The 113,190-nt window shown below is 57.8% G+C and carries 94 protein-coding genes and 1 pseudogene; 62 read left to right on the top strand and 33 right to left on the bottom strand.

Going from position 1 to position 113,190, the window contains the following annotated elements:
• On the top strand, positions 1-1,452 hold a 1,452-nt coding region (locus PLH32_13570), incomplete at its 5' end, for a M20/M25/M40 family metallo-hydrolase (protein HQJ65637.1).
• A gap of 115 nt (positions 1,453-1,567) precedes the next feature.
• On the top strand, positions 1,568-2,776 hold the full coding sequence (locus tag PLH32_13565; GenBank protein HQJ65636.1) for an aminotransferase class V-fold PLP-dependent enzyme: 1,209 nt from the start codon (positions 1,568-1,570) through the stop codon (positions 2,774-2,776).
• Between the two features lie 270 nt (positions 2,777-3,046).
• Here PLH32_13565 and PLH32_13560 read toward each other — a convergent pair whose 3' ends face one another.
• Positions 3,047-3,529 carry a histidine phosphatase family protein gene (locus tag PLH32_13560; GenBank protein HQJ65635.1) on the bottom strand — a complete coding sequence of 161 codons (483 nt, stop codon included), beginning with the start codon at positions 3,527-3,529 and terminating at the stop codon, positions 3,047-3,049.
• Between the two features lie 200 nt (positions 3,530-3,729).
• Between PLH32_13560 and PLH32_13555 the strand changes: the two genes are divergently transcribed.
• Positions 3,730-5,073: a HAMP domain-containing sensor histidine kinase gene (locus tag PLH32_13555; protein HQJ65634.1), complete on the top strand. Its 1,344-nt coding sequence runs from the start codon at positions 3,730-3,732 to the stop codon at positions 5,071-5,073.
• Positions 5,074-5,156: 83 nt separating this feature from the next.
• On the opposite strand, the gene PLH32_13550 is transcribed toward PLH32_13555, so the two are convergent.
• Positions 5,157-6,965 carry a DUF4153 domain-containing protein gene (locus tag PLH32_13550; GenBank protein ID HQJ65633.1) on the bottom strand — a complete coding sequence of 603 codons (1,809 nt, stop codon included), beginning with the start codon at positions 6,963-6,965 and terminating at the stop codon, positions 5,157-5,159.
• Positions 6,966-7,026: 61 nt separating this feature from the next.
• Positions 7,027-8,142, bottom strand: coding sequence for a DUF5009 domain-containing protein (locus tag PLH32_13545; protein ID HQJ65632.1), 1,116 nt, complete (start codon positions 8,140-8,142; stop codon positions 7,027-7,029).
• A gap of 275 nt (positions 8,143-8,417) precedes the next feature.
• Between PLH32_13545 and PLH32_13540 the strand changes: the two genes are divergently transcribed.
• Entirely contained in the window at positions 8,418-8,933 is a 516-nt protein-coding gene (locus PLH32_13540) for a nitroreductase family protein (protein HQJ65631.1), read from the top strand.
• A gap of 15 nt (positions 8,934-8,948) precedes the next feature.
• On the opposite strand, the gene PLH32_13535 is transcribed toward PLH32_13540, so the two are convergent.
• Genes PLH32_13535 through PLH32_13525 form a run of 3 tightly spaced genes read right to left on the bottom strand, consistent with a single transcriptional unit; the run spans position 8,949 to position 11,994 of the window.
• Positions 8,949-9,998, bottom strand: coding sequence for an alcohol dehydrogenase catalytic domain-containing protein (locus tag PLH32_13535; GenBank protein HQJ65630.1), 1,050 nt, complete (start codon positions 9,996-9,998; stop codon positions 8,949-8,951).
• A complete protein-coding gene (locus PLH32_13530; GenBank protein HQJ65629.1) occupies positions 9,988-11,613 on the bottom strand; it encodes a carboxylesterase family protein in 1,626 nt (541 codons plus the stop codon). The genes PLH32_13535 and PLH32_13530 overlap by 11 nt, the downstream gene beginning before the upstream one ends.
• A gap of 60 nt (positions 11,614-11,673) precedes the next feature.
• Complete coding sequence (locus tag PLH32_13525) at positions 11,674-11,994, bottom strand: hypothetical protein (protein ID HQJ65628.1); 321 nt, start codon at positions 11,992-11,994, stop codon at positions 11,674-11,676.
• 222 nt (positions 11,995-12,216) lie between these two features.
• On the opposite strand from PLH32_13525, the pseudogene PLH32_13520 reads away from it, so the two are divergent.
• The 13 genes and pseudogenes from PLH32_13520 (at position 12,217) to PLH32_13460 (ending at position 22,237) form a co-directional block, all read left to right on the top strand.
• Positions 12,217-12,576, top strand: a pseudogene (locus tag PLH32_13520) (pyridoxal-phosphate dependent enzyme).
• A 140-nt stretch (positions 12,577-12,716) separates the two neighbouring features.
• The gene (locus PLH32_13515; protein ID HQJ65627.1) at positions 12,717-13,964 is read left to right on the top strand and encodes a heparan-alpha-glucosaminide N-acetyltransferase domain-containing protein; all 1,248 of its coding nucleotides are present in this window, start codon (positions 12,717-12,719) and stop codon (positions 13,962-13,964) included.
• Between the two features lie 43 nt (positions 13,965-14,007).
• The gene (locus PLH32_13510; GenBank protein ID HQJ65626.1) at positions 14,008-14,610 is read left to right on the top strand and encodes a hypothetical protein; all 603 of its coding nucleotides are present in this window, start codon (positions 14,008-14,010) and stop codon (positions 14,608-14,610) included.
• Positions 14,607-15,155, top strand: a complete 549-nt coding sequence (locus PLH32_13505) for a hypothetical protein (GenBank protein HQJ65625.1) — start codon at positions 14,607-14,609, stop codon at positions 15,153-15,155. The genes PLH32_13510 and PLH32_13505 overlap by 4 nt, the downstream gene beginning before the upstream one ends.
• Entirely contained in the window at positions 15,152-15,622 is a 471-nt protein-coding gene (locus PLH32_13500; GenBank protein HQJ65624.1) for a nucleoside-triphosphatase, read from the top strand. Before PLH32_13505 ends, PLH32_13500 begins: the two co-directional genes overlap by 4 nt.
• Positions 15,603-16,262: a molybdenum cofactor guanylyltransferase gene (locus PLH32_13495; GenBank protein HQJ65623.1), complete on the top strand. Its 660-nt coding sequence runs from the start codon at positions 15,603-15,605 to the stop codon at positions 16,260-16,262. Before PLH32_13500 ends, PLH32_13495 begins: the two co-directional genes overlap by 20 nt.
• Before the next feature lie 95 nt (positions 16,263-16,357).
• Positions 16,358-18,550 carry a molybdopterin-dependent oxidoreductase gene (locus PLH32_13490; protein ID HQJ65622.1) on the top strand — a complete coding sequence of 731 codons (2,193 nt, stop codon included), beginning with the start codon at positions 16,358-16,360 and terminating at the stop codon, positions 18,548-18,550.
• Position 18,551: 1 nt separating this feature from the next.
• A complete protein-coding gene (locus PLH32_13485) occupies positions 18,552-19,091 on the top strand; it encodes a 4Fe-4S dicluster domain-containing protein (protein HQJ65621.1) in 540 nt (179 codons plus the stop codon).
• A 17-nt stretch (positions 19,092-19,108) separates the two neighbouring features.
• Positions 19,109-20,059 carry a polysulfide reductase NrfD gene (gene nrfD / locus PLH32_13480; protein ID HQJ65620.1) on the top strand — a complete coding sequence of 317 codons (951 nt, stop codon included), beginning with the start codon at positions 19,109-19,111 and terminating at the stop codon, positions 20,057-20,059.
• A gap of 75 nt (positions 20,060-20,134) precedes the next feature.
• Positions 20,135-20,677: a YeeE/YedE thiosulfate transporter family protein gene (locus tag PLH32_13475; GenBank protein ID HQJ65619.1), complete on the top strand. Its 543-nt coding sequence runs from the start codon at positions 20,135-20,137 to the stop codon at positions 20,675-20,677.
• Positions 20,674-21,273 (top strand): YeeE/YedE thiosulfate transporter family protein, encoded by a 600-nt coding sequence (locus tag PLH32_13470; GenBank protein HQJ65618.1) that lies wholly within the window; start codon positions 20,674-20,676, stop codon positions 21,271-21,273. The genes PLH32_13475 and PLH32_13470 overlap by 4 nt, the downstream gene beginning before the upstream one ends.
• 1 nt (position 21,274) lies before the next feature.
• Entirely contained in the window at positions 21,275-21,934 is a 660-nt protein-coding gene (locus PLH32_13465) for a rhodanese-like domain-containing protein (GenBank protein ID HQJ65617.1), read from the top strand.
• Positions 21,935-21,961: 27 nt separating this feature from the next.
• On the top strand, positions 21,962-22,237 hold the full coding sequence (locus PLH32_13460; GenBank protein ID HQJ65616.1) for a DUF6150 family protein: 276 nt from the start codon (positions 21,962-21,964) through the stop codon (positions 22,235-22,237).
• Positions 22,238-22,336: 99 nt separating this feature from the next.
• Here the strand turns inward: PLH32_13460 and PLH32_13455 are convergent, their stop codons facing one another.
• A complete protein-coding gene (locus PLH32_13455; GenBank protein ID HQJ65615.1) occupies positions 22,337-23,317 on the bottom strand; it encodes a DUF2202 domain-containing protein in 981 nt (326 codons plus the stop codon).
• 379 nt (positions 23,318-23,696) lie between these two features.
• On the opposite strand from PLH32_13455, the gene wecB reads away from it, so the two are divergent.
• The 3 genes from wecB (at position 23,697) to PLH32_13440 (ending at position 26,061) form a co-directional block, all read left to right on the top strand.
• On the top strand, positions 23,697-24,809 hold the full coding sequence (wecB, locus tag PLH32_13450; GenBank protein HQJ65614.1) for a UDP-N-acetylglucosamine 2-epimerase (non-hydrolyzing): 1,113 nt from the start codon (positions 23,697-23,699) through the stop codon (positions 24,807-24,809).
• Positions 24,810-24,831: 22 nt separating this feature from the next.
• Positions 24,832-25,038, top strand: coding sequence for a hypothetical protein (locus PLH32_13445; protein ID HQJ65613.1), 207 nt, complete (start codon positions 24,832-24,834; stop codon positions 25,036-25,038).
• A 186-nt stretch (positions 25,039-25,224) separates the two neighbouring features.
• A complete protein-coding gene (locus tag PLH32_13440) occupies positions 25,225-26,061 on the top strand; it encodes an HD domain-containing protein (GenBank protein ID HQJ65612.1) in 837 nt (278 codons plus the stop codon).
• On the opposite strand, the gene PLH32_13435 is transcribed toward PLH32_13440, so the two are convergent.
• The 12 genes from PLH32_13435 to PLH32_13380 form a co-directional block, all read right to left on the bottom strand.
• The gene (locus PLH32_13435) at positions 26,062-26,400 is read right to left on the bottom strand and encodes a NifB/NifX family molybdenum-iron cluster-binding protein (protein ID HQJ65611.1); all 339 of its coding nucleotides are present in this window, start codon (positions 26,398-26,400) and stop codon (positions 26,062-26,064) included.
• A 22-nt stretch (positions 26,401-26,422) separates the two neighbouring features.
• Positions 26,423-27,334, bottom strand: coding sequence for an Mrp/NBP35 family ATP-binding protein (locus tag PLH32_13430; protein ID HQJ65610.1), 912 nt, complete (start codon positions 27,332-27,334; stop codon positions 26,423-26,425).
• A 20-nt stretch (positions 27,335-27,354) separates the two neighbouring features.
• On the bottom strand, positions 27,355-28,224 hold the full coding sequence (locus PLH32_13425) for an ATP-binding protein (protein ID HQJ65609.1): 870 nt from the start codon (positions 28,222-28,224) through the stop codon (positions 27,355-27,357).
• Positions 28,224-29,084, bottom strand: coding sequence for an ATP-binding protein (locus tag PLH32_13420; protein ID HQJ65608.1), 861 nt, complete (start codon positions 29,082-29,084; stop codon positions 28,224-28,226). Before PLH32_13420 ends, PLH32_13425 begins: the two co-directional genes overlap by 1 nt.
• Positions 29,085-29,097: 13 nt before the next feature.
• A complete protein-coding gene (locus tag PLH32_13415) occupies positions 29,098-29,460 on the bottom strand; it encodes a NifB/NifX family molybdenum-iron cluster-binding protein (protein ID HQJ65607.1) in 363 nt (120 codons plus the stop codon).
• 64 nt (positions 29,461-29,524) lie between these two features.
• Positions 29,525-29,884, bottom strand: a complete 360-nt coding sequence (locus tag PLH32_13410; protein HQJ65606.1) for a DUF5320 domain-containing protein — start codon at positions 29,882-29,884, stop codon at positions 29,525-29,527.
• Positions 29,885-29,908: 24 nt separating this feature from the next.
• Entirely contained in the window at positions 29,909-30,514 is a 606-nt protein-coding gene (locus PLH32_13405) for a NifB/NifX family molybdenum-iron cluster-binding protein (GenBank protein HQJ65605.1), read from the bottom strand.
• Between the two features lie 171 nt (positions 30,515-30,685).
• On the bottom strand, positions 30,686-32,113 hold the full coding sequence (locus tag PLH32_13400) for a sigma 54-interacting transcriptional regulator (protein HQJ65604.1): 1,428 nt from the start codon (positions 32,111-32,113) through the stop codon (positions 30,686-30,688).
• 307 nt (positions 32,114-32,420) lie between these two features.
• The gene (locus PLH32_13395; protein HQJ65603.1) at positions 32,421-34,250 is read right to left on the bottom strand and encodes an FG-GAP-like repeat-containing protein; all 1,830 of its coding nucleotides are present in this window, start codon (positions 34,248-34,250) and stop codon (positions 32,421-32,423) included.
• 11 nt (positions 34,251-34,261) lie between these two features.
• On the bottom strand, positions 34,262-35,146 hold the full coding sequence (locus PLH32_13390; GenBank protein HQJ65602.1) for a hypothetical protein: 885 nt from the start codon (positions 35,144-35,146) through the stop codon (positions 34,262-34,264).
• On the bottom strand, positions 35,143-36,435 hold the full coding sequence (locus tag PLH32_13385) for a glycosyltransferase (protein ID HQJ65601.1): 1,293 nt from the start codon (positions 36,433-36,435) through the stop codon (positions 35,143-35,145). Before PLH32_13385 ends, PLH32_13390 begins: the two co-directional genes overlap by 4 nt.
• Before the next feature lie 102 nt (positions 36,436-36,537).
• Complete coding sequence (locus tag PLH32_13380) at positions 36,538-41,526, bottom strand: DUF2334 domain-containing protein (protein HQJ65600.1); 4,989 nt, start codon at positions 41,524-41,526, stop codon at positions 36,538-36,540.
• 211 nt (positions 41,527-41,737) lie between these two features.
• On the opposite strand from PLH32_13380, the gene PLH32_13375 reads away from it, so the two are divergent.
• Positions 41,738-43,387: an ATP-binding protein gene (locus PLH32_13375; protein ID HQJ65599.1), complete on the top strand. Its 1,650-nt coding sequence runs from the start codon at positions 41,738-41,740 to the stop codon at positions 43,385-43,387.
• Between the two features lie 52 nt (positions 43,388-43,439).
• Positions 43,440-44,786, top strand: coding sequence for a sigma-54 dependent transcriptional regulator (locus PLH32_13370; protein HQJ65598.1), 1,347 nt, complete (start codon positions 43,440-43,442; stop codon positions 44,784-44,786).
• Between the two features lies 1 nt (position 44,787).
• On the opposite strand, the gene PLH32_13365 is transcribed toward PLH32_13370, so the two are convergent.
• Complete coding sequence (locus PLH32_13365) at positions 44,788-45,915, bottom strand: hypothetical protein (protein ID HQJ65597.1); 1,128 nt, start codon at positions 45,913-45,915, stop codon at positions 44,788-44,790.
• Positions 45,916-46,016: 101 nt separating this feature from the next.
• Positions 46,017-46,754, bottom strand: coding sequence for a hypothetical protein (locus PLH32_13360; protein ID HQJ65596.1), 738 nt, complete (start codon positions 46,752-46,754; stop codon positions 46,017-46,019).
• A gap of 320 nt (positions 46,755-47,074) precedes the next feature.
• On the opposite strand from PLH32_13360, the gene PLH32_13355 reads away from it, so the two are divergent.
• From PLH32_13355 to PLH32_13320, 8 genes are all read left to right on the top strand, one after another.
• Positions 47,075-48,493 (top strand): Gfo/Idh/MocA family oxidoreductase, encoded by a 1,419-nt coding sequence (locus tag PLH32_13355; protein HQJ65595.1) that lies wholly within the window; start codon positions 47,075-47,077, stop codon positions 48,491-48,493.
• 12 nt (positions 48,494-48,505) lie between these two features.
• A complete protein-coding gene (locus PLH32_13350) occupies positions 48,506-49,936 on the top strand; it encodes a Gfo/Idh/MocA family oxidoreductase (protein HQJ65594.1) in 1,431 nt (476 codons plus the stop codon).
• Positions 49,936-50,418 (top strand): DoxX family membrane protein, encoded by a 483-nt coding sequence (locus PLH32_13345; GenBank protein HQJ65593.1) that lies wholly within the window; start codon positions 49,936-49,938, stop codon positions 50,416-50,418. The genes PLH32_13350 and PLH32_13345 overlap by 1 nt, the downstream gene beginning before the upstream one ends.
• A 24-nt stretch (positions 50,419-50,442) precedes the next feature.
• Positions 50,443-51,114: a hypothetical protein gene (locus PLH32_13340; protein ID HQJ65592.1), complete on the top strand. Its 672-nt coding sequence runs from the start codon at positions 50,443-50,445 to the stop codon at positions 51,112-51,114.
• Between the two features lie 85 nt (positions 51,115-51,199).
• Positions 51,200-52,789, top strand: coding sequence for a TIGR03663 family protein (locus tag PLH32_13335; protein ID HQJ65591.1), 1,590 nt, complete (start codon positions 51,200-51,202; stop codon positions 52,787-52,789).
• A gap of 13 nt (positions 52,790-52,802) precedes the next feature.
• Positions 52,803-53,708: an FAD:protein FMN transferase gene (locus tag PLH32_13330; protein ID HQJ65590.1), complete on the top strand. Its 906-nt coding sequence runs from the start codon at positions 52,803-52,805 to the stop codon at positions 53,706-53,708.
• A 305-nt stretch (positions 53,709-54,013) separates the two neighbouring features.
• Entirely contained in the window at positions 54,014-56,995 is a 2,982-nt protein-coding gene (locus tag PLH32_13325; protein HQJ65589.1) for a hypothetical protein, read from the top strand.
• A gap of 174 nt (positions 56,996-57,169) precedes the next feature.
• Positions 57,170-57,577: a T9SS type A sorting domain-containing protein gene (locus PLH32_13320; GenBank protein ID HQJ65588.1), complete on the top strand. Its 408-nt coding sequence runs from the start codon at positions 57,170-57,172 to the stop codon at positions 57,575-57,577.
• Positions 57,578-57,646: 69 nt separating this feature from the next.
• Here PLH32_13320 and PLH32_13315 read toward each other — a convergent pair whose 3' ends face one another.
• Positions 57,647-60,850, bottom strand: a complete 3,204-nt coding sequence (locus tag PLH32_13315) for a C45 family autoproteolytic acyltransferase/hydrolase (GenBank protein HQJ65587.1) — start codon at positions 60,848-60,850, stop codon at positions 57,647-57,649.
• A gap of 174 nt (positions 60,851-61,024) precedes the next feature.
• Between PLH32_13315 and PLH32_13310 the strand changes: the two genes are divergently transcribed.
• Positions 61,025-62,428: a sugar MFS transporter gene (locus PLH32_13310; GenBank protein ID HQJ65586.1), complete on the top strand. Its 1,404-nt coding sequence runs from the start codon at positions 61,025-61,027 to the stop codon at positions 62,426-62,428.
• Here PLH32_13310 and PLH32_13305 read toward each other — a convergent pair.
• From PLH32_13305 to PLH32_13285, 5 genes are all read right to left on the bottom strand, one after another.
• A complete protein-coding gene (locus PLH32_13305) occupies positions 62,425-63,195 on the bottom strand; it encodes a glycosyltransferase (protein HQJ65585.1) in 771 nt (256 codons plus the stop codon). The two genes, PLH32_13310 and PLH32_13305, sit on opposite strands and share 4 nt — an antisense overlap.
• Before the next feature lie 12 nt (positions 63,196-63,207).
• A complete protein-coding gene (locus tag PLH32_13300; GenBank protein ID HQJ65584.1) occupies positions 63,208-64,638 on the bottom strand; it encodes a DUF1080 domain-containing protein in 1,431 nt (476 codons plus the stop codon).
• A gap of 36 nt (positions 64,639-64,674) precedes the next feature.
• Positions 64,675-65,925 carry a Gfo/Idh/MocA family oxidoreductase gene (locus tag PLH32_13295; protein ID HQJ65583.1) on the bottom strand — a complete coding sequence of 417 codons (1,251 nt, stop codon included), beginning with the start codon at positions 65,923-65,925 and terminating at the stop codon, positions 64,675-64,677.
• A gap of 26 nt (positions 65,926-65,951) precedes the next feature.
• Complete coding sequence (locus tag PLH32_13290) at positions 65,952-67,163, bottom strand: MFS transporter (GenBank protein ID HQJ65582.1); 1,212 nt, start codon at positions 67,161-67,163, stop codon at positions 65,952-65,954.
• Between the two features lie 80 nt (positions 67,164-67,243).
• Positions 67,244-70,075, bottom strand: a complete 2,832-nt coding sequence (locus PLH32_13285) for a cation-translocating P-type ATPase (protein ID HQJ65581.1) — start codon at positions 70,073-70,075, stop codon at positions 67,244-67,246.
• A gap of 341 nt (positions 70,076-70,416) precedes the next feature.
• Between PLH32_13285 and PLH32_13280 the strand changes: the two genes are divergently transcribed.
• Complete coding sequence (locus PLH32_13280) at positions 70,417-72,369, top strand: GDSL-type esterase/lipase family protein (GenBank protein HQJ65580.1); 1,953 nt, start codon at positions 70,417-70,419, stop codon at positions 72,367-72,369.
• 155 nt (positions 72,370-72,524) lie between these two features.
• Positions 72,525-73,661 carry a hypothetical protein gene (locus PLH32_13275; GenBank protein ID HQJ65579.1) on the top strand — a complete coding sequence of 379 codons (1,137 nt, stop codon included), beginning with the start codon at positions 72,525-72,527 and terminating at the stop codon, positions 73,659-73,661.
• Here PLH32_13275 and PLH32_13270 read toward each other — a convergent pair.
• Positions 73,658-74,866 carry a DNA recombination protein RmuC gene (locus tag PLH32_13270; protein HQJ65578.1) on the bottom strand — a complete coding sequence of 403 codons (1,209 nt, stop codon included), beginning with the start codon at positions 74,864-74,866 and terminating at the stop codon, positions 73,658-73,660. The two genes, PLH32_13275 and PLH32_13270, sit on opposite strands and share 4 nt — an antisense overlap.
• Before the next feature lie 60 nt (positions 74,867-74,926).
• Positions 74,927-76,108 (bottom strand): class I SAM-dependent rRNA methyltransferase, encoded by a 1,182-nt coding sequence (locus PLH32_13265; protein ID HQJ65577.1) that lies wholly within the window; start codon positions 76,106-76,108, stop codon positions 74,927-74,929.
• 236 nt (positions 76,109-76,344) lie between these two features.
• Between PLH32_13265 and PLH32_13260 the strand changes: the two genes are divergently transcribed.
• The 10 genes from PLH32_13260 (at position 76,345) to uvrC (ending at position 93,757) form a co-directional block, all read left to right on the top strand.
• Positions 76,345-76,980, top strand: a complete 636-nt coding sequence (locus tag PLH32_13260) for an outer membrane beta-barrel protein (protein ID HQJ65576.1) — start codon at positions 76,345-76,347, stop codon at positions 76,978-76,980.
• An 86-nt stretch (positions 76,981-77,066) separates the two neighbouring features.
• Positions 77,067-79,283 carry a 1,4-alpha-glucan branching protein GlgB gene (gene glgB, locus PLH32_13255; GenBank protein HQJ65575.1) on the top strand — a complete coding sequence of 739 codons (2,217 nt, stop codon included), beginning with the start codon at positions 77,067-77,069 and terminating at the stop codon, positions 79,281-79,283.
• Between the two features lie 5 nt (positions 79,284-79,288).
• The gene (locus PLH32_13250) at positions 79,289-81,487 is read left to right on the top strand and encodes a glycoside hydrolase family 3 N-terminal domain-containing protein (protein ID HQJ65574.1); all 2,199 of its coding nucleotides are present in this window, start codon (positions 79,289-79,291) and stop codon (positions 81,485-81,487) included.
• Between the two features lie 128 nt (positions 81,488-81,615).
• A complete protein-coding gene (locus PLH32_13245; GenBank protein ID HQJ65573.1) occupies positions 81,616-82,323 on the top strand; it encodes a CPBP family intramembrane metalloprotease in 708 nt (235 codons plus the stop codon).
• Between the two features lie 46 nt (positions 82,324-82,369).
• Entirely contained in the window at positions 82,370-83,413 is a 1,044-nt protein-coding gene (gene mltG, locus PLH32_13240) for an endolytic transglycosylase MltG (GenBank protein ID HQJ65572.1), read from the top strand.
• Between the two features lies 1 nt (position 83,414).
• Positions 83,415-85,640, top strand: a complete 2,226-nt coding sequence (locus PLH32_13235) for a UvrD-helicase domain-containing protein (GenBank protein HQJ65571.1) — start codon at positions 83,415-83,417, stop codon at positions 85,638-85,640.
• Positions 85,637-89,329, top strand: a complete 3,693-nt coding sequence (locus PLH32_13230) for a tetratricopeptide repeat protein (protein ID HQJ65570.1) — start codon at positions 85,637-85,639, stop codon at positions 89,327-89,329. The genes PLH32_13235 and PLH32_13230 overlap by 4 nt, the downstream gene beginning before the upstream one ends.
• A gap of 4 nt (positions 89,330-89,333) precedes the next feature.
• A complete protein-coding gene (gene nadC, locus PLH32_13225; protein ID HQJ65569.1) occupies positions 89,334-90,191 on the top strand; it encodes a carboxylating nicotinate-nucleotide diphosphorylase in 858 nt (285 codons plus the stop codon).
• Positions 90,192-90,286: 95 nt separating this feature from the next.
• Positions 90,287-91,819 carry an AAA family ATPase gene (locus tag PLH32_13220; GenBank protein HQJ65568.1) on the top strand — a complete coding sequence of 511 codons (1,533 nt, stop codon included), beginning with the start codon at positions 90,287-90,289 and terminating at the stop codon, positions 91,817-91,819.
• A 30-nt stretch (positions 91,820-91,849) separates the two neighbouring features.
• On the top strand, positions 91,850-93,757 hold the full coding sequence (gene uvrC, locus PLH32_13215) for an excinuclease ABC subunit UvrC (GenBank protein ID HQJ65567.1): 1,908 nt from the start codon (positions 91,850-91,852) through the stop codon (positions 93,755-93,757).
• Here uvrC and PLH32_13210 read toward each other — a convergent pair.
• Positions 93,724-94,083, bottom strand: a complete 360-nt coding sequence (locus tag PLH32_13210; GenBank protein HQJ65566.1) for a hypothetical protein — start codon at positions 94,081-94,083, stop codon at positions 93,724-93,726. The genes uvrC and PLH32_13210 overlap by 34 nt on opposite strands.
• Before the next feature lie 92 nt (positions 94,084-94,175).
• Here PLH32_13210 and PLH32_13205 point away from each other — a divergent pair, with 92 nt between their 5' ends.
• The 3 genes from PLH32_13205 to PLH32_13195 are packed head-to-tail and all read left to right on the top strand — an operon-like array spanning position 94,176 to position 97,041.
• Positions 94,176-95,315 (top strand): Re/Si-specific NAD(P)(+) transhydrogenase subunit alpha, encoded by a 1,140-nt coding sequence (locus tag PLH32_13205; protein HQJ65565.1) that lies wholly within the window; start codon positions 94,176-94,178, stop codon positions 95,313-95,315.
• A 47-nt stretch (positions 95,316-95,362) separates the two neighbouring features.
• Entirely contained in the window at positions 95,363-95,671 is a 309-nt protein-coding gene (locus PLH32_13200; GenBank protein HQJ65564.1) for an NAD(P) transhydrogenase subunit alpha, read from the top strand.
• Positions 95,668-97,041 (top strand): NAD(P)(+) transhydrogenase (Re/Si-specific) subunit beta, encoded by a 1,374-nt coding sequence (locus PLH32_13195; GenBank protein ID HQJ65563.1) that lies wholly within the window; start codon positions 95,668-95,670, stop codon positions 97,039-97,041. The genes PLH32_13200 and PLH32_13195 overlap by 4 nt, the downstream gene beginning before the upstream one ends.
• A gap of 77 nt (positions 97,042-97,118) precedes the next feature.
• On the opposite strand, the gene PLH32_13190 is transcribed toward PLH32_13195, so the two are convergent.
• On the bottom strand, positions 97,119-98,405 hold the full coding sequence (locus PLH32_13190; protein HQJ65562.1) for a diaminopimelate decarboxylase: 1,287 nt from the start codon (positions 98,403-98,405) through the stop codon (positions 97,119-97,121).
• A gap of 268 nt (positions 98,406-98,673) precedes the next feature.
• On the opposite strand from PLH32_13190, the gene radA reads away from it, so the two are divergent.
• The 11 genes from radA to PLH32_13135 all read left to right on the top strand — a co-directional run bounded on the left by radA (position 98,674) and on the right by PLH32_13135 (position 107,502).
• Positions 98,674-100,047, top strand: coding sequence for a DNA repair protein RadA (gene radA / locus PLH32_13185; protein HQJ65561.1), 1,374 nt, complete (start codon positions 98,674-98,676; stop codon positions 100,045-100,047).
• A 12-nt stretch (positions 100,048-100,059) separates the two neighbouring features.
• Positions 100,060-101,208 (top strand): tRNA guanosine(34) transglycosylase Tgt, encoded by a 1,149-nt coding sequence (tgt, locus tag PLH32_13180; GenBank protein HQJ65560.1) that lies wholly within the window; start codon positions 100,060-100,062, stop codon positions 101,206-101,208.
• Positions 101,209-101,246: 38 nt separating this feature from the next.
• On the top strand, positions 101,247-101,594 hold the full coding sequence (gene yajC / locus PLH32_13175; GenBank protein ID HQJ65559.1) for a preprotein translocase subunit YajC: 348 nt from the start codon (positions 101,247-101,249) through the stop codon (positions 101,592-101,594).
• A gap of 103 nt (positions 101,595-101,697) precedes the next feature.
• Complete coding sequence (fmt, locus tag PLH32_13170; GenBank protein HQJ65558.1) at positions 101,698-102,630, top strand: methionyl-tRNA formyltransferase; 933 nt, start codon at positions 101,698-101,700, stop codon at positions 102,628-102,630.
• A gap of 1 nt (position 102,631) precedes the next feature.
• Positions 102,632-103,390: a PASTA domain-containing protein gene (locus PLH32_13165; GenBank protein ID HQJ65557.1), complete on the top strand. Its 759-nt coding sequence runs from the start codon at positions 102,632-102,634 to the stop codon at positions 103,388-103,390.
• A gap of 19 nt (positions 103,391-103,409) precedes the next feature.
• Positions 103,410-104,066, top strand: coding sequence for a ribulose-phosphate 3-epimerase (rpe, locus tag PLH32_13160; GenBank protein ID HQJ65556.1), 657 nt, complete (start codon positions 103,410-103,412; stop codon positions 104,064-104,066).
• A 179-nt stretch (positions 104,067-104,245) separates the two neighbouring features.
• A complete protein-coding gene (locus PLH32_13155) occupies positions 104,246-104,446 on the top strand; it encodes a cold-shock protein (GenBank protein ID HQJ65555.1) in 201 nt (66 codons plus the stop codon).
• Between the two features lie 93 nt (positions 104,447-104,539).
• Complete coding sequence (locus PLH32_13150) at positions 104,540-104,989, top strand: hypothetical protein (GenBank protein ID HQJ65554.1); 450 nt, start codon at positions 104,540-104,542, stop codon at positions 104,987-104,989.
• 49 nt (positions 104,990-105,038) lie between these two features.
• On the top strand, positions 105,039-105,953 hold the full coding sequence (xerD, locus tag PLH32_13145) for a site-specific tyrosine recombinase XerD (GenBank protein ID HQJ65553.1): 915 nt from the start codon (positions 105,039-105,041) through the stop codon (positions 105,951-105,953).
• Positions 105,950-106,729, top strand: a complete 780-nt coding sequence (locus PLH32_13140; GenBank protein ID HQJ65552.1) for a biotin--[acetyl-CoA-carboxylase] ligase — start codon at positions 105,950-105,952, stop codon at positions 106,727-106,729. The genes xerD and PLH32_13140 overlap by 4 nt, the downstream gene beginning before the upstream one ends.
• Positions 106,730-106,731: 2 nt before the next feature.
• A complete protein-coding gene (locus tag PLH32_13135; GenBank protein ID HQJ65551.1) occupies positions 106,732-107,502 on the top strand; it encodes a type III pantothenate kinase in 771 nt (256 codons plus the stop codon).
• Positions 107,503-107,565: 63 nt separating this feature from the next.
• Here PLH32_13135 and PLH32_13130 read toward each other — a convergent pair whose 3' ends face one another.
• Positions 107,566-107,784, bottom strand: a complete 219-nt coding sequence (locus tag PLH32_13130) for a NifU family protein (GenBank protein HQJ65550.1) — start codon at positions 107,782-107,784, stop codon at positions 107,566-107,568.
• A 344-nt stretch (positions 107,785-108,128) separates the two neighbouring features.
• Positions 108,129-108,416, bottom strand: a complete 288-nt coding sequence (locus PLH32_13125) for a hypothetical protein (GenBank protein ID HQJ65549.1) — start codon at positions 108,414-108,416, stop codon at positions 108,129-108,131.
• Here PLH32_13125 and PLH32_13120 point away from each other — a divergent pair.
• The 5 genes from PLH32_13120 to PLH32_13100 all read left to right on the top strand — a co-directional run bounded on the left by PLH32_13120 (position 108,403) and on the right by PLH32_13100 (position 113,020).
• Positions 108,403-110,094, top strand: coding sequence for a sodium:solute symporter family protein (locus PLH32_13120; GenBank protein HQJ65548.1), 1,692 nt, complete (start codon positions 108,403-108,405; stop codon positions 110,092-110,094). The two genes, PLH32_13125 and PLH32_13120, sit on opposite strands and share 14 nt — an antisense overlap.
• A gap of 54 nt (positions 110,095-110,148) precedes the next feature.
• Positions 110,149-110,367 (top strand): hypothetical protein, encoded by a 219-nt coding sequence (locus PLH32_13115; GenBank protein ID HQJ65547.1) that lies wholly within the window; start codon positions 110,149-110,151, stop codon positions 110,365-110,367.
• 94 nt (positions 110,368-110,461) lie between these two features.
• Positions 110,462-111,616 carry a galactokinase gene (locus tag PLH32_13110; protein ID HQJ65546.1) on the top strand — a complete coding sequence of 385 codons (1,155 nt, stop codon included), beginning with the start codon at positions 110,462-110,464 and terminating at the stop codon, positions 111,614-111,616.
• Between the two features lie 66 nt (positions 111,617-111,682).
• Positions 111,683-112,492, top strand: coding sequence for a hypothetical protein (locus PLH32_13105; GenBank protein HQJ65545.1), 810 nt, complete (start codon positions 111,683-111,685; stop codon positions 112,490-112,492).
• Between the two features lie 165 nt (positions 112,493-112,657).
• Positions 112,658-113,020: a hypothetical protein gene (locus PLH32_13100; GenBank protein HQJ65544.1), complete on the top strand. Its 363-nt coding sequence runs from the start codon at positions 112,658-112,660 to the stop codon at positions 113,018-113,020.
• The last annotated feature ends 170 nt before the right edge of the window (positions 113,021-113,190 follow it).

Raw genomic sequence — 113,190 nt, 5'->3', positions numbered from 1 at the left:
CTCGGCGCCCACATGGATCACATTGGCGCGGGTCGGGATGGCCATCTCTACTTAGGTGCCGACGACAACGCCTCCGGAACCGCTGTGGTGATGGAACTGGCGCGCGTCTTCGCCGCCCAGCCGGAACGGCCTGCACGCTCCATCCTCTTTGTCACTTTTGGCGGCGAGGAACAGGGATTGCGCGGCTCCCGCTATTTTGCGGCCCATCTGCCAGTCCCGCCGGACCGTATCGCCGTCATGCTCAACTTTGATATGGAAGGGGCGGGTGACGGCGGAGTGTCGATGGGCGGCCGGAACTATCTGCCCGCAGTATTTCGCGAATTGACCCGTTCCTGGAGCGACTCGCTGCTCGGCAAAACCCGCTTCGGCCGCGGTTGGGGAGGCAGCGGCTCGGACCACTACCACTTCATCGAGCAGGGCATCCCGGCCATCTATTTCAGTTCCACCGGCGGTCATCCCTGGTATCACGAGTTCGAGGACCAGCCGCACATGCTCAACGTGGCCTCGTTGCAGAGCGTCGGCGATCGGGCCAGCGCCTTGATCCGCACCCTGGCCGGCTGGCCCGAGCCCCTCACCCTCGACAGCACCGTCAGCGGCCGGTTTTTCCTGCGCCATGGCGACCAGTTCGACCTCAAGGGAAGCGCAATCGGCGGGACGGCCGCAGCACTGAATGATAAAGTATTCGCCGCTCAGGAGGCTGGCATTCATTTCACAACGCAAACTCTGGCTGCCAGCGAAGATCCCTGTTCGCTCTACAGCCGCCTCGACAGTCTCGATCAGTGGATCCAGGCTCACCCGCGGGAACTGATTCGATTTGAGAATGCCGGATCGGTGGACCGCGCCGCAGGACAAGGCCGGTTGGCCGTAGCCCTCGCTCTGCATGGTACGGCGGCCCTCAAGGGCTCAGCTGCCACCCTGCGTCAGCTTGGCCGGCTGGGTCTCAACCTGTTGATCCTCGATGATCCGACCGATCCGGTTTTTTCAGGCCACGATCTCGGGCCAGTTGGAAAGACCTTACTTCCAGCGGCCCAGGCCGCCAACATCCTGGTGCAACTTGACCTCGCCGATACCACTTTAGTCGATGCGGTCATGAAAGGCTCTAACGGCCGCCTTCTCTGGTCCCTCGACCTGGATCAGGCCGCAGCCATGCAGCCGGCCCTCATCCGGAGGTTGAACAGTGATAAAATGATTTTGGTCCTGAGGAGCGCCGCGGAGGATGATCCACAGCAGCTGCTCGATCTCGCTATGGCGCTGCCGGCCGATCGGCTGTACGTGTCCTTAGTAGACAGCGCAAGCCCGGAAGCCTGGCGCGAACTGCCCCGTTTTGTAATGACCTTTCACAAGCTCTTGGCCGCGAGGGTGGGAGGAGAGCAGAGCTATAAGCGGATGGAAAAGTGGTTTGGGCGCAACCTGAAGAAGCTGTTACCGCAGGATGCTGCAGGACGGTTTTGATGGAGGAGGGCCGATCTCGTCGCGGCGACGCGCGATGTGGCAGGGGGTTCCTTCTGACCCTGCTCAAAGCGCCGCTGGAGGACCACCGGACTGGGGAAAATATGGAGGTTCAACCATGACGGAGCTGCCCGCATTTGTCAAGGGCTCAGAGTACGCCCGGCACTGGCGGCTCCGCGCCGATGTCGCCTATCTCAATCATGGTTCGTTCGGAGCTTGCCCCAAGGCCGTTCTTGAGGTCCAGGACAGCTTTCGCTGGAAACTCGAGTCGAGCCCCTGGCGCTATCAGGTGATCGAGATGGCCTCGCATCATGCAACGGCGCGCGCAGCGCTGGCACAGTTCCTGCATTCTCGACCCGAGGATCTGGTTTTTGTGCCGAACGCCACGCATGGGGTCAGCACGGTGCTGCGCTCGCTCGCTTTCAAACGCGGTGACGAGTTGTTGACCACCGACCATGACTATTTCGCCTGCCGCAATGCCATGGCCTTTACCGCCAAACGCGATGGTATCCGCCTGGTGACAGCGCATATTCCTTTTCCCCTTGAATTCCCGGAGCAGGTCATCGACGCCGTCCTCGCTGCAGTGACGCCGCGTACGCGTCTGGCTTTGATTGATCATGTCACGAGTCCGACGGGGATGGTCATGCCGGTGCATGAGCTGGTACAAGAGCTGCGGCGGCGCCATATCATCACCCTGGTGGATGGGGCGCATGCTCCCGGGATGGTCCCACTCGATCTCCCCGCAATCGCAGCCGATTATTATACCGGAAACTGTCACAAATGGATGTGCGCCCCCAAAGGTGCGGCTTTTTTGTACGTGCGCCGCGAGCTGCAGGAGAGCATTCATCCCCTGGCCATCAGCCATGTGGCCGCCGAGGTGGCACCTCCGCTCAATCCTTTCCAGCACGAATTCTTCTGGGCCGGCACGCAGGATACCAGCGCCTGCCTCAGCATCGCCGCCGCCTTGAAATTCATGGGGAATCTGGTACAGGGCGGCTGGCCTGAAATTATGCGCCGCAACCGTCAGATGGCTCTGGACGCACGCAGTGTGCTCTGCGAAGCCTTGCACATCCGGCCGCCCTGCCCTGAGGAGATGATCGGCTCCATGGCCTCGCTGCCTGTTCCCCGGGTCTCAAGCTGGCCCGATCCCCTGCCGCCCTATTATGTCGATCCGCTCCAGGAGGAGCTGTTCCAGAAATGGCAGATTGACGTGCCGGTGATGTATTACCCCCACCCACCGGAACGCCTCCTGCGGATTTCGGCGCAAATCTATAATACCCCGGCCCAGTATGAACGCCTGGCCGAGGTGCTCCGGCATATCCTTTAGACGAGCCCAAGCCCCCTGATCCGCTTCATGGCTGCAAAAGCAGCCCTCAGCAAATGAAGGTGGGATTTCCGGTCCATATTCGCTCCGTATCGCTTAGACGAACAAGATAGATCCCCGGAGACAATTCCTCTGCCGCAATCGAAACCTCCTGCCATCCGCTCGTCACTTCTATCTTTTTTGCAGATCTGACTTCACGGCTCAGATAATCACCCCTAACATGAGTCCGTTTCTCATTTCAGCCGCATGTTCGAGTACCGGGACGTCGGAGTATCAGGGAAAAAGGGTTTTCAACAGACTGCCGCATCCGGGCTTGAGGTCTTCCCACTTCGCAATGGCCAGCCGGAGGGCGATCACACCGCCGGTTGGCTGGTGGCCGGTGTAGTCGTGCGCCAGCGTCGCGGCCAGGGCTTCCAGCCCAGGGCAATGTCCGACCAGCAGTAGGGAATCGCAGTCCTCCTGCAGGTGGCGGAGTAGAAGACCAAGTTCATCGGCCTCTCCTCCATAGATCACTTCTGAGGTCTTGATTTGCGCCGGGTCCATTCCCAGCTCGCCAGCGGCTGTGCGGGCGGTCTCGAGGGCGCGGACTGCAGGACTGGAGAGGATGACCTCAGGCCGCATCCCTTTTTTGACCATTTTGCGGGCCATCCGGGCCACCTCCTCGATGCCGCGTGGCAGCAGCGGCCGCTCCTTGTCAGTGAGCATGCCCACCGGGCGGTCGGCCTTGCCATGCCGCAGCAAATAGAGTGTCTTCATAAAGTCTCCTATACTGCACAGGGTCTGGCGGACTGACGGATGCCATATTCTGGCATGCAGATTGCATAAGAGGGTAAAAAGGGCCCTTTCCCGGCTTTTCCAGCATGATTACTGATCACTTTGTGGCGCTGGAGGGCATGTTGTGTGGCAAATTAGTCCCCACCGGCGCCGAGGACCCGCTTACCTGCTCGGGAGTATGTATGAACATCGGTGACGATTATTTCAAAAGTCTGCCGGACCATTCGGAGGAGGATGCTGCCGCGATTCTGGATCACTTTATCCGCCAATGGAGCCGGAGCGCTACCTTCCGCTCACTGGAAGATCGACGCCGCAGCGAGCTGATTACCTGCCTGGCTGGCCTCCTTCACACCATGAGCAATTCGGCAGAGTTCCGCCCCCTTTGTGAAAAAATCCTGGATGCCTGCATTGAAACCGTACCCGCCGATCGCGCCTTGCTCCTCCTGCGCAACACCCAGGGAAAACTAGCGGTGGCGATTGCCCGCGGCGGCGAGGTCTCGGATGCAGTGCTGCAGGATAATCAGGATGTAATCCAACGCGTCTTGCGCAGCCGCCGGCCGCAGACGATGCTGCAGGATGAACAGCACCAGGAACCGGCCGGACGACAGCGCTGCTTCTTTCCGGTCGTCTGCAACCGCAGCCTGAGCGGAGTGCTCTTTCTGGAGGGCGTCATCGGTTGCGAAGAAGGCGAGGTGCCCGTTATAGCCCAGATCTGGAGCGAACTCCTTGCTCTGCTGGTCCACCATGCCCATCTGCAAAACGGCAAGGAATTGTTGAACGGCTATCTACGCAATATGCAGGAGAAGGTGATATGGTTCGATAAAATTGCCGGACAGGGCCGGATGGCCGCTACAGCGGGACATGAGCTGAACAATTTGCTGTCGGTGCTCGCCGGCAATCTGGAACTGGCCAAAAACTGGCTGCACAAGGGGGAAAGATCGGAGCGTATCCGCGAACGCCTCGATCTGCTGCAGAACGTGGTACAGAATGCCATGCTGATCAGCCAGTGTTTGGTCTCGAGCGAGCCTCTGGAAAGTCAGATGCAGCGGCACTCGCTCAATGCGCTGGTAGCCGAGACCGTCGATCTCCTCAAACCCCTTGTCAGCCGCCAGGGTGTCCGCTTTACGCTGACGCCGGCTGCCGATCTGCCGGATGTACTCGTTGATGCCACGCAGATCCGCCAGGTCGTCCGCAATCTGCTGCTCAATGCCATCGAAGCCAAAAGCGACGTCCAGATCGAGATCCAACTCGAGCATGATGCAGAAGCGCAGCGGGTCAAGCTGCGCATTCACGACAACGGTCCGGGCATCGCTGCGAAGCAGCTTACCGCCCTATTCTCTGCAATGCCGGCAGGAGGGGACAAATCGTTGAGCCTGCTGATCAGCAAGGAGATCATCGAACGCCATGAAGGCTCATTGCGGATCGAAAGTGAAGCGGGCAACGGCAGTCTGTGCACCATCAGCCTGCCCCAGTACGGGGCTGAAACCCAGCTCTGCTGGCGTAAAAAGATTAACCGCAACGAGTAGCGGCGCGCGGTCAGATGGGCTTGCGCCTTCCCCTACGGCCAGGACGACCAAAGGCGATGAAAGTGGATCCGCGCAGGTCCCGTCTAGCGGAGCGGCGCGTATAACAAATCGGCCGTGTAATTCACCAGCTTGATTCCGTTCTCTTTCACCTCGAGCAAAATCCTGCGGAGACGGACTCGGGCCTTGAAATGAGCGCCGCTGGCTTCGATCGCCATTTCAGATTCTGGAATAGTCTCCGGATTGGTGCTGCCGTAGCGGGCATAAAGTTTTTCGGCCAGAAGCTGCACATTAAACCTCAATTGCTCCGGCGCTTGGTTTTCAGCGGTCAGGGTGAGGGTGAGGTGCTGCATCCCCGCAGCCGGCTCGATGCGTACCCCGGAGGCCTCCGGCTCGATAATCGTTGCCTCGCCGATGAATTGCCCGGCAATCATCCGATCATATCCGGCGATCTCGATTACATTGCGCTCACGGCCGCTGAGCGTGCGCTCACGGCCCATCCCCCCCCGTACCCCGCTCAGGTAGTCAAATCCGAGCATCCCGGTCACCTCCGACGGGGCCAGGCGAACCGTTCTGCCCTCCGACTCCTTCACCAGTTTGTCCTTAAACCAGGGTTGAATACTGTCATACCCGTGCATCTCGCGCAAATAGCTGATAATCGAGCTGATCTGCAGGGCGGCTCCCTCCGGCACCGTGGTCGTTGCTTTGTGGATCTGTCCCGCTTCCAGCAGGCTGTTTGCCGCGAGCAGATGCTCCAGCCGGTTCTTCTGGCTGCGTTCCGAGATCTGAAAGGCGCTCCAAGGGCCAAAGCTGGCAAAGAGGGCGAAAAGCGCCAGCAATCCCGGTATGACTTTGATGTTTTTAACCTTGCTCAGATTGAAATAGAGTACCAGAAGAGTCAGATAGAGCGCAAGCAGGATCAGAAGATAGCGGCTTTCGGTTACGCCATATTCCGAGACCCGGCGCCATACCGCCAGGGGCAACATGATGACCACCGGGATCATGACGATGAAGAACCGGTGCCAGACGAGCCGACCCCAGAGATTCTCCTCCTGCGCGCGAACCGGCCAAAGCAACAGCAAGGTCGCCAGGCCGGTAACGCTGAATCCAAGAATCAGAGCGCTCACCCACCCCTTGGGCCAAGCCCAGTTCAGGATGATCTTGGCGATGTAAGCATAGAGGATCACCAGGTAGACCAGCAGCACCGCCGAGAGGATGTACTGCGCAAAGATTTTCAGGACTCGAGGATAATCTTTCTCCTCTTCGAGCTTGTCTAGCTCCTCCGGGATGCCGGCCATGAAATAAGAAGTGCTGAAGAGGCCGACAATCAGGATCCACAACTCGCCATACCGACGTCCGGGAATTTCAATTCCAAAAAGCTTATCCAGGGCGAGTAGGGCGAGGGAGAAGCCGGCCTGAAGAACACCGGCGAAAACCAGGACGGTAACAGCGCGTACCACGAGGATTTTGCAGTAGTGCCAGAAGCCGTTCTGTTCGCGAGAACCACCGAAGGGCCCAACGGCCAGAAAAAGGATCAGGGCGACCGCCAGCATGGCAAACCGCGCTATATGCAGGGCCGGCGCCCCCTCCATGAAATGAGGCAGGGAGAGGCCGTAAGCGGCGACTAGCACGACGCCGGCAGCTTGGGAGCCTCCACGCCAGGCCATGGACCAGCGATGTTTTTCGGCCGCCACCGCCAGCCCCAGCACGAGGGGAAAACCCAGGGTGCACGCCATGAGGATGTTGACGAGGACAGTCGGACGATCCGGGGCCTCCTGTTCAGCAAGGAGCAGCGCTACAATGGTGCCGACCAATACATCGATGAGAACCAGCGGGAAGCGCAAGCAAATCGATTGGATATCCTGGCTTATTTGCCGCAGCGAAGGCAGCTTCATAAAGGATTCCCTTCTTTAATCCTACCCGCAGCGATCCACTAGACCCAGAATTGGGCTGGAATTAAAGTTTGATGAAAATCTTCCTTTTGTAGAACCAGGCCAAAATCCCCAGCCAGATCAGAATATAGAGCAGGGGATGGACCAGCGAGGCGCCCCAGTTGCCAAAAAGAGGCAGCAGGATGCTGTCATAGAATAATGCTTTGATGGAAGTCCGGGTTCCGTCCGCGCGGGTTACCTGCCAGATGTAGAGGCTCTTGGCCATGATTCCCGAGCCGAAAAAGGCGAGAATGGCATTGCTGCCGTAGATGACGAAGGGTTTGGTGAACCGGGCATAGCCCTTGATATCGATCAGCCAGTAACTGATAGCGAGAAAATTCAAAGCGATTCCGGCGGTGTAGAGAACATAGCTGCTGGTCCAGAGCTGTTTGTTGATCGGCATGAAAAGTGACCAACCAAGGCCGATGACAATTAAAAGGTTGCCGGCGATGAACATGCCGTTGGTCTTGGCGAGCGGCTCGGATTTGCCGCGCAGCCATTGCCCGGTGAAATATCCGAGCATCACCTGGGCGATCGCCGGGATAGTGCTCAACAGCCCCTCTGGGTCAAAACCGATATCCTGCTTGTAGAGATGGCCCTTGAGGAGGATGCCGTCAAGGTATTGGGCCAGGTTGCTGTTCAGGGCCCAGACATCGGCGGTACGGCCGGGGAAGGGGATGAAGGCCATGGCCAGCCAGTAGCCGATGAGCAGGATGGCGGTCCAGATCATCTGGCCGCGCCGACCGGTATGAAGGATGATCAACGAGGCGAAAAAGTAGCAGAGACCGATGCGTTGCAGCACGCCGGGAAACCGCAGGGTGGTCAGGTTCCAGCGTAGGTACCAGGCCATGAAGAGACCTAGGAAGATCAATAGAAAGGTGCGCTTGAAGATCTGCCCATAAACCGGCAGACGTGATGCGTTCTCCTCGAGACGACGGGCGAACGAGAAGGCCATGGCGGTCCCCATGATGAACAGAAAGAAGGGAAAGACCAGGTCTGTGGGGGTGCAGCCGTGCCATGCGGCGTGCGCCAGCGGAGGAAAGACGTACTGCCAGCTGCCCGGATTGTTCACCAGAATCATCAGCATGATGGTGAAGCCGCGGAAAGCATCGAGGGAGATGAGACGCGCAGGTTTCGACATAGGCTTCCTCATGATATGGATTGCGAAGACCGATTAAATTTAGTTTAAGCTTATTCGCACAGAATGTCAAGCGAATTTTGTCCCTGCAGCCGCCGGGCAGGTCGCCGGCATCGAAACGCTAGGTACAACGTGCAGGCTGCTGCACCCCCACGTTTATGCCGGCTAGTCCCCTGTCAAGCAGATCCAGGATCCGCAGCGGCAGCCGTCAGGACGGGGCTTGATACATTGATAAAAAATCGCGAAATTACGGTTGTTCTTGACATGAGGAGAAAAGTATGGATGCACTGGAGATGCTGTTCAACCGCAAGAGTGTCCGCCATTTTACAGGTGCCGCGGTGAGCCGGGAAGCACTCGAAACCCTGCTACGGGCGGGCATGGCGGCCCCCTCGGCGGTCAACAAACAGCCCTGGGCTTTCATCGCCGTAACGCGGCGGGATATTCTGGACCGCCTGGCCGAGGGGTTGCCTTATGCCAAAATGCTCGACAAGGCCGGGGCAGCCATCGTCGTCTGCGGACTGGAAGAAAAAGCCAATGCCGGCATGAGGGAGTATGTCATCATCGACTGCTCGGCAGCAACGGAGAATATTCTTCTCGCCGCTGAAGCCCTGGGGCTCGGTGCGGTCTGGACGGCTGCATATCCTCGTCCGGAACGCGAAGCCTGGGTGAGAACCGTCCTTGGACTGCCCGAAAACGTGGTGCCCCTCTGCGTCATTCCGGTCGGCCACCCGACCGGTGAAGATCGGCCCAAGGATAAATTCAATCCCGCCAACATCCATTGGGAACGGTGGTGAACCGCCCCGGGCGGATTACAACGTGATCATCGCCTTGATAACCCCGTCAGCGCGCGCGGCGACCAGCTTGAAGGCATCCGCGCTTTTTTCGAGAGGGAAATGATGGGTTGCCATGGCCTCCATGTCTACCTGACGCTGTGCTAGGAGTTCGATGGCTTTCTCGGTGCAATAGGCCTGACGGCGTATGTTGAGGATATCGATCTCCTTGCGCCGCAGCTCATGGATCGGCAGGACGACCTCGTCTTCGTCCGGAATGCCGATGAGGACCAGACGTCCACCCGGCTTGAGCAAGTGGATACCCTGGTGGATGGCCTCCAGGGTACCGCTGCATTCAAAGACGGCATCCAGCTGTAGGGGAGCCAACTGGCGGATCGTCCCCTCGATATCCTCCTGGTCTGGATTGCCGGCCCACTGCGGCTGCAACCTGCTCGCATAAGTCAGACGCGCCGCGATCTTTTCGGTGACATAGAGCGGTCCAGTTCCCCTGGCGCGCAGCACGTGCAGCACCGCGAGTCCGACAGGGCCTGCACCGAGGACAGCAGCATGCGCACCGGCTGACAGACCAGCCCGCTCCACCGCATAGACCCCCACCGCCAGCGGCTCGGAAAGGGTCGCCTGCTCGAAGCTCATCCCTTCCGGCACCGGGTAACATTGCAGTTCCTGAAGCACGACTAATTCGCAGAGGCAGCCGGGGAGCTGATCCGGTGCGCCAAGAAAGCGCAGGATGCGGCAGGTGTTCTCGCGGTGGTTCAGGCATTGATCGCATCGGCCGCAGGAGCGCGCCGGATCGATCGCGATCCTCTGCCCAGGTCGGACGCGGGTGACGCCGGCGCCAACCGCCTCCACCATTCCGGCTGCTTCGTGGCCGATGACAAAGGGAAATTTCACGAGCGATGTGCCGATTCGGCCGGAGGTGAAATAATGGATATCCGAGCCGCACACGCCCACCATGCGGATGCGCACCAGGACCTCATCATCCTGCTGGATTTGCGGCGCAGGCAACTCCTGCAGGGCAAATTGCCCGATGCCGGTCAGCAAGGCAGCGCGCATCTTGCTAATTGCCATAGCTCTTATCGAGAAAATGATAGCGAGCTTCCAGCTGCGAAGGAATGGACGCGGAATGGACATCAATGACCATCACCGCGGGATCCGGATCCCCTGCCCTCACCTCCGGCCATTCCACCAGGCCGCTGCCATTGGGATTCCCTGTCTTGATAAAATCGGCGAAATAAGCCATCATGACCGCAGAAACCGTATAGTCCTCCGGAGTCCAGGCAAAGTCGTCAATCAGACGCAGATTGCCCAGGCAGTATTCGATCTCACAGGCATGCGGCGCACCGACCGCCTCCGGCATCCTGGGGCTGTTATCCGTTTTTGGTGAAGTGCCGCCAGCCAGGCCGGGGGTGAGGTTCTCTGCCAGTGGCGGCCGCAGCTTGCTGAAAAGGTAGCGGTAGACCGGCTGGGTACTGTGCTGACGATGGAGGTCGAGCCATTTCCAGGTGCTGTAGGCGATGAAGCGGTCGGAAGCAAGGGCGGTGGCCGAGAGCTCGATCTCCTTTTCGGAACCATGCGGATAGAGCCGCGCGGCTTCCTCCCAGGTTTGGGGATAGGCCTCTTTCAGTTTGCCAAGGTAAGCCTCTTCTGTGTAGGGCCCCTCGGTGAAGGCATAACCTGGAATCTCCGCCGAATTCCAGCCCGCCAGAAGTGGCACCTGGGCCTGCTCTCCGGCCCGGAAAATCTCGGGAAGCGTTTTGGGCAAGAAATAGCCATCGATCACCAGAGGAAAACCAAAGCGTCCGGATTTCAGATAGGCATCAAAGATCGTTTTGGTGCTCAGGGCGCGCATCTTGTCGATCGATTTGAAACCCGCTTGTCGCGCGAATTCCAGACCCTGTTTCTCAGCCTCAGCTAGCGACACCGGCGCCAGGGTGGGATGGATCGCGGCACCGCTCTCACCAATGGCGCCGGCGATCAGGTTCCGGGAGAGGGGGGAGGCCATCTGGGCGCTCACCGAGATAGAACCGGCCGACTCCCCAGCGATGGTCACCCGTTTCGGATCGCCGCCAAAGGCCTTGATATTACGCTGCACCCACTGCAGGGCGGCGTTCTGATCGAGCAAGCCGTAATTGCCTGATGCCTTCCAGGGCGACTCGGCGCTCAGCTCGGGATGGGCATAAAACCCAAAGATGTTGAGGCGGTAATTGACCGTCAGGGCGACAATGCCCTGCTGCGCCATGGCAGCTCCGTCATAGCGCCGCTCGGAGCCGTCACCTGCGACGAAACCGCCGCCATAGAAATAAACCAGGACTGGCAGAAGAGTATTCGATTTTTGCGCCGGCCTCCAGACATTGAGATAGAGGCAGTCCTCGCTCAGGCTGTCTGCGCGTAATTTCATATCGCCCCAAATGGCCGTCTGCATCGGGCTTGGGCCGAATTTTTTGGCGGCGCGCACCCCCCGCCATTTTTCGGCGGGTTGCGGGGCTTTCCAGCGCAGCGGGCCGAGCGGGGGTTTGGCATAGGGAATGCCAAGGTACAACTGCACGCCGGCCTGGATGTCGGAGATCCCTTCAAGGGTGCCGGTCTCGACCTTGATCCGCGGCGGTGCGGTTTTGCTGCCTCCAGCGGCGATCGGCAGATTCAGGACCATAAGGGCCAGAATGATGTAACACCAAGTTTTCATGATCGCTCCGGGTTAATCGGTGATGAAGCGGCGTGCTATGTTAACAAATTAGTGCCACTTTCACAAGAAAAAAGAGCGAATTAAATCGCAAGCTTCCGACGTTATGTCTCTGTCCGGCAAGGCGGCCGGCGGAAGCATCCATTTTGCGAAAATAAAGAACGGGAGATGGATATGGATCATCTGCAACAGGAGGACAGTTGCATTGAGAAACTCTTCAAACTGCGCGAACCTCCGTCCTGTGCGTTGCCAGAGAAAGCTGTAGTGGAGAGCTTCGCCGGCGAGTTGCTGGCGGTGCTTTTCCCCCACTTTGCAAGGAAACCGCTGTATACCCCCGAGGATCTCGAAGTGGAGTTCGAGCTGCTGAAACGCAACCTCTACCATATCCTCCGTCCACTTGAGTGCGGGCTTCCGGAACACTCCAGGGAACATGCAGAGCGGTTTTTTTACAGTGATTCCGGAGATCCACCCTATGTTGTGGCTGGATGCGACCGCCATTGCAGAGGGCGATCCTGCGGCCAAAAATATTGATGAAGTGATCCTGACTTATCCAGGATTTCTCGCCATCGCCAACTACTGAATCGCATGCGCAAGGACCTGGCCATGGTGGCTGCTGTGAAGGGCTATCCCCTGGTCCTGGTGATGGCTGTCGAGTCCGAACTTTCGCCGGTGCTGGGAGGCGGCCAGCCTGGTCCGCATCCCCTCCAGGGGATCGGCGCCGGTTTCATCCCCGCCATCCTCGACCGGTCGCTGATCGATGAGGCTATCCCGATCAGCAAGGAGGAGGCGTTCCGTTACACCGCCCTGGCTGCGCAGAAGGAGGGACTCTTTGCGGGCATTTCCACCGGCGCCTCGTTGGCAGCGGTTGCCAAAAAGCTGCCCGGCATGGCGCCTGGCAGCCGGATCCTCACGTTTTGCTACGATACCGGCGAACGCTATATTTCGGTGGACGGCTTTTTCACTTGACGCGCTGCCGACGAGCGGCAGGATGAGTGCAGCGGTGATGCCGCAGTGGCTATGATCAGCCGAAAAAGCACTTGTTTTATTGCCCGCATCTGACTAAACTATGGCACCCATCATTAAGCCGGAGTGCTGCGGAGTTTGCCATGATGCAAGAAAATGCTGCCCTCGCCAGCCGCGCGCGCGTCGCCTCGATCGATGCCCTGCGCGGCTTGACCATCGCCTTGATGATCTTTGTCATCGCTGTGGCCGCCGGCAATTATCCCGATCTGCCGCAGCAGGCTTCGTGGTTTGGCAGCCTGCCGGTCTCCACCTGGAACCACGCGGATACCGGCTGGGAGCGGATGGTCGAGCACCAGAAGGCCGCGGGCCTGACCCCGGCGGAAATCGCAGCCCTGCCTGAGGCACGGCTGAAGAATATTGGGCTGACCGCAACGGATCTGGTCGCGCCTTTCTTCATCTTCGTCGTCGGGCTGGTCCTGCCGTTGAGCAAAATCCGCCGCGACGGTGACTGGTGGCGTCATGTGCTGCGCCGTACCGCCGGCTTGATCCTGGCCGGTGTGATCTATATCAGTCTGATCCTGGGTTTGTCCTGGTGGTGGGGCATTCTCCAGACCATCGGCATCGCCTACCTCATGGGAGCCGCCTCGCTGAAGCTCAAGCCGGCACTGCGCTGGGCGGCTATTTTCGCTGTGCTCGGGTTGCACCTGCTGCTCTCGCAGTATGCCGGCTGGTGGCTGCAGTTTGGTCATACAACGGCGCCCTTCTGGACTCTTGGCAACCCCTCCGGCAACTGGGCGCGGCCTCTGACCGTTCACTGCCTGCCCTGGGTCTCGATTTCCTATGGCGCAATGACTATGACCGGAGTCTTGCTCGGCGAGGCGATCGCCACCGGTGAGCGGCACCGGATCATCAGGCGAAGCCTGCTGATCGCAGGGCTCTTTATGGCGCTCGGCCTCGGCCTGCATCAGCTTGGCTTTATCACCGGCAACCTGAAACTCTGCTTCAATAAACCCGATGTCACTGCCAGCTATGCCCTCTTTACTTCCGGGCTTGCCGCCCTTTTTTTTCTGCTGCTTTATGCCGTCATCGATGTACTCGGATATAAAAAATGGGCCTGGCCCTTCATAGAATTTGGCAAAAATGCGCTGCTGGCCTATTTCCTCCAGATCATCGTGCGCCTGGGATTCAGAGCGCTGCAGATCGAGCCTTTTTTTGCGGGAGCCCCGAACAGCACCACCCGGGCCTGGGCCGGACTGCTCGGTTCTCCCTTTGACCGGCTGCTGCTCGACAAGTCGGGATACCATGGCGTCTTCTGGGGTATGCTCTGGACTTTTTGTCTCTGGCTGGTGGTGAATTGGTGCAACCAAAGGAATTGGTACTGGAAACTCTGACCCCCACCCTCCATTTAGAGAGAAAGACTCGTTGACCCAGTCCATGAAAGGGCATTTGGCCCCCGGCGAGGCGGCCATACTCGCGGTATTCGGCGCCCTGTGGGGATTGATGGAAATTACCCTCGGCACCGCGCTGAAAAGCGCGCGGCTGCCCTTCTCCGGGGCGATCCTCGCCTGCCTAGCTGCCGTCATCGCCCTTACGGGCCGATCGTTTGTACACCGCCGCGGCGCCATCCTGATGATGGGCGGCGTGGCCGCCCTGCTCAAAATCTTTTCGGTGGGTACCGTGATCGCCGGGCCCTTTTTCGCCATCCTCATCGAGGCGCTGCTGGCGGATCTGACGGTCTCCCTGCTCGGTGTCACCCGGCCGGGATGCATCCTGGCCGGAATGGCCATGGTCACCTATACCGTACTGCACCCCCTCATAACCCAGGGCCTTTTCCTGGGCGGGCGAATCTATGAGGTTTACTGGGCCACCGCCCGGCAGGTGGGCCAGTGGCTCCATCTGGAGGTTGCACATCTCGCCCTTTTCATCGTCCTTTATCTCGGAGTGCATGCCACTGCCGGTGGGCTGGCCGGCTGGCTGGCGTATCAGGTCAGCTGGTCGGCGAGACGGGAGCTGGAAGATCTGGAGCGCTCCGAATGAAGGCCGCCCTCTTTGGTCTTGCCGCCGGTATCGCGTCTGCTCTTCTATTGCGGGAATCCACCCACGTTTTTCTCTTTCCCGCAACCCTTGCTGTGTTGGCAGCAATCGATCTGCACGCCTTTCGGATTTTCCGCCGCTGGAAGTTATGGCTCTTCTTCATTCTAATTGTCGCTTTCCCGGTGCTGCTGGTGGGAACCAGGGATGCCCGTTGTCTTGGTGTGCCATACAACAGTTCCATGTTCCGCCTCAACCTCATTATGGTCGAACGCAGCATTCTCCTGATGCTTGCAATCAAGGCCTTCACCAACCGCCTTTCGCCGGAGATGCTCTCGCGCGGACTGGCAATGCTGCATCTGCATCAGTTCGACCAGGTCTTCCGCCTCTCCCAAAGCATGTTGCCGGAGCTGCGCTCCATTGTGACCACGGAGCTGCAGAAGATTCAGTGGCGAAAGCTGGTCTGGCACCCGGCACAGCTAATCGCGTTGCTTGGGCGTTTGGTGGCGCGGCTGGTCTTCACCGCGCGCAGCAGGGAGGAAGGCGCATGACTGGCGGCCGAATTGGTTTGATCGTCGGAAGGCCGGACAGCGGCAAGACAACCTATCTGGATCAAGTAGTTCGTCGTGCACGAACCCGCGGTATTTGCGTCGGTGGCCTCCTGAGTCATGGACTCTGGGAGGAGGGGCTGAAAAAGGGATTTGTGTTGGAGGATGCCGCTAGTGGCGCACGGCGCATCCTGGCGGGCTGTCGGCCTGAAGGAGACTGTACCCTCCTTTACGGGCGTTTTTATTTTTCACCGGCCGCTTTCGCCTGGGGGAACGCCATCTTGGCGGAAAGCGCAGGTATAGGGCTGGTGGTTGTCGACGAGTACGGCCCACTCGAGCAGCAAGGCGTCGGCTTATGGCCGGGAATTCAGGCTTTGCTCAATCGCCACACTGGCCCGTTACTACTCACGGTCCGGCCGGCATTGCGGCCGGGATTGCATCAACGAATTCTTGCTTACGCTGGTCTTTAGCGGCATGTATAAAGAGATCACCGGGATCATTTTGGCCGGAGGGGCAAGTGCACGGTTTGGCCGGGACAAGGCGTTGGTGCGGATCGGCCATCATTCCGCCATCGGGATTGCCGTAGAACTCATGCAAAGCATTTTTAAACAGGTATGGATCAGTGCCCGCCGGGCAGAAGATTATTCATTTCTGAATTTGCCGGTAATCCCTGATCTCTATCCTGGGGCGGGTCCGCTCGCCGGCCTCCACGCCGCATTGAAGCAGAGCACCACGGATAAAAATATCGTGATTTCCTGCGATCTGCCGCTGATGAATCGAGAGGTCATCGATGCACTCATCACCAGCAGTCCCGGGCACCAGATCGTCGTCGTCCAGGCTGCGGAGAGACTCCAGTTCTTCCCCGGATTCTACCATCGCAGCCTGCTGCCGCTGATAGAAGAGAGGTTGGCATGCACGCCACCCGGGACGGGACGGAACCGGTCATATTCCCTTTATGCGTTGATACAGCAGGCTGATACTGCTGTGCTCGACGCGGCGTCATTTCCTTTCATCAAGGAAACGTATTTCCTGAACATGAACACACCGGAGGATTTCGAGAAGATCCAGCGGATTGCGGAGCTGGGGAGATCGCCGAAAAAAAATGAGTAGATGCTGATTCGTGACTTTTTGCTTGATATTCCTGTCTCCAGTAACTAACTTTTCAATCGTGGCAGGGAGAGTCGCATCACAACTATGGAGAAATGATGGATTCCATTTCCAGACGCAAGTTTTTAAAGATCAGCGGAGCCACCATGGCCGCCTCCGCTGCCGCCGGAAGCGTCATGAGCAGGGCGGGAGAGAGGCTGAACAACAAAGCCCCACGGGGTATCCAGAAGATACCAACTTTTTGCGATATCTGTTTTTGGAAATGCGGGGCGATCGCCTATGTGGAGGATGGCCGGCTGTGGAAGGTGGAGGGTAATCCCCTCGATCCCCTCAGCCAGGGGCGGCTCTGTCCGCGCGGCAGCGGGGGTGTCGGAGCGCATTATGATCCCGACCGGCTTAAATACCCCTTGATGCGCAAAACGGCGCGCGGCAAGGAGGAATGGGTACAGGTCACGTGGGACGAAGCCCTGACCTTTATTGCGGAGAAGATGAAAAAGATCAAGGCCGAACATGGCCCCGAAGCCATGGCCCTCTTCAGCCACGGCATCGGCGGTAATTTCTTAAAACATTTGTTCAAAGCCTATGGCTCGGCCAACATCGGCGCTCCCTCCTTCGCGCAGTGCCGTGGTCCGCGCGACGTGGGCTTCAGGCTCACTTTCGGAGAGGATGTCGCCTCACCGGAACGGACCGATATTAAAAATGCCCAATGTCTGGTTCTGCTTGGCTCACACCTGGGCGAGAACATGCATAACAGCCAGGTACAGGAGTTCAGCGAAGCCCTGGCGAAAGGGGCCAGCCTCATTGTCGTCGATCCCCGGATTTCGGTGGCTGCAGGCAAGGCGAAATACTACTTGCCCATTAAGCCCGGCACCGACCTCGCGCTGTTGCTGGCCTGGATGAACGTCCTGATCAGCGAAAATCTTTACCACCGGGATTACGTCGAGAAGTACGGATTTGGTTTCGCAAATTTCGCTGCCGAGATTGAGCCGTACACGGCTGAATGGGCCTATCCCGAGACCGGGATTGAACCCGAACTTATCCGCGCAACCGCTCGCGAAATGGCACGTTATAAGCCGGCCACTCTGATCCACCCCGGACGCCATGTCACCTGGTATGGCGATGATGCCCAACGCTCGCGTGCCATCGCCCTGCTGAATGCCTTGATGGGAAACTGGGGTGTCAAGGGCGGATTTTATTACCCGGTCAGCATGGATGTGCCCGCTTACCCATATCCCGCCTACCCGCATTCAGAAAAACCCAAGGTCGACAATCCCGGTAACCAGTATCCCTTTGCACACGAAGTCAATACCAACGGCATCCGCAAAGCGACCATCAGCGGAATGCCATACCCGGTTAAGGGATGGTTTGTCTATGCGACGAACCTGATCCATGCCCTGCCGGACGAACAGGAGACCATCCGGGCGATTCAGAACCTCGATCTGTTGGTGGTTATCGATGTCATCCCCGCCGAGATCGCCGGCTGGGCGGACGTCGTCCTGCCCGAATCGGTTTATCTTGAGCGCTTTGACGATCTCAATGTCGAGTGGTTCCGCGAACCCTTCATCGCCCTGCGCCAGCCGGTTGTCGATGCCCCTCATGATCAAAAGCCCAACTGGTGGATCGCCAAAAAACTGGCCGAAAAGCTCGGTCTCGGCCACTATTTCCCCTGGAAGGATATCGAGGAGTATTTCGAGTATCGCCTCAACGCCGCTGGGCTGGATTATAGCCGGCTGAAGAGAGAAGGCATCATCCGCGGCGAAAAGCAGCCTGTCTATTTCGCGGAAGGGGTCCCCGATGTTTTCCCGACGCCCTCCGGCAAGATCGAATTCTATTCATTGCAGCTGGCCCAGGCTGGATTCGACCCGGTTCCCAAATACACCCAGCCGGCACCTCCACCGGACGGTTATTTCCGCTTGCTCTATGGCCGGGCCCCGGTGCACTCGTTCAGCCGCACCCAGTCCAATCGGGTGCTGATGGATATGCTGGACGAAAATGAAGTTTGGATCAATCAGGACATCGCCACCCGCTGGGGTCTCAAAACCGGGGATTACATTCGTCTCAAGAACCAGGATGGTGTAATCAGCAACCGGATCAAGATCAAGGCCACCGAGCGGATTCGCGCCGATTGCGTTTATATCATCCACGGCTTCGGCCACAATGCACGGCAGCTCACGTATGCGTATCAGAAGGGAGCCAGCGACGCGCAGCTCATCACCCGATACAAAACGGATCCCATCATGGGCGGCACTGCGATGAATGTCAATTTTGTGACCTTTGAGCTGGAGGCGTGAGATGGCCCGATTTGCGATGGTCATTGATACCAAAAAGTGTGTGGGCTGCATGGACTGTGTTGTCGCCTGCAAGACCGAGAACAGGGTTCCTGAAGGCTTCAACCGCGATTGGATTACCACCGAAGCCAGAGGCAAGTTCCCCTCCGTCCAGATGGAGATCCGCTCCGAGCGCTGCAATCATTGTGACAATCCCCCGTGTGTCCATTGCTGCCCGACCGGAGCCAGTCATGTGCACACACTGGGTGGCGTGGTACTGGTGCATCACGAGCTCTGCATCGGCTGCAAGGCCTGCCTGGCTTCCTGCCCTTACGATGCCCGCTTCATCCATCCCGAGGGCTATGCCGACAAGTGCACCTTTTGCATCCATCGGGTCGAGAAGGGGATGGACCCCGCTTGTGTGGCCGTCTGCCCGACCCATTGCATGTATTTCGGCGATCTCGAAGATCCCCACAGCCCGGTCAGCCGGCTGTTGACCGCGCGGCGCTACCATGCCATAGCCCCTGAGGCGGGAACCGATCCGCAGATATTCTATTTGATCTAATGCTCACCGAGGCGAAGATGAATGAATTGACGACGACGCGTCACAATGAACTGATCGATCCCTTCGTTCATGTCTGGGGCTGGGAGATCCCGGTCTATCTTTTTCTGGGCGGCCTGGTTGCGGGAATGATGATCATCGCCGGTTACTTTTTCATCAAGGGCCGGGACGAGGGACACAAGTGCATCTGCTACCAGATTCCGTTGCTCGCCATGGTACTGCTCAGCCTGGGCATGTTCGCCCTCTTTCTCGACCTCGAACATAAAGCCTACGTTTGGCGCGTCTATACCACCTTTGAGATCAAGTCGCCGATGTCCTGGGGCTCCTGGATACTGCTGCTGGTTTATCCGGCCCTGCTGGTCAATTTCCTTCTCCATGTACCGGCCTGGATCGGAGATCGTCTGCCCTTCCTCAATCACGGGTCGCGAATGATCCGCTCGATCAAAAATATCAAACGCCATGTCGGCAAAGTCAACCTGGTGCTGGGCATCATGCTCGGAACCTACACCGGCATCCTGCTCAGCGCCCTGGGAGCGCGTCCCCTCTGGAACAGCGCCATTCTAGGAATCCTCTTCCTGGTTTCCGGTCTTTCGACGGCTTCCGCGCTGGTGCACATGATCGCACGGGAGCGGGAGGAGAGCGAGATGCTGGCGCGGGCGGACAACCTGTTTCTGACCATCGAGCTTTTCATTATTGCTCTTTTCTTTATCGGCCTGCTGAGTTCTACCGAGGTGCAAATCAGGTCCGCCATGCTCCTGTTGACCGGCCCGTATGCAGCGGTATTCTGGGTGTTCGTTATCCTGATGGGGATCGTGGTCCCCCTGTTCATCCAGAACCTTTCGGTCAGCCATCGCATCAAGCACACCCCGGTTGCACCTGTCATGGTCATCCTTGGCGGATTTATTCTGCGTTTCGTGCTGGTCCAGGCGGGACAGTACAGCCATTATCTTAACGCGCATTTTATCAAATGACCCGGTCCTGGGCGGGCGGCAAGGATCGTTCCGCCTCCAGGATGCATTGTGTCCTAAAGATTGGAGAAAATAACCATGTCCTCACCGCATCAGGCGGATTACTTTGCACCCAAGCCCTACTGGAACCCTTACCTTTCGGGAATCGGTCTGGGACTCGTGCTGCTGGCCTCCTTTGTGATCATGGGCCGGGGCCTGGGCGCTTCGGGCGCCTTCTCTTCGGTCGTCGCCTACGGTATGCACCAGGCCGCTCCGGAGCACACCAGCGCGAATGCTTTTTACGCCGAATACCTCGGCGACGGCACTACCCATCCTCTCAAGGACTGGCTGGTCTTCGAGGTTATCGGTGTCTTTATCGGAGGGTTCATTTCCGGCAAATTGGGGAACCGCATCAAGGGCAAGATTGAAAAGGGACCGCGCATCAGCAACCGCGGCCGGCTGCTCTATGCTTTCCTCGGCGGGGGATTGATGGCGATCGGAGCCAAACTGGCGCGCGGCTGCACCAGCGGTCAAGCCCTCACCGGCGGCGCTCTGCTGAATTTCGGCAGCTGGGCCTTCATGATCTCCGTTTTCATCGGCGGATACGCCTTTGCTTACTTCATGAGGAGACAATGGCTATGAGTGCACCCTTTTTCAAATATGGCCTCTTCAATGACGAGGTCAGCCTGGTTGTTGCGGTTTTTATCGGGATTGGATTCGGCTTCTTTCTTGAGCGGGCCGGATTTGGCAACGGCCGCAAACTGGCCGCCCAGTTCTATTTCACAGACATGACCGTGCTCAAGGTCATGTTTACCGCCATCGTGACAGCCATGATCGGCGTCTACTATCTTTCGGTCCTCGGCGTACTCGATCTCTCTCTGGTCTATATCAATCCGACCTATCTGGCGCCGCAGATCGTCGGCGGATTGATCCTCGGCATCGGATTCGTCATTGGCGGCTACTGTCCTGGCACCGCGTGCGTTTCCGCCTCTACCGGCCGTTACGACGGTTGGGCCTATGTGGGCGGACTCTTCGCCGGCATTCTCTTCTTCGGTGAGGTATTCAAGCTGGTCGAAAAATTCTATGTCTCCACCGCTATGGGTAAGGTGACCCTGCCGCAGCTGCTGCATCTGCCGTACGGTTTGATGGTCTTTTTGGTCTGTGTCATGGCCCTGGGCGCCTTCGCCGCCGCCGAGTGGGGCGAAAAAAAGATGGCTGCGAAGAAGGAGGGCGAATAAGATGAATGTGGCAGAAGCGTTGAAAAAGATGAGTCTGAACGCCAGGTTGGCCGCCCTGCTGTTGCTCTTTGGCTTCATCGCCATTTTTGCCGGCGATCCCTACGGTGGGGCCAAAACGGAAATTGATGCCCAGGAACTGGCGCTCATCGTGGACCGGCAGGTCGATCATGTGGCCGCCGAGGAGCTGGCGGACTGGATCATCCAGAACCGCAGCGACTACCGGCTGATTGATCTGCGTACCGAGAAAGAATATGACGAATATCATATCCCGACATCCGAAAATATCACCCTGGCCGGATTGATGGATGCGGGCCTGCAGCGCAACGAGAAGATCGTACTCTATTCGGAGGGAGGCATCCATTCAGCCCAGGCCTGGTTCTTGTTGAAGGCCCGGGGCTACAAAGCCGTTTACATGCTCTTCGGCGGACTCGAGGAATGGAAGGACAAGGTGCTCTTTCCGGCGGTGCCGGAGAACCCTACTCCCGAACAGCGGGTGGCTTTTGCCAAAATCAAAGAGGTGAGCACCTATTTCGGGGGCACGCCGCAGAGCAACGCGGCAGCCGTCACAGCCCAGCCGCAGACCGCATTGCCCAAACTGAGCCTGCCTGCCGGAGGCACTGGCCCCAAGCCCCAAGGCAAAAAGAAAAAAGAGGGTTGTTGATTACTGCTACCTATATGGAGAAATGCCATGCCTCTTCTCTATAAAACCGACATCGCTGCGGATGCCGACCTCAAGATATGTTTCACTGAGATCCGCTCCGAAGCCGATCTGGTCGCCTTTGAGTCCTCCAGCGCCTGGGAGGCCACAGAGCCCCAGATCTGGTGCTATACAGAGATCCGCAGCGACGCTGCCAAGGCGATTTTCATCACCGACTCTTCTTATGAGGCTGAACTGCTCGTCTTCCGGACCGATATCCAGTCCGATGCCGGCTGGCAGAACAGCGGCAAAGCGGGACTGCTGTAAGTACTTGAACCAGCCTTTTTGCTATTCAATTTATCTTTGCCTCCCCATAAAAAAGCCTTCGATTCCGAAGGCTTTTTTTTACGGAGTAATGAGGAGCGATCAGCGTATCAACAGCATCCGGTGCACAGTCGCTGCATCGCCGGTGCTGACTCGGCAAAAATAGAGACCGCTGGTGACGGGATGGCCTAAATTGTCGCGGGCATCCCAGAGGTAGCGCTGCTCGCCCGTGCCCTGACCACCCAACGCTGCCGAACGCACCAACTGTCCGGTGCTGTTGTAGATGGCCAGCTCCACCATCCCGGGCTCCTCGAGCTGGTAGACGATGGTGGTAGTGGGATTGGCAGGATTGGGATAGTTGCCCACGCGGATGGATTTAGCGCCCTCCCGGGCCGAATCGCCCCCCTGACGCTCGCCGCCTTTGCGGCCGTTCTGGCCCTGGCTTTCGCCAACGGGGCCGCTCTCCATCGGCGAGGAGATGATTTCGTCGAGCGCTTCCTGGGAAATATACTGGGCACCGTAACTGCCCCCGGTGGCAACGATCAGGCGGTAAAACGAGCGCATATGATTTCGCGACCCCTTGGTCAGATTCTCATAGACCAGCCGGATGTCCTGGTTATCGATTTTTTCAAGCAAGGTGACCAGATCATGGATGTCCAGATCTTCGATGGTTGCCCCTGTTTTCAGGGCGTCAAGCTGGGAAACGGATCCCCGTTCGACTAGAGCGCTGTAAAGTTCCTGAAGATGCACCTCGGTGAAAAGACCGGGCTGATCAATGAAAGGATCTTTCAAACCATAGCGGTCAAGCAGCATCTTGATCCGGTCGGCGTGCCGCTGTTCGCTCGCGGCGATGTTTTGAAATACCGGCAGGTTCCACCTGGCGTAAAGCGCCTGATAGACGTCGCGCGCCAGTTTTTCCTCTTCGCGCATGAGGTAAAGGCTCTTTTCCTCGTCGGCTGAAAGCGGCTCGACTGGCAGATTATCAATCGACCGGGAGCTGCTGCCCCGTTGGTCTCTTCCGGGTTGTGCCAGCAGCGGCAGGGCCAGAACAAAAAGCAGTAATGCAAGAACTCTGGTTTTCATGTTGAACCTCCAATGGGTTAGTGTTCATCCATTGCCTGTACAACTACCGTGCCAGAGTGGACGATGCTGTAAATCATTTGATTACGAATGGTAAAAAGAGAGACCAGCCGTGTGGGTTCGACCATATGGTCGAGCGTATGGCGGTGTTGGTCGAGATCGTGTTCGCAGCCGGTAAAAGAGATGAAATTCGCCAACATACACGCACAGAAATATTTTCCACGGGCTGTGTTTGGCTTGCTATTTGCATCGCTTATGCAGTACCGGCCGTTTTCTCATTGGCCAAAGGGCAGCCGAAACTGGGGCATACAGAAGCTGGCCGGCGCAATCTCATTTCCGCAAACACGATTTCAATGGTATACTTGCAGACGGCAGGAATCCTATGAAAATTCTTTCCATTCTCGGTACGCGGCCGGAGGCGATCAAGATGGCCCCGGTTATCAAGGAACTGGAAAAATATCCGCAGGAAGTGGATAGCCTGATCTGCGTCACCGGCCAGCACCGGCAGATGCTCGATCAGGTGCTTGAGCTTTTCGATATCCATCCCGATATGGACCTTCATCTCATGCAGCCCAATCAGCGGCTTGCGGTTCTCACCGCCCGCCTCTTCGAAACCCTGGATGGCGTACTGGAGGAAACTAGACCCGACTGGATCCTCGCCCAGGGGGACACTACCACGGTCTTTGTCTCCGCGGTGATGGCCTATTATCATGATATCCGTTTCGGCCATGTCGAAGCGGGCCTTCGCACACTGGACAAGCGCCGTCCCTTCCCGGAGGAGATGAACCGCCGCCTGGCGGATGCCGCAACCGATGCCTGGTTTGCACCTACCGAACGGGCGCGGCGGGCTCTGCTGGCAGAGGGATTTCCGGAAGCGGACATCCATGTCACCGGCAATACCATCGTCGATGCTCTGCTGGAGATTTCACAACGTCCATTCGATTGGCAGAAAAGTGCCCTTTGTGCGATTCCGCAGGAGGGGCGCATGGTCCTGATCACCGCTCACAGGCGGGAGAGCTTTGGCGAGCCGTTTCGCGAACTCTGCCAGGCCATCCGCGAACTGGCCGGTTCGTTTCCCGACACACGCTTTATCTATCCGGTGCATCTGAACCCCAATGTACGTCGTCCGGTTGGGGAAATCCTCCATGGGCTGGGGAATGTCCATCTCATCGAGCCGGTTGACTATCTCACCCTGGTCCACCTCATGAAGAGGTCGGCTCTGGTTCTCACCGATTCGGGAGGGATTCAGGAGGAGGCGCCGACTTTCGCTGTGCCGGTGCTGGTGATGCGCGATACCACCGAGCGGCCGGAAGGGGTGGAGGCGGGCGTCGCTCGGCTGGTGGGGACGAGCCGGGAACGGATCGTTCTTGGAGCGGCCAAGGTCCTGGAAGAGGGATCATGGATTAGCCCGACACGCTCCTTTATCAATCCCTACGGGGATGGCCGCGCAGCCCGGCGTATCGTGGAAATCGTTTTGGGTGCAAAGGTGTCGTAAGGTTTACCAGCTTCGAAAAACCTTGCATTTTCCTGAGGCAGTCAAAACCCTGCGCGCAGCAACGCGGGACGAACTGGAACGCATCGTCGAATTTTGGCAGCTCCCCCAGGTCGAGATTGTGGCGCGCTCGGCGTCTTCTCCCGAACCGTATACAGTGAGCAGCGAGAGGAAGGGGGCTATCCTCGAAACCATCGCCCTCCGGCCGTGTACCGTTGAGGATCTCGTCTGAATCCTCGGGATTCATATCATCGAGGTGAATCAATACCTCGCCATTCTGGAAAAAGAGGGGAAAATCCACAGCCGACGCGCTGGTTCGCTGCTCTTTTTTAGAACCAGAGAGCAGAAATAGACGTCCAGCGGCCAAATGGGTCAGGTTAACAGGGATGCTGAAGAGAATAGGCAAGACGGAGTAGGAATGGGAAGGAAGTCGCAGATCGTGCGCTGGATCTCTAGAGAGGAACTGAAAGAGCTTAAGGAGTGGTTCGCCGCTTATGTCCGCTCCTTTTGCAGCATGGAGCGCTTGCAACAGCGCAATTTCCTCCTAAAGGAGGAGCATACCCTGAGGGTCTGCGAAGAGATCAGGGCCATCGGCCGGGAGGTCGGATGTGATGAGGAAGAACTCGTTCTGGCCGAGGCTGTAGCTTTGTTGCATGACATCGGCCGTTTTGAGCAATATGCTCGCTACCGCACCTTCGTCGACCTGCGCTCCGAAAATCATGCGGTATTGGGATTAAAGGTCCTGGCCGATAAAGCCCTCCTCGACGGTTTTGATCCGCAGGTTCAGCAGATTATAAATGAAGCAATACGCCATCACAACCGCGCCTCTCTGCCGATGGAAGAAGCGGAATGGCTCTTCTATGTCCGACTGTTACGCGACGCGGACAAGTTGGATATCTGGCAAGTGGTGACAGAATATTATCAGCATGCGCAGCAAGAACGCAATGAGGCTATCGAGCTTGATCTCCCCGATATACCGGAAATCTCGGAACCGGTCCTACAGGATCTGGCCCAAAAAAAAATCGTGCAGGTGCGGCACCTCAAGAGCCTCAACGACTTTAAACTCCTGCAGATGGGCTGGATATTCGATATCAATTACCTTCCGACCTACCGGGCTATCAGAGAACGGCGATATCTTGAGAAGATCAGGCGGGTTCTGCCCCCGGATGTCCGTATCGATGAAATCCATGCCGTCATGCAGCACCATCTGGAGATGAGAATAGCGTGCTCAAGTGGCAGAGCCGGTTCTACTTAATCAGTGATCGCAGGTGTTTACTCCACTCTGCAAGCTGCCAGCCAGGTACTCCCGGGCCAACTCTTCGGGGCTGGCAGTCGGTGCACCGACGATGACCTGAATCTTGTGATCGGTGAAGAGCATCTGGGCCCTCTGCCCCATACCTCCGGCAATGATAACTTGGGCATCGCGCTCTGCAAGCCAGCCCGGCAGCAGGCCCGGTTCATGAGGTGGGGGAATGACATCCTCCCGCCCCAGGATGGTCCTGGTCTCCGCGTCGACGGTGATCAAGGCGAACTGCTCGCAGTGGCCGAAGTGGGCACAGAGCATACTGTTGGCGATGGGAATAGCGATTTTCATACGGGACTCTCCGAGGAAGGGATTAGACTGACGGACTCAGATCGGCGATGGGCTGAATGACCTTTTGCATGATCTTCGCCGTGGCCGAACTGGCGTAGGCGTTGATGAAGGCCACCCCCTGGTCGCAGGCCTGGGCGATCTGCGGATCGATAGGGATAGAGCCGAGGAACGGCACCTCCATCTCTTTTGCCATATGGGCACCGCCGCCGGATCTCAGGATTTCGGTACTCCTTCCGCAATGGGGACAGACAAATCCGCTCATATTCTCCACCACCCCGAGCACCGGAACCTTGAGCTGACGGCAGAATGCGATCGACTTACGCACATCCACCGCCGCTACCTTTTGCGGTGTGGTAACAATGACTGCCCCTGTGAGATCGCCGATGATCTGGCAAACCGAAAGGGGCTCATCTCCGGTCCCCGGAGGCGAGTCGATGATCAGATAATCGAGCTGGCCCCAGGCCACATCCTTGATGAACTGCTTGATAGCACCCATCTTAAGGGGGCCGCGCCAGATCACTGCCTCATCCTGATGATGCAGGAAGAATCCCAGCGACATCACTTTCAGATTGCCCACCTCGGCGGGAAAAAGCTCGCCCTCGTAACCTTGAATGGTCGTGCCCTCGAGGCCGAGCATGGTGGGGATGCTCGGGCCGTGGATATCCACGTCGAGCAGACCGACCTGATGGCCCGCCAGGGCCAGGGATGCAGCCAGATTGACGGCCACCGTACTCTTGCCCACGCCCCCCTTGCCGGAGAGGACGATGATCTTGTGTTGGATACGGCAAAGGCGTTCCTGAATCTGCTGACGTTCGGCAAATTCCTGGTCGGACTCATCCGCCTTTTTATGAAGCGCCGTGCACTCGCTGTTACTGCAGCCGCTGCAGCCCTCCTCCTCGTTCATTTGCTGTTGGTCATCCTGGTCATAATTCACTAGTGCTTCCTTTCCATCTGTTATCGCAGCATTTGCCAGATCCGGCGAATGTCCTCCGCCGCCGGGGCATCGGTTTCAACCACACTTTTAGCCTGCATCATCGCCCGGGTGACGCCGGGATCGTAGCGGATGTGGCCGACAATTTGCGCACCGCTCAGACGGGCCTTGCTCTCGATGCGTTCGGTCATCTCCGGGTTTAGGTCCCATTTGTTGACGCAGACTGCCGCAGGAAGGTCGAAATGGCGCGCTAGTCCCAGTACGCGTCCGAGGTCGTGCTCTCCGGATACGGTGGGTTCGGTAACCACCAATACCTGGCTGGCGCCGGTCAATGAGGCGATCACTGGACAGCCAATCCCCGGTGGGCCATCGGTGATGATCAGGCCATAACCCTCTTTTTCAGCGAACTCGCGTGCCTGCTTGCGCACCAGAGAGACGAGTTTGCCTGAATTCTCGGCTGCCACATCGAGACGGGCATGGACCATGGGACCGATGCGCGTATTTGCAATCATCCATTCGCCACGAAGTCGCTCTGGAAAATCGATCGCCCCGGTCGGGCAGAAATGAACACAGAGACCGCAGCCCTCGCAGGCGGCAGGATCGATCGAAAATAGGGTGGGGCCGGAGGCGCTCCCGACCATGCGCACCGCATCGAAACGGCAATAGGTAAGGCAGAGCCCGCAGCCGATGCAGTCGGCCGGTCTGATAACCGCCTCATGTCCACTGTAAAAGGGCTGCTTGTCACCGTTGCGGGGTGGAAAGAGAAGGTGCAGGTCGGCCGCGTCCACATCACAATCGGCCATGACGACACGTCCGGCGAGAACCGCCAGAGAGGCGGTGAGGCTGGTCTTGCCTGTGCCCCCTTTGCCGCTGATGATTACCAGCTCCCGGATCATGACCGCTTCCCCGCTGCATGGAGCACAGCCAGCTTCTCGAGACGCTCCTTGAGGACGAGAAGACGGGGACGGAACTCGGGCACCGCTTCGCCGGCCAGCTGACCGCGGGAGTAGGCCTCGGCTATGCGCCGGTCGTCCGGGATTTCCAGCAGGAGTTCGATCTTTTCCCGCCCACAAAATTCCTGAACCCGGCTGTCTCCGATACCCATGCGGTTGACTACCACTCCGAAGTTAAGCCCCAAACTGCGCACCATCTCCACGGCCAGCGTCAGATCGTGCAGCCCGAAAGGGGTGGGTTCGGTCACCAAAATGACATAGTCGGCTCCCCGCACGGCGGTGATTACCGGACAGGAGGTGCCGGGGGGAGCATCGATGAGGGTGGGCAGGGCCGGGTTCACCCACTTTCTGATCGCGCGGATGAGCGGCGGCACGGCGGAAACCCCCACATCAATCAGCCCCTGGATGAGTTGGACGCTTCCTGTGCGGCTACGACGTATGACGCCAATGCGCTGATCCCTCTCCTTGATGGCCTTCTGCGGACAGACCAGCAGGCAGCCGCCGCAGCTGTGACACAATTCAGGAACGACCAGCGCCACCCGCTTGGGGACGATAATAGCGTTGTATGCACAGAATTCACTGCAGGCGCGGCAGCCGTCGCAGAGGGTTTCATCCACAACCGGTATGGGGACGGCAATGACCTCCTCCTCGATCGACCCGGCGGGCAGAAAGAGATAGAGATTGGGCTCCTCCACATCGCAATCCAGCAGTTGAAGCGGCTCTGCAAAGGTCTGCGCAAGGTTGACAGCGAGGGTGGTTTTTCCGGTTCCTCCCTTGCCAGAGGCAACGGCGATGATCATCGCACTTCCTTTATTAAATCCAGTGCTCCTCTGCATTGGCTTCATCGGCGGGCTGGAGCTTCCCGGCCTTGTAGGCAGCTAGGGCTTCGTGTACGTTGGTAGCGGTAGTAGTATAGATCGCCACCCCGGCTGCGGAGAGGACCCGGAAGGCTTTGGGCCCACAGTGCCCGGTCACCAGGGCATCCGCCCCGGCGCGTAGAAGGGTCTCGGCGGCTTGAATGCCGGCACCCTGCGCGGCACTCAGGTTCTGAGCGTTGTCGATGATTTCAAAACAACCACTCTCCATATTGTAGAGCAAAAAGCTGGGTGCGCGACCAAAATGAGGGTCCAGTGGTGCGTCCAGAGTTGTACCGGAAGTGGTAAAGGCAATTTTCAAACCGATCTCCTTGTCCAACAGGGAGGGCTGAAAGGAAAAGCGAGCGCCTTTCCCCCCTGTTCAGTCATTCTTCCACAGGTTTCTCAATGGTTTCCAGCCGCTGCTTGATGGCATCCAGCTCCGCCTGGAGGGCCTCGGCCTCACTCTGCAAGGTTTGCCTCTCGCTTTCCGTACTGTAGGCGCCGGGGGGCGCAGCGGGATAGCCGTAGGGGCGCCAGCCGGGCCGTCCGGTGGCAAAATAGCGGTTCCGCCATCCGCGTCCTCCCCCGCCGCGACGCCAAAAGCCACGGTCGAAGCCGACCACCCGGCCGCGAAAACCGCCGCCGCTGACAAATCCCAGGGCATCATACCCTGCGCAATAGCCGGCACCGCGGCTGGTTCCAGGGCCCCAACCAAGGGGTCCGGTACGATCTCCACCTGGCATGGTTATATCCTCCTTATCATCATGTTAGGCGCGGGTCATCGCTGCACCGCACTTGGGACACAATTTCTGTGCGCAAGGCCTGCCGCGCTCATGGGCTTCACGATGGCCGCAGGCCGGGCACAGGCAATCACCGGCCGGACCGGCGGCCTTTTGGCCCCCAATGCGGCCGCGTCCCCCCATCCCTTTGTTGCCACCGCCCTGTCCTCCTCCTCCTCCGTTTCCGCTTCCTCTGCTGAACATAGTGGCCTCCTCTCGATGGCTGTTCATTTCTAACCTGTGGCGTCCGTAACTTCGTATGCACCCCGGCATGGCAAAGCCGCTACTGCACAGCAGCTTGCCCTGCAGCCAGGCTTCAATTACCTGGTGCAGTTCACCGGCCACAAAAGGGATCACCTCGATGCCATAGGCCACGACCATCGCCTGCAGATGTTGCGAAATGGCGCCACAGACCAAGACATCCACATGCAGTTCTGCCAGGGTGAGTGCGATCTGCGCCGGAGATTCGGCATGCAGCAAAGCCTCACTCTCTTTGCTGATCTCCACGCCATCCCAATGGACGAGATGCAGTTTATGGGCCACATCAAAGACCGGTGCAATGCGGCTGTTCCATGTGGCGAAAGCAGCGATCATGCTCCTCCTGCAATACGATTCTGTTTCTTGTATTACAAGAATCGTACCATTGTTGAAGGAACGCTGACATGATGGTAAATAAATTAAATACAATGAATAAATAGGGCGGCCAGATCGGGTGGATGATGGGAAAAGTAGCAGTTATGCAACTTCAACAAAATACAAGAAGCATTATTGCAACTTGGCTCGGAGTGAATCGCGACCGGCTGGAGTCGATTCGGGGGAGCGGTTGCCCCTCCGGTCGGGCAGGACAAGCCCAAGCCTCTTGATCTTGCGGAAGAGGGTTGTCTTGTGAATGCCGAGCCGTCTGGCTGCGGCAAGACGGTTGTACCCGCTCTCCTCGAGGGCCGCCTGAATGGTGCGGGCTTCTAAAAGCTCTCTCGCCGTCCTCATCCCTAAACCGGCCGCAGAGTGAGCGTCAGGGCGGGTGAACTGATCGGGCAGGTGGGTGATGCCGATCTCCCCTTCGCGGCAAAGCACAAAGGCGCGCTCAATGACATTTTCCAGCTCGCGCACATTGCCCGGCCAGTCATAGGCCATGAGCAGGGAGAGAACCTCTGGGGCAAGGACGGTGATGTTTTTGTCCTGCAGATTGTTGAAGCGGCTGATGAACTGGGCGGCGAGCAGGGGGATATCCTCCTTGCGCCGCCGCAGGGGAGGAAGCTCGAGGCGCACCACGTTGATGCGGTAATAGAGATCCTCACGGAAGCGGCCCTGACGGGTCTCCTCTGTCAGATCGCTGTTGGTGGCGGCGATGATGCGGACATCAGCTATCTCGGATCGGGTGGCGCCAAGCGGCTCATAGACACGTTCCTGCAGCACCCGCAGCAGGCGGACCTGCAAGGCGGGACTGATCTGGCCGATTTCATCAAGGAAGAGGGTGCCCCCTTTGGCAAGAGCGAAACGCCCCGGCTTGTTCCGCGTCGCGCCGGTAAAGGCCCCCGTCTTGTAGCCGAAGAGTTCCGATTCCAGCAGGGTGTCGGGCAGGGCGCCGCAGTTGATTGCGACGAAGGGAGCTTTGCTGCGCGGACTAAGTGCGTGAATCGTCCGTGCCAGCAGCTCCTTGCCTGTGCCGGTCTCTCCGAGAATGAGGACGGTGCTGGGACTGGCGGCGATGGCGGGCAGCACCTCGAAAAGGCGCTGCATCAAGGGACTGCGGCTGATCAATTCGCCGGCACGAAAACGGCCGTCCAGTTGCTGACGCAGTGCCTCCAACTCACTCAGATCCCGGAAGGTTTCCGCGCCGCCGATAATTTTCCCCGCTGCATCGCGGAGCACCGCCGTTGAAACGCTGATCGATATCCTTTCCCCTCGCGCATTGATAATATAGCCGCTCTTGCCGATGATCGGCTTGCCGTTGCGCAGGGTTCGCCGCAGTGCGCACTCGCTTTCGCACATGCTACAACGAAAGACTTCCGAGCAAAGCTGGCCGATGGCCACCCGGCGGGGGGTGCCGGTGATCGACTCCGCCGCGCGGTTGAAAGAGGTGATGCGCCATTCCCGGTCGACCGTGAAGACCCCGTCGGAGATGCTCTCGAGGATAGCTTCCGTCGAGGTGGTGGGTAATATTATGGTGTCGACGGCCTGCTTTTGGGTCATGTCCCGTTTTTTTTGTTTATTGATTTGTATTGTGCCCTAGAAAGTATAGAAAAATCAGCCCAAAATCAAGCGGCAACTTTATTGCAAACGGGTTTCCGCATCCCGGCGTACACGGTCAGTTTTTACTTGTCTTTTCGCTGATAGCTCTAAACTGTGGTTGCGAAAAATCGTCTGGAGCGGTGGTGCCAAGGTAACGGTTCCTCGAGTTCCCTGCAATAAACTCCCTGTCGCCACAGAAAACTCATAGCCTATCCGCAAAGCTGAATGGCGCCGCCTTCTGCGCAGGCTCGGTGGCAGCAATCTGCTCTCATTTTAAATGGCTGATGCGCAGCCGGGCGATCTCCTTGCCGGCGGTTATGACGCATTGATAAACCCCTGAGGCAGCCGCTTCCCCGGACGTCATGCTGCCGTCCCAATGCAAGCTGTGGCTCCCCGCCTGCTGTACCCCGCGCCAAAGCTCGCGTACTTTTTCTCCGCGTATATTGTATATCGTCGCGACCACTTCACCCGCCGTCGGTAAATCGTAGCGGATGAACGTGCCGGCGTTGAAAGGGTTGGGATAGTTGCCATGCAAGGTTAACCGTCCCGGAAGATTTTGTACCACTTGCACGGCCGGGAAGTACCGGGACTGCCCGTCGCGGTCGACCTGCTTGAGCCGGTAATAGAGCTGATCCCAGGCGGAAAGCGCGTCGAACCAGCTGTACTCCTTTTGCTGGGCGGTTGTGCCGCTTCCCGGGACGAATCCCGCTGTTTCAAAGGCGTGCCCGTCGAAGGAGCGCTGCACTTCGAAACCGAGATTATCGCTCTCGCTGGCAGTGCGCCAGGTGAGTAGCACACCGTCCGACTGTACTGCAGCGGTAAAGGAGACCAGTTCCACGTCCAGGATTCTGCTGTTGCCCTCGAAGAGACGGAGGTAACTGTCGGTGGAAGCTGCGGCCACATCGGCGATGCCGTTGAGATTGACATCGCCGATAGCGGCGAGACTGGAGATGCCGCCGGTGGCTGTATAGCTCCAGAGCTTCTGCCCCTTGGTTGCGCCTCCGCCGCTGATGCAGAACACCTCATCGGCATCGGAACCAAAGACCGCTTCGGGATAGCCGTCGTTGTTGATATCGCCAATCGCTGCTGTCGACAATACCGTCGAGCCGAATTTCACCCGCCAGATCTGCTGGCCGGTGGCGCCGGAGAGAGCGTAGCCATAGTCATCGGACGATCCGGCCAGCACATCCATCTTGCCGTCGCCGTTGAGATCTCCGATCGCTGTGACGCAGAGGGCATCCGCGCCGGTGGAAAAGCTCCAGATATTTTTGCCTGTCGCTCCGGAGAGGCATTCGACCCGGTCCATGTTGCTGCCGAGCAGCAGGTCGGCCTTCCCGTCGCCATTCACATCTGCAATGGGCGCAATCGACCAGACCCGTGCACCGGCATCGTAGGGGGCGACCCAGAGCGCTTTGGCCGCTAAACCACTCTGCTGACCCTGGGTGACGCCCGCACCCGAGAAGCAGTAGATATAATTGTCGCACGAGCCGGCGCATTCCTTCTTGCCGTCGCCATTGAGGTCGGGCATGGCGATGACGTTCCAGAAATCGGCGTCGCTGCCATACTGCCAGAGGATCTTGCCCTGCTGTGCGGCCGCTCCGGAGATGCAGAGCATGTTGTTCATGGCGGTGCCCACCACTACATCCCCGATCTGGTCGCCGTTGACATCCCCCAGTGCGGCGACCGAATGGATGGTCGCCGAATCGGCGCGCGTCCAGAGTTCCAGGCCGCCGTCGGAAGGCCTTCCTGAAATGCAATAAACCAGATTATCCCGCGACCCCGCAACAGCGTCGGGGTAGCCGTCCCCATTGACATCGCCAATGGTTTCTACATCGGTGATGGCGTCCAGGGCCCGGCAGGACCAGATCTCCCGCGCATAGTCCGGCCCGCCGCCGGAGAGGCAGTAGACCAGGTTGTCGGTGGAACCGGCCAGCAGATCGGGCCGACCATCGCCGTTGACATCGGGAAAGGGGGCGACCACGGTCACCGGGCCACCCGTCGAATATTCCCAGAGCAGCTGTGCCGGGATGGTCTGGGCTGTCGCAAGGCCGACGACCAGTAAAGTCAGCAAAAAGAAGATGCTCATTTTATTTTGCATAGATCTCCTCCTTAATCTCCCCAACCATACCAGAAAAAAAGACCGATACGCAGATCCTGGTAATTCCGTTCATAGGGATTTTCGTAGCGGCCGGTGCGCGGATAGTATTGCCCCCACAGATATTCCACACGGATATTGAGATCAATGTCGTTCCAGGGGGTGAAGCGGATGCCCGGCGCGGCAGCGGCATGGTTGTTCCAAAAGTCGGCGTTGCGGTCATAATAGGCGTAGACGACGCTGTAGAGGTCAAGACGCGTTTTATGCAGGCGCAGCAGCTGCAGCCCCAGCTTGCTTTCGATATAGCCGATGATGTTCTGATCGTCCTTCTCAAAATAGTTGATGTCGGCGTAGGTTTCGCTCCAGGGGGTGAAGGGGAGCGTACTCCTGGGCGCCCAGCCTCCGGGATCCCAGCCGTGCCAGAAGATCAGACCCCCGCGCCAGTCTTCATAGGAGGGGGCGTAGGGCATGGCCTCCTGGTCGTAGGCAATGTACTCTCCGCGGACATACTCCCCATAGAGCGCGAGGTAGACCTTTTCAAAAAAGCGCAGCCGGGTGCCGAGCATCGCTTCGACGCGATTGTTCCAGAAATCCTTGTTGGCATCGCTGCCGTAACGGATCTTGAGATAGGTGTCCCACACCCCAAGACCAGAGAGGGGGTAGCGCAGCCCCTCGTAGAGCTGGGCCATGGTGACCATGTTGCGCCCCTCGCGACGCTGATAGATGGTTTCGTCATAGGCCTCGGCAAAGAAACGCAGCCCGGTCTCCTGTGCGGTCGATTCCTTGAACATACCAGAGAACAGGATCGTCCACAACAAGACGAGAACGAATGCTGAGCGCCCGGCTGCGCGGGCCGGATCAGGATGAAATCGCTCCATATCCCGTGCGCAGAGTCTCATCCGGCTGCTGCTCCCTCTTCCGCCGTTTCCTCTACCTTGAAGCGCTCGGTTTTGTCCCACACCCCGACGCGGTGACGGCGGGCATCGAGGATGAGGGCTTTGAAGACGATGTAGAGCCAGAGCTGGCAGTAAGTGAAGTACATCGCGACTGTGAGCAGGATGTTGACGAGGGAATCCTCTCCCTCATAACTGAGAACCACAAAGATCTCCAATGTGAAGAGGGCAAAGGCTGAGACCCAGACCGCGAAGTAGGGACCCGGCACATTGAGGGCGATCAGTCCGGTGCTGCTGGCGAAGAAGAGAAGCAGCGAGATAACAGTCGCCGCCAGAAAGAGATAGTAGAGCGCGAAGAGGTAGATGAACTCGGTGACCAGGAACCGACTTCGGGTTTTGAGCATCGGGCCGGTGAATTTACGAATGACATAGTTGTTGCCGCGCACCCAGCGGGTGCGCTGGCGGCTCCAGACCCGCAGGATTTCGGGCTCCTGCTCCCAGGTGACGCTGAGGGGCATGAACTTGATCTGCCAGCCCGCTTGGTAGATGCGCATACTCAGTTCAGAATCCTCGGTGATGGCGCGATCGTCCCAGCCGCCGACCGCCGCAATCACCGATTTTCTGATGATATAGTTGGTGCCGGGCAAGATGGTCACGCGCGAAAGATGGAAGCGGCCCGCCTGCAGGATCCACTGGAAGGCGATGGTTTCGATGTTGACGAAGCGGGTCAGCCAGGTGCGACGGCGGTTGACGCAGCGGAATTTGCCGATCACCGCCGCCAGTTTGGCATCCGCCTGAAGATGGAGGGCGAGGTGACGCAGAGCGGAAGGTTCGGGCATATTGTCGGCATCATAGATGGCAATGAGCTCGTGGCTGCAGTGCTTGAGCCCTTCGTTGAGGGCATAGGCCTTGCCGTGTCCGGTTTCACCAGCCGGCAGACGGACCAGCTTGATGCGGGGATCCGTTTGCGCGTGCGCCAGGATGATCTCCGCAGTGCGGTCTGTGGAGCCGTCGTCGATGATCACCAGCTCGAGTTTATCCGCCGGATAGTCGAGAGCGAGGATGGTGCGCATGGTCTTGGCGATGACCACCTCCTCGTTGCGCGCCGGGATCATAATGGAGACCGGCGCTGGGTCACTACCTTTTGCCAGCAGCTCCGTGTGTTCCTGCTGAATATGGTGGCGATAGCGATAGCCCGCCAAGGTGAGCACCAGCTGGTAGACGATCATCCCCCAGATGATGACGACGCTGCCAAGGAAGAGCAGATCGAGTGCAGGGTGCATGAGGGGCAGCACAGGTTACCTCCAATTCAGGGCGAAGAGATTCAGTGAGACGGCCGAGCCAGAGGAACTGGATTCATCGGGTGAGGTGCGCTGCACCCGATCTACAAGCTAGTATCAAACGGCTGTCTTGCGGTGGCGCCCGGCGTTTTTTAGATAAAGAAAACCGAGAACGATCCCGAAGAGAAGACCGCCGCCGGCGATGAGGCCGGAGAGGGCCAGCGAGATCTGTTTTACCAGCTGTGTGGTCCGGCTGGTGGTATAGATTTCCGCCCGGTGCTCCCCGGCGGGCAGGGCGAATGCGTAGCCGAGTTCTCCGCGCATCACGGCCGGTCTTTTTTCCTGGCCATCGACCTCGATTGCATGCGGTTTTTCACTTAAAACCATCCAGTTGGCCGTCTCCGAACGGTAACGCAGGCGGATGCCGCGGACGATCCGCTGCAGTTCAAGCAGTTCGCCAGAAAGGGCGATCAGGCGGCCTTCCGCCCAAAAGTCCTTGAAGAAAGAACTGGTGCGGTCAAGGGGCTCAATGGTATGACGGCCGGCGGGGAGAATCAGGTGACCGCGATGATAGGCCGGCCATACCGAACCATCCACCAGCACATCCGGGTGCTGTTTGGGATCGAGCAGCAGGCTTACGGTGGTGGCAGCGTCTATTCGCCACTGCGCAACGGAGAGGGATTCCCGCGTCGCCGCGGCTAAAGCCAGCGGTAGGTAACCGCTGTCCACTTCGTAGAGGCTGGCCTCCGAGTTGAGCGGGAGACGGGCGCCCCGGGCTTGACCCTCTTGCAAGGTGCGATAGAGTTCCAGTCCGGTGATCTGAGGGGTCACCAAGCCGGGTCGCTGCGGCCGGTCAACAAGGTTGAGGGTGGCCAGCGGAATCCGGCCGCGGCTGCTGGCCGCCCCGTGATCGATCATCGCCATGTAATCTTCCGGTCCGGCGGGATTGGCCTGGGGCGGCTCCTCGAGCTGCAGGGTGAAGGGGAACTCGTCGGCGAGGGCGGCGATGGCAGCGGTGTTGACGCCCACAGCCGCCGCAGTCGACGGCGCCATGGCGGCGTCCAGGGTGGTCACGATGATCTCCCAGGAGGTCTTTTTCTCCGCCTCTACCTGCCGAAACAGGGTGACAAAGCGGCGGATTTGATCATTCACCATCTCCTCGCGCAGGAGATATATTGCCTGCAGAGCCCGGGAGTCGCGCTGCCAGTAGCGTCTGGAGGAGGGATCGAAGAGGAGCCGGGGGTCGTAGCCGTGGCGCTGCGAAAAAAACTCGCGAAAGTCCTGGTTCATCGGCGTAAACCAGCGTGGTTCCGCCGGGCCGGCCGCCGATTCATAGTAGAGTTCGGCCAGGTTGACGCCATCCCATGGGTGCGCCAACAGCATATTCCGCAATTCCGCCATTACCGCATCGCGGCAGGCGGTTATATTGAGCGCCATCGGACGCCGCCAATGCGCCCCCGAAGTGTCGGCATCCGCCCCGAGGGCGTTCTTCTCCCGCCACTCCGGATGATCGAGCCAAAACTTGTCCGAGACGTGAGGCAGTTCGAGCCAGAGATAGACGCGTATGGCGTTCTGGTGCGCCAGCGCGATCAGGCGGCCATAATCGTAGGTATAGTCACGGTAACTGTGCCAGCCGGCGGCATAGATGGTGCGCACCCCGTTCTTGCGCCACATCTTGATCAGATCCTCGATGCTGATCTCCTCGCGTGAGCCGGGATCGAAAAAGATCTCGACGGCCTCGCGGCGGACCAGGGGTTTGAGGCCGAACTGGTAGCGCAGCATCTCCGGCAGGAAGGGATAACGACCGTAACCGCCTCGGGTCTCGGGGTCGAAGAGGGTCCCCCAGTAGAGAAAGCGGCCTTCGCCGTATTCGCTGCCGATCACCGCCGGCCATCCTGAAACGGGATCGGTAGCATAGGTGATGTAGTCATACTCGGTCTCAAAGGCAGCCAGCGTGTCCGCAGCCGCCCAGGTGATCCGGACAGTCGGATAGTATTCATCGGTAACGGCTTTTACCAACCGGCTCTCCTCATGCCGCTGGATGCCCAAAGCGCTGCTGAGGGCTGAAGGGCACTCGAGAATCAGATTGGCGCCGTTTTGGACGCTGCGAACCAGCAGGAGGATCTGCTGCTGATCGAGAACGGATGCCGCTGCGGCCGGGACGACGATGAGGTTGATTCCCTCAGGCACGGTGAAAAACTGCCCCACATCCAGCCTCATGCCGTCGATGCCCACACTGCCCAGCGCCTGCTCCCAATTATCCTGGTCGCGCAGCAGCCGCGCTGGGGCATCGCTATGGTACAGCATCACCATGCGCGCGGGAGGTTCATCGGGCACGACCAGTGGTTTGACAGCGCCGATGTACCCCTTCAGCCTCGGCACACGTCCAGCAATGTCGGCGGCCAGAATGGCCAGAGCACCTTTGGGTCGTGTCGGCGCCGCCGCGGCCACATAGATCCATCCCTCCGGCACAACCACCTCCTTGCGCACAGTGTCGCTGTGAAGGGCCTCGGAATAGTGCTCATCGCGGATGGAACCGTGCTCATCGATGTAAAATTCGCGCAAATAAGCGGAGGTGAGGGGCAGCTCGACCCGGCCGCTGCCGGTCACGACCCGGAAACCGGGTCCGCGGACCTGCTGGCAGGTATGGCGGGGATCTGTGAAGCGATAGCCCATCTTTTTCAGGCCGGGTATGATCTCCTTGAGCACCGTGATGTCGCAGAAGGGATGGAAAAAGAAGCTCGCGACACCGTCGCGCAGGGCGAGATTATTGCGCGCTGCTTCGAGCAGCGGTCCGGAACGCTGATCGCTGAGCGGGATATAGCCGAGGTTTTCCGGGATGATTTTGCCACCCGCAGTGTGCTCGTAGATCAGCCAGGGGAGTAGCTGATCAGAACCGTGCAGATCGATGGTCTGGCGGCGCTCGTAGGCGGAACTGAAATAGGTGTTGATGACCGAGTAGGCAAGCTGTGAGGCGCCATAGTGGGGCGTCTCCCAGGTAACCGGCCAAAGTTCGTTGCGGGCCATCTCTTTCAGACCGGTTTCGATCCGCTCGCGGACATACTCACGGGAATCGGAAAAGAGCGGCTCATTGTGCATCATGTCCCAGAATTCGTAATCGGCCGTGGTCTCGCCGCGGTATTGGTGGGTATTGCCGTGCATCACGATAACCCCGCCCTTACGCACCATATAGCGGATGGCCGCCACCAGTTCGGGCTGATCAGAGAGGGATGCGGCGGTGTTGCTGGCCGGGTCGAGATAAAAGGGGACCAGCGAGATGGCAAAGGGCACCTCTTCGCCGTGAAGATAATCAGCGATGCGGCGCAAAGAGGCGGCGTCGGAAAGGGGGGAGAGGTCCTCTATGCGCACCATAGCCAGGCGGCGGGTCTGGTGCGGCTGCCGGAGGATATCATGCAGCAGGTCGGCGAAGACGATATAACTGCCTCCCTCCCGCACAAAGGCGGTGGTGAGGTCAGCGAAGTACCAGAGGTTGCGGCTGTGGAGGGCATAGGGCAGACGCTCCGCGCCTTTTTCCATCCAGGCCAGAATCTGGACGCGAGCGCTGTCGGTCAGGGCGATCCGGTCGAAATCGGGATCCTCTCGGGGTAGCAGCGCCTGCTTGTAGCGCACACGGTTCCATGCCGAATCGGCCGCGCTGCTCAGGTAGCGGATGCCGTGATCCGGCAGGCCGGGCTGCTCGAGATACTGGCCGAGGCCGAGATGGATCCAGGCCAGGCTGCCCTTGAAGCCGGCGGCCTCCTGGAGAAAAGCCTTGGGGAGGATGAATTTGGGATCGACGCCAATATAAAAGAGCAAATCCTTGCCGGCCAGCCGGCCCGGCGTGTAGGGCTTGTCTGCATCGAGGAGGAGTATTTCGGTCTCCACCTTGAAATGGCTGAGCAGGCTGGCCACCTGCCGGGCGTCGTTTTCACCAATGGGATCGCTCACCACTAGAATGCGGCGAGCCGGTTGCCAGGCGAAACCCGCCGCTACGTCGGGCCAGGCCTCGTCGCGTTCGATCTGGTGGGTGTCGTAGAGGTCGATATCGGGCAGCTCCGCCCGCTTGGCGGCTCGCATGCTTTCCTGCAGCATGCCGCTATCGACCCTCTGCTGGCCGAAGGGAGTAAGTTCGAGGTGAACCAGCAAGCGACTGCGCTCTGCGACCTGTTCCCGGAGGGCCGCGGCGGCGCCCTCCACCCAGGCCGGATTGAAACGGGCCGGATTTCGATGAAGATCGGCCCATTGCTGCCACATCAACTCCAGACTGACCCAGTCGGGTTTTTGAGGCGCTTCGAGGAGGGCCTCAAGATCGAAACCGGTATAGCCGCGCTGTTCAGCCGGGGTGAAAAGTCTGCCGTCAACTTTGGGGCTGACCACCGAGGTGACGCAGGCGAGTTTGCGAAAGTCGTGGATGGCTTCAATGCTGGCGAGCAAGGTTTTGGACAGTCCAAGGGCGGAGGCATCGCCAAAACCCAACTCCCTGATCTGTTGCTGACAGAAGGCGCAACCGCAGTAGGCACTCTGCCAGCGCACCACCGGCTCACCGATGTCGATGCCCGCCAGTCCATTGTAGTGTTCGAGCAGATCGCGGATCAGCCCCACCCACCAGGAGCGCACTTCGGGGTTGGCTGCGCAAAGGGGGTAGCTCTCTTCGTTCAGGCGATAATCGCTGCCGTCCGGATTCTTGACGCGCCATTCAGGGTGTTGTTCCCAGGCGGGCTTGTGCTGAAAGGCTGGGAGCCAGGCCATAACCTGGATCTCTCTCTCGCCACAGGCCTCCAGAACATAGTTTAGCAGATTTTGGCGGCCGTAATCGGCCATTTCGTTCAGTTCATAACTGGTCTTGTACTTGGCGCCATGAACTGGATCGTAGGCTTTGTAAAAGACAACATTGACTCCATGGGTCTGCCACTGCTCCGCAAGCCGCTGGGCCAGTACATTGGCGCGCACAGGAGCGTTGTAATAATAGGATGGATCAAAACGCACCGCATTGACCGACTCCGGAACAGGGTCGAGACGAAGAGCATCGGGTGCAGCCGCTTCTGTTAAGGCGGATAGTGTGATAACATCTATTAAAACAAATATAAATATTAAGCTTTTTTTCACCGCGTTCTCCTAGTCTTCCTGTTCTCACCAAATCCGTTCTCTTTACAACAATCATACCAGAGTCGACGAAATGCTATGACTCTTCTAACGGTGCGTGCGTCGCCAAACATTCTGGATTTTTCTTGTGATTCCTGAAAAATCTCGTAGATTATAACGATGTCGTCGGGTGGTTGCGCAATTTTATCGCAGTTTATAAACAGGTTGACCGTATATGTTGACGAATGCTGCCTTTCATTCAAGATGGGTCGCGCTGCTGGCTCTGGCTCTGGGGTTGATGCTAATGATATCGGCCCTGGTCGAATTGCGCAGCACCCGCCAGGAACTGACCGCCGCGCTGCAAGAGCAAGGCCGAACGGTTCTGGCACTGGCTCAACGCGGGCTCGAAAATGCCGCACTTTCCTGGGAGGTTGTGGAGGCCGCACTCGAGCAACGTCTGCTGGACAATGCGCGCCTGCTCGCGCAGTTGGACCACGCCGGACACCTGGATGAGAAAATCCTGCAACGAATTGCGCAAGAAAATGGACTCTTCCGTATCAATCTCTTTGACAGCCATGGGCGCCTGACACTTTCAAGTCATGCCACAACCGGCCAGCCTCCGCTCAATGCGCCGCGCCGCTTGTTGCAGCCCGTCCTGGGCGACAGCAGCAGTGAACTGGTGCTGGGCTTTCGGCAGCGGCTCTTTGGGATCGGGACAAATTTCGCGGTGGCCAAACACCGCAGCAACGGCGGCGCCATCGTCGTCAATGCTGACGCTGCCGAGATTCTATCCTTCCGACGAACCATCGGCGCCGGCTCCTTCATCAAACTGATCGGCGAGAGCGGCGATGTCCGCTACGCGGTGGTCCAGGATTCGAACGGAATTTTGTTGGCATCTCCCGGTGTGCGGCAAATGAGCGCTCCCGATTCCGATATATTTCTGAAGCAACTGCAAATGCATGAGACACCCCTCTCCCGGTTTACGCCCTACCAGGGTGAAGAAGTGTTCGAAATTGGAGCGCCCGTACGAATGACCGAAAGCGGCACTGCCTTCATCCGTATCGGTCTCTCAGCGGCCTCGCTGCACCGTGCTTACCAGGCAGCCTTGTGGCGCACTGGACTCTCGACCCTGTTACTGCTGCTGACCGGTCTCCTGACCGCCGGAGTGCTGCTGCGGGATCTGCACGAACGCCGCCGTGCTGAAGAGCAGCGTCAACGCCAGGAGCGGCTCATGGCCCTCAGCCATCTGGCATCGGGGGTCGCTCATGAAATCCGCAACCCGCTCAATGCTGTCAGTATGGTGGCCCAGCGGCTCCAACGTGAATTTACTCCTGCCCAGGATACCGTTGAGTATCAGCAGCTCACCGGGATGCTGGTCACGGAGAGCCGGCGTATCAACGAGATCATTAACCAGTTTCTCCAGTTCGCCCGTCCTGCTCCACTCAACAAGATCCCCACCCGCCTTGATGCGCTGGTGAACCACGTTGCCGCTCTGATGCAGAGCGAAGCAGCGCATTCCGGCATCACCCTCTCCAGCCACTGCCGCGAGGTTCGCGAAATGCAAGCCGACCCTGACAAACTGACTCAAGCGCTCCTTAACCTGGTTCGCAATAGCCTGGCGGCTTGTGAGAACGGCGGGCATATTACCCTCTCCTGCGAGGCGCAGGGGGAGCGGATTGTCATCCATATCGAGGATGATGGCAGCGGTATCGCACCGGAGCACCTCGGGAAGATTTTCAATCTCTATTTCACCACCCGTGAAGAGGGCAGCGGCCTTGGCCTCAGTATTGTCCAGCAGATCGTCGCCCAGCACGAGGGAACCATTGAAGTGAAGAGCGAGCCTGGTCAAGGCACCCGCTTCACCATCAGCTTGCCGGCGCGATGAGCCGGTGATGCCATTTTTCAAGTTGACCGATCTCTAAAACAAGGAAACGAGGATGCCTGTCACCATCCTGATCGTCGACGACGAAGCGGTTCAGCGCAACACCCTAGCCGGCTTTCTGGCAAAAAAGGGTTATACCACACTGCAGGCAGAATCCGGTGCAACAGCCCTGAACGCCGTCCGGCTCCAGACAGTCGATCTGGTGCTCACAGACCTGCGCATGCCCGGTATGGATGGCGCCCAATTGCTGACTGAACTAAAAAACCTCAATCCTGAACTGGAGGTGATCATGATGACCGCCTTTGGCACGATGGAGGAAGCGGTACAATCGATGAAAAACGGCGCTCTCGATTTTATCACCAAGCCGATCGATCTCGGGCAACTGGAACTCACCATTGCCAGGGCTGTGGAGCGTAAACAGCTGATCAGTGAAAACCAGCGCCTACAGCAGTTGGTGGCGGAACGCTTGAGCTTCAGTGGCATCCTCACCCGCTCCGAAGCCATGCAAAAGGCCCTGAGTATCGCTGCCCGCGCTGCCGTGAGCCGGATTACTGTACTGATTCTGGGTGAAAGCGGCACGGGCAAGGAACTGGTCGCCAAGGCGATTCATCTGGCCTCGCCGCGCGCAGCAAAACCTTTTGTCGCGGTTAATCTGGCCGCCCTGCCTGATACTCTGGTTGAAAGCGAGCTCTTTGGCCATGAAAAGGGGGCCTTCACCGGCGCCGATCGGATGCGCATGGGCCGTTTCGAAGCCGCAAATACCGGTACCCTCTTCATTGATGAGGTTGGCGACATGCCCCTTCCGATCCAGGCCAAGCTGCTGAGAGTGCTCCAGGAACAGGCGTTCGAGCGCCTTGGCAGCTCAAGCCCAGTCAGGGTGGACGTGCGCTTGATCGCTGCAACCAATCGCTCTCTGGACGATCTGGTCAGAACCAGACTTTTTCGCGAAGATCTCTACTATCGCCTCAACGTGGTGCGTATCGAATTGCCCCCCTTGCGCGAACGCAAAACGGATATTCCCCTGCTAGCCGAGCACTTTTTACGCCGGTTTGCAGCAGAGAACAACCGCCCCATGCAGGGGTATACCCGTGAGGCCATGGATTTGCTGATGAAATATCCTTTTCCCGGAAATGTACGCGAGCTGCAGCATCTTATCGAGCAGGCTGTCGTTCTGAGCCGTGATCAATGGATAGGCGCGGAGGATCTTGGCCTGCCAACCGCCACTGCTGCAGCTGCTGATATCTCTGGCGGCACCTTCACCGAAAGGGTGGAGGCCTTTGAAAGGGGACTCATCCAAGCTGCGCTCCAGGAAGCAACTGGAGTGCAAAGCCGGGCGGCGCGCGCCCTCGGTATCAGTGAACGCCATCTGCGCTATAAATTGCAGAAATATGGGATGAAATAAATCACCATCCCCAGGAGAAATTCACTCCGCTATATTGACTTGTATAGTTGTAATATAGATCGTTCGAATGGTTATTCAGCCACGAAAAATTGACCGTGAGCAGCAGGGGCATCCACTCTGCTTTCATTAGAACGGATTTTTGCCACTCCACCGCCAGCAGGGTCCGCTGGTCCTGACGCAAACGGCCATCAGGAAAGGGCTCCCCGAGTAGATTGGCCGCCTGGCGGTCATCGAAGTTCCGTTCTTCACGACGAGCGCTGAATGTCAGGCGCATCTCCCAGGGCAGCGTGTGCCGGTAGGTAAGCAGAACAGCGGCTCCGTGAAAAGCAAAATGATCCTCGAACAGTTCCTCGTCCGTATAATAAAAGCCTTCAGTATTTCGCAAGTAGCGCGTACTGCTGGCGAGGTTGTGGCGCAGCTGAAACTCGGCGCTCAAGCCGATCCTGGGCGTTACACCCTGGGCAGCCCGCAGGAGAAGAAGCAGCTGTTGGCTTTTACCATCGCCGACCGTTGCGACTTCTGCAAAATCGGCCTGCTCCAGCTGTGTCGAACTGGTATAGGACTTGTGCAGCCAATCCGCTTCGGCGATGAATGTCGTGCCGGTCGAAAAGAACCAGCTGCTGCGACCATAGAGCAATGCACGGGAATGGGAAAAAGGAGAGAGCTCGGGGAAACGGCGCAAATTCCAGGAGCCTCCGGCATAGAGAAACCACTGTGGCTGGAGATGATATTTCATGGAGCCGTATAGTTGCAGTTGTTCCTGCTCATAGAGTTGATAATTGGAACGGTGAAACTGCTTGCTGATACTGACACCGGCGTCTAGGCGATGTTGTCGTTCTCCCAGCAAGGTGTACCAGGCAGTCCCGAGGGTGTGGCTGTGGTTGTCGCGGTCCCCATAGGTTTTGAAAGCTGTATAGCTGCCATCATAATAGAGGCGTATGCCATTTTTTTCACAAAGCCAGTCCCGGGTGAGTCCGGCGTTGAAGGTAGAATGATAGTCAGGTAATGCAGCGAAGTTGGCGTATGCATTGGAACTGTAGCCGCTCTCGGATTCCAGGGAGAAGCCGATCTGGCCATCGGCCGCTGTAAACCGCAGGAAGAAGAGCAGCAGAAGCAGACGTGTACGCATGAGAGTCCTCGGGTGAATAAGGGTAGCGGCATCTTAGATACCGCCACCCGATTCGTTGACTGCAGGGTATGACAAATGGGCCTGGCTGCCGCTACAGCACATTATCGGCCTTTATTTCCGGCAGAGCCATGCCCCCCCTGGTTCCCAGGACCCTTTCCGCCGGGGGTGCTGGGATTTCCAGTGGTTTGACCGGGAGTGCCCTTGCCGAATCCCCGGCCGCCGCGAGCGCCCTGGCCCGCTTTGGCGCCGGTGCCGTCCATCGGCCGTACCCAGTCGCTGTCCTTGCAGTTGGCGATGCCGTCTCCATCCGCGTCGCGGAGGTTGTCGTTGATCCCGTCACCGTCCTCATCGACAAAGCCGTGGAAGCGGCTGCCCCGGCCCCGGCCTCGGGTCAGTCCGGTGCTGTCGTTCTTACCCTTTCCAGCGCTGATGCCCGTGCCATCGGCCGGCCTTTGGTAATCGGGATCCTGACCATTGGGAATGCCGTCCCCGTCCGCATCCGGTGCGTTGTCATTGAGGCCGTCGCCATTCTCGTCGACAAAACCCTTGGTGCCGACGCGGTTGCCGCGGCCGCTGCCCGGTCGGGTGGTGTCGCTTTTGGCCTGGCCTTTGCCGGCGCCGCTGCCCGTGCCATCGGCTGGTTTCTGGTAATCGGGATCCTGCCCGTTGGGGATGCCGTCCCCATCCGCATCGGGGGCGTTGTCGTTGAAGCCATCGCCGTTTTCGTCGACGAAGTGGTTGCCGTGCTGGAGCGGCGGCGTTGTGGTTTGTGCCTGGGCGAAGGCGAAGAGCAGCAGCACAGCCGCTGTCATAAAGGGGACGATGAATCTCGTTTTCATGATAACCTCCGTGATACGATGATGAGTATGCGGGTTTGTGATCGAACGTTCGGTTTCTCGCCAGGCTACTGCAAACGGCATGCCAGAAAGCTGATATAATTATATGTATAGTAATATCAATCAGAAAAAGGCCTTGACTCTGCCGGCAGTGCTATGCGGAGGGTGTCTCTATCGACGATTTGGTCGAACCATCGACCATACTGTCGATATTTGACGGGGCGCTGCTGGCGATTCATTGGCCATCATTTCCCTTGATTATCATCCAAAAAATTGCTAAGCTTTTTGAAAGGTTTGCCCAAGCAAAGGAGAGCACAAATCCTATGAATCCGACCAAGAGCGCCATCTCACGCCGCCGTTTTCTTATGGGCAGCGCCGCAGCCGCCACTGCCCTGACCATGGCCCCCAGCGAGGTTTTCGCCAAAGAGAAGAAAAAATCACCCAGCGACAAACTGAACATCGCCTGCATCGGGGTGGGCGGCAAGGGCAGCTCAGACATTACGGATGCGGCCACCGAAAACATTATCGCCCTCTGTGACGTTGACGACGAAAAATATGCCGATCTTTTCAATCACTGTAAGGAGAACCGGCCCGAAGCCCTCCCGATGCTCGAGAAAGCCAAGCGCTACAAGGATTATCGGGTTATGCTCGAGGAGAACGAAAAAATTATCGACGCAGTCACGGTCAGTACGCCGGACCATTCGCACGCCCCGGCCGCCATGATCGCCCTCAAGATGAAAAAACACGTATGGGTGCAAAAGCCCCTGACCCACACCGTGCATGAAGCGCGGCTGTTGGCCGAAGAGGCTGCACGCCAGGGCGTGACGACCCAGATGGGGAACCAGGGGCACGCCTCCGAGGATGCTCGGTTGATGAATGAATGGATCTGGGACGGCGCCATCGGTGACGTCCGTGAGGTTCATGTCTGGTCCAACCGGCCAATCTGGCCCCAGGGCGTGGAGGCGCCGACGGCGATCCCCTCGGTACCGCCCTCTCTTGACTGGAACCTTTGGCTTGGCCCGGCCGCCTGGCGCCCTTATCATCCGGACCTCTGCCATTTTGTCTGGCGCGGCTGGTACGATTTCGGCACCGGCGCCATCGGCGATATGGGCGCCCATATCATTGACCATCCCTTCTGGGCCCTCAATCTCGGGCGTCCACAATTCGTGCATGCCTCCTCCACTGAATTGAAATCGACCTCCTATCCGGCCGCCGAGATCATCACCTACTATTTCCCGGAGCGCCCTGGCCATCCCGAGGCGGAAAGCTATGGCATCCAGCCCAAAATCGGCTTTCCTCCGGTCAAGATGATCTGGTACGATGGCGGATTGACCCCGCCGCGCTTCAAGGAACTCGAAGCCGGGCGCAAATTGGGCTCGGGCAAAGGCGGCGTGATTTATTACGGCGACAAAGGCATTCTGATGAGCAGCGAGTACGGTTCCAGTCCGCGATTGATCCCTGAAACCCGGATGCAGGAATACACCCGGCCGGAAAAGAAGATCCCGCGCGTCAAGGGGCACATGGAAGACTGGATCGAATCCTGTAAGGCCGGCAAAAAGTCCTTCACCGATTTCAGCTACGCCGGCCCCCTCACCGAAACCATGTTGCTGGGTTGCGTGGCGGTGCGCTGCAAGGAGGCCAACTTGCTGCTCGAATATGACGCCGTCAACGGCCAATTCATCAATTATGCCGATGCCAACCCACTGCTCACCAAGAGCTATCGCGAAGGCTGGACGCTGTAAAGGGCTCCATCCATGAAAGAAGAAAGCACCAAGAACGAAACGACCCCCTCCGAAGCGAAAGCGGGAAAAAAGATCGGCCGCAGGGATTTCCTTCAGGGTCTGGCGGGGGTCCCGGTCCTCGGGGCCTTTGCTCTGGCGGCGCTGCGACAGGAATCCTTCCGCCGGGCGGCGAGGGCCCGCAAGGCCGCGGCCGTCGCCGGCGGGGAGGCCCCCGCAGAGCTGAACGTCGCCCTGCTGGGAGTCGGCGCGCAGGGAAGCGTCCTGCTGAACTCCATGCTCAAAATCCCCGGACTGCGATTCCGGGCGGTCTGCGACATCTGGGCCGAGTACAATCTCAAGCGCGCCGGCAACCTCCTGAAAAAATATGGCCACGAACCGGCCCTTTACCAGGATTACCGCGAAATGCTCGACAAGGAGAAGGTGCTGGATGCAGTTGTCATCGCCACCCCCGATTTCTGGCATGCCGATCATACCATTGCCTGTCTCCAGGCCGGTCTTCATGTCTACTGCGAAAAGGAGATGTCCAATACGCTCGAAGGCGCCCGGCGTATGGTCCTGGCCGCCCGCCAAACCGGAAAGTTGCTGCAGATCGGCCACCAGCGCCGCAGCAATCCGCGTTATCTGTTTTGCCACGACATTCTTCTGCAGAAATGCGGGCTCCTCGGCCGGCCGGCGACCGCCTATGCGCAGTGGAACCGTTCCGCCGCACCCGATCTGGGATGGCCGAAAAAATACGAAATCCCGCAAGCCCTGTTGCGCCAATACGGTTTTGACTCCATGGCGCAGTTCTGCAACTGGCGCTGGTATAAAAAACTGGGCGGCGGCCCGATCGTCGATCTCGGCTCGCACCAGATCGATATCTTTTCCTGGTTCCTCGGCGCCAATCCCCGGTCCGTCATGGCCAGCGGCGGCACCGATTATTATCCCAAAGAGACCCACGAGTGGTATGACACTGTGCTGGCGACCTACGAGTATGACACCCCCCGAGGGATCGTCCGCGCCCATTACAAGACCACGACCACCAACGGCAGTCTCGGCTATTTCGAGCAGTTTATGGGCGATCAGGGCACCTTGGTGATCTCCGAATCGGCCGGTCAGGGCGCCGTCTACCGTGAAAAGACCAATGCGCCCTCTTGGGATGAATGGGTACGCCTGGGCTACCTCACCGAACCACGGCTGCTCGAGGTGAAAGCGGAGCAGGAGAGCGAGAGCCTGGATGTCCGCGAGACCATCTCGCCGGACGAGCACAAGATCCCGGTCATCTTCAGCGATCCCTACCACAAACCCCATCTTGAAAATTTCTTCAATGCCGTGCGCGGCAAGGACACCCTCAACTGCCCCCCCGAGGTGGCCTATGAATCCGCCGTCGCCGTGCTCAAGGTCAATGAAGCGGTGGAGGCCAAAAGGACGCTCGAATTCAGCCCGGAGGAATTCAAAATCTGATGAATGAGACCCGCCTGTCCACTTTTCAGTGGATCACCCTGACGGTGATGCGCATGGTCATCGGCTGGCATTTCCTCTATGAAGGACTGGCCAAGCTCCTCAAAGGCAACTGGTCGGCCTATGGCTTTCTGATGGAATCCAAGTGGATATTCGCCGGTTTATTTCACGCCCTGGCCCGGAACGCCGCGCTACTCTCCGTCGTTAATACGCTGAACATCTGGGGCCTTATTCTGATCGGCCTCGGCTTGATCATGGGATGCTTTACCAGGCTGGCTGCGATCGGCGGTATTGCGCTCATCCTGCTCTATTACGCCTGCAATCCGCCCTTCATCGGGCTCTTTTACAGTATTCCCATGGAGGGCCATTACCTGATCATCAACAAGAATCTGGTGGAACTGGCGGCGCTGCTGGTCCTGATCGCCATCCCGACACAGCAGATCACAGGAATAGACCGGATTTTCTTCAAGTTGAGGAAGAAGTAGCTTATCCAACCGGAGAAAGAGGCAATGAAGTCCGTGAAAATATACCGTTTCATCGTTGGCATCCTGGTTTTCATCCTGGCGACGGCTGCGATGGCCCAGGATCTCAAGCCCGTCACCATCAAACTACCCAAACCCAAATTCATCGGCACGCCGCAAAACCTCAAGGTGCCAAACCTCGAGAAGCCCCTCGGCCGTCCGCGCGAACCATTCCTCGCTCCTGCCGGGACGATCAATGTGGCCCTCAATAAGCCCGTCACCTCGAGCGACATGCAGCCGGTGATCGGTGAACTGGCAATGATCACCGATGGCGACAAGGAGGCCGAAGACGGCAGCTATGTGGAGCTCGGCCCCTTCGTACAGCAGGTGACCATCGATCTCAAGGCCAGACATACGATCTATGCGGTCGTCCTCTGGCACTATCACAAACAGCCCAGCGTATATTTCGACGTGGTCGTTCAGGTTTCGGATGATCCGGCTTTCAAATCCGGCGTTCAAACTATCTTCAATAACGACCACGACAACACCGCCAAGCTGGGCGCCGGCAACGACAAGAACTATATCGAGACCGCGGAAGGCAAGCTGATCGATGCCAAGGGGATTATCGGGCGCTATGTGCGCTGCTACAGCAACGGCAACACCGGCAATGACCTGAACCATTATACCGAGGTGGAGATCTACGGTCTGCCGGTCAAGTAGCGTTGCAGGGCAATTCAGCTCATAGCAGAGTCAACCTTTCAAAATGCCCTCCCAGAAAAGGGGAGGGCATTTGCATTGGAAGAGTATGCGGAAAAACTCAACATTTATTGCATCATGGTGTTTTATCCTCCTGCTGGCAGCCGTGCTGCGCCTGCCGCGGCTGCAGCACCGGCCTATGCACACCGATGAAGCCGTGCATGCGGTCAAATTCGCAGTCCTGCTGCAGGAGGGGAGCTACACCTACGACGCCCAGGAATACCATGGCCCCACCCTCTATTATTTCACCCTGATTCCAGCCTGGCTGCGCGGCCAGTCCTCCCTGGAGGAGTTGGATGAGGCCACCCTGCGCCTTGTGGCTGTTAGTTTCGGTCTCAGCCTCGTCCTCCTGCCCCTGCTGCTTGCTCCCTTGATCAGCCGGCCAGCCGCCCTCGCTGCCGGTTTTTGGATCGCCCTTTCACCAATGCAGGTCTTCTACAGCCGCTATTATATCCAGGAAGTCCTGTTCGTTTTTTTCGGTATGCTCGCTTTGATTTGCGCCGGCCGCTATCTGCAGCAGCGGCATTGGGCCTGGGCTTTGGGCGCTGGCGGGGCGCTGGGACTTCTGCACGCCACCAAGGAGACCGATATCGTGCTCATCGTGGCTGCCGCGTCAGCGGCAATGGTTGTCTGGCTGCGGGAGCGCCCGCACGTCTCCCTGCACGGGCGCGACCTCCTGCTCGCTTTGGCCGCTGCCCTCCTGGTTTCTGCTCTTTTTTTTACCGCAGGATTCACTCATCCACAGGGTCTGTTGGACAGCTTTCGCGCTTACAACGGATATCTACACCGTGGTGCCGGCCAAACCCTGCACACCCAGCCTTGGTATTATTATTTCAATCTGCTGTTTTGGCATCACGAACCGGGCCATCCCTGGTGGAGCGAGATCTGGATCGCGCCCTTCCTGGCCGCTGGGCTCTGGTCGGCTAGAGATTCGCGGGGACAAAATTCGGCAAGATCGATAACAACAAGGTTCATCTGCAGTTTTACCTTAATTCTCTGTATTCTCTATTCCCTGCTCCCCTACAAAACCCCCTGGAATGCCCTGGCGTTTTATTATTGTTTTCTGATCATTGCCGGTTTGGGATGGAGGCAATGGCTTGAACAGACGAAGAAATGGCAAGTTGCGCTCTATCTTTCAGTTATCATCTGCAGCCTGTTAATCAGCCGCCAGGCCGTGCTTCTCAACCAACGGCAGGACAGCGATCCGGGAAATCCCTGGGTCTACGCCCACCCTGGCCCTGATCTGGCGCGGATCACCTCCGCGGTCAAAACGGCGGCCGCAGCGGCCCCGGAGGGGCTCCGAACCCCGGTGCAGGTGGCTGTGACGGGCGACGAATATTGGCCCCTGCCCTGGACCTTGCGCCGTATGCCGAATATAGGATGGTACGACCGGCTGGACGAGAGCCTGTCGCCAGCGCCCCTCATCCTGATCTCGCCTGAGCAGGAGCCACTCCTGCAGCACCTGCTCTATGAAATACCGCCCCCGGGTCAGCGCAATCTCTATCTGCCTCTCTGGCGCGGATACGCCGAACTCCGGCCCGGGCAGGAACTGCATGGCTATATCCGCAAGGATCTCCACGATCTCCTTGATCCGTCCGCTGGTACTCAGCCCCTGACAGAGGGAATTGAAGCAAAATAAGGCCGGCCCTGCTATGGACAACAAATTTCTCCATTTCTCCAGCAAGGCGATGGCGACCGAATTCGTCCTATGCATGCACCATAGGGATGCCATATATGCCGGGCAAGCGGCTTGGGAAGCCTTCCGTTTGCTCGAACAGATCGAAGCGGAGCTGAGCCGCTATGATCCCAACAGCGATATTGCGCGCCTTAACGCCCTGGCGCTGGGAGAAGCCCTGCCGCTCGGCGAGCACACTTTCGCATGCCTCAGTCAGGCCAATGACCTTTGTGCTGCCTCCCGCGGAGCCTTCGATGTCACCGTGGGGGTGCTCAAGGATCTGTGGCTTCCGGAGTTCACCATAAGGGGAAAAATCGGCCGCAGAATAAAAGCGCTGTTGATGCCGACAGGGATGAATCACCTCCATCTCTCTGAAACAGGGATGACCGTGCGCAAAGATGCAATGGTTCAGGTTGATCTTGGCGCCATCGGCAAAGGGTATGCTGTCGATCGGATGGTCGAGCGTCTGCAAGAGTGGGAGATAAGGAATTTTCTTCTTCACGGCGGGACCAGTTCGGTGGCAGCTCGCGGTCATGCGCCGGGACGTTCCGGTTGGCCGGTGACTCTGCATCATCCCCTGAACCGGGTGAAGGTTCTGGCGCAGTTCGACCTCATTGATAGAGCGATGGGAGCTTCAGGCGTCGAAAAGGGACGGCATATCATCGACCCCCGCACGAGAAAGCCGGCCACTGGCACCCTGGCTGCCTGGGTGACTGCCCCTGCTGCGGCAGTTGCCGATGCCTTCTCCACGGCCTTTATGGTAATGGCCCATGCTACTGCCCTGAAGTGTATCGCCAATACCTCTGGCATCGGCCTGTTGTTGCTCTCCCGCACGGACGACGGCCGAAGTGTCATCCGGCATAATTTCCCATTAGAATCCTGATATTTTACTTGTTTTTTATTTAGTCGTTCGCTATAATGTTTTTATAGGGTGGTAAGGGAAGGGATTCTATTGAAAAAACAGGCTTAAATTGATTCATCCGAATTAATTTAGGCCTTTTTTTATTCTGTGTTACGATTGATGATAGCAGGGATAGTTGATTAATACGTACAGCGTTGATGCGCATTATCGATCACTGCCGCGGTTTTGCCTCTCCATGGACTGCACCCACTGTCGCCCCTACTTTTCTCGCTCTTCTCGGATCTTGCCAGAATAGTCAGCTGTTATTCTAATTATAGGAGGTACATATGCGGATTGGGAAATTGCTCTCCGCCGGCATGTTGTTGGTGATGGTCACTGTACCAACAGGATTTGCACAAATACCTCGACTAATCAGTTACCAAGGCAGGTTGACTGATGCCAATGGCCGGGCCATATCAGATACAACTACTTTTACCTTCACCTTTTATCGCTGCGCAGCAACAAGTACTCCTCTATGGTCTGAATCACAGCAAGTGCTTGTACAAGATGGAATCTTTAATGTGAGTTTGGGGCAGATTGTTCCTCTGGAACTCTCGTTTGATGAGCCCTACTGTCTGGGTATAACAGTGAATGGTGGGTTGGAAATGCAGCCGCTCATTCCCCTTAATGCTGTTGCTTACAGTATGCGATCATTGTATGCGGACAGTTTGGCTGCGGGAGCGGTCACCGGTGATAAAATACAAACGGGAACAGTCGTACGGAGTGTGAATACATTGACCGACCATGTAACCCTCCAAGCTGGAGAGAATATCACAATCACATCGACAGGTGATACATTGAGGATATCGGCCAAGGTCGACGCCGGCCCTGGCGATATTAAATTGCCCTATTCTGGCATGGTGACATCCTCAACTCCTGCGTTCTCCCTTACCAATACGGGGGATGGGCTAGCAGGTGAATTCATCTCCGACAATCCTGGTAGCACCCTTGGCATGCGCATCAGTGCAAGTGGTTCCGGGCATGCTTTGTACGCGTTCAATAAAGGGACAGGACATGCAGCCTATTTCAACATTACAAATTTGACTTCGACCAGCACAACGCTTGAGGCGATTAACGATGCATTGGGCAAAGCGGCTTCATTTTCCATCGCCAATGCCGATAATACCAGTCCGGCCTTGGAGTGCAGGACCGAAGGGCAAGGGCCGGCATTTGTAGCCCATCAGGAAGGCCCTTCATCCAGGATTGCCGAATTCAAAGGTGACGGCGCCGTGAGAGCATACATTAATAAGGCTGGTGACCTAGTTACTGCCGGTAACATCAGCTTTACTAGTATTCCGCAAATTTTATTGTCCGGTTCGAGTAGTGCACCCTTAAAGCTCGAAATGTCAGGGACGGGTGAAGCTGATCTATTCGTTGAAGGTAAAATAGGCATCGGCATTTCAGCTCCGTCCGAAAAGCTGCACGTGGCAGGAATGATCTATTCCACTTCCGGCGGATTTAAATTTCCTGACGGTACAGTGCAGACCACTGCTGCGCGGAATAGTTCAGCGGATATTTCGGCCATCAGTGCTGGTAACGGATTGACGGGCGGCGGCCTGAGCGGCGATATCAATCTGGATGTAGGAGCCGGTTTAGGCATTTCCGTGACTGCGGATGCCGTTTCGCTCAATACTTCCTATACGGATGGCTTATATATCAACGAAGGACAAGCCAATTCAGTCACTGGCGCAATGATTCTTGACGGGACTGTTCAAACGACTGACCTTGCATTTATCCCACCGGACGGTTATTCGCTCGATGCGGCTGATGGTTCCCCCGCCAACGCGGTTTATGTTGATAACGGGGGCAATGTCGGCATCGGCACTACCTCACCGGGCAGCAAACTCCATCTCAGTGGCGGTGACTTTTTCCTGGAGAATGGTCTCGGTATCTATTGGAAGACTTCCAGCGGCAGCTTTGCACGGCTTTTCACTCTCACGGGCTCTAATCAAACTATAGTCGGCAGCAATGGCCTTGGTGGAGGATTACAGCTGCTGAGTGGGGATGATATTGATCTGATGAGCGGCACGGCTACATTGATGCACCTTGAAAAAACGAACAACTATGTTGGAATTGGCACCAATTCACCCTCTCAAAGACTGGACATCGCCGGGATGGCGCAAATGACCGGCTTTAAGATGCCGCCAGGGGCTGCACCAGGATACGTCTTGACCGCTGATGCCAATGGGATTGGGAGCTGGCAGGCAGTTCCTGCATCTTCAGGTGATATAACAGCGGTTGGCGCAGGCGCTGGATTGACCGGCGGCGGCCTGAGCGGCGATTCCAATCTGGATGTAGGCGCCGGTGCCGGTATTTTAGTCTCTGCTGATGCCGTCTCATTGAACACTTCCTTCACCGATGGCTTGTATGTGAATGAAGGCCAGAATGCCAGCATTACCAATACCATGATTCAGGATAATGCCATCAATTCAGCCAAGATTGAAAATGGTTCGATTGCCGGTCAAGATATTCTCAGCAGTACGACAATTTCGGTAAAGAAGCTTGAGGGTGGCAGATCAAGCTCGGTTGCTGCCGGCCTTTATGGTTATGCTTCTGGCTACGGCTATGGAGTATATGGTGAGAACAGTAGTGGAAACGGCGGAGCCATCGGCTACGCTAATTATGGCGCGAGCGGCTGGAGCAGCACAGGTACTGGGATTGGGGGCAGTGCTAGCAGCAGTGGCACAGGCGTCTCGGGAACCAGCAACAGCGGCCGCGGTGTCTATGGATCGAGCAATACCGGCACGGCCGTTTATGGTGAAAAAACGGGAGGAGGGGATTATGCCGGCTATTTCAGCGGAAATGTAAATATCACCGGCATATTGACGAAAGGAGGTGGCGCTTTTAAAATCGACCATCCATTGGATCCGGAGAACAGATACTTACAGCACTCCTTTGTGGAGAGTCCGGATATGATGAACATTTACAATGGCATTGTGACACTGGATGAAAATGGTGAAGCCTGGGTGGATTTGCCCGATTATCTTGAAGCATTGAACAAGGATTTTCGTTATCAACTGACTTGCCTTGGCAGCTACGCACCAGTCTATGTGGCAGTAAAAATAAACGGCAACCGTTTCAAAATCGGCGGCGGTACAGCCAAACTTGAAGTTAGCTGGCAGGTTACAGGTATCCGAAATGATGCGTTCGCGCAAGCCCATCGTATTGTGCCAGAAGTAGATAAAAAGGCCAGCGATCGCGGCAAATACCTTTACCCACGAGAATCGGGTAAGACGGAGGAATTAGGGATTGATCACGTCGAGCAGTAATTAAAAAAGACTGAAGAAAGGGCAGTCCTATACCCCCCCAAAAAAATGAGGGATTATTCCATGAAGACTTGTAATGTAATACTGAAAGCGATGCTTCTATTAGTAACAGTTACGTCAACAGCCTTCCCCCAATATAGAATTCACAACAGTGTTTTTGGTAGTGGAGCAGGAAGGATGACTGATGGAAAATATCTTTCGACGGCGACAATTGGACAGGGGCTGAGCGGACAAGAGCAGGATCAATACCATATCCTGCATTCCGGTTTTTGGGCACAAGCTAATATCCGCACACACGTATTGGAGGAAATGGAGCAGCCAAGTGCGTTCAGCCTTGAACAGAATTATCCCAATCCCTTCAATGCCTCCACAACCATTATCTTTGCCATTCCTGTAAGAAGCAAAGTGAATATTAGTGTTTTTGATGTGCTAGGGCGGGATGTAATCCACCTTGTCGAGCAGGATTACCCCGCTGGGGTGTATCGAACCATCTGGGATGCCCGGATGCTGGCGGCGGGCATTTATTTTTATCAGTTGAAAACAGAGCAATTCACCTCTGTGAAAAAAGCCCTGCTACTCAGATAAGACGAATTTTCCTGAAAGACGATGATCCCTTGATAAGGCTTTCTTCTGTAAATTGACTGGAAGTATAAATTATTCAAGCTTTGCCGTTATCCCGAGTTCATGATACCCTTTTTCAACGATCTGATCCTCCCGGAAGAGCGCCCACTGCGGAAAGCGCGGCAGTGCCTTCGCCATCTGGTAGAGCTGCAGGGCACTGTTGGCCGCCAGAAGGGTTACCATGCGCTGTGGATTGTAGGGATTGGACAGCACCACAGCCAAGCCTTCATTCGTGGCCGTGTAGGTCTTGCCTTGCCATTGGAAAAGGCCATTACCTAGCTCCAGCCCGCATCTCTCACCGATCCGTTTAGTACACTCATTGTCGTCAGGCCCGCCCAGCAAAATGACATCATGATCCCTGAAATCTTCCACAGAGAATTCGCAATCCTTGCGCACCGGCAGGGTGGTCTCGGTGATGCGGTCGGCAGCCGCTTTGGCGAAGCGCAGGGCGAGGGTATGGTTGGCCTCGATCTGGCGCGTCGTGCCATAGACGACCAGACTATGGTCCCAGTCGTCGTAGAAATTACTGAAGGTGTAGAAACGGTCGTTTTCCATGGGAAAATCATTGCCGGCGTTGAGGATCACCTCCACAGGCTTCCCGGAAAGCGGCCAATCCCACTCCTGCTGTGCCTCGCGCAACTCGATCTTTTTCCAGAAGGTCTTCCCGGACGTGCGGATACGCACCGTACCGATCAGCAGAAACGGACGGCCTTTTTGCTCCACCCGCAGGGTCAGATGCCAGAGGCTGTCGGTTCCTGTAACCCGGCAGGAGGGCATCAGATCGGGGAGGTCTTCACGCTGGATCCACTGCTCGATCACCTCCACCGCGGCCGGACCGCCCGCTTCCCGGGCCATTTCGATGAACCGGGCGTTGGTGATCTCCTTTTTGGCGTGAGCGTCATGCAGACGGTTCATAAGTGCTGAGAATTTCAGGTTGCCCAACTGTAGACGCAGCTGATGCAGCAAGAACGTCCCGCGGCTGCGCGGAATGTAGTAATATTTGGTTTGATGATAGTTTTCCCGGGCCTGAACCGGCGCCAGGGTCCCTTCGCGCGATTGGGTATAGAGGAGGCGGCAGTTGAGCTCCGCGAGATCGTTGCACAACTGGGTACGCGCCTTGCCGCCATCCTTCGGCAGGGCGTTGAGCATCTGCCAGTAGGCCGCAGTGCCGCTGACAAGCCAGTTCTCGGCCGGCGAAGCGGGATAGACTGTATTGGCCCAGAGCAGATCGGTAGGGAACTGGTAGAAGGAGTCGACTTCAGCCGTTTCCAGGACCGATGGGGCCGGCGCGGGGGCAAGCGGGCGCTGCAGATCCGCGATCATGCGCGTCAGGGTCAAGGGTGCGAAGGTGGTATATCCCAGGCTGAGGCGCGGGATGGCCATCGGTAGATCGGGGATGCGCCCGTTCTCGTTGATGAACTGCTCGCGGTAGGTCACTTTGCCATAATGGGCCATGAACATCATCTTTTCGGCCATCGCCGAGGTGGTGATCTTGCCATCGCAGGCATGGGGCCGGTTGGTGGGGGAGGAGCCGATCAACTCCATGCCGACACGGGCATTGATCCGGCCGCGGTTGGCCTCGTAGAAGCGGAAAAACGCCATATCGCGGTCCCAGGGGCGAAAGCCGAGATCGAAGGGGGCGTTGTCGGGATTGGCGATGTACTCTTTGCGGATGTCGAGAGATTTGGGATTGTTGTCGCTCCAGTACCAGTCCTTCTGTCCATCGTAGAACTCATTCCTGCTGCTGCGCCAGAGTTTGGCGGTGTTGGTGCCAAGGCAGTAGACGGCGATCTCGTCGTTCTTGCAATCGCCAATGAGCCAGTCATTGGTATACATGCCGTTGTTGTGCGTGGTAAGCAGCTTGACCACATCGTCAATCGAACGCGCATATTGCGCGGCCAGGCGGATACGATTGGACTGCGGAGTGCCCTCCGGATTCCATGGCGTTTGGCTGACAGTGGTCTCGCCGATCATGATGCCGCTCTCGTTGATATAAAAGTCGGCGCCGGAATGGATCCCGCCCGGGAAAGTCTCGTAAACCAGCCGCTGCCCTTTTTCCGGCACCAGATCGACGATGAGATCCCATTCCGGCCCCATATAGCCGTTCCACATGAAGAGCTGCCCGAAGACGATGCGGTGGTCCTCGGTCGCCGAACCGTTGGCCAGGAATGAGGAGCACTTGTGAAGCCGTTCCGGAAGATCGAGTTGGTCTTCCGGGCCCTTGAAACGCTGTCCGCTGAGCGCGTGCGGGGTCGTGCGCACGGCATCGTAGGCGTACGAGAGGTCAACATAGGAGTTGATGGTGACGATGTCGAGCAGTTCGATGGGGCGGTCGAACAGCGTCACACCCTCCTTTTTTGCGCCGTCGGCGATGCCCTGCATCTCTTCGAGGAATTCCGTCTTATATTTGCGCAGGAAGAGCAGATCAACCTGGCTGCGCAGATCGCGCCAGGCCATAGCGGGGTTGTCCTTGTTGCGGCTGATGGCCAGCTTGTTGATGAAGGTCTTGATCTCCTGGGCGACGAGCGTGCCGTATTGAAAACCGCGCGGGTAGGCCGCTCCTTCGATATGCAGGAACGTCCATCCCTGCTCTTCGAAGCGGAAGGCTTTGCCATGCCGACGGATGCGTTCGGCGGGGACGAACTCGGTGATATCATCGACCGGCGTAACTTCGATATCGTCGAACCAGGCTGTGCCGCTTGCGCCTCCGCGGTAGCCGAGGTGTAGCTCGATGCGGTCGCTAGCCTGGGAGGCAAAGAAGATGGCCTCACTGCGCTGCCAGCCCTGGTCGCCGCCCACAGGACGGGAGTACGACGTGATCGGCATGGAGGAGATGCGCAGGCAAGCCGGTACCGGCGTCGGATAGTGTTGCGCGGAGTCGGTCAAGGCCCGTTCGGTCCGGATCCAGCCGCTCAGGCGGTAGAGTTTGCCCACCTCGAGACTCAGGGGATCGGAATAGATGGCCGACTGGCGCGGGGTTGCATGGCGGATGCAGAGGCTGCCCGCTCCGCTGTGGCCATTTGCGGACTCGAGGCTGCAAGCCGTCCGTGAGAGCGAATCGGGATGCCATCCGGGGATGCCCTGCGGCAGCGCTTGCTCAAAGCCGGCGTTCTGGGGTGCCAGGTTCTGGACAGCGGCGATTACAGACGGATCGGGCAGGGCGGGTATGATGGACACGGCTGCGGCCAACAAAAGCCACGATGCGGGATGCGTCAGGCGGGCTGGAATCGAAATCATGGAACCTCCGGAAAGTGATGCAGCTTCGGGACAGAGTTGTGAAATGTACGGGTTTCAACGCGGGATTTCAAGATTTTTCTCTCCATGTGGAGATTCATCTTGAAAATCCATGGGATTATCGTTACTTTTAGGGACATTTTGTGAATAGCTAAAAGCAGACAAAAGGAGAGCAGTATGACCGGCAGCACCACCATGGCGCCACTCCCAGGGACGGGAAGCGAACAAAAATACAGCGGTCCTTTCTCGATGATGACCATCCTCTTCTTCATGTGGGGGTTCATGACTGTTTGGAATGACATTCTCATTCCGCGATTCAAGGAGGCCTTCACCCTCAATTATTTCCAGGCCATGCTGGTTCAGTTCGCTTTTTTCGGTGCCTATACCATTGGTGCCCTGATTTACTATACCATTTCGATCACTTCGGGTGATCCGATCAATCGCCTCGGCTATAAAAACGGTGTCGTAATCGGCCTGGTCGTCTCCGCTTTGGGCAGTGCTCTCTTTTATCCCGCCGCGTTGATGCTCTCCTACACCTTTTTCCTGGTCGCCCTTTTCATCGTTGGGCTGGGATTTGCCATGTTGCAGATTGCCGCCAATCCCTATGTGACCATTCTCGGCCCGGAACGCACGGCCTCCAGCCGCCTCAATCTTTCTCAGGGATTCAATTCCCTGGGCACCACCATTGGACCGGTCATCGGCGGCTATCTCATCTTCAAGGTCTTCAATCACCCCGGCATCCATGGCGCCGACGCCGTCAAGACCCCCTATCTCTGCTTTGCGGCGGTTTTCCTTGTGCTGGCGGTTATCTTTAAATTCATCCACCTGCCCAATTTTTCCAACGCCGAGCAGGTTACCCGCGGCGCCGGCGCCCTCCAACACCCGCATACTGTCCTCGGTATGATCGCCATCTTGATGTACGTCGGAGGTGAAGTCGCAGTCGGCAGCGCCATTATCAACTTCCTCGGCACGCCCAGGCTAGGGAGTCTGCCGCATGAGGCCGCCAGCCGCTACCTCTCTTTCTATTGGGGCGGGCTGATGATCGGGCGTTTCATGGGCGCCTTTGCCCTCAGCGACATGGAGAAGCGCAAGAAAAATCTCCTCGTTGCCGGCATCCCCGTCCTTGCCTTTTTCGTGATCCTGGGCCTTTCCGGATGGCATGAAGCCCTGCACTATGGATTGTTTCTTCTCATCCTCATCGGCGCCTTCTATCTGGGCGAGAACAGCGCCCACCGCATGCTGGCCCTTTTCAGCGGGGTGATCATCGTCCTGCTGCTAACCGGCATGACCACCAGCGGTACCACGGCTCAATGGACCATACTCGCTGTTGGCCTCTTCTGCTCGGTGATGTGGTCGAACATTTTTTCGCTGGCCATTGAGGGACTCGGCGCCTTCAAGAGCCAGGCCTCATCCCTGCTGGTGATGATGATTTTGGGGGGAGCGTTGCTGCCGCCGCTGCAGGGCTGGGTCGCGGATCGGGCCGGGATCCAGTTCTCCTTCATCGTGCCGATGGTAGCCTTTTCCTATATCGCCTTTTACGGTTTGTACGGCTGGCGTGCGGGGCGCAACCTCAAGGCTTAGTGCGGCCGGGCTGCAAATTCCCGGTGCAGCCGGATTTTGAGGCGGATGGCATCGCGGAGCAGGCTGAAAGGTTGACGGTGCAGCCGCAGGCGGCTGTCGGGATCAGCGCGCCAGCTCACCGGGAATTCGCGGATAACCAGCCCGACCTGCTGTGCGCGCAGGATGATCTCGGCATCGAAGAGGAATCCATCTGTGCTGCACGCTGCGTAGAGCCAGCGGCCGGTCTCGCCGGCATAGAGTTTGAGCCCCGCCTGCGTGTCGGTCAGGGTACGTGGCAGACCGAGCAGGCGGGCGAGCAGATGACGGAAAAGAAAAGCGCAAACGCGGCGGGGGAGGCTTTGCGGACGGAGAATACGGCTGCCAGGCAGGCGCCGCGAGGCGTGGGCGATACGGCAGGCGCCCGATTCAATGAGGTGGATGCCGCGCTGGATCTCCTCCCAGGCTATGCATCCACCGCTGTCCATGAAGAGTATCAGCCGGCCGCGGGATGCGATCATCCCCTGGCGCACCGCATGCCCCTTGCCACGGTGCGGGGAAAGAGGCAGCACACGCAACTCGCACCCCGCCAGGGGGGCACAGGCCTCGGCGGCCTCAGCCGTACCGTCGTTGCTGCCGTCATCGGCCACCAGGATTTCAGCCCGGCGGCCGTGACGTTGGCAAAACTCTGCGGCCGCGCGGATGTCGCTGCCGATCTTTCGACGTTCGTTCCAGACCGGGATGATGATCGAAAGATCGACGCTGTTGGCGCCATCCGCGTGACCGGACATTAAACCTTCCTGCTATAATTCCTTGACAAAAATATTCCTAAAATGGATCGGCGCGCGGCTGTCGTGGTTCTGCAAACCGATATAGCCTTCCGATGCAAAGGATTTGATCTTGCCGCGCGGCTCGGCCTTCCAGTCATTCACCAGTATGCCGTTAAGCTCGACCGTGATCCGACTGCCAACAAAGCTGATCTTGTAGTGGTTCCACTGGCCGGGCTCCTTGAAGGGCAACGCCTTGGGCGCTTCCGCGTCATAGACCGCACCCGTCTGGTGAATCCCGGTTCCGGCATCGTCGATCTGGATTTCAAAGGAATGGTATATGTAGTCGTCGCTGACCGGCATCTCGGGGACACGTAAAAAGACGCCCGAATTGGTAAAGACCTCGTCGCATTTGTAATCCAGCTCGAGAATAAAATCGCGGTACTTTTTCGCACTGTACCAAAGCAGGCCCATACCACCCTGTCCGGTCAGCTCGCCGCGCTTCTCATCCAGCAGGAAATAGCCGGGCCCATAATGGTTCCAGCCGTGCTTGGAATAGTTGCCCTCCCAGCGAGGCAGCAGCTGCTGATAGTCCTGGAAGTAGGTGATGCTCTTGATATACTCCAACCCCTTGGCGATATTGGGGGAGGGGTTGGCGGATTCGTCCTCGCGCTCATGCTCAATGGAGAGGTAGCCGTCATAATCCTGCAGGGTGAACTCAGCCAGGATGTCGTGGATATTGGCTTTGCCGCTGCCGAAGGGGACGTCCTTGGCTTTTTGGGGATCGTTGAAAAGATCGAGATCCTTGAGGTGGGCATGGACGATGCGTCCGCGCAAGAGCTGCATCGCTTTGATCGGCTCCCAGCCGGAGCGCATCCAGTGCGCGGTGTCCATGCCCGAACCGATGCGCTGGTCGAGTCCCTTGACCTTGGCGAGGACCGTGGTCGGCAGGGCGAAGCGGCTCGGCAGCGGATGGTTGTGGATCGCAACCTTGATATTGTATTCCTGCACCATCCTTTCAAGAGGCTTCCAGTCCTGGAAGTCCGGCTCGGTATTGATCACCTGGATGCCCATCTTGCGGGCAAAATCGAAAACCTGGCGCATGGACTGTTCGGTACTGTCAAAGTGGACCACGCCGTAGGCCACCAGGGTCAAGCTGTTCTTCTCAAGTTCCTTTTTGGCCCAGGCCATCTGCTCATCGGTCATGGTATGTGCAAAGATCGCTTTCTCGGGCAGATCCTTGCTCAAGCGCTGCCCCGGGTAAGCCTCAACGTACCGGATGCCCAGTTCGCGGGTTTTTTCGAGCGCCTCAGCGAAGGTGAACTTGCGGAAGGTGTAGGTCTGCATCGAGATTTTAAATTTTTTGATGCGGACCTCTTTGTAAACGCCGCATTCCTCCTGTGCGAAGAGGGGGAGGGTGACCGATAACAGCAGGGGAAGGAATAGCATCCAGAAAGGTCGTGTCATGATGTTTTTCTCCATTCGTCGATCAAAAGTCCGCTTTTACTTTTTGCCCGGGTTCCATTGGCCGCGGGCGACAGGGGGGATGTATTCACTGATGCCCGGCGGCGGGAAGGGGATGACTTTTTCCTGCTCGGCGCTCATGTAGGCCGTCATCAGCAGCTTGGTCACCTCGAGGCCGTCCTCAAAGGTCTCCTCCGGGCGCTTTCCTGCCAGGAAAGCCTCGACCATGTGGCGGTCCTCGATATCATAGCCGTACTCATTCCCTTCGTTTGCGACCACCGGCATCAGCCCCATCTCGGCGTTCTGTTTCTCGACCAAATCCTCGCCCGATCGGCCCGCTACCTCACGGCTGAAAAAGACTTTGAGGCCGGTATCGAGGGTGTTGACCTGCATGGAGTATTCGGGACCGAGGAGTTCCATTGAGAGGCGCAGGCCGGCGCCGACGAAACACCACGACGTGGTGGTTTCCACGACGACCTGGTGCCCATCCTGATCATGGTATTCGATCAGGGAACGGGCGAAATCCTCGGAAGGCCGGTTGGTATAATCAAGCTTGCCCTGGCTATACTCGGCCAGGTGGCGAGCATAGGGCGGCCGCTGCCATTTGAGACAGTTGGTATAGGCGGTCACTTTTTTGGGGATGAGGACGTTGCGCGGGGCCCCCGGCGGCGTGAGCAGATAGCGGGCGGTCTCGACCGAGTGGCACATCATGTCATTGAGTACGCCGCCGCCTTGCAACTCGCCCTCCCAGAACCAGGGCATGTGTGGTCCGGCATGTTCCTCCGAGGCGCGGGCGAGATACGGACGGCCGGTGGCCGATGCGCCGCGCTTCCAGACGATCTCGCGGCCGCGAATGACCGTGGGCGAAAAGATCTGATTCTCAAGATAACCGTCCAGCAGGCCTGCTTTTTTCGCCAAGTCGACCATCGCCTGAGCCTCGCGCACGTTTCGGCCCAGCGGTTTTTCGCAGGCAACCCCGATCAGCTTGCCGCGGCCGCTGAGGACCGCATGGGCAATCTCCTCCATGATCTCGACCCGGGTGAAGTTGGGGGCGCAGATCCAGATGGCATCGATGCCGGGATCGGCCACCATTTCTGTGATATTCTTGTAGATTTTGCCCTCCCCCAGGTCGAGGGTCCGGATCAGGGCCGCCGCCTGTTCGGCTTCAGCGGTCGTCTTGGCGACGATGCCGTTGATATCGGCGTTGCGCACGCCCACCCAGGAGCGGATGTGAAACTGCGCCACAAATCCGCCACCGATAAAACCAACCCCCAGTGCTTTTTTTACCATGATAGACTCCGGAATTTGTAATTCTTTCAAGCCTCGATCGCTTGCGTTTTCTGCTTGCGGCTGTCCACCTTAAAAAAGGCCAGGAAGGCGATAGCGCAAAGGATGGTCAGGGCGCAGGGCACCAGGAAAACATGGGTCCAGTTGGTCAAGCCTTCGGGGCTCGTGAAGAGGGATTTGATCCAGCCGGCAAAAAGGCTGCCCACATAGTTGCCGAGGCCGTAGGTTACCAGCGTGATGAAGCTCTGAGCCGAATTGCGGATATCACTCGGGGCGATGGTGTCAAAGTAGATAAAAGCAGCGGCGAAGAAAAAAACGAAACAAAAACCATGCAGAGCGAGGGAGGCGATCACCAGCCAGGAGGGCGAACCGATCGCGAAGATGATATAACGCAACGGCCAGGCGAGAATGCCGATGGTCAACACCGTTCGGATGCCGTATTTGGGCAGCGCCCAGGGCAGCATGAAAGCCAGCACCAGAATCTCGGCGGCCTGGGCGATGACCATCACCATGGGCGTATTTTGCTTGGCGACGCCGATGACCGGTGATTCCAGGAAGGGGGCGGTCAAAACATAGTAGAACATCAACTCGGTCGCGACAACGAACGCGATGATGGTGAAGATCAGGACATTGCGGTCCTTGAGCATCTTGAGCGCTTCGAGAAAAGCCCAGGGTTTGGCTGCGTTCTTCTGCGGCGGCGTATGCGGCAGGGTGAAAGACTGAACACCCATGATCAGCGAAAAGATGCCGGCCAGCAGCAAGGTATCTGCACCGGGTGCGCTCCCCAGGTAGCGCCAGCCAGAAAGCAGCAGTCCGGCGAAGATCCAGCCGATGGTCCCCCAGACCCGCACCTGGCCGAATTCCTTCTCGGAGTTTTTCATGTTGATAAAGGCAATGGAGTTGGTCAGGGCCATGGTAGGCGCGTACAGCAGAGAGTAGAGGAAGAACAGCCACATCATGACAGAGTAGTCGGTCAACCGTGAAATGTAGATCAACAACGCACCACCGATCAACTGTAAGATGGCGATGAGCTTTTCGCTCGAAAAATAGCGATCCGCAAACTGCCCGCCGATGAAAGGCGCAATGATGGTCGCCAGCGGCAGCAGACTGTAGATGACGCCGATCTGTATTCCGTTGAAATGAAGGGTTTTCTCCAGATAAGCGGAGAGCACCGGCGACCACGCTCCCCAAATGGCGTACTGCAAAAACATCATGATCCCCAGACGCATCTTGACGCTCATGCATACCTCCCTCTTTAAATGAAATGCACTGCCATAAAGCGATCGATTGGTGCTATCAGGTCAGACCCCGGCCCTCAAACTTAACCGACTGCCGGTTTGATATTAAACCGGGTTTTGGGCCACAGTAGCTTGGAGAGCTCCCGAATCCACAAGACGCTGCTCGAAACCAAGATACAGATCGCCCAATCCTTGAGGCTGAGCGGAACTGTGCCGAAAGCCTTCTGCAAAAAGGGCACATAGAGGACTACAGCCTGTAGCAGGGCCGAAAGAAAAACGGCCCACCAGATCCAGACGTTGCTGAAGAGATCCTTGAAGGCGCTGTCGTAGCCGGACCGGCCGTTGAAGACATTGAAAAGCTGAAAGATGACCAGAACTGTGAAGGCCATGGTTTGGGCATACGTAACATCCCCCGTGCCCTCGATCCAGCCGCCCGGCAGGCAATAATCCATCACCAGCAGAGTGCCGACACCCATGACCACCCCCACTAGCAGGATACCGATCCACATGTCGCGTGTGATGACATGGGTAAGTGGATCGCGTGGAGGCCGCTTCATCAGCCGGCGATCGGCCGGATCGACGCCAAGAGCCAGGGCAGGCGCAGCATCGGTGAGGAGATTGATCCAGAGGATTTGCACTGCCAGCAGGGGGGCGACGACCGACGATCCGGCTTCCGCGTGCAGGCCGATGACGCCGGCGAGAATCACGCCGAAAAACATGACGAAGACCTCACCTATATTGGAAGAGAGCAAATAACGTAAAAATTTCTGGATGTTGGCGAAAATCGCCCGTCCCTCCTCGACCGCAGCGACTATGCTGGCAAAATTGTCATCGGTCAGGATCATGTCGGCGGCCCTCTTGGAGACATCGGTGCCGGTGATCCCCATCGCCAGGCCGATGTCCGCACTCTTGAGAGCCGGGGCGTCGTTTACACCATCTCCGGTCATCGCCACGATCTCGCCGTTGTTCTTGAGGGCGCGGACGATGCGCAGTTTATTATCCGGAGCGACGCGGGCATAGACCGTGACTTGCTGGACCACCTGTTCCAGTTCCGAATCGGTCATCTTTTGCAGCTCGGCACCCGTGACGACACGGCCGCCGGTTTCAAGGATTCCCAGTTCTCCGGCGACAGCGGCAGCCGTGGCCGGATGGTCCCCGGTGATCATGATCGAGCGCACGCCGGCGGCGCGGGCTACCTTGACCGCCTCGGCGGCCTCGGGCCGGGGCGGATCGATCATGCCGATGACGCCGAGAAAGACGAACTGACTCTCCACTTCATCATCGCTCATCTCGCCGGTGACTTCGTCCAGACGCACGGTGCGGAAAGCAACGCCAAGGGTGCGCATGGCCTCACTCGCCAGCTTGTTGACGGCGGCAAGGATCGCAGCGCGCCGCTCCGGCGTCAACGGCTGCGCTTCATTGCCGACCCGCAGGTGCGAGCAGCGCGCCAACAGTACATCCGGCGCCCCCTTGCTTACCACCATATAGCGGTCCTCTTTATCCATATCGCGGTGTGCCGTGCTCATCAGCTTGCGCTCGCTGCTGAACGGGACCTCGCGCACTCGAGGAAAACGCTCGGAAAGCTCGGCCTCATTCCACCCCGCTTTGCGGGCGGCCACCAACAGGGCGCCTTCGGTGGGATCGCCCTGGATGCTCCAGCTGTCCGGACCGATCTTGACCAACCGGGCATTGTTGGCCAGATGGGCCGCGCGCAGGGCATAGCGCACTTCATCCCGGTGCGGTCCCGGTTCCATCGCCTGGCCATCGCACTCGAGGCGGCCTACCGGCGAGTAGCCGACGCCCGTGAGCGATACCTCACCACCGGCCGTCACCACCTTACGCACGGTCATTTCGTTTTTCGTCAAGGTGCCGGTCTTGTCCGAGCAAATGACCGTGGTCGAGCCGAGGGTTTCGACGGCATTGAGCTTGCGGACAATGACATTGCGTTTGGCCATCCGCTCCATGCCGAGCGAAAGGACGATGGTGGTGATGGCGGTGAGGCCCTCCGGCACTGCGGCCACGGCGAGAGAAACTGCCAGCAGCAGCACGTCAACCAGATCGACCCAGGTATGGAGATCCTCGATTGCCAGAATGGTGATGATGATGACCAGGGCAATACCGACAATGACGATGCCGAGCATACGACCAACCCCGGCGAGTTCGCGCTGCAGAGGCGTGCTCTCCTTTTCGGCCTCCTGCAGGGATCCGGCGATCCGGCCGATTTCGGTGTGGCTGCCGGTGCCGATGACCACTGCACGCCCACGGCCGCTGCTGACCGCCGTGCCGCTGAAGAGCATGTTGAACTGATCGCCGATGCCGGTTTCGTTCTCCAGTTGGGCATGGTCCTTGCTGACCGGGGCGCTTTCGCCGGTCAGGGCCGCCTCAGCTACCTTTAGGGCTATTGATTCAAGAACCCGGGCATCGGCGGGGATGGTGTCGCCCTCTTCGATGATGAGGATATCGCCGGGGACCAGTTCCCGCGCAGGGATGATCTGCTGTACGCCGCTGCGAAGGACGCGGGCGGTGGCGGCGGACATAGCGGCGAGCGCGGCGATCGCCTGCTCGGCGCGGGCCTCCTGCAGATAGCCGAGGACCCCATTGAGGAGGACGACAATCAGGATGGTGACAGCCTCGAAGGGAATGACGGTTTCGCGCTCGATCATCCAGGCGATGAAGGAGATTACCGTGGCGACGAGCAGCAACAGCGTCAGAGGGTCACGGAACTGGGCGAGGAACTTTTTCCAGGCCGGTTCGGGGGGCTCTTTTGGAAGTTCATTGGCGCCGAAGCGTTCGCGGCGGCTGTCGGCCTCTCGGCTATCAAGACCCTGCTTGGGATCCACAGCAAGAATGTCAAGGGTATGTGCGCAGGTGAGCTGATAGGGGAGACGTTCGGGAAATAGCAAAGGTTCGGCCATATCTGTTCCAGGGATTTACGAAACGAAGCGGTGCAGCGGGAGAAGAACGACCGGATCCCGTTGTTTAATTTTTATAATATAGCGGTCTTTGGAGCATTTTTCCAAGAAGAATTTTTCAAACAGGAACAGGGGGAGCATTCCAGCCGATCCGAACGGCCCGTGGTCTTGGCGCGATCTGAAGCCTGTCAGGACGGCGAAGACCTCGTGATTTTCAAAAAAACACAAACCCCGAGAAGCCTGGGGTTGCATCCCCGACATTTCTCTTGAAACCTGCCCTGTGAATGGCTATATTGAACCGATTATTCTGCTGTACTCCCCGATGCCATGAACAGGATGGTTTTGTGAAAACAGTTCGTTCCCGCGGATTTCGCCTCGCTGCTTTACTGCTGCCCCTGGCCATTCTGGCACTGCTGGAGGCCGGTCTGCGTTTGGCAGGCCTCTTCCAGCGCGAGCCCCTCTTCGTCGATGCCATCGAGGAGGGGAGGGAGGTGACGCGGCTCTATCCCGACGTCGCCCGACGCTATTTTAATCCTAAAAATGTAGTGGTCCCCAACCTCTATCCTGAGTCCTTCGCCCGCTCCAAGCCGGATGGCGTTTTTCGCATCTTCTGCCTAGGCGGGTCCACCACTGCCGGTTTCCCCTTCGAATATCAAGTTCCCTTCCCGGCCCAGTTGAAAAACCAGCTCTCCAGACAATACCCCGGCCGCCGCTTCGAGGTGATCAATCTGGGGCTCTCGGCTGTCAACAGTTTCACCGTCCTCGATTTTATTCCGGAGGTTCTCGGCAAGCATCCGGATCTCATCCTGCTTTATATGGGGCATAACGAATTTTACGGCGCCTATGGCTCTGCTTCCGCTATCTCTTTTGGCCAGAATGGCATCCTGATCCGGGTTTACCTGCGGCTGCAGCGGCTGCGGCTGGTTCAGATGATGCGCGCAGCCATCATCGCCCTGACGCCGGCGTCCAGAATGGATCCGGAAAACACCACCCTGATGGAGCAGGTGATCGCCGACAAGGAGGTGCCCCTCGAATCCGGCAAGTACCGGAGGACGCTGCGCAATTTCCAGGACAACCTCGGAGCCATCCTCGCGCAATGCCGCCGCGCCCACGTGCCAGTCATCGCCGGCACGCTGGTTTGCAACCTCAAGGACCAACCACCTCTGGGCAGCAGTGGCCGTGATGAGCTGAAGGAAAAGGGGACCGACAGGACCGCCGGACCACTCCGGCACTGCGCCGAGCTGATCCACCAGGGCCGTCTGCAGGAGGCTCTCGCCTTCGTAAACGAAAGAATAGCGAGCGATTCGCTCTCCGCCGACCTTCGTTTTCGCGCCGGCGAGATCCAACTGGCCCTGGGCGACTCTGTGCAGGCACTTGCCAGCTTTTCGGCTGCGCGCGACCGGGATCTGGTCCGTTTCCGAGCCAGTGCGGAGATGAACCAGATCATCGCGAACTCCGCCCGGGAGCAGGGCACACCGCTGGCCGACATAGCAGCGGCCTTTGGCATCGCTTCACCCGGTGGCATTCCAGGGGATGAACTATTTTGTGATCACCTCCATCCCAATCCCGAAGGGTATCAGCTCATGGCGCGCACCTTTGCGGACGCAATCGACCGCGCCAGGATAATTCCCGCTGTCCCGGCCGACGCCAGCGGCCGGATCGCACCCTTTGCGGTGACGGACCTCGACTGGGAGATCGGCCTCCTGCGTATCTTCAAACTCAAACATCGCTGGCCTTTCGCGAACCGGCCGGTAGATTACTCCCGCTACAAACCCCACGGGACACCTGCTGCAGCGCGGGTGGCCTTCGCCTACCTGTTTGATCATCATAATTGGGTCCGGGCGCATTACGCCATGGCTGATTCGTTTGCGAACAAGGGGGAATTGGAGCGCGCCCGGCAGGAATATTGGGCCATCCTCAGTTATTACCCCGAGCGGCCGGAACCCTGGATCAAAGTCGCTGCATCGTATGAAAAGGAGGGGGACTGGACCAGGGCGGAAAAAGCCTGTCTTGCTGCGCCGCACGAAACGGGGAAGGACGGGGAGATTCATTACCGGCTGGCCCGAGTGCAGTGGCGGCTAGGACAAAAAGCCGCCGCGGTTCAGGCTATTCAGGAAGCCATCGTCTCGCCCGATCTGGGCGCCGGCCAGCGCTTGCAGGCCAAACTCGATCTCGCCGGTTTTTTTATCGATTTGCGGAGGATGGACTTTGCCAGAGAGGTACTGGATGACATCCTTCAGGAAAAGCCGGACCTGCAGGCAGCCCGGGAGTTGAAAAACCGTTTTTTTAATCCCTGAGACGCCAGCAGAGGCCGATCTATTTTCCACTTCTGCCGGGAAACCATCAGGTTTTTCAGACCTGCCTCTACAACCGCCCCTGAAAAAACTGTGTAACCGGTGCGGCATGTTTTCCGTACACAGTATAAAAATCCACTCCAAGGGAGAAGACGGCCATGATGTCTGCCCGAAGCATTGCCGCAGGCCACATGCTGGGCCTGTTTGCTGTCACGCTTCTGTTGCGTCCTGTGTTGGTATCCGCACAAAGCCTTGATATACCAAGCGCAACGTGCGGTATCAGTTTCGGTAATTCCCGGGCCTTCACGGGTCTCCGCTTTAATTATCGCGATCACGCGGTGCGCTATGTCCATGGCATCAATGTCACACTCTGGAAGCCGGACAGTACCAACAACAAGGCGGAGATCCGGGGTCTGTCTTTGGGGATGCTGCCGGGAGGTGGCACCCTTGCGGGCCTGCAGGTGGGTGTTCTGGGTATCGCCGCGGATAGACGGGTCTCGGGGCTCTCATTTGGTTTGATCGGCGTGGGCGGCGGGGATGATGTGCGCGGTATATCCTTCGGCGGCCTGGGGATCGGTGCGGGTGAGTCGTTGAGCGGAATCCAGATCGCGGGGTTCGGCGTTGGTGCGGGAGAAGAACTGACCGGCCTGACGGTGGCTGGATTGGGCGCTGGCGCGGGTGGCAGCGTAACCGGCGTTAATATCGCAGGCATCGGTTTCGGTGCTGGTGGCCAGCTCCGCGGCATTACCCTGGCCGGCTTCGGCACCGGGGCGGGAGGGGATGTCACCGGCGTACAAATCGCCGGCATGGGATTGGGCGCAGGGGGACGGCTCTCCGGAATTTCCATCGGCGGCTTCGGCGTTGGTGCCGGCGGGACGATAACGGGCATTACCCTTGGAGGACTGGGTGTGGGCGCAGGCGAATCCATCTGCGGTCTCACCTTCGGCGGACTGGGCGTAGGTGCCGGAAATGAACTTTGCGGCATCACCCTGGCTGGACTCGGGGCCGGCAGCCCGACGGTCAAGGGACTCACCCTGGCCGGTATCACTATCTACGGCAAGGAGTTGAAGGGGATCCAGATCGCTCTGGGAACGGTGCGCGTCCGGAAGGGAGGGCGGATGAGCCTCTTCAGCGCCAGCGCCTTTAACTATATCGAGGGCACACAGACCGGTCTCTCAATCGGGTTGGTCAATTTTGCCCGGAATCTGCGTGGCATGCAACTGGGCGTGATCAATATCGTCCACGATAATCCCAGATACCTGCGGGTTTTGCCCCTATTCAACGCCGGATTCTAATCCAGCGCAGCAAATCCCTCTTTATCCGGCAAGGCCTCGATGTCTGTGCCACCGCGCAGCGCTTCGATCTTTTGCAGCGGCACCTCCAGCATTCGCCGTCGTGTTGTAACCAGCGCCTCGTAGTCTGCCTGGGCGGCGTTGAGACTTTTGCCCAACCCTTCCATCCGCTTGATAAACTCATCCCATTGCTTGCGAAAATTGCCGAGAAGACGCAGGATTTCCAATGAGGTCCGCTCGAGTGCAAAATTGTCAATGGATTGCCGCACGACCGCAAGGACAGCGAAAAGGGTCATCGGCGAACAGGCAATGACGTGCTGTTTCAGCCCGTCATCAAAGAGCGTATGATCCTGTTCCTGGATGAATCCATAGATCTGTTCGTTGGGGATGAACAGCAGCACATAGTCGACCGTGTTGTCTTCGCTGCTGATATAGTCGCGGGTCGTGATCTCCTTTATGCGCTGTTTGACATCCTTGAGAAAATCTGCCTTGTGACGGGCTTTCTCCACCTCGGTGGTTGCATCCAGGTAGCGCACATAGTTGTCGAGAGGGAATTTGACATCCATATGCAATACCAGATTACGGGGCAGATGGAAGGTGAAATCAGGACGAGATCGTCCTGAGTTGACGGTCTTCTGTTTGCTGTAATTAATGTTCTCGATAAAGCCTGCCATCCGCAGCACATCCTCCGCCATCCGTTCGCCCCATTGGCCGCGGGTCTTGCTGTTGACGAGGGCTTCACGCAGGGTGGCGGTAGCCTGGAGTAGGGCCGTAGTTTGTGCGCTTGAAGCCTGGAGCTGCTGGGCCAGCTCCCCGAATTTTTCTGCCCGGTCGTTCTCTAGGCTTTGCATCAGCGCACCAATCTGCTCGAGTTCGTTGTTCATTGCCAGCAGCTGACGGTCAATCAGCTGCTGTTTTTCTTCCAGGCTTTGACGGGTGTACTCCCGCTCGCTGGTCAAGCGCGTTTGGGCCAGTTTTATAAATTCATTCGTTGATCGCGACAGCGCTTCGAGTGAGAGGCTGCCGAAGGCGCTTTTCATCTGATCATAGATCACTTGCATACGCGCCGCGTTTTGCGCCTCATAGGCCCGGTGGATTTCTTCGGCCAGCTCGCGGGCACTGCGGAGACGCCAGCCTTTGATAAGCACGGCAAGGAGGAAACCCAGGATCAAACCGATGGCCAGCGTAGACCAGGCAAGCGGGGTCATTGTGCTTCCTTTGCGGTATTCAGTTATCTGGCAGGGCAGCTGCTTCAAGAACCGGCCATACTATACCAGGCGCAGTAGCAGCCCTTTGAGATAGCGTCCCTCTTCGTGTGCCAGCAGTACCGGATGGTCGCCTCCAGGTGCGAGCTCCTGAATCAGCTGAACCGTGCGCCCTGCGTCCGCAGCGGCTGCGAGAACGATCCGGGTAAAGAGAGCCTTGTCAACGTGGTTGGAACAGGAGAAGGTTGCCAGCCAGCCGCCGGGCTCCAAATGCCGCATGGCTTGGAGGTTGATCTCTTTATAGCCGCGGCTGGCGCGCTGGATATCCTTCTGGGACTTGGCAAAAGCCGGCGGATCAAGGATGATCAGATCAAAGCGCTGATCCCCTGAACGCAAATAATCGAAAACATCCGCGGTGACCACAGGATGCTGCTCCGGATCGAAGAGATTCAACTTGAGATTGGTGCGGCACATGCCTGCGGCATGTGCCGAGAGCTCCACCGAAGTGACCTGGCGGGCACCGCCGCGGGCCGCATAGAGGCTGAAACCGCCGCTGTAAGCAAAACAATTGAGCACCCGGGCGTCGCGGCTGATCGATTCCACCAGGGAACGGTTGCTGCGCTGGTCGATAAAAAAGCCGGTCTTTTGCCCTTCCACCAGATCGACCAGGAAGCGCAAACCGTTTTCGCGAATCTCCAGTTGCTGCGGCGGAGGCTCGCCCCAGAGCATGCCACTGCGGGTGTCCAGGCCTTCGCGCTGACGCGCGCGGCCTTCGCTGCGTTCATAGATCCCGGCCGGTGTCATTTCGGCAACCAACAGCTCGCACAGCGTTTCACGCAGCCGGTCCAGCAGCAGGGTCGACAGGGAGAGCACCAGCCAGTCGCCATAGCGGTCGACGACCAATCCGGGCAGGCCGTCTCCCTCGGCGTTGATCATGCGGCAGGCGGTGGTTTCCGGTGGGATGATCCTGGTGCGCAGAGCAACAGCGTTGGCGATTCGTGACCGCCAGAAGTCAGCGTCAATTTTGATCTCCGGGTCAAGGCTGATGATGCGCACAGCGATATCGCTGCCATGGTGGTAGGCGCCGAGTGCAATGGTCTTGCCATCCGCCCGGCGGATGGGCAGGATGGCGCCATTGGCGGGTTTGCCCTCGATTCGCGCAATCGCTCCGGAGAAGAGCCAGGGATGACCGCGCAGGATCACATGTTCTTTGGATGGTTTGAGGACGATCGATGCAGCAACCATGATGCTTCCTCTCAGTGATACAGGCTGAAGGGAGGTAATAGGCAGAGCGCGAGGCCTTGAGGAGCCCGGGCACCCTGACTTCAGCAATGTAACCAATTCAGCAATGAAAAGCAAGGCCCGCAAAGCCCGTAAAATAGTTTGGATCACAAGAGGCGATTTTGTAAATTAGATAAATCGACGGCGCCCCCAGCGCCCGTCAGGTCTAACTGGGATCTCTCAAGATATCGGAGTCTCCGATGCGGAAACCTGCCGTTGTTGTTGCTACGCTCGTGCTGTGCTGGATGACAGCTGTTACCGCCCAAACTGAATCCTGGGGCCTGGGCGCCCACCTCCTCGTTTCCCTTCCGCAAAAAGGATTTGATAATCTCTCCAAAGACGGTGAAGGAATCGGCGGCAAGGCTTTTTACCGCTTATCACCCTTTCTCGCCCTGCGCAGTGACCTGGGATACCTCTCATATGGTGAACGGCGCAACAGCGAGTGGTCTTCAGGGGGCTATTATTTCGTCACCCGGCGCAATGAGTCCTTCCAGTTCACGATGGGGCCGCAACTCACCCGCCGGATCGGCCGGGTCACACCGTACGCTGCAGTGCTCGGCGGATTTTATTACTATCATACGGTGACCAGCTATGAAGATTACTACAGTTATTATTATGACTATTACCCCTACACCAACTCAAGCAATGGTCAGAGTAAGTGGGGCTGGAATCTTTCCACCGGCGTGCTGATAGATCTCGGTATCGGCGTGCATCTTGATTTCGGTTACAAGCTGCAGAATATCCATAACGCGGAGACCACGCTGAAGAATATCACCACGAAACAGACTGGTGTCGACTATATTATCACGTTGGGTGCCGTCTTTTTCCGGAATTGAGCGGCTGCGCTCGCGCTCGCGTCCAAAATCTTCGAAATGGTTCCACCAACCATGAGGCTGGCATCGTTATGAATACACAGAATTCCATGAGCAGCGTCACTGCAGAAGAGGTCAACCGCATCTCCCGTAATCTGCATCATGATCCTTTCACCATTCTCGGACCGCATCAAACTCAGGTCGAAGGAGAAAGCATCTGGGTGATTCGCGCCTGGCTGCCGGATGCGCAAAGCGTCTTTGTTCGCGATCCTCAAAGCCGCGTGGAATATCCGATGCAAAGCGTCCATGACCGCCATTTTTTTGAGGTCTTTTTGCCGGACTGGACCTCCTTGCGCAGCTATCAACTGCATGTCGTCGCCGAGAACGGCCATGAACGCTATGTCCATGATCCCTATTTCTTCCTGCCACAGATGGGAGAGATGGACCTGTATCTCTTCGGCATGGGCGATCATCACAAGATTTACGAGAAAATGGGGGCGCACCCCGTGACCGTCGATGGCATTGACGGCGTCTATTTCGCTGTCTGGGCGCCGAATGCCCGTAACGTCAGCATCGTTGGCAATTTCAATCAATGGCATGGCGGCAAGCATCAGATGCGCGTCCTCGGCAGCTCGGGGATCTGGGAACTCTTCATTCCGGATATCGGCGCCGGCGAGGTCTATAAATACGAGATCAAGGACCAGAACGGCAATATCTACCTAAAGGCTGATCCCTATGGATTTCAGCACGAGATCCGGCCTAAAACCGCCTCAGTGGTCGCGGATATCAACCACTTTGAATGGCATGACCAGGAGTGGCTCGAAAACCGCCGTAAAGGGGATATCCTCAAACAGCCGGTTTCCATCTACGAGGTCCATCTCGGCTCATGGCGGCGCAAGGTCGAGGAGGAGTACCGTTTCCTGACCTACCGTGAGCTCGCTCATGAGCTGACGGCGTATTGCCAGGAGATGGGCTACACGCATATCGAGTTGCTGCCCATCTCCGAACACCCCCTTGATGCCTCCTGGGGCTACCAGGTCACCGGCTATTATGCACCCACTTCGCGGTTCGGTACACCGGAAGATTTTCAATATATGATGGACTACTTCCATCAGCACGGTATCGGCGTCATTATCGACTGGGTTCCGGCCCACTTCCCGCGGGATGCCCACGGCCTTGCCTACTTTGACGGCACACAGCTCTATGAACATGCGGATCCTCGCAAAGGGGAACACAAGGACTGGGGCACCTTGATTTTTAATTTTGGACGCAGTGAGGTGCGCAATTTCCTTCTTGCCAATGCTCTCTTCTGGTTCGACAAGTATCACATCGACGGCATCCGCGTCGATGCCGTCGCCTCCATGCTCTATCTCGATTATTCCCGCAAAGCAGGAGAATGGATTCCCAACGCGTTCGGCGGCCGGGAAAATCTCGAGGCGATCGATTTCCTCAAAAAGCTCAACGAGACCATCTTCTCTTATTTTCCCGGCATCATGTCGGTGGCGGAGGAATCCACCGCCTGGCCGGGCGTTTCCCGGCCCACCTATCTCGGCGGTCTCGGATTCAACATGAAATGGAATATGGGATGGATGAATGACTTTCTCACCTACTTCTCCAAGGAACCCATCCATCGCAAATACCATCACAACATGATCACCTTTGCCCTGCTTTATGCGTTTCATGAAAATTTTGTCCTGGTGCTGAGCCATGACGAGGTGGTACATGGCAAACGCTCCCTGCTCGACAAGATGCCTGGCGATTTCTGGCAGCGCTTCGCCAACTTGCGCACACTGCTGGCGTTCATGATGGGCCATCCCGGCAAGAAGCTTCTCTTCATGGGCTCCGATTTTGGCCAGTGGCAGGAGTGGTCCGAGAGCCGCAGCCTCGACTGGCACCTCCTGCAGTATGAGCCGCATCGGAAGCTCCAGGCCATGGTTCGCGACCTCAATCACCTCTACAGACAGGAACCTGCTTTGCACGAAGTCGATTTCGATCCGGCTGGCTTCGAATGGATCGATTTCCAGGATTCCGACAACAGCATCATCACCTTCATGCGAAAGACCGGCCGCCCGGAAGATACCTTGATATTTGTCTGTAATTTTACTCCGGTCTTTCGCGAAGCTTATCGGATTGGCGTGCCCTGGCATGGTTTTTATCGCGAGATCTTTAATTCCGATGCCGCCGATTACTGGGGATCCAACAAGGGTAATTACGGCGGCCTACATACAGAAGAGATCCCCTTCCACGGCCGGCCCTGCTCCATCAACCTAGCACTGCCCCCGCTCGCTACGCTGATCCTCAAACCTGAATTAACCAAAGAGGAGTAGTCCTGATGCGCAAACTGAGCCTGCCAGCTCTGGCCCTTGTCCTTGTCCTGTTCTGGCCCATCCTTTCACTCTCGCAAATCCCCGGCTATGGGACAGATGTGGACAAGCGGGTGGAGGACCTCCTTGCCCGCATGACCCTCGAAGAAAAGATCGGCCAGCTGCAGCAATACAGCGCCAGTAACGACTCCGCCTTCGCCCGGATGGCGAAAAGTGGTAGCGTTGGCTCGTTCCTTAATGTCCGCGGTGCTGCCGCGACCAATGCTCTGCAAAAGCTGGCCGTAGAAAATTCGCGGCTGGGGATCCCCATCCTCTTTGGACTGGATGTCATTCACGGCTATCAGACCATTTTCCCGATCCCGCTGGCCGAGGCTGCCAGCTGGGACCCCGCCTTGGTGGAACAAGCCGCCACTGTAGCGGCCCGGGAGGCACGGGCCGCGGGCATCCACTGGACCTTTGCACCTATGGTCGACATCGCCCGTGACAGCCGCTGGGGTCGCATCGCTGAAGGGTCGGGCGAGGATCCCTTCCTGGGAAGCAGGATGGCCATCGCTCGCGTCCGCGGTTTCCAGGGCGAGCGTCTCCATGCACCTGACCGCGTCGCCGCCTGCCTGAAGCACTATGTCGGCTATGGCGCCGCCGAGGGTGGACGCGACTACAATACCACCGAGATTTCAGACCAAACGCTGCGCAATATCTACCTGCCGCCCTTCGCCGCGGGTGTTCGTGCCGGCGCTGCAACGCTGATGAGTGCATTTAACGACCTCAACGGCATTCCCGCTTCGGCCAATCCCTTCACTCTGGACCACATCCTCCGGCAAGAGTGGGGATTTAGGGGTTTCGTTGTCAGCGACTGGAACTCGATCGGTGAGCTCATCACACATGGTGTGGCCCAAGATTGCGCGGAAGCCGCGATCAAAAGCCTGAACGCCGGCGTCGAGATGGATATGGAGAGTCATTGCTACCAGCAAAGCCTGAGGCACTTGGTGGAGAGCGGGCAGATATCCCTCAGGACCATAGACGAGGCCGTGCGGCGTGTTTTACGCATCAAGATCCTCCTCGGCCTCTTTGAGAATCCCTATGCGGATCCGAAACGCGAAAAAGAGGTCATGCTGGCCAAACCCCACCAGGAACTGGCTTTGCAAATGGCCCGCGAATCGATTGTCTTGCTGAAGAATGCGGGCAATCTACTCCCGCTGGGACGACCAAAGACGATCGCCGTAATCGGCCCCCTGGCCAATGCCCGGGCGGATCTGCTCGGGACCTGGTGCTGCGAGGGCGATTCGAATCAGGTCGTCACGGTGCTGGAGGGAATCCGTCGAACACTGGGCTCGCAGACGCGGATTCTAACGGCCTCCGGTTGTGACCTGGATGGCACCAATGGCCGCAATGTGCCCGCGGCGGTAGCGCTGGCGCAGCAGGCCGATGTGATCATTGCAGTGATCGGAGAAAGCGCTTCGATGAGCGGCGAAGCCAGCAGCCGGAGCAGCCTCAATTTGCCGGGATTGCAGGAAGGATTGATCAAGGCCCTCGCTGCGACACAGAAACCGGTGGTCGCCGTGATTTTGGCCGGACGTCCACTGACCATCCCCTGGTTGGCCGAGAACGTGCCCGCCATGGTGATGGCTTGGCATGGCGGTACCCAGGCCGGTCAAGCCATTGCCGACGTCCTTTTTGGCGCCTACAATCCTTCAGGGCGTCTGCCGATCAGCTGGCCGCGTTCCGCCAGTCAATTGCCGCTCTATTACAACCATAAAAATACTGGACGTCCCGCAGCCGATTCCAAATACACCAGCCGCTATATCGATTTGCCCTCCGGATCGCAATATCCCTTTGGCTTTGGACTGAGCTACAGCCGGTTCGAGTACGCCAATCTGAAGCTGGATACCGCGGAAATCGGTCCCGCCGGATTCCTGCAGGTCAGCGCCGAGGTTAAAAATAGCGGTAGCCGTGAGGGAGAAGAAGTAGTCCAGCTCTATATCCATGATCTGGTTGGCAGCCTTACCCGTCCGGTGCGCGAGCTCAAGGGATTCCAACGCATCCATTTGCTGCCCGGCCAATCCCGCAGTGTCCATTTCACACTGGGCCCCGATGAACTGGGATTTTATGACGCAGAAAACCGCTTTCTTGTTGAACCCGGCCGGTTCCAACTCTGGATCGGACCCAACTGCACCGAGGGGTTGCAGGGTGAATTCACCGTCCGCTGACCCGCTGACCCGCTACAGCCTCCGGACTAAGCCTATCGCTTCGACGGAGGTTTTTTTTTGCTCCGGGAAAGCTTGCAAAAATAATATATTTTATCTAAATTAAATGCTCTGATTATCGTGGAGCCGGGATGCTTCGGTCGTTGCGAAAAAAAGCGGGGTATTATCAGAGTTCGCGCACGCTGGCCTTTGGTCTGATCTCCATGCTGCCCCTCTTGCTCGGCTATGAGTACCTAACACTCGCAGCCAGCCGGGATCATATGGCGCAGGTCCGCAACGGCGGCGATGTCATCCTTCGCACCCTGCTCTCCCTGGTGGGCATTCACAGCCCCTTTTATCTGGGCATCGGACTGGTGGTGGTCATCGGCGCCGCGATCCTGTTGCGCCGTAAGGGAACCCGGCTGATGCCGCACTACTTCTTTTTCGGCGTGATCGAGAGTGCGGTCTATGCCCTGCTCATGACCCTGATCCTCACCACCGTCACCGATCGTCTGATGCTGGCGCTTGGCAACGGGCGTTCCTTTCATGCCAATTTGATGCTGGCCCTGGGCGCGGGAGTCTATGAGGAGATCTTGTTCAGGGCGTTCCTTTTTGCCGGCTCGGTCTGGATCCTGACCAACAAGACGCGTATTCATCCCGCCGCGATCTTTATGATGTGCGCAGCCGTCTCTTCCGTGCTTTTTTCCGCCGCTCACTACATGGGCGCCGAGCGCTTTTCGTGGTATGCAGCCCTCTACCGTTTTTTCGCAGGCGTGCTTTTCTGCCTGATTTACCAGTTCCGGGGTTTGGGGATTGCGGGCTGGACCCATGCCCTCTATGACTGTTTTCTGATCCTCTGACTCAAGGACTCCGGTTTCCGGAGGGGATTGCTCATTCAGGAGGGGTATGGAAGCCAAGGTATTACATTTTTCCCTGCGCGGCGTGCTGATTACACTGGCCGTGCTGCTGCTCATGGCTGCGCTCTTCCCGCCGTTGTACATCCTGCATTGGCCTCTCGGCCAGCCGCCACAGGGGCAGACGGCTGATATTAAAATCAAATTTGGCACACCGCCGGATTCGATTGCGGCAATGCTTGAGCGGGCGCAGGTCATCGGCAGCGCCAGTCGGTTTAAGATGGCTCTGAAACTCCTGAACAAGGGGGGCGCTCTGCGAGCCGGTCACTTTCGCATCCCCAGGCCTCTTTCCAACAAACGCGCGATTATCGCCCTGACCGAAGGACCGCAGATCCTTACCAAAGTGACCATCCCTGAAGGATGGACGGCAAAACGCATCGCCGGCCTCTTTCATCGTGAGATGGGTCTCGATTCCGTGCGTTTCCTTCAGCTGACCCGCGACAGCAGCTTCGTCTCCCGATTCGGGATCGGCACACGCGATCTCGAGGGCTATCTGCTGCCCGAGACCTATTTTTTCCCCTACGGCTCCACTGAAACTCAGGTTATCGCCCCTCTTGTCCAGCAGTTCAAGAAAACCGTGTGGGATACCCTTTATGAACGCTCCCAGGAAATGGGCTTCACGACAGGAGAGATGATGACCCTGGCTTCGATCATCCAGGCAGAAGCCAAACTCGAACGCGAGATGAACCTCATCGCGTCTGTATATCATAACCGGCTACGCCTTGGCATCCCCCTGCAAGCCGATCCGACCATACAGTATCTCCTGCCCGATGGGCCGCGCCGGCTGCTCTATCGCGATCTGCAGATCGACTCACCCTATAATACCTACCGCTACCGCGGACTCCCGCCCGGTCCCATCGCCAATCCCGGTAAGGCTGCCATCCTGGCGGCTGTGCATCCGGAAGCGACCGACTATCTGTTTTTTGTCGCCGATACGCGGGGCGGACACACCTTTTCATCCAATTTTCGCAATCACCTCAAGGCCAAGAGTGTTCTCGATCGCGAACGGCAACGTGTCCGGGAAATGAGGCCCTGACATGACCCGAAACGACGGAAAAATGCCGCTGGCACCCCATTGGCTGACAACGGATCTCAATCCGGCCCAGAGTGAGGCCGTCTCCTGGAGCGATGGTCCGGTTCTCATCCTTGCCGGCGCCGGCAGCGGCAAGACCCGGGTCCTGACCTACCGCATCGCCTGGCTGCTGGCCAATGGTCTGGCGGAGCCCCGTGAAATTCTGGCCATGACCTTTACCAACAAGGCTGCTGGCGAAATGCGCGAACGCGTGCGCAAGCTGGTGCCCGATATGATCTCCGGGATGTGGATCGGCACCTTCCATTCGCTTTTTGCCCGGCTACTGCGCCGCGAAGCGGAGCGGTTGAATTATACCAGCAATTTCGCCATCTACGACGAGGATGATCAGCATGCCCTGATCAAGACCATTCTTGCCGAACTGAAAATTCCTGTGACCGAATTCCCGCCGAAACAGATTGCCTACAAGATCAGCAGCGCCAAGAATGCTTTCATCCTCCAGGATCAGTTCGCCCAGATGGCCAGCACCCGGCAGGATCAAATCATCGCGAGCCTTTATTCGGCCTATCAGCGCCGGATGCGCGAGAACAACGCCATGGATTTTGATGACCTCCTCATCAAACCCATCGAGCTTTTTCAGCTTTACCCGCTGGTCCTGGAGTACTATCAGAGCCGGTTCCGGTATATCCTCGTCGACGAGTACCAGGACACCAATCATGCCCAGTATGTGGCGCTGCGGATGCTCGCCGCCCAGCATCGGAATATCTGTGTCGTCGGCGATGACGATCAATCCATCTATCGCTGGCGTGGAGCGGAGATTCGTAACATCCTTGATTTCGAGAAAGATTACCCGGATTGCGCCAAATTCCGCCTCGAACAGAATTACCGTTCCACAAAGAATATCCTGGCGGTAGCCCATTCCGTGGTCCGGAATAACCGCCAGCGCCATGAAAAAATGCTCTGGACTGAAAAACCGGAGGGCGATCCCATCACCTTGCTGGAGGTGGAGGATGACCTGGAGGAAGCGCGCACCGTGGTTAACAAGCTGGCCCTGGAGATGCGCGCCCATCACCTCGATTTCCAGGATTTCGCCGTGCTTTACCGCACCAACGCCCAATCGCGCGTGCTCGAAGAAGCTTTGCGGCGCGAAAACATCCCCTACATCATCGTGGGCGGCGTCAAATTCTATGAACGCAAGGAGGTGAAGGACGTCATCGCCTATCTGCGGGTACTTTGCAATCCGGCGGACTCGATCAGTCTGCGCCGCATCATCAATTACCCCGCCCGCGGTATCGGCGAGACCAGCCTCGGCCGGATCGAGGCCTGGGCCCAGGAACACCAGATCTCGATTTTCGATGCCACCGGTCAGGCCCAGCAGATCCCCGGCCTCTCGGCGCGCACTGCCGAGCAAGTGGCCAGCTTTCATGCCCTGATGAATAAATACAACGCGCTGTGCCTCGAGATCGCTCCCGCCGAGTTGGCCTCTTCGCTGGTCAACGAACTCGGCATACTGCGGGAGTATAAACAGGAGGGGACCATTGAATCCCTGAGCCGCGCCGAGAATATCCGCGAGCTCTTACTGGCCATCGCCGAGTATTCCAACCAGGCGGGGGAGGAGGGAAGCCTTCAGGGCTATCTGGAGAATGTCGCCCTCACCACCGACCTCGACACCTGGGATGACCGCGCCAATGCCGTGACTCTGATGACCCTGCACAGCGCCAAAGGCCTCGAATTCCCGGTCGTCTTCATCACCGGTCTGGAGGAGGGGCTGTTTCCCATCAGCCGCTCCCTCTCCGATCCACCCGCGCTGGAGGAAGAACGCCGCCTTTTCTACGTCGGAGCTACACGCGCCAAGAACAAGCTCTACCTGGCCTGGGCACGAAACCGGCGCAAATTCGGCGAAACCGCTGCTAGCATCGCCTCCCGGTTCCTGCGCGAAGTCGAACCGTCCCTGGTGCAGATCGAGAGTTCCTATCGCACCTCCTCCATGCACCGCCCGCGTGCGAGCGCCGTGCGTCGGCGTGAGGCCGATCCTATGCCCCGCTATGAAGATGAATCCCAGGAGATGCTGGAATTCCGTGTCGGCATGCGCGTTCTGCACCCTACCTTCGGCAAGGGGACCATCCTTCGCCTCGAACCCTCCTCCGCCGGTTCATTGAAACTGCGGGTGCTGTTTGACCAGGAGGGCGAGAAACGCCTGGTCCTGCCTTATGCAAAATTGGAGATCCTATGAAAAGAAAACTGCTCTCCGCGATGTTCACTGCAGCGGCCCTGCTCCTGCTGATCCATACCCTCTCTGCGCAGGAGTCGGTCCTACAGGAGGAGCGGGATTTTCGTTTCGCCGAACAGCTGGCGGAGAAGAAATTATATGACCTAGCCGCACAGCAGTTCAGTCGTTTCGCTGATCTTTGGCCCACCAGCCCGCGTGCCCCCGAGGCGCTTTTCCGTGCAGCGGAGAGTCTTGAAGCCCTTGAAGCCTGGCAGCGCGCGGCGGATACCTATTTGCGCCTGGTGCTGGCTTACCCCGAAGCGGCCAATGCCGATAAAGCGCTCTTCAACCGCGGCAAGCTGCTGGCCCAGCTCGGCGATCCACTGCAGTCCGCACTTACACTCGAACGCATCCGCCTTTTCATGCCTAAAAGCGAGTTGATTCCCCTTGCTCTGGTGTCGGCGGCGGAGCAGTTTCGCTCGGCTGGAGAGACCAGACAAGCCTACAACGCCGCCACCGCCATGCTGGCGCAATACCCCGATTCACCGCACCGTAACCGGGCCCTCTTCCTCCTGGCCAAATTGCAGCGGGATGCCCGCAAGCCGGCCCTCGCCCTGCAAGAAATCAACCGGATCAACACCTCCCGGATTGAGACCGGACAGGATATCGAGATCACCCTGATGCACGGCCGCCTTTTGAATGATCTCGGCCGCTATGCCAAAGCCGACAGTGTCCTTGAAACCCTACTCTCTGTGACCGTGGCCAGCGACTCGCTCGGAGCTGCCGCTTGTGCTCTGGTCCAGTCGCTCTATGGACGCGGCCAGTACATCAAGGCGATCGCTATCGCTGAACGGGCCCTTGGACGCACCTTGACAAACACCGATGCGAACCGTCTCCGCCTCTACCTGGGAGACTGCCATGCCGCCCTCGGCGAAACGGCCCAGGCGCTTCATAGCCTGGCGGCCATCCAGGCGGACTCGCTCTCTCCCGCCGAGTCCTGCAAACTGGCCTTCCGTCGCGGGGTATTGCAGCAACGCGCCGGTGAACCGGCGCTCGCTCTGCCTTGGTTCAGTCAGCTCCTCGCCAAGCCGGATACCCTGCCGGGATTGGAACGGTTGCAGCGCCAGGCCCTGCGACAACAGACCCGAATCTTCATCGAACTCGGCAATCCCGGTGAGGCACTACGCCTGCTGCGGCGCCAGTTCGATACCAATCCAAACCTGCGTGATCTGATTCTGTTGCAGCGCGCGGAAATCGAACGCTCCCTGCTTCGTGATCCCGTATCCGCCCGGCAGGACTATCAGTTGCTGAGCCACTTCTACCCAGCCAGTCCCCTGGTGGATGAAGCCGCCCTTGGCGTCGCAGCCTGTCAGGAGTCCGAGGGAGACGTCGCTGCGGCGATCAAATCGTACGCAAATTTCATCGCGCTTTATCCCGCCTCCGAGAGCATCCCGCAAGCCCGCGCACGGCTGCTCTGGCTGCGTGACTATGCTCCTAAAGAGGCCTCCGGACGAGATCAGGTACTTTCGCGGCTGCTGCTCGCCGTAGGAAAACCGGGACCTGCCCTGGATTGGGCGGAAGAACAGATCAAGAGAGATCATGCCTTCGATGCCGGTCTGGTCCTGTTGCGCGGAATCCTTTTGCGTGGCTCGCTGAAAGCGGATGAGGAGGTCCGGCTCTTCTGTCTAGCCGGACTGGCGCATGCGCGCCTTGCCGGTAAACTGGATCTGGAAGGAGCACATGAACGCGCCAAACTGCATGCCGATACCCTTATGCAAGCTGCCGCATGGCTTAGAGGCCACGCCGGCGGCATGGAATGCGGGGAAGAGATCGAGCGGTTGGCCATGCTCGCAAAATACCAGAGTCTGACGGCGCCTCTGGTACGCGCGGCCTATGCGGACACCCTTCTCGCCCGGGTTCCAGCAGGAGATAGCCTGGAAGCACCGCTGCGCATCGGGCAAGCACGCGACTGGTACCGCTTCGCCGTCGACAGCAGCAGCGCTCATTGGCTTAACCGCGCCGTGGCAGCCTGCAGCGAGATGGCCAGGCGTAAGGACCAGCCGGAGTTGCAGATCGAGGCGGCTTTTCTGAGGAGCACAATCTACGCCGCCCGTCAACAACCCGATTCGGCGATTCAGGTCCTGCAGGCGGCCCTGGCAGGCGGCACGGCTTCTCCTGCCGCGTCCGAGGCCGCTCTGAAACTTGCCGCCCGGCTCGAGGAGGCCGGCCGGCTGGACGAGGCGGCCGCACGCTATCAGGAATGGCTCTCTCGCTATTACTATGCCGGACACGCCGACAGCATCCGCAGCCGGCTTTGTCAAATTCACTTCCGGCAACGCCAGTTCGACCAGGCTCGTTCCTGCATGGCGGCTAACGACGATGGAGCGTTGTTCCAGGATTTGGCGCCCTATCTCGAACATCCGCGCGAGGATGACCTGCTCTGGCTCTCCGCCCAGAGCTGGCTGCTGCAGCAGAATTTGCCGGCAGCCATTACCGCTTTCCAGACGTATCTACGCGCCAATCCCGATGGCCGCCATCGCAGCGACGCCATGCTGGCCCTGGCGGATCTCTACCTGCTGGATGGCAATCCGGAAGCCGCCGTCGGCCACCTGGAAGCCCTGATGAGCACCGCACCCGGCGACAGCCTTTACTGCGTTGCGCTTAGCCGTACCGCCGATCTCTATTACGACCGCAAGGAATACGCCAAAGCCGCACCACTTTACGCCCGTCTTAAGGGCACGGCGTCCGGCGATTTGCAGCGCAGTGCTACGGCCCGCGAGGTCCTCTGCGAATACAAACAACAAAATATCGCCCGCGCCCGCCAACTCGCCGATGCTTTTCGTAAAACCTGGAAGGATCGCAAGGCCGAGGCGCAGTTCCTTTACGAGGATGGCATGTTCTGCCTCGCCAACAAGGACTTTAAAGCTGCTGAGATCAATCTCAAGGAACTGGCCACCAGGTACAAGGATTTGCCAGACGCTGCTGATGGAGAGATGGGGTTGGCTCGGATGTATGCAACCCTCAACAACGCCGAAGAAGCCTTGAAAATACTAACCAATATCCCCAATAAATACAGCGATCCACGGATCCTTGCGCTCGCTTATATCAACCTGGGCGAGTTTTATTATGAAAACCGCCAGCTGGAAAACTGCGTTACCGCGGGGCGCAAGGCCCTCGAGTTTACCGTCCAGGGGCCTGAACAAAGACGCGCCTTAGAGCTGCTGATCACCGTCTTTGATGACCTGCGTCTCTGGGAAAATGCGGTCATTTTGCTGCGCCAATACATCGCGGCCTATCCCGACCGGGAGGAGACTTTCAACCGTCGTGTCCAGCTCGGGATATTCCTCATCAATCTCAAGGAATACGATCGCGGGATCGATCAGCTGAAAAGCCTGCTGCCGCTCGCGGACGCCGAGAGTGAAGCTGAAATACAGTACTGGATCGCCAAGGCCTACCATGAGCGCGGCGAAATGACCCAGGCGATCATTGAGTATCTCAAGGTCCGATATACCTGCCGGCCGAGCAAGCTCCCCTGGGGGACCACCGCGCTTTACGAGGCGGGCCAGACCTATGTCAAGCTCGGCAATCTCGCCAATGCCCGCAAGCTGTTTCAGCAGATTGTTCAGGAAAAGGGGATGGGCGACCAGTTCGGACGCGTCGCCAATGAACGGATTCGCGAGATCGATGCCATGCTGGCACAGAAGAAAGGCTGAAGCCATGGAAGAAGAGGTAAAACAGCAAGCCGCGGTGCTCATCAGGATGGCGCTGGCCGAGGATCTGGGGGAGCATGGCGATATCACCAGCGCGGCCATTTCGGAGGTCTGTGCGGCCTGCAAAGGGATCCTGCTCGCCAAAGCGGAAGGAACACTCGCCGGCATCGAGATCGTCCGCATGGTTTTCGATGCAGTGGATCCCGCTCTGGAAAGCCATCCCCTGGCTGCTGACGGACAGCACGTTCATAAAGGCCAGATCCTGATGCAGGTCTGGGGAGAGCCCGACCGCCTACTGATGGCCGAACGGACCGCTCTGAATTTTATCGGGCGGCTTTCGGGGATCGCCACGCTGACGCAACGCTTCGTCGATGCGGTGGCTGGTACAAGGGCGCGCATCCTGGATACTCGCAAAACCACACCGGGATGGCGGTTGCTCGAAAAGTACGCAGTGCGCTGCGGCGGCGGCCTCAATCACCGTATGGGGCTCTATGACCTCTTCCTGATCAAGGACAACCATATCGTTGCCGCTGGCGGTATCACCCCGGCCGTAGAACGCTGCCGGAAGTACGCCCGCAAGCAGGGTTTGACCGCCGGAATTGAGGTGGAGGTCAGGTCCTTGGCCGAAGTCGAGGAGGCGCTGAATCTCGGCGTAGATCGCATCATGCTCGACAATATGCCTCTTACCCTCATGCACCAGGCGGTGGAACGCTGTGCTGGCCGGATCCCCCTCGAAGCCTCAGGCAACGTGAACCTGACAACGGTCGCCGCCATCGCACAGACCGGTGTGGACTACATCAGCAGCGGCAGTCTGACCCACTCGGCGCCGGTCCTTGATATCAGCCTGGATCTCGAGAGCCGCTAAGGCCGGCAGCCGCCGGCAACCTTTCCGGAACAAACAGCGCCGCGCTGATGTTAAAACAACATTAGCGGAACAAAACGCTGTGAAAGGGAAGAACCATGTCTGATTCCAATATACCCACTCCGGACCAACTGCGCCGGGAAGTCAATGATTTCCTCAAGCAAAAATATGGCGACCGCATTGTCGTTCCACCGGAACCCGACCTGAACGGACAAGATCCGCCTGACGATAGAGAGCATAAATCGTTCTCGCATCCCGTCCACTTCAATCTCAAACCTTCGGAACTGGAAGCCTATTTACGGCAGTATGTAGTCGGCCAGGATGAAGCCATCGAGGTGCTGGCAACCAAGATATGCACCCATTTTAATCGCATGCGGCTAGAGACCCGGCCCGACGGCGCCGGTGAACTCGTCGGCAATATCAAAAGCAATGTGCTGATGATCGGCCCCACCGGCGTTGGCAAGACCTATCTGATCAAGCTGATCGCCAAAAAGATCGGTGTTCCCTTTGTCAAGGGCGATGCTACCAAATTCTCCGAAACCGGCTATGTCGGTGGGGATGTGGAGGACCTGGTGCGTGAATTGGTGCGCGAAGCCGACGGCGATATCAAACTGGCGGAATACGGGATCATCTATCTTGATGAGATCGACAAAATTGCCTCTTCCGGCAATATCATCGGACCGGATGTCTCGCGCTCCGGCGTCCAGCGCAACCTCCTCAAACTCATGGAAGAATCCGAGGTGGACCTCAAGACCCCGCATGACCTCGGGGCGCAGATGGAGGCAGCCATGGAAGCCCAACGCACCGGCAAGGTGAGCCGCAAAAAGGTCAATACCCGCAACATCCTCTTCGTCATGAGCGGGGCCTTTGTCGCCCTGCCGGATATCATCCGCCGCCGGCTCAACAAACAACCCATCGGCTTCCGGGGCGTGGAGGAAGAACATGCCGTGGAAGACACGGATATTGAGATTCTGCGCCAGGTCCGCTCTGAAGATCTTATCCGCTTCGGGTTCGAATCGGAATTCGTCGGGCGGCTGCCGGTAACCGTTACCCTCAACGATCTCGATGTCGAGGGACTCTATCGCATCCTCCAGAATCCCAACAGCACCGTCATCCAGGGCAAAAAGCGCGATTTTAAAGCCTATGATATCGAGATCGAGTTCGAGGACGAAGCCCTCCGCCGCATCGCCGAGCTCGCGGCAATGGAACATACCGGCGCCCGGGGGCTGGTAAGCGTGGTCGACCGTATCCTTCTTAAATTCGAAAAGTCACTCCCGGATACCTCCGTCACCCGCTTCAAGGTCACTCGGGCTCTCGTAGAGGATCCCCAGGGCGAACGCGACCGGCTGCTGAACCAACACTATCTCAAGATGTTTCAGAAGCGCTTTCTCGCTTCCAATGGCATTGTCATCACCTTCAGCGAAGAAGCCCTGGAATTGCTGTGCGAAAAGGCGCAGGCGAAGAAGCAAAATCTCGAAGAGGCCTGCAATGACCTCTTGCGTGATTATGAGTACGGTTTGCGCCTACTCGGCTGCGAATCCTTTACCGTCGATGCCGATATCGTACGGGATCCGAAATCGCGTCTCGAAGAGATGATCAAACAGAGCTACAGCAAAACACACCAGGCCTGAGCAGCCCGGAACCAACCTTGATGGCGGAATATGAACGAATCCTTGCCCCAGAGCATTCGCGAAAAACTGAATCTGCTGTCAAAGAAGCCGGGCGTTTATCTTTTCAGAAATAAAAGCGGTGAGCTGATTTACGTCGGCAAAGCCAAGGTGCTCCGCAATCGCGTGCGATCCTATTTCCAGGCGGGCCGGCCGCGTGATGCCAAAACCGCACGACTGGTGAGCCAGATCGCCGATCTCGAGACCATCATCACCGACTCCGAGGTGGAAGCCCTCATCCTTGAATCCAACCTGGTCAAGGAATACAAACCCCGCTACAATATCAATCTCAAGGACGACAAGTCCTTTCCCTATATTCGCGTTACCCATGAGCCCTTTCCGCGCATCTTTCCCACCCGCAAGATCATCCGCGACGGCTCGCGCTATTTCGGCCCGTACACCGATGCTAGCGCCATGAAGGAACTGCTCAAGACCGTCAAACAGCTCTTCCCTTTGCGTTCCTGCAATCTTCTTCTCACAGAAGAGAGCATCCAGCAGCACAAATTCCGCGTTTGCCTCAACTTTCACATTAAAAAGTGCCATGGCCCCTGCGAGGCGCATATTTCGCGTGCGGAGTATCAGAAAACTATCCATTTTATCGTTAGTTTCATCGAAGGCAAGAGTAATGCCGTCGTCGAGGCCATGACCCGCGAAATGGCGGCGGCTGCTGCAGACCGCCGCTTCGAAGAAGCGGCACGTCTGCGCGATCAGCTGCAGGCCGTCCAGGCCTTCCGCCAGCATCAGAAAGTCCTCGATCCCAATCTCCGTGACCGCGACATCATCGCCATCGCCATGGCAGAGGGGGATGCCTGCTGCGTTGTCTTTCAGGTGCGCGAGGGCAAAATCATAGGCCGGCACCATTTCTTCCTGGCTGGCATCAACGAGGACCAGCCCGGGGCGGTAGCCGCAGGGTTCGTCAAGCAATACTACCTGAACCGCGAATACACCCCTGCTGAGATTCTGCTGCCCACCGGACTCGGAGAAGAGACCGCTGCCATTCGCGACTGGCTCACATCCAAACGCGGCTCTACAGTGGAACTGGTCGTACCGCAGCGCGGCGAGAAAGCCCAGATCCTCAAGATGTGCGACCGTAATGCGCGGCTGCTGCTGCAGGAGATGCAATTACAGCGGGAGCAGTCACAGGACTATACCGCTGGTTCGGTGAAGGCACTGCAGCGGGATCTGGCCATGGAAAAACTGCCCCTGCGCATCGAGGCCTTTGATATCTCCAATATCCAGGGCTCTGATCCGGTCGCATCCATGGTCTGTTTCGTCAATGGCAAGGCGCATCGCAGTGATTACCGCCATTTTCGCATCCGTACCAAATCTACACCCGACGATTTTGCCATGATGCGTGAAGCCGTCACCCGCCGCTACCGGCGTCTGCTGCAGGAGGAAAAAGCGCTTCCGGACTTGATCCTCGTCGACGGCGGCAAGGGTCAGCTCAATGCCGCCCTCGAGGCGCTGGGCAGCTTGGGCATCAAAGATCAGGCGATTATCGCGCTCGCCAAGCGTCTCGATGAAGTCTTCGTCCCCGGCGAATCAGAACCGCGTAACATCCGCCGCGACAGCGCGGGATTACGCCTGCTGCAGCGCGTCCGGGATGAAGCGCATCGCTTCGCCATTACCTTCCATCGCAGCCTGCGCAAACGCCGGACCCTGGTGTCGGAGCTGGAAGCCATTCCGGGGGTCGGCAAGGCCCGTCGGGATGCTTTGCTCAAAGCCTTCAAATCGGTAAAAAAAATCAAAGAGGCGGGAGCGCCGGAACTTCGCACCGTCGCGGGAATACCAGCGAAACTGGCTGAAACCATCTGGACTTTTTATCATCCAACAGAGGAGGCGGAAAAGGGGGAAGGGATGCAGGTGTCTCAGGGCAAAGCCAACCTGGAAACCGCGGAATGATCGGTTGCAGCCGGTTTTTTTAATGTCATTTTTTGCAGCAACTCGTCGCTTTTTCCCATAAAGAGGGCGAAGGCCCTTGGATCGGCTTCCAGCCGCCTGCGAATTTCCTGAAACTCAGCCCGCGTCATGCGATTGCGGGAGAGCTGCTCATCAAGGTAAGCGAGCCGGTGCTCATCCCGGGCGGTATCGCTCACGCAAACTGCCATATACTGGGTATAGACACGGATAAACCGCTGCAAGTCAACCTCTGGCAGTGGATCTTTCGGCTGGACGCAGCCCGCCAGGATCAAGAGGCTAGTCAGCGGCAGCCATCTCTCTAATCTCATAGATCTCCTCCGTGTGAGATACCCCAATATAGGCATCTCCTTCTATGATGTCAAACAGTTTTATGCATATCCTTCTCAGAGGAGACCATCCGATGAAAATCTTCATTCCCAAAGAGGGCGATGCGAACGAACCGCGTGTGCCCATGATTCCGACGGATGTGGAAAAGCTGGTTAAACTGGGGGCGGAGGTAACCTGCGAAACCGGGATGGGGGCCGCTTGTCATTATCCGGATGAGCGGTACGCTGGGGCCGGGGCGAAGGTCATCCACGACCGCGCCGCGGGATTCGCTGAAGCCGATCTGGTGCTGCGTCTGCGCAAACCCACAACCGCAGAGGTGGAGCTGCTCAAGCCGGGTACGATTCATATCAGCTATCTCGATCCCTTCAATTCGCCGGAGCTGGTCAAAGCCCTGGCAGCTCGAGGAGTGAAGGCCTTATGCATGGAGATGATCCCGCGCTCGACCATCGCCCAAAAGATGGATGCCCTGAGCTCTCAGGCCAGCCTGGGTGGATACGTTGCGGTGATGCTGGCCGCGAATCGGCTGAAGCGGATCTTCCCGATGATGATGACCCCTGCGGGGACCATCCAGCCGGCGCGCGTCCTGATCATCGGCGCGGGCGTTGCCGGCCTGCAGGCCATCGCCACTGCCAAACGCCTCGGCGCCCGCGTGGAGGCCTTCGATACCCGTCCCGCCGTCGCCGAGCAGGTCCGATCTCTCGGCGCGCGCTTCGTCGAAATTGATCTCGGCGAGACCGGCCAGACCAAAGAGGGGTATGCTCAGGCGCTCAGCGAAGTACAACTGCAGCGGCAGCGCGAAGGCATGGCCCATGTTTGCGCCCAGGCAGACGTCATAATTACCACCGCTCAGGTCTTCGGACGGCGCGCACCGCTTATTGTGACCCGGGAGATGGTCGCCGGAATGAAACCGGGCAGCGTGATCGTCGACATGGCCGTGGAAAGCGGCGGGAATGTCGAAGGCTCGATTCCAGGCCAGGAGGTCATGCTCAACGGGGTGCGGATTATCGGAATAGAGAATCTCCCCGGTCAGGTTGCGGTGGATGCCAGCCAGATGTACTCCGCTAATCTTTTCAACCTGGTGAGCCATTTTTGGGACAAGGAGAGAGGAGGATTCAAACTCGACCTCGATGATGAGATCATTCAAGCCGCACTGGTTACGGCGGAAAATGAGATCCGCAGTACGCTCTTGAGAAATCACTATCAGAGTCAATAATCCGGGTGCAAGCCCTGGGCGAAGCGGTATTCTGGAGGAACCATTCCATGCCTGAACCAGCAACCCCACTCCATATCAATCTGCTAATTTTCCTGATGGCGGCCTTTCTCGGCCTCGGGCTGATCCGGCGGGTATCCAAACTGCTGCATACCCCGCTGATGTCCCTGACCAACGCCATCTCTTCTGTCTCCGTCGTCGCCGCCCTGATCGTGATGGCGGAGCCCAAGAGTAAGATGATCATGATTTTTGCCACGGTGGCTGTGGCTTTGGCTGCCACCAACGTCGTAAGCGGCTTCATGATCACCGAACGCATCTTGCGGATGTTCCGGAAAGAGGAGGGAGGTAAGAAGAAATGACAACCTCCCTGCTTGGTTTCTCGTACATCCTTGCGGCGGTGCTCTTCATCCTCTCTCTCAAATGGATGAGTGAGGTCCGGACATCACGCCGTGGTAACTGGGCCGGCAGCCTGGGCATGCTCATTGCCGTGCTCACCACAATGGTCGCTTACAAGACTCAGCATCTGGATCTGGTCCTGCTGGCCTTCGCCATTGGGACTCTCATCGGCATTCCCATCGCTCTCAAGCTGCCGATGACGGCTGTGCCGCAGCGGACGGCCATGTCGCATGCCTTCGGCTCGCTTGCCGTAGCCCTAGTCGGCACCGCAGAGTATTATCAACGGCTGCCTGGCATCGATACGTTTACCATGATCGTCCTTTCCGCCGAAATGATCCTCGGCTATCTGACCTTCACTGGTTCGACCATCGCCTTTCTCAAATTGCAGGAGGTGATCTCCGGCAAGCCCCTGATCTACAAGGGGCGCAATCTGGTCAGCGGCTTGATCGTGTTGATCGCGATAGGTTCGGCCGCCGGCCTTGTGCTGAATCCCCTGAACTCCATTTTCTTGCCGGTGCTGGTTGCCGCGGCCTTGATCTTTGGTTTTCTCCTCGTAATGGGGATCGGTGGAGCGGACATGCCAACCGTTATCGCCATCCTCAATTCCTATGCCGGGCTCTCGGCTGCGGCGCTGGGTTTCATCCTCGATAACCAGTTGCTGATCGTCGCCGGCACTCTGGACGGCGCCTCAGGATTTATCCTCGCTATTTTGATGTGCAAGGCGATGAATCGGTCCTTCATCAATGTCCTTTTCGGCGGATTCGGGGCGACTACAGCCAATCAGGGCGCAAAGGTCGATGGAGAAATCAAACCGGTATCGGTGGAAGATGCCTACATGATCCTCGAGGCGGCCTCCTCGGTGGTTTTTGTCCCGGGATACGGCCTCGCCGTGTCACAGGCGCAGCAGGCGGTGCGGGAATTGGGTGAGTTATTGCGCAAGCACGGCACCGAGGTGCTTTATGGCATCCATCCCGTCGCAGGACGCATGCCCGGCCACATGAATGTGCTGCTTGCAGAAGCCAATGTGCCCTATGATGAACTCATGGAAGCGGATGCCATCAATCCCAAGATGCCGAACACCGATGTCTGCGTGGTGATCGGCGCCAATGATGTCGTCAATCCGGCGGCTCACGAGGATCCTTCCTCGCCCCTGTGGGGCATGCCGATCATCGAGGTGGACAAATCCCGCACCGTCATCGTGCTCAAACGATCCATGCGCCCGGGTTTCGCCGGTGTGGAGAATCCTCTCTTTTTCAAACCGAATACGCGCATGCTCTTCGGCGACGCCAAGGCCTCCCTTCAGGCCCTGATTGCCGAGTTTTCCCAGGATTAGCAGCGAAGATCAAACAGGGGGGAGGCAATACAGGACGGGCCTGGCAGAGGGCCCGTTTGTTTTCCGGCGCGGCTGCTTCAGCTCCAGAAGGCGACGACCTGCTCCAGCGATTCCCGTTCCCGAAGCACCTCGAAGTGGTCGCCCTCCCCAGTATACCCGACGACCCTGGGGATCTGGCGGCTGTTGTAGCGCGACCACATGCTCAGCGTGTAGGCACCGGTATCATGGATGATTAGAAAATCGCCCTCCTGGACCGGCGGTAGGCGGATCTCTCGGGCGATGAGATCCCCCGCAAAACAGAGCGGTCCTGCAATCGTATAGGGCCTGGGATCCAGCCCGTTTTTAAGCCGGCCGTCTGGTCCTGCAACCGAGATCTCATGATGCCACTCTTCAGGCCGGTAACATTTGCGCAGCAGCAGATCGGCCCCGACATGGATCATCGCGGTGCTCAGTTTTTCATCTCGTTTGACGTACTCCACTCGGCTGATGGTCCAACCGTTGTGGGCGTAGACCCAGCGGCCAAATTCGGTGATCAACTGGAACGTCCCGTCGAATAAGGCTGGAAACCGGTGCCGCAAAAGCGCTGCATAGTCCTGCATCGTCGGGGCTTCCATGCCGGGGTGGTAGGAGACCGGTAGTCCGCCGCCGATGTCGAAGCGCGTAATGCGGCGGCTCTGTCCGGAACGTTCAAGGGCCCGATTGATCTCCAGAGCCAGGTCAAGCACTTTAGCGATGCCTTTGGCGATCAGCTCGAGCTCACAGCCCTGTGAGCCGACGTGGAGATGAATCCCGCTGAGCCAGTCATATTTCAGAAAGCAATCGAACAGTTTTTCGCGCTGCGGCCCGATCGGGACCCCGAATTTGGACCAGGTGCCGGCCACACTGAGCATGGGGATTGCACCGGTGCCGACCTGGGGATTGATACGGAGGCCGATCGTTCCCTTCAGCGGCATGGAGCGGAGCAGTGTGTCAATCCGCTCGAGTTCGGCGATGGAATCCGCATTGATATGCACACCGGTTTGTAAAGCATACTCCAGTTCCGTAACGCTTTTCACAGGCGAATCGTACACAATGCGGTCCGGGGGCACGCCGGCTTGCCGGGCCAGGCAGAGTTCAGGCAGTGAGGCTGCCTCCAACCCCGCTCCCATCTCCTGGATCTGCTCAAGGACCTTGATCAGGGGGTTGGCTTTCACGGCTACGGCATGCAGGGTGGATTCCGGGAAAAGATCGGTCAGTTCCGCGATGCGATGCTTCAGTCCGGTGAGGTCATAGAAGATCAACGCCGAATCCTCCTCGCGAAGGATATGGCGTTCCGCAAGAGCGCTCATCAACGGCCGGCAGCAACGCTCCTTGCTCGATTCCATGCGATTGGCCCTCCTTGATGGGTGCAGAGATTTCCGTTTGCTCTGTCGCGGCCCACCGGCGGGGAGACACGACCGGACTAGAAGCCAATATAGAATATTGAGGGGCTTTTATCAAGCACAATTTTGCAGCAGGAGAGAGCTGTTGGAGTGATTTGCTATTAGTATAATAAAATAAATGATTTATAAAAATGGCTTGACTTTTAGCCTTTATTTTGATACTTTCTAATGCTTTGAAGCATAGGATCCAATCTACGGACGGGCGCAGCGAATGAACAAAAGCCGAAAAGATAAGGTCCATTTTGTCTGCCAGAACTGCGGTACGGTCTCGCCGCGCTGGCTCGGCAAATGTCCCGGCTGCGAGGCCTGGAACAGTTTCATTGAGGAGCGCGCTCCGGCCCATTATCCTCGCGCCGCACAGTCGGTACCGGCCTCCAGAAACCAGGCGCTTCCGCTGGAGCAGATCTCTACCGACCTGATGCCGCGTCTGCAGACCGTCAGCCCCGAGTTCAACCGCGTCCTCGGCGGCGGAATTGTCATGGGCTCGGTGGTGCTGATCGGCGGCGATCCCGGCATCGGCAAGTCCACTCTGATGCTGCAGGAAGCTGCGGGTCTCGGCTGCAGCGATTTCCGGGTCCTCTACGTGACCGGAGAAGAGTCGGCCCAGCAGACCAAGATGCGCGCACAACGGCTGGGCCTGGTCTCCGAAGGGCTTTATGTGCTCGCGGAGACCGAGATCGAAAGCGTCGGGGACGCCATCGCCCAGATCGCTCCGCGCCTGGTGGTAGTGGACTCGATCCAGACCATGTATACGCCGATGTTTGAGAGTGCTCCTGGCAGTGTCAGTCAGGTGCGCGAATGCACGTTGCGCCTGATCCAGGTGGCCAAAAGCGAGCACATCCCTGTATTTCTGGTCGGCCATGTAACCAAAGAGGGGATGCTTGCCGGCCCCAAGGTCCTGGAGCATATGGTGGATGCCCTGCTTCTTTTCGAGGGAGATCGCGATCATTTTTATCGCATTTTACGCGCGTCCAAGAACCGGTTTGGCTCGACCCGCGAGATCGGGGTTTTCGAGATGACCGAAGGCGGGCTCCGCGATGTCCCCAATCCCTCAGCGGTCTTTTTGTCCGAACGTCGCGCCGAGAACAGCGGCTCGGCGGTGATCTGCTGCATGGAGGGAACCCGTCCGATCCTGCTTGAGGTGCAGGCCCTGGTGAGCAGCGCCAACTACGGGCTGCCGCAGCGCACCACGACAGGTCTGGATATCAAACGCGTGCAGATGCTTCTGGCGGTGCTGGACAAACGGCTGGGCTATCATGTCGGCACGATGGATGTTTTTGTCAATGCGGTCGGCGGATTTCGCATCGATGAGACGGCGGCGGATATCGGCATTGTCGCCTGCATCGCCTCGAGCATGCGCAACCGCGTCATTGATCCCGAGGCCATTCTCCTCGGCGAGGTTGGCCTTGGAGGCGAACTGCGCTCGGTGGCCCATGTGGACGCCCGCCTGGCTGAGGCGGAAAAAATGGGCTTTCGTCACGCGGTTATCCCTCGCGGTAACAAGAAAAGTCTGCCTGCCCAACTCGGAATGCATATTTTCGCGGTTAGCCAGGCGCAGGAGGCCCTCGATGCCGTTCTTCAGTAGCCCGTGGAGACGATGAACCGCACGCCCTTTTTCAGGATCGTCCGCAAGGATTCCCGGTCGGGAGCGCGCGCCGGTGTGATGCACACGGCCCATGGAAAGGTGCAAACCCCCATTTTCATGCCCGTCGGTACCCAGGCGACTGTGAAGACCCTCTCTCCGGAGGACCTGCGCCGGATCAAGGCCCAGATCATCCTCAGCAATACCTATCATCTCTATCTGCGTCCGGGCGCGGCTCTGGTGCGAGAGGCAGGAGGCCTGCAAAAATTCTGCGCTTGGAATCGTCCGATGCTGACCGACAGTGGCGGCTACCAGGTTTTCAGCCTCTCCGAGTTGAATAAAATTACGGCAAAGGGTTTTCATTTTCGCTCCCATATCGACGGTTCACGCCATTTTTTCACGCCAGAGAAGGTGGTCGAGATCCAGCGCGATCTCGGCTCGGATATCATGATGGTTCTGGATGAATGCGCCCCCTATCCGTGCGATTACCGCTATGCTCTCAAGGCGAACCAGCTTACCCTCGACTGGGCCCGTCGCAGCCGTAAAGCCTTTGCAGAAATCGGCGAACGACATGGCTACCAGCAGTATCAGTTCGCTATCGTCCAGGGAAGTGTCTTTGGTGACCTGAGGAAACAAAGCGCCGAAGCCTTGATCGAAATGGATTTCCCGGGCTATGCCATCGGCGGTCTTTCGGTCGGCGAACCCAAGGAGGCGATGTTTGAAATGACCGGCCTGGTCACTGCGCTGCTGCCGCAAGATAAACCGCGCTATCTCATGGGGGTCGGCAAGCCAGAAGATCTCCTCGAAGCGATCGAGCGCGGGGTGGATATGTTCGACTGCATCATGCCCACCCGGAATGGCCGCAATGGCGCCGCTTTCACCCTGGACGGTCAGATCATTATCAAGAATGCCAAATTCCGGGACGCTTTTTCGCCCCTGGAGGAGGAGTGCGATTGTTATACCTGCCGGACCTTCACCCGCGCCTATCTGCGCCATCTTTTCAATGCCCAGGAGGTGCTAGCCCTTCGGCTGATCAGTCTGCATAATCTGACCTTTTATCTTCGTTTGGTCAACAAGGCGCGGCAAGCCATCTTGGACGGCGATTTTACCGGTTTCAAGCGGGCGTTCCTCAGCCGCTATACTGCAAGCAAGCTTAAATCATAACGTATGCCCATCGATAGTCACAACCACAGGAGGTCCTTATGAATGCATTACTGCTGGTACTCGCCTCGGCTGCACCCACCGCGGGCGGGCAACAAGGCAGCTCCGGTGCTTTCGGCTTTTTCCTGCCGATTATCCTGATCTTCGTCATTATGTATTTTCTGATGTTCCGCCCCCAGGCCAAAAAGCAGAAGGAGATGGCCCGAATGATCGATGCCTTGCAGAAGGGGGACCGGGTGATCACCATCGGCGGCATTTATGGCGTGGTCCAGGGCATCAAGGAGAAGGAAAATGTGATTGTCCTTAAAATCGCCGATAATGTCAAGATCGAGGTCGCCAAGACGGCGGTCGCACGAAAACTTGCCGAAACCGAAAATGCCGCGCAGTAACAGCAAACGAAGCCGCTTGAAACGACACGTCGCCATGACCTAGTGGAGTCTGGGGGAGGATTCGCTGCAAAGCGGTCTCCCGGCCGGCAGGAGATGGATCCCGATGGCTTTGAAGATCATTTTCATGGGAACACCCGGGTTTGCCCTTCCGAGCCTGGACAAACTGGCGGACTCCGGCCATGAGCTGCTGGCCGTGGTCACTGTGCCCGACAAACCGGCAGGCCGCGGACAGCGTCTGCGCCCTTCGACAGTCAAGGAGCGCGCTCTGCAACGGCAGCTGCCGCTGCTGCAGCCGGAGGATCTGCGTGATCCCGATTTTCTGGCGGCCCTTCAGCGCTTGAACGCCGATCTTTTCGCCGTTGTGGCCTTCCGTATCCTACCCCCGGAGGTCTTTAAACTGCCGCGGCTCGGCACCGTCAATCTCCACGCCTCGCTGCTGCCGCGATACCGGGGCGCTGCCCCGATCAACTGGGCGTTGATCCGCGGAGAGCAGGAGACCGGCGTCACGACCTTTCTCATCGACGAACAGATCGATACCGGCGCCTGGCTGCTGCAATGCCGCGTGCCCATCGGACCGGATACCAATGCCGGCGAACTTCATGACCTGCTGGCAGCAACCGGAGCGGATCTCCTGCTGCAGACGGTCCAGGGTCTGGAATCCGGTCGTCTGCAAAGCAAGCCACAAATCGGCGAGGTCACCCGCGCCCCCAAATTGACCCGTGAAATGGCGCGAATCGACTGGCACCGTTCCGCGCGGGAGATCCACAACCTGGTGCGCGGCCTGTCGCCCTATCCGGCGGCCTGGACCACTTGGAAAGGGCGTACGGTGAAAATTCTGGCGACCCGTCCAGTACCGGCCGGGCCATCTGAAGATCCGGGGCGCCTGATCTCCGGAGGCGGCAGAGAGGCGCTGTTCCTCGCCACCGGCGATGGCGTTCTTGAACTCGTCACCCTCCAGCCGGAAGGAGGGAGGATCATGAGCGCCGCAGAATTCATGCGCGGCCATGCCGTAACTGCGGCAGAAAAGATGGAATAATATGAATTTTATCCAGCGCGATTGGAATAACTGGGCGGGCCTCACCTGGCAGCGCAAGACGCTCTACATTGCTGCAGCGGTTCTGCTTCTCTACGCTCTCTTCGATTGGGCGCTTATGCCGCTTTACACCCGGCAGTATCAGTCCATCCTGGTTCCCGATCTCCTTAACATGCCCTATCCCAGCGCCGAACGCCGGCTTAAGTCCCTCGGATTGCGGGCGGTCAAGGCGGAAGAACAATACGATGAACAGGTGGCGGCCGGTGATGTGCGTTTTCAGATTCCGGAAGCGGGCACCCCGGTCAAGAAGGGACGCCGGGTTTATCTGACCATTAGCAAAGGGCACAAGATCCTGACGATGCCCAAATTGACCGGCCTGTCCGAGCGCGATGCCCAATTCGCGCTAGAAGAGGCCGAGCTGAAATTGGGCGCTGTGGATTACCGTACCGATGAGTTTTATCCCGCGGGTGTAGTTTGTGCACAAAGCGTCGCCGCGGGCGCTGATATTCGCCACGGGACACGGGTGGACATCAGCGTCAGTATCGGCATCGAACCGAGCGAGTATGTTGTCCCGGCTACCGTAGGCCTCTCCCTGGATCAGGCCCTGCAGCTGATTCGCCAGGCCGGTTTGACGCCCGGCACCATCACCGAACAGCGCACCGGGAAACTCTTGCCCAACACCGTCGTCAGCCAGTCGCTCGAAGCCGGCACGGTGGTCAGCAAGGGCGATACCCTCAACCTGATCATCAGTATACTCGACTAATTAAAGGGAAGCGAAAACAATGATCCGGATTGCTCCCTCGATATTGAACGCGGATTTCAGCCGTCTTGCGCAACAGGTCGAGGCCCTCGAGACCGGAGGAGCCGATTGGGTCCATCTCGATATTATGGACGGTCATTTTGTGCCCAATCTGACCTTCGGCCCGATGATCGTCGCAGCCGTCCGCCGGATCACAGCGCTGCCTTTGGACGTCCATCTGATGATCAGCCGGCCGGATGACTATATCGCCCAGTTCGTCGAAGCGGGTGCCGACTACCTGACCGTTCATGTCGAGGCGGCGCCCCACCTCTGGCGTACGCTGGAAAATATTCATGCGCTCGGTGCCAAACCGGGCGTAACCCTCAATCCGGCCACGCCGGTCACAGCACTCGAACCCGTTTTGCCGCTGGTTGATCTGGTGCTGGTCATGTCGGTGGAACCCGGATTCGGCGGACAGCGCTATCTTGCCGCGGCGCAAGATCGTCTCAGGCAGTTGAAACAATGGCGCAGTGAACGCGGACTCAGCTATCTGATCGAGGTTGACGGGGGGATCGATGCGGTTACCGCGGTGGAGGCCTGCAACGCCGGTGCAGAAGTCCTGGTCATCGGCCAGGCGATCTTCCATCAGAAGGATCTCGCCGAAGCGGTCCGCCAGATGCGGAGGGTATTGTCTGGTTGAGCGACGAATCGCTTTCGCTGCCGGCCGCCTTGTCAAAAAGTCGCCTTCTTATGAGAAAAGTCTTGACTAAATAGCGCGTTGTAAGTAAATTATCGCAAAGACAGAGCGTTGCCAGGCGCAGATGCTGGGTAGGCCATGGTAAAAGCCCTCTTTGTTATTTGTCAGGAGGAACACGCAGGATGGCTAGAGGCAAGGTCAAGTGGTTCAATGAAAACAAGGGATTTGGCTTCATTGAACAGGAGAACGGAGAGGATGTGTTCGTCCATTTTTCAGTGATCCAGATGGAGGGATTCAAGACTCTTGCGGAAGGCGCTGAGGTAGAGTTCGAGGCCGTTGCTGGTGAAAAAGGCTTGCAGGCGACCAAGGTCGTCAAGATGTAAAAAGCCGAAGCATGAAAAACCCCGCTTTGTGTGGGGTTTTTTTGTAACCTGACAGGCTATCGTGCGTAAAAAGGAACAAAAAAGGCGACCGCTATGCGACCAGAGTTTAATAAAAGGGACATCGACCGGATTAGCAAGGTGCTTGCTGTTGTCCCCAAAAAAATAGACAATAAATATCGCTTCATCATCGAAAACGCTGAGACCCAGCAGCATATCTCTCTGGAAATCTATCCTGACATTCCCATCGGCGACCATGTAGGCCATTTGATCTCGGTTTATACCCCCACATCGCATCTACAGCTTCATTTTTGCACGGGTTTCATTACCAGTGAGCTGCTTGGCGAGGTCACCTTCATCAGCGAGAGCGGCGGCCGCGTCTCCGGGCTTATCGTCGAAAAGGGCGCCGGGTGTTCCCTCTATGCCAATGTTGAGTCCAAACTTCTCTCCGGAGATTTCAGCACCATGGGACCTGAGGTAATGCTTTCCGGAATCGCCCTCTCCCTTGCGGAGGAGATCCTGCCTTCCGGGTTGCTGGAGCCTTGAACAGCCGATCCGTTCCGCACCCACACACTCCGCCTGCCAGGTGCTGATCATGCCCCTAACCGACTATTTGCATGCCTTCATGGATCACCTGAGCGTGGAACGCCAAGTCTCTCCGAATACCCGTGCAGCCTATGAACACGATTTACTGCGGTATCTGCGCTTTCTGAATGAAAAAAACATCCGGGAACCGGAGGCCATTACCCACACCGATATCGCCGCTTTTCTGCAGCTGATGCATGATCTGGAACTCTGCCCCGCGACCATCTCTCGCAACCTCTCCGCAGTACGCACCTGGCACCGGTTCCTTCTGGCTGAGGAGATATGCCACCAGGATCCAACTGAAAACTATACTGTTCCCAAGCCCTGGATGAGGATTCCCCGGGTGCTCGATCTCGTCGAGGTTGAAAAACTGCTGCTGCAGCCGGATACCTCCACACCGACGGGCATACGCGATCGTGCCATCCTTGAATTTCTCTATGCGACGGGTGTGCGCGTCTCCGAGTTGGTTTCGTTCTCCTGCCGCGACATATTCTGGGATGATCAATTCGTCCGCGTTTTTGGCAAGGGCCGTAAGGAACGTCTTGTGCCGGTGGGCCAGGTAGCCTGCACCTGGCTGCAACACTATCTTCAGGAGGTGCGGCCGCCGCTGGCCAGTCTTGGCGTTGCAGGCGATATCGTTTTTCTCAACCGGTTTGGCAAGAAGCTCAGCCGGCAAACCATCTGGATTCTCATCCAGAAATATCTCCGCACGGCCGGAATCACCCGCAAGGCGGGGCCCCATACCCTCCGCCACTCCTTTGCCACCCACTTGGTCGAAGGCGGCGCGGATCTGCGTGCGGTGCAGGAAATGCTCGGACATGCGGATATTTCAGTCACCCAGATTTATACCCATCTGGACCGCGAGTATCTCAAGGCGGTCCATCATCAATTTCATCCCTTGGAATCGGGAAAGATTACGCCATGAACCTCTTTTTGCCCAGCAAGAATCCGCTTTTCGGCCGGAGAATCCTCCTCCTTGACCAGGTCAGCTCGACCAACGATGTGCTCAAAGAGTCAGCCTTGCAGGGCGCCGAGGAGGGGACTGTCGTCGTTGCCCGTGAGCAGAGCGCGGGGCGGGGTCGCGCCCACCGTTCCTGGGTCTCACCGCGGGATGCCGGACTCTACTGCAGCCTGCTGCTGCGGCCCGCGCTGCTCCCCAGTCAGTGCGGTGTGCTCTCGATTCTGCTGAGCTTGGCAGCTATCCGGGCTGTTCGCCGCGCCATGAGAATCCACGCCGGTCTCAAATGGCCGAATGACATCCTGCTCCAGGGAAAAAAGGCAGGGGGCATCCTGGTCGAATCTCATTTGAGCGGACATCGACTTGCCTTTGCTATAGCCGGCGTCGGCATCAATGTCAATCAGCTTCCAGAGGACTTTCCTCCTGATTTACGACCCAATTCCGCCTCGCTGCGGATGAGCGCTGGACAGATCCTGGACAAGGATGAACTCCTGCTGCACTTTTTGCGTCAGATGAATCTGCTCTATCCCGAACTCACCGATCCCAGGATGCGGAGAAAGTGGATCAATGCCTGGCAGCAGCATTGTGTCCATATGGATCAGTCTGTGGTCATAAGCCGCGGAGCAGAAACCCGCTCCGGACGCTTCAAGGGCATCAGCAGCTGGGGTGCTGCTCTGGTGGAGACGGAGAACGGGCAGATCCAGCACTTCGAATATGGCGACTTTAGCCTCAGGGAGAATTGATCATGCTGCTCGTCGTTGATATCGGAAATACCCAGATCGCCGCTGGAATTTACCAAGAAAAGCACCTGGCAGCAACCTGGCGCCTCTCAAGCCACAGCGAACGCACCGAGGATGAAACCTGGATCCTCATGCAGGCCATCGCCGCCGCCCAGGGATTCAACCTGCTCAAGGTCTCCGGCGTAGCCCTCTCGTCGGTCGTGCCGGACATGACCGTCCATTTTGAAAAAATGGCAACCAAGTATCTGCATCGCCGGCCGATTACGGTATCCAACGAACTGGATCTCGGTATCAAAATCCGCTACCAGAATCCCTCTTTGGTCGGCGCGGACCGTCTCTGCAATGCGGTGGGCGGCATTGCCAAGTTCGGTGCCCCGCTCATTGTCGTGGACCTCGGTACCGCAACGACCTTTGATGTGATCTCGGCTCAGGGCGAATACCTCGGTGGTATCATCGCCCCCGGAATCGAGACCTCCGCCATGATCCTGCACCAACGGGCCGCCAAACTGCCGCGCGTCGCTCTGCGCTTCCCGGAAACCACCATCGGCTATTCCACTGAAAGCAGCATCCAGTCGGGACTGATGTACGGCGCTGTGGAGATGATCGACGGGATGGTTGAACGCATCCGCCGTGAAATGGAGATGCCGGTGCCCACAGTTGCGACCGGCGGACTGGCCAGGGTGATCGTCCCCCAACTGCGCCGGGTTGAAAACGTCGATGAACATTTGACATTGGATGGGCTCAGGATCATTTACGAGCGGGTAACCACGGCCTGACGGCAAGAGGGAGGGGGCATCATACAAGCAAAAACAAAACGGCGCCAGATGGCGCCGTTTTGTTTAGATCGATTCGACTGATGAGATTTCGGGAAGCTGACGTTTCAGTTCCCGCTCGATGCCCATCTTCAGCGTCATCTGGGACATCGGGCAGCCATGGCACGCACCCTGCAATTTGAGTTTGACGATGCCATCCTTGACCTCAACAAGCTGCACATTGCCGCCATCGGCCATCAGAGCCGGACGGATCGTGTCCAGCACATCATTGACTTGTTCGAACAGGGTATCCGACATGATATATCCTCTCTTTTAGGATGTGATTTTTCTAACCAGCTAGATCGGCAGCGAGTACCGCCGCAGATTCCGTATCAAGGGGCACCGTGGTGGTGTGCTCGCCACTGATGACAAAACAGCCCGCCGGTCATTTGTCGCGGGCAGTACAAAGTTCGGTTGAATACAGGATACGAATCTCAGGTAGATGGCCCTGCATCGCCAGTGCTCTTTTGGGCGAAACTTTGGCAATGATGCAGATTTTGCAATCGAAGCAACCAACGCTGCAGACCTCCTTACTTCCCGGCGTGCAATAGTCGGGGAAAACCCGGCCGGCTGCGATCACCTCTTTCAGCCTAAAATGTAATCATCCTCATGCCCATTTGCAAGCCCAAAGTGGCGCCTGTGGAGTCTTTAACCTGCAAAGCAGTCAGGGCATGGCGTCCCGCCTGAGCGGATGGCCTCTTCTGACGGCCCTGCCGATTTTGCCGCTTGACTAACATCAAATAATTGTCTATCTTTTTAATACTTGAAAACCCTCCCACTCCCCAGCACGGCGAACAGGGAATACCCCGGGCGCCTCCTGGGGTCCGGGCCATACCAGCATGCTTGTTTTGATCGGAGGAACGGATGAGCGTCGCCATACAACTCTCCTGGGTGGATTGGTCTATCATCACCCTCTACTTCGTCTTCATCATCGGCATCGGTTTTTACCTCAAACGGTTCACCGGCACAGGCGAAGATTATTTCCTGGCCGGACGCAAAAACAGTTCGTGGGTGGCAGGCCTCGCGTTCCTCAGCGCCAATCTCGGTGCCCTTGAAATCCTCGGCTGGACCGGCGGCACGATGAAATATGGCATGTTTGTCTCCCATTTCTATTGGGTTGGCGCCATCCCCGCCATGCTCTTCCTCGGCCTTTATATGATGCCTTTTTACTATAGCAGCAAAATTCATTCGGTCCCCGGTTATCTCAAGCTGCGCTTCGATGAACGCTCCCGGCTGCTCAACGCCTTCTCTTTCGCTATTATGACCCTGCTGATGTCCGGTATCAATCTCTACCTGATGGCCCTGGTGCTCCGCACCATCCTCGGCTGGGATTGGCATCTCTCGATGTGGATCTCGGCTCTCGCCGTCGGTTGCTATATAATGCTCGGCGGGCTGATGTCGGCCATCTTCACCGAGATCGTCCAGTTCTTCCTGATCTGGTTTGGCCTCTTCCTGGTTGCCATCCTCGGCACTGTGGAGATGGGGGGGATGCACCAGGTTCTCACCGGGCTTCCCGATGCCATGAGCAAATTATGGGCGACCACCGGCAGCGCTTCCAACAATGCGATGGGGGTGACCTGGATCGGCATCATCCTCGGACTCGGTTGGGTGCTCTCATTCGGGTACTGGACCACCGATTTTCTCGTGGTGCAGCGCGCCTTCTCATCGAAGGATTTGCGTTCGGCGCGGATGACCCCGATCATCGCCAGCTTTTTCAAAATGGCGCTGCCCTTCATCATTGTCGTCGCCGGGCTGGTAGCTTACAAGTTGACCAACAATCCCCTCGCCCATTTCGAGCTGCTCAAACATCCCGTCACCGGCGAACCCTGGAACGATACGGCCCTGCCGCTGCTCATCGCCCGCTACTATCCCCAAGGGCTGGTCGGTCTGGGTATCACCGCCCTGCTGGCCGGCTTCATGGCCGGACAGGCCGGCAACGTCTCCGCCTTCAATACAGTGTGGACCTATGATATCTACCGTGTCCTGATCAATAAAAAGGCCAGCGATGCCCATCTGGTCTGGATGGGGCGCATCACCACCCTCGTCGGCATTCTCCTCTCCATCGCCACCGCCTACCTAGCCATGCAGTTCAACACGATCATGGATTACATTCAGGCCATCTTCAGCTGGGTCAACGCCCCTCTCTTCGCCACCATGCTGCTGGGCATGTTCTGGAAACGCACGTCTTCCACCGGCGCCTTCTGGGGCCTCATTCTGGGCATGCTGACTTCGTTCACGATTTTTCTCGGCTTCAAGCTGGGTTTCCTTCCTGCAACGCTGGTTCATCTCATCACCTTCTCCAGTGCGCCGGTCAGCGGGATTTCCGATATGTCCCGCAACCTCTCCCAAGCCGCTTGGGCCTGGTCCATTTGTGCGATTGCGACCGTTTTAATCTCCCTGGTGACTAAACCCAAGCCGGATAGCGAGCTGGTTGGCCTCGTGAAGGGATTCACCCCGATAGAACACGATGGCAAGATCGCCTGGTACAGTCAGCCCAAATACATCGCCCTGATTGCGGTTGCTGTTTTCGCCGCCCTCAATCTCTATTTCTGGTAGACGCCATATGCCGCCGTCCCGCAGCGGCGGCCTTTCTGACAACAAGGAGCCTGTATGTCCAGCACGAAAATGTATTCGATCTGGTTTTTCGTCGGCATGATGCTGACGGTTTTAGGCGTGATCATCTTTGCCATGGGAGTCTATTATCTCTTTGTGCCGCAGACCAGGACCATCCTTGCGAGCCTCAATCCCTCGCTCTGGTGGGGTGCGATCATGCTGGTTTCCGGATTACTTTTCCTCATCCCTTCCTGGATCGCACACCGTAAAGTCTGACCCTTGCAGGCGTAAATGTAAAAAACGCATCGCCGCTCATAAGGACGGCGATGCGTTTCAACCCGCGATTCCAGAGAGAAGGGCTGCCGACGTAATGGAGTTAGCGCAACTGATCCAGATCTTTCAGGACCGATACGGCCGGCGACCACGCGTTTTCCGGGCCCCGGGGCGAGTCAATCTCATCGGCGAGCATACCGATTACAATGATGGTTATGTCTTTCCGATGGCGCTCGATCGCTACACGGCTGCGTCGATCTCACCGAGGCCGGACCGGATGATCCGGCTTTATTCCCTCAACATGCAGGAGGAGATCACCTTCCCGCTGGAGGGCAACACACCCCGCAACCATTGGAGTGATTATGTGGCCGGGGTAGCGGATCAGCTCGAAAAGCGTGGATTTCAGCTTCCCGGCGCCGACCTTATCTTGTGGAGCAATGTGCCGGTGGGCTCCGGCCTCAGCTCCTCCGCCGCCTTAGAAATATCTGCGGCGCTCGCCTTTCTCAGCCTGGTTGACGGCCGGCTCGACAGCCGCCAGCTGGCTTTGCTCGGACAAGCAGCCGAGAATCAGTTCGTCGGGATGAACTGCGGTATCATGGATCAGTTTATTTCTGTCCATGGACGCAAGGACAATGCCCTTTTCCTTGATTGCAGGACGCTGGCGTATCAGATGGTCCCGCTGCCCTCGGATCACACCCGCATAATCGTTTGCAATACCCGGATCAAACATGAGTTGGGTGCCTCAGAATATAACAAACGCCGTCGGGAATGCGAAACGGGGGTGGGTCAAATGAAGAGACGCTGGCCCGGAATTGCGGCCTTGCGTGATCTCTCTATGACTCAATTTGCTGTGAGTGCGCCGGAATTGCCCGAATTGGTCCGCAAGCGCTGCCGTCACGTCATCAGTGAAAATCAGCGCGTCCTTGATTCGATCGAATGTTTGCGCAACGGCGATCTCGTCGGCTTCGGCGAACTCATGAACGCCTCCCATGACAGTCTTCGCTTCGATTATGAGGTGAGCTGTCTGGAATTGGATACGATGGTGGAGATCGCCCGCAGCCTGCCGGGCTGCCTCGGTGCCCGGATGACCGGTGGCGGATTTGGCGGCTGTACGGTCAATCTGGTTGAGAAAGAGCATGTTGAGCGTTTTTGTCAGGAGATCGCCGCGCAATATCATCAGTGCACCGGCCTGGAGCCGGCCCTGTATATTTCGGTGCCCTCGCAGGGCGCGCAGGAGTGGCTCGAACAGTGAACACTCATATAGGATATTTTGCCCAGTCCATATCACAAGGGCGGCCTGCGGAAAAAGTGAGGGTCTATGTCACGTAAAACCTTGATTATTGATGCCCACGTCCATATCTACCCGAACGCCGATCTGGGATTGGCGGTGGCGCGCAGTCTCGCCAATATGGATGCCGCAAACCCGGAAACGGAGACGGCCAAGATTTGGCTGTTGACCGAGCGCACGGACTGTTCGGCTTTCAGCATGCTGCAGTCCAGCGTCCGTATCGGCATGTATCATATCCTGCCTACCCGCGATCCGGAGGCTCTGCGTGTGCAACTGGGGGAGCGCATCGTTCTCTACATTCTAGCCGGACGCCAGGTCATCACGGCTGAAGGCCACGAGTTCGGCTTGCTGAATACTTTGCTCAACCTGCCGGACCGGGAGCTCGATGCAGCGGCGTGCATCGAGACCGCCAGGGAGGCCGGAGCGCTGCTCTCGATTAACTGGGCGCCCGGCAAGTGGAGCGGCCGCCGGAAAAAGGCACTGATCCCGCTTTTAACTGCCCCACCTGAACCACACCTTTTTATTGGCGACAGCGCTATGCGCCCGGTTTTCTGGTCTGAACCGGGATTGATGCGGAGAGCGGGACAGCAGGGCTGGCGGATTCTGGCCGGCTCCGATCCTCTGCCTTTCAAAGGCGAGGAGTATTCGTTTGGACGCTATGGCTCGATGATTACAGGCGAACTGGATCCCGACCGTCCGGCCGATTCGCTGAGACGCCTGCTGCTCTCCCGGGAGACCGCCTTGCTGACCTGGGGCAGCCGCCGCGGCACCTGGGAGTTCACCCGGCGGCAACTGGCCCTGATGCGGATGAAGAACAAGACCAGCCTTCCATCCCGATAAGTGTCCCATGCAGGCCACACTCGGGCGACAGCATGCGGCATCCTCTCCACAAAGACCGGCATAAAGGCGCCCGCGCAATCGGGGGTAGAAGACTGTTTTTTTGGCACACGACTTGCATAAGCCGGAGTGTTCACCGCAATAAATCATCAGCTTTCGGGAGGCGGCATGCGACGGCTTTTCTCAATTCTCGCGATGATAGGATTTCTCTTCTTCCTGAGCTGGAGCGTCAACATGGCCCAGGACGAGTCGTTGCGGTTGAATCGTCAGGAAATGGAGAGCTTGATCGATTCTTTCAATCAGGCCAGTTTCAGGGGAGCCGACATAGAAGGCCTGGCCCCGCTGGCGCAAAAACTGCGCGAGGCCGCCCGGCAGCTGGAACGATATGGCGATTCTCCACGTACCATTGTGCTTCACGTCTCACGGCAGGAGGCCCGTCTCTGCCTGAACATGATCGAAAACGCGACCTTTCAGACCCGCCATGCCGAAATCATCGAGCGGGTTAAAATAAAACTGCTGCACCAGGTCTGACCTGGTCCGCGGAACAGAGTCTGTGTCTCCTCACAGGAGCCGGCTTGTCATAGCGCCATCATGACAGGCCGGTTTTTTTATAAGTAAAATTATTCTTTTTTGATTTTTTTCTTGCTTTTTGGCGCTAAAAGAGATAATATTAAGAGGGATAGAGTGTAACATTCTTATGA

The sequence above is a fragment of the bacterium genome, from assembly GCA_035419245.1.
In the GTDB taxonomy this organism is placed as follows: domain Bacteria; phylum Zhuqueibacterota; class Zhuqueibacteria; order Residuimicrobiales; family Residuimicrobiaceae; genus JAKPUX01.
Note: the sequence above shows the minus strand (reverse complement) of the source record. Positions and strands in the feature narration are given on the sequence as shown.

Excerpts from the sequence above, each read along its gene's own strand:
- PLH32_13140 (HQJ65552.1), top strand. The coding sequence starts at position 105,950 with ATGAACCTCTTTTTGCCCAGCAAGAATCCGCTTTTCGGCCGGAGAATC.
- PLH32_13565 (HQJ65636.1), top strand. The coding sequence starts at position 1,568 with ATGACGGAGCTGCCCGCATTTGTCAAGGGCTCAGAGTACGCCCGGCAC.
- PLH32_13195 (HQJ65563.1), top strand. The coding sequence starts at position 95,668 with ATGACAACCTCCCTGCTTGGTTTCTCGTACATCCTTGCGGCGGTGCTC.
- PLH32_13410 (HQJ65606.1), bottom strand. The coding sequence starts at position 29,884 with ATGCCAGGTGGAGATCGTACCGGACCCCTTGGTTGGGGCCCTGGAACC.
- fmt (HQJ65558.1), top strand. The coding sequence starts at position 101,698 with ATGGCTTTGAAGATCATTTTCATGGGAACACCCGGGTTTGCCCTTCCG.
- PLH32_13375 (HQJ65599.1), top strand. The coding sequence starts at position 41,738 with ATGTTGACGAATGCTGCCTTTCATTCAAGATGGGTCGCGCTGCTGGCT.
- PLH32_13485 (HQJ65621.1), top strand. The coding sequence starts at position 18,552 with ATGGCCCGATTTGCGATGGTCATTGATACCAAAAAGTGTGTGGGCTGC.
- PLH32_13460 (HQJ65616.1), top strand. The coding sequence starts at position 21,962 with ATGCCTCTTCTCTATAAAACCGACATCGCTGCGGATGCCGACCTCAAG.
- mltG (HQJ65572.1), top strand. The coding sequence starts at position 82,370 with ATGGAAGCCAAGGTATTACATTTTTCCCTGCGCGGCGTGCTGATTACA.
- nadC (HQJ65569.1), top strand. The coding sequence starts at position 89,334 with ATGGAAGAAGAGGTAAAACAGCAAGCCGCGGTGCTCATCAGGATGGCG.
- uvrC (HQJ65567.1), top strand. The coding sequence starts at position 91,850 with ATGAACGAATCCTTGCCCCAGAGCATTCGCGAAAAACTGAATCTGCTG.
- tgt (HQJ65560.1), top strand. The coding sequence starts at position 100,060 with ATGAACCGCACGCCCTTTTTCAGGATCGTCCGCAAGGATTCCCGGTCG.
- PLH32_13125 (HQJ65549.1), bottom strand. The coding sequence starts at position 108,416 with ATGGCGACGCTCATCCGTTCCTCCGATCAAAACAAGCATGCTGGTATG.
- PLH32_13135 (HQJ65551.1), top strand. The coding sequence starts at position 106,732 with ATGCTGCTCGTCGTTGATATCGGAAATACCCAGATCGCCGCTGGAATT.
- rpe (HQJ65556.1), top strand. The coding sequence starts at position 103,410 with ATGATCCGGATTGCTCCCTCGATATTGAACGCGGATTTCAGCCGTCTT.
- PLH32_13510 (HQJ65626.1), top strand. The coding sequence starts at position 14,008 with ATGAAAGGGCATTTGGCCCCCGGCGAGGCGGCCATACTCGCGGTATTC.
- PLH32_13370 (HQJ65598.1), top strand. The coding sequence starts at position 43,440 with ATGCCTGTCACCATCCTGATCGTCGACGACGAAGCGGTTCAGCGCAAC.
- PLH32_13320 (HQJ65588.1), top strand. The coding sequence starts at position 57,170 with ATGACTGATGGAAAATATCTTTCGACGGCGACAATTGGACAGGGGCTG.
- PLH32_13305 (HQJ65585.1), bottom strand. The coding sequence starts at position 63,195 with ATGTCCGGTCACGCGGATGGCGCCAACAGCGTCGATCTTTCGATCATC.
- PLH32_13330 (HQJ65590.1), top strand. The coding sequence starts at position 52,803 with ATGGACAACAAATTTCTCCATTTCTCCAGCAAGGCGATGGCGACCGAA.
- PLH32_13235 (HQJ65571.1), top strand. The coding sequence starts at position 83,415 with ATGACCCGAAACGACGGAAAAATGCCGCTGGCACCCCATTGGCTGACA.
- wecB (HQJ65614.1), top strand. The coding sequence starts at position 23,697 with ATGAAAATTCTTTCCATTCTCGGTACGCGGCCGGAGGCGATCAAGATG.
- PLH32_13345 (HQJ65593.1), top strand. The coding sequence starts at position 49,936 with ATGAATGAGACCCGCCTGTCCACTTTTCAGTGGATCACCCTGACGGTG.
- PLH32_13550 (HQJ65633.1), bottom strand. The coding sequence starts at position 6,965 with ATGAAGCTGCCTTCGCTGCGGCAAATAAGCCAGGATATCCAATCGATT.
- PLH32_13190 (HQJ65562.1), bottom strand. The coding sequence starts at position 98,405 with ATGGAATCGAGCAAGGAGCGTTGCTGCCGGCCGTTGATGAGCGCTCTT.
- PLH32_13295 (HQJ65583.1), bottom strand. The coding sequence starts at position 65,925 with ATGGTAAAAAAAGCACTGGGGGTTGGTTTTATCGGTGGCGGATTTGTG.
- glgB (HQJ65575.1), top strand. The coding sequence starts at position 77,067 with ATGAGCAGCGTCACTGCAGAAGAGGTCAACCGCATCTCCCGTAATCTG.
- PLH32_13120 (HQJ65548.1), top strand. The coding sequence starts at position 108,403 with ATGAGCGTCGCCATACAACTCTCCTGGGTGGATTGGTCTATCATCACC.
- PLH32_13455 (HQJ65615.1), bottom strand. The coding sequence starts at position 23,317 with ATGAAAACCAGAGTTCTTGCATTACTGCTTTTTGTTCTGGCCCTGCCG.
- radA (HQJ65561.1), top strand. The coding sequence starts at position 98,674 with ATGAACAAAAGCCGAAAAGATAAGGTCCATTTTGTCTGCCAGAACTGC.
- PLH32_13350 (HQJ65594.1), top strand. The coding sequence starts at position 48,506 with ATGAAAGAAGAAAGCACCAAGAACGAAACGACCCCCTCCGAAGCGAAA.
- PLH32_13405 (HQJ65605.1), bottom strand. The coding sequence starts at position 30,514 with ATGATCGCTGCTTTCGCCACATGGAACAGCCGCATTGCACCGGTCTTT.
- PLH32_13355 (HQJ65595.1), top strand. The coding sequence starts at position 47,075 with ATGAATCCGACCAAGAGCGCCATCTCACGCCGCCGTTTTCTTATGGGC.
- PLH32_13200 (HQJ65564.1), top strand. The coding sequence starts at position 95,363 with ATGCCTGAACCAGCAACCCCACTCCATATCAATCTGCTAATTTTCCTG.
- PLH32_13395 (HQJ65603.1), bottom strand. The coding sequence starts at position 34,250 with ATGCAAAATAAAATGAGCATCTTCTTTTTGCTGACTTTACTGGTCGTC.
- PLH32_13515 (HQJ65627.1), top strand. The coding sequence starts at position 12,717 with ATGATGCAAGAAAATGCTGCCCTCGCCAGCCGCGCGCGCGTCGCCTCG.
- PLH32_13560 (HQJ65635.1), bottom strand. The coding sequence starts at position 3,529 with ATGAAGACACTCTATTTGCTGCGGCATGGCAAGGCCGACCGCCCGGTG.
- PLH32_13535 (HQJ65630.1), bottom strand. The coding sequence starts at position 9,998 with ATGGCAATTAGCAAGATGCGCGCTGCCTTGCTGACCGGCATCGGGCAA.
- PLH32_13360 (HQJ65596.1), bottom strand. The coding sequence starts at position 46,754 with ATGAAAACGAGATTCATCGTCCCCTTTATGACAGCGGCTGTGCTGCTG.
- PLH32_13210 (HQJ65566.1), bottom strand. The coding sequence starts at position 94,083 with ATGAGATTAGAGAGATGGCTGCCGCTGACTAGCCTCTTGATCCTGGCG.
- PLH32_13315 (HQJ65587.1), bottom strand. The coding sequence starts at position 60,850 with ATGATTTCGATTCCAGCCCGCCTGACGCATCCCGCATCGTGGCTTTTG.
- PLH32_13270 (HQJ65578.1), bottom strand. The coding sequence starts at position 74,866 with ATGACCCCGCTTGCCTGGTCTACGCTGGCCATCGGTTTGATCCTGGGT.
- PLH32_13110 (HQJ65546.1), top strand. The coding sequence starts at position 110,462 with ATGGAGTTAGCGCAACTGATCCAGATCTTTCAGGACCGATACGGCCGG.
- PLH32_13465 (HQJ65617.1), top strand. The coding sequence starts at position 21,275 with ATGAATGTGGCAGAAGCGTTGAAAAAGATGAGTCTGAACGCCAGGTTG.
- PLH32_13390 (HQJ65602.1), bottom strand. The coding sequence starts at position 35,146 with ATGAGACTCTGCGCACGGGATATGGAGCGATTTCATCCTGATCCGGCC.
- PLH32_13325 (HQJ65589.1), top strand. The coding sequence starts at position 54,014 with ATGCGGATTGGGAAATTGCTCTCCGCCGGCATGTTGTTGGTGATGGTC.
- PLH32_13115 (HQJ65547.1), top strand. The coding sequence starts at position 110,149 with ATGTCCAGCACGAAAATGTATTCGATCTGGTTTTTCGTCGGCATGATG.
- PLH32_13100 (HQJ65544.1), top strand. The coding sequence starts at position 112,658 with ATGCGACGGCTTTTCTCAATTCTCGCGATGATAGGATTTCTCTTCTTC.
- xerD (HQJ65553.1), top strand. The coding sequence starts at position 105,039 with ATGCCCCTAACCGACTATTTGCATGCCTTCATGGATCACCTGAGCGTG.
- PLH32_13335 (HQJ65591.1), top strand. The coding sequence starts at position 51,200 with ATGCGGAAAAACTCAACATTTATTGCATCATGGTGTTTTATCCTCCTG.
- PLH32_13290 (HQJ65582.1), bottom strand. The coding sequence starts at position 67,163 with ATGAGCGTCAAGATGCGTCTGGGGATCATGATGTTTTTGCAGTACGCC.
- PLH32_13365 (HQJ65597.1), bottom strand. The coding sequence starts at position 45,915 with ATGCGTACACGTCTGCTTCTGCTGCTCTTCTTCCTGCGGTTTACAGCG.
- PLH32_13265 (HQJ65577.1), bottom strand. The coding sequence starts at position 76,108 with ATGGTTGCTGCATCGATCGTCCTCAAACCATCCAAAGAACATGTGATC.
- PLH32_13275 (HQJ65579.1), top strand. The coding sequence starts at position 72,525 with ATGATGTCTGCCCGAAGCATTGCCGCAGGCCACATGCTGGGCCTGTTT.
- PLH32_13475 (HQJ65619.1), top strand. The coding sequence starts at position 20,135 with ATGTCCTCACCGCATCAGGCGGATTACTTTGCACCCAAGCCCTACTGG.
- PLH32_13530 (HQJ65629.1), bottom strand. The coding sequence starts at position 11,613 with ATGAAAACTTGGTGTTACATCATTCTGGCCCTTATGGTCCTGAATCTG.
- yajC (HQJ65559.1), top strand. The coding sequence starts at position 101,247 with ATGAATGCATTACTGCTGGTACTCGCCTCGGCTGCACCCACCGCGGGC.
- PLH32_13470 (HQJ65618.1), top strand. The coding sequence starts at position 20,674 with ATGAGTGCACCCTTTTTCAAATATGGCCTCTTCAATGACGAGGTCAGC.
- PLH32_13545 (HQJ65632.1), bottom strand. The coding sequence starts at position 8,142 with ATGTCGAAACCTGCGCGTCTCATCTCCCTCGATGCTTTCCGCGGCTTC.
- PLH32_13555 (HQJ65634.1), top strand. The coding sequence starts at position 3,730 with ATGAACATCGGTGACGATTATTTCAAAAGTCTGCCGGACCATTCGGAG.
- PLH32_13490 (HQJ65622.1), top strand. The coding sequence starts at position 16,358 with ATGGATTCCATTTCCAGACGCAAGTTTTTAAAGATCAGCGGAGCCACC.
- PLH32_13150 (HQJ65554.1), top strand. The coding sequence starts at position 104,540 with ATGCGACCAGAGTTTAATAAAAGGGACATCGACCGGATTAGCAAGGTG.
- PLH32_13500 (HQJ65624.1), top strand. The coding sequence starts at position 15,152 with ATGACTGGCGGCCGAATTGGTTTGATCGTCGGAAGGCCGGACAGCGGC.
- PLH32_13155 (HQJ65555.1), top strand. The coding sequence starts at position 104,246 with ATGGCTAGAGGCAAGGTCAAGTGGTTCAATGAAAACAAGGGATTTGGC.
- PLH32_13230 (HQJ65570.1), top strand. The coding sequence starts at position 85,637 with ATGAAAAGAAAACTGCTCTCCGCGATGTTCACTGCAGCGGCCCTGCTC.
- PLH32_13205 (HQJ65565.1), top strand. The coding sequence starts at position 94,176 with ATGAAAATCTTCATTCCCAAAGAGGGCGATGCGAACGAACCGCGTGTG.
- PLH32_13165 (HQJ65557.1), top strand. The coding sequence starts at position 102,632 with ATGAATTTTATCCAGCGCGATTGGAATAACTGGGCGGGCCTCACCTGG.
- PLH32_13220 (HQJ65568.1), top strand. The coding sequence starts at position 90,287 with ATGTCTGATTCCAATATACCCACTCCGGACCAACTGCGCCGGGAAGTC.
- PLH32_13420 (HQJ65608.1), bottom strand. The coding sequence starts at position 29,084 with ATGATCATCGCCGTTGCCTCTGGCAAGGGAGGAACCGGAAAAACCACC.
- PLH32_13250 (HQJ65574.1), top strand. The coding sequence starts at position 79,289 with ATGCGCAAACTGAGCCTGCCAGCTCTGGCCCTTGTCCTTGTCCTGTTC.
- PLH32_13435 (HQJ65611.1), bottom strand. The coding sequence starts at position 26,400 with ATGAAAATCGCTATTCCCATCGCCAACAGTATGCTCTGTGCCCACTTC.
- PLH32_13300 (HQJ65584.1), bottom strand. The coding sequence starts at position 64,638 with ATGACACGACCTTTCTGGATGCTATTCCTTCCCCTGCTGTTATCGGTC.
- PLH32_13310 (HQJ65586.1), top strand. The coding sequence starts at position 61,025 with ATGACCGGCAGCACCACCATGGCGCCACTCCCAGGGACGGGAAGCGAA.
- PLH32_13340 (HQJ65592.1), top strand. The coding sequence starts at position 50,443 with ATGAAGTCCGTGAAAATATACCGTTTCATCGTTGGCATCCTGGTTTTC.
- PLH32_13525 (HQJ65628.1), bottom strand. The coding sequence starts at position 11,994 with ATGGTAGAGGTTGCGTTTCAGCAGCTCGAACTCCACTTCGAGATCCTC.
- PLH32_13105 (HQJ65545.1), top strand. The coding sequence starts at position 111,683 with ATGTCACGTAAAACCTTGATTATTGATGCCCACGTCCATATCTACCCG.
- PLH32_13260 (HQJ65576.1), top strand. The coding sequence starts at position 76,345 with ATGCGGAAACCTGCCGTTGTTGTTGCTACGCTCGTGCTGTGCTGGATG.
- PLH32_13245 (HQJ65573.1), top strand. The coding sequence starts at position 81,616 with ATGCTTCGGTCGTTGCGAAAAAAAGCGGGGTATTATCAGAGTTCGCGC.
- nrfD (HQJ65620.1), top strand. The coding sequence starts at position 19,109 with ATGAATGAATTGACGACGACGCGTCACAATGAACTGATCGATCCCTTC.
- PLH32_13505 (HQJ65625.1), top strand. The coding sequence starts at position 14,607 with ATGAAGGCCGCCCTCTTTGGTCTTGCCGCCGGTATCGCGTCTGCTCTT.
- PLH32_13400 (HQJ65604.1), bottom strand. The coding sequence starts at position 32,113 with ATGACCCAAAAGCAGGCCGTCGACACCATAATATTACCCACCACCTCG.
- PLH32_13285 (HQJ65581.1), bottom strand. The coding sequence starts at position 70,075 with ATGGCCGAACCTTTGCTATTTCCCGAACGTCTCCCCTATCAGCTCACC.
- PLH32_13440 (HQJ65612.1), top strand. The coding sequence starts at position 25,225 with ATGGGAAGGAAGTCGCAGATCGTGCGCTGGATCTCTAGAGAGGAACTG.
- PLH32_13540 (HQJ65631.1), top strand. The coding sequence starts at position 8,418 with ATGGATGCACTGGAGATGCTGTTCAACCGCAAGAGTGTCCGCCATTTT.